Below are 115,343 nucleotides of genomic sequence, written 5' to 3' on the forward strand. Positions count from 1 at the left end.
CAATGAATTGTGTATGGTGAACGAGTCCTAGGTATTTGATCTGTTACTAATAGTGTATCTGCTTTCGGCTCATTTTTCACCGAAAAGTATACAAAAAGATCCTGCGTGACACCGCAAATATCAATAGGTCCTTATACTCAAAGAGATCACAACAAGAACGGGACTATTTTTCTATGGGCAAGAGCGGATATTTCTGCTCAAATTGAGAAAGATTCTTAATTCCCTTGATTTTAACGTGTTTCACATTTTTATTAAGCAAGACTATAGTCCTTCATACCGTATTTTCAAAATTGAATATGCGATTCTTGGCGTTTCCTGACCGACAAACACCGAAAAAGACCGCAACGCTAAAGTTGTGGTCTTTTCGCTTTGTCATATTCAGCAAATGGGGATCTATACATATAGAAACACCACTTTTGTGTGAGGTGCTCCCATGAGATATCGTTATCCCTGGTTTTACGTGTATCCGTATGAGATACGCCGTCCGCCCGCTCCTGCCTCCAACATAGATACTTTTATCCGTTCAGCGAAGCAGGCCGCAGGGATTTTTGCGGATGCTCAGCTGGTGCTCAGCCGCATTGCGGGCTCGCGGGAGCTCTCGCGCCGCATTCTGACCGCAGCCGAGCAGTCCGATAAACAAACCATAAAGCGCCTGATCAAACAAATGGGCGTCCGGCATGAAGTGGATACGGTCTTTAATCCCGACGGCATCTATATCAGCCTTATCGGCACGCAAAGCCGAATGATTCTTGCTTTGCGGTGGTCAGAGGACCGCAATCATTTTGCGTCCATAAGATTATGACACCATTCCAGAGCCTCAAGATAACATTCATACGCTTCTTCTTTGTCCAGTTGATTGCCTAATTCCGAGCAAGTGTCCCAGTTGTTGCTTTCAATTAATTTCACAAGCTCAAGCATTTGGTAGTAGTCATTTTGATGGCCTAATAACGCTTGCCCGACTTCATCTTTCAAAGGCAATTCTTGTACAATTTCCTCTATTTCTCTATGCAGGAGCGTGTCTATGAGAGAAAACATTCCGATCAGCATATAAGAAGCAGGCTGCGGTCGGGATGCCTTCCTCGCCAGCAGCTCGCAAAGCTTTGCTCTTATCAAAGAAATCTTAATGATTTCGTGCTTGCTGGAATGCCCTTTTCTGCTTAAATCCTTAAAGGAAAGAATATAGATCCACCGTTTGATTTCATTAAATCCAAGCAGCATAATGGCCTGCTGAATGCTTTCAATTTTCTGGCTCAAACGGCTGTGGGATGAGTTTAAAAATTTTAAAATTTGATAGGACAGTGATAAATCCCGCTCTATGTACTCTGTTACACGCTTTATGTTAGGCTGCTCTTTGCTCAGTTCGTTAAGCAGTTCATAGTAAGAATAAAAATGAGTCGACAGGTCATGCCCGCTGATGATGCGCGGCTCGCTGAAAAAGTAGCCTTGGAATAATTGAAAGCCATCTTGAACTGCCTGTTTATATTCTTTTCGGGTCTCTACCTTTTCTGCTAAAAAAATTAAGCCGCTGCAGCTGTAGGTTTGCAAAATTTTTCTGCGTTCCATTCGTGTTGTTTTGAGAAAATCAATTTTCAATATATCAATATAGCTCATGAGCTTTTCCAATAAGTCCTCATTTTGCGGGTTTATTGCATAAAAATCATCGAGCGCCAGCATATACCCCATTTTTTTCAATTCTTTGCATCTAGAAATGAGGGCCGGCGTGATCGGTATATCTTCAAGGATTTCAATGACAAGCTGTTTCGGATTGAAGGAGGTGGGAAGATTCGAAAACATCAGGCTTTCCGTAAAATTAACAAAACAGCGTTTTCCTTCCGTCAGCTTCTCAATTCCGATGTTTAAAAAGCTGTTGATCACCAAATCTGTTGTTGCCTGATCGCCGTCTTTAGCGCTATATACGTTCTCTTCGCTTTCTCTATACAGCAGTTCATAAGCAACAACCTGTTCTTTTCTATTAAAAATAGGCTGTCTTGCAACAAACACCCTCATTGATTAATCCCCCTTACAATACGCGCGGCTTTCACCCCTAAGTATATCAAATATTTTGACGAAAATTGTCTAAACATGAAAAATAATATATTCATAAAAAAACTGGCCCTTCGCGAACGAAAGGCCAGTTTTTATTTATTCTTCCTCAAGCTCTTCTTCAATTCTGCTTTTCACTTCGTGGATCCGCTGCATTTTATTGCTCCAGCAGTCCTCGCTTAAATCAACCGGGTATTCCTCCGGCTTGCTGATTCTTTTATATTCCTCCCAAAGCAGGCTGAGGTTATCCTGCACATACTGCTGTATGTCTGAAATCTCAGGGTTTTGGTAGCAAAGAATTCCCTTTTCAAAAATCAGCTCATGAAGATCCTTCGCATAAAAATTTGTGACAAATTTGCTGATGAATGTATGGACCGGATGGAACATTCTGAGCCGCTTCTGATCATTCACCTGCTCATCATAAAGCGCGATATAATCGCCTTCAGAATGATGGTTGGACTGATTGATAATTCGGTAGACTTTCTTTCTGCCCGGTGTCGTCACTTTTTCAGGATTGGATGAAATTTTGATCGTGTCGACCATTTTCCCGTCTTCCTCAATGGCAACGAGTTTATAAACTGCGCCGAGAGCCGGCTGGTCATAGGCAGTGATCAGCTTCGTACCGACACCCCAGACATCAATGCGCGCTCCCTGAGCCTTTAAATTCATAATGGTGTGCTCATCCAAATCGCTTGAAGCAATCACCTTCGCATCTGTAAATCCTGCTTCATCAAGCATTTTACGGGCTTTTTTTGACAGGTACGCCAAATCGCCGCTGTCCAGGCGGATGCCAATGAAATTAATGCGGTCGCCAAATTCCTTGGCAACCCTAATCGCATTCGGCATGCCTGAACGAAGCGTATCATACGTGTCGACTAAAAAGACGCAATCCTTATGCGTTTCCGCGTATTTTTTGAAGGCTGTATATTCATCGCGGTAAGCCTGCACAAGCGCATGCGCATGTGTGCCGGAAACCGGGATATTAAAGCGCTTTCCGGCTCTTACATTGCTTGTCGCGCTAAAGCCGCCGATTAAGGCTGCTCTCGCTCCCCACATGGCCGCATCCATTTCATGTGCCCGCCTTGTTCCAAATTCAAGCGCAACTTCATCACCGATGACGCCTTTAATCCGGGCAGCCTTTGTTGCGATTAATGTTTGATAGTTCACAATGTTGAGCAGAGCCGTTTCAATCAGCTGCGCTTCAACCAGGGGCGCCTCCACCCTCATAATCGGCTCATTATTAAAAACAAGCTCTCCTTCTTTCATGGAGTAAAGTGAACCTGTAAAAGTCAAGCCGCGCAAATATTCGATAAAATCTTCTTGGTACCCCAGTTCATCTTGTAAATAACTCAAATCGCTATCCGTAAACTTGAAATTTTCCAGATACTCTATGGCTTTTTCCAAGCCCGCAAATACGGCATAGCCATTTTCAAACGGAAGCCTTCTGAAAAACAGCTCAAAAATCGCTTTCTTTTCATGAATGCCGTCTCTCCAGTACGTTTCCGCCATATTGATCTGATAAAGGTCTGTATGCAATGACAGGCTGTCATCTTTAAATCCGTACTCTAACACTGTTTTTCCCCTTCCTTACTCTGCCACTTGCGCTCCGATGCTATTTGCAAAATGGGAAAGAGCCCATGCGTGCCCCTCCTGATTAAAGCTGGCAACAGCCTGTTGATGCACAACAATCTGAAAACCTTTGTTGTATGCGTCAACGGCCGTATGTAACACACAAATATCTGTGCAGACACCGGCAAGATGCAGTTCGCCAATCTGCCGCTCTCTGAGTTTGAGCTCTAAATCAGTTCCCGCAAAAGCAGAATATCTCGTTTTTTCCATGTAGTAAACATTAGGTTTATGTTCATGTTTCTGATATAGAGGCAAAAGCTTTCCGTACAGATCTTTTCCTTCCGTGCCTTTTATATTATGCGGAGGAAAAAGACGGGTTTCGGGGTGATATTGATCCCCTTCATCATGAGAATCTACTGCTAATACGACGTAATCACCGCTTGTGATGAATTCTTCGGTTAAATTGACGATCGCCTCTTCAATCATTCTGCCGGGCTCCCCGCAGGTCAATTTTCCGTCACTCGCCACAAAATCATTCGTATAATCAATACAAATAAGTGCTTTTTTCATAGCCGGCCTCCCCGCCATCAGTATGAGAACATTATATCTTATCTCCAGTTGTAAGTGAATTGCCATGAATAAAAAGACAAACGGCCCGTTTGTCTCTTAAGATTTCAGCACTGACCGATTATAAATGTCGTCCTGAATATATATCAATTCACGATTCACAGCGATGTCAGCCGCAATGACGAGGCCTAAAGGCGTATGAAACTGAAGATCAGATACAATCTTGAAGGGCACTCCGTATCGATTCGCCATTTGGATATAAGGAGAATAAGACTGGTACTGAAGCTCTCCATTAATCAAAAGGGTGACGTTATGGCTGTTTTTCAGCTCTTGTTCCGCCTCTTTATACGGTTTGCTTCTAAGCACTTGTCCTTTCGTCAATGCCAAAACGACTCTTTCTCTTAAAGAGCCTAAAAACAAATGGCGCTCGTCAGGCTTTGTCTCCAAAGGCCCATACATTCCTTGCTGCAAATAGAGATCCATTTTATCTTCACCCAAAAGCCTGTCCTCCCGTCTTGTTTGTTTTCATTATCACCTGATCAGGCAGGAGCTAAACTTTCAAACGCGGTTTACATTTCTGTTACCCAATGAATGATTTTTTTGGCCAGCTCACCAGCAGGGGCTTCCTCTGTATGCCGGCGCAACGAAGCTTCCAGCCGTTCAGGCAGAGTTGCTTTATCTTCTTCATAGGAAATGATCGTGCTCCACTCCAGTTGCGGGACCGCTACAAGCGTGCGCAGTTCTTTTCTGTTTTCATGCAGATACACGTCCGTGATCATTTCGGTTTGCGTATTGATATTTGCTTTTCTGATTTTCATAACATGACCTCTCTATTCAAAGACTACCCATATTATACAATAAAAAAGCAACAGCCTCTTATGAAAAGGCTGTTACCCGTTAAACGACACTGTTTCATCAATGATATCGGCATCTTTGAAGAGAGTTTTACTCGTTTGGTTGTTAATCTTCACAAAATCACCAAGCTGAAATGCGCCTGACCCCGCCCCTGAATGAGCGACGCTTTTAGGCGAAATCGCAAATACGTCTCCAAAGCTTGCCGCAGCATTACCCGAAACTGACATGATATAAATCGGCCCCACAATCGCAGGCATTTCCCCACCTCCGCATTGATTTACAGCATCATATGCAAAGAGCCGCAAATGGTGCCCGCCTATTCAGCGGACTTTGCGTTTTCTTCGAGGCGTGACCGCTGGCGCAGTTTGATCAAGCGTACAATATTCAGGAAGAACGCCTTCACTACCGCATAAACCGGCACCGCTAAAATCATGCCGAGAATTCCGCCGAAGCTTCCCGCACCGATTAACAGCAAAATAATCGTAAGCGGATGCGTATTCAGCCGTTTTCCGATCACAAGAGGAGACAGCAGGTTTCCGTCCAGCTGCTGAACGATGACAACTACAATAATCGCAAACAGCGCTTTAGCCGGCGAGTCCATAAAACCGACAATGACAGCCGGCGCGGCACCGAGAAAAGGCCCGACATAAGGAATGATATTGGTAATCGCCATGACAATCCCAAGAATCAGGGCATACGGCAGTCCGGCAATTAAATAACCGATAAAGCACGCTGTCCCGACAAAAAGACAGATTAACAGCTGTCCCTGGAAATAAGCCGCAAGCGTATCTGATAAATCTTTAAAAATCTTTAAGCCTTCTGTCCGATAAGAGGCCGGAAGAATTTTTACCGCCAAATGCGGAAAGCGGTGTCCGTCTTTCAGCATGTAAAAAAGGATAAATGGAACAGTAATAATAACAAGCGTGATGTTTGTCACGACGCCAAACACCGCAGATAAACTGGACGTGATATTTTGCGGCAGGTTTTGAAGAAAGCTTGTCAATGACTGTTCAATTTTTGATATTGATACATAATCCTGATTCATCATCCAGGTAAACCATTGGGAATGAGACAAGTCCTTTGTCAGCGCCTGAATCTGTTTTATATAATCAGGAAGGTTGTTAAACAGCCCGGTTACCTGGGATGTGATGATAGGTCCGACTGACGCTGAAATAAAGGCAAGCAAACCGATAAACAGTAAATAGATCAATAGAATGGATAATGTCCGCGGAATTTTTTTCTCAAGCAGGCGGACGACCGGATTAAATATGAAATACAAAATTCCCGCAATTAGCATCGGGAAAAACAATGTCGAGATAAAAACAATGAACGGCTGAAATACAAATGAAACTTTTGTTGCTACATAAATAATCAGCAAAACAAATAAAATCTGCAATGTCCAAAAATGGACTTTTGATTTCAACAAGCTTTGTTCCTCCTAGTTTTTCTTTGTCTGTCAGATAAAAGAACTTATACCCCATCATTGTAACAAAAATGAACTCATATCAGAACTCTTAATATAATGAGAGGAGTGTTGCTAATGAAGGCCGTGACATACGATACAGATTCAGAACTGGCTTTTATCTATGTTCATCCTCCGGAAAAGAACAGGAATATGCGGTCTGAGGAGCTTAAGGTCAATGATTGTCTCCTGCTGGATATCAGCCAAGACGGCAAAATCGCCGGATTCGAATGTTTTGGTGAGGCAGCACGCCTCTGTGCCCCATTTGCCGGGAAATCCCGGCTGTATGTAAAAGATTCAGACGGTTATCATTTTCGGGTCTGCCAGCATGCTTCAGTCCGTTCCTGCTATACGGTGTACGGCGTCACTTTCTGTTTTTTAGATGGTGACTATCAGGAATTTGCCGGTTTTGACCTTGACGGAACAATGTATTCCAGTGCGTTTTTACAGCGCTTAACTGAAAAATAGGACGTCCCGGTGTACGCCTATTTTTCATGCGCAAGCACTGTTAGACCCGCTCACTGTAATCTGGCGTGACGGAAATCATGTGCTGGATTCTGATCAAACAAACAGAATTTCGGGCTCCCTCAATTGTGATATGGTCAGGTTTTACATCGATCAGTCTGCCTCTGACCGTATCTCGTACTGTCTGTATAACGAACCTTGAGCCGATGAGCTTTTTAATGGTCTGATAGACATAAGGATCGACTAAAGAGACCAGTTGCGGACTACCTTGGTTGACCATACTTTTATCCCCTTTGTGTGTTTTATCTCAGCTTATGCCGCGCTTATGGATAATGACACAGGCTTCCCTGATAAAACAAAGGGGTGCGGAGATTTTAGGAGAATACGTTTGGAAGCGGGTGTAAAGGAAGTGTCGATGAAGCGGAGACAGCGAAGAAAGCTGGCCGCTGTTCCGTACTTATACAGGCTTTATCACGGATGCCTGGGCTTGGTCGATTAATTGGTCCAGCTTTTCTATTTTTTTTCGTGCGGTTGAAGGATCAATTTGGCGGTAATGATGGTGGCCACCCGGCTCTTCATCCAGTTCGTCCGCTTTTTTGACAATCTGCTGCAGCGTGTTTTTATCTAATTCGCCTTCAGGCAAATAGGAATCTGTATGAAGCAAAATGGCCAGGGCAATCTCTTTTGCCGCTTTCGGTTCCTCGCCAAGCCGAATCAGAAGCTTATGCGCCCGTTCTGCCCCTTTAATGGCATGGATGTCATTTCTTTTGTATTTCTCATAATCCCACTTTCCGTCTGTATACCATTCATAATGGCCGATATCATGAAGCAGTGCTGCTTTTGCTGCTAAATCAGGATTGATGTCAGCCTTCACAGACAGCCTGTATGCATGATAAGCGCAGGCAATCGCATGTGCCACGCCGGAACGCTGAAGATATTTTTGTGCAATTGGATGGGTGAAAACATCCATTAATGTAACCTTTCTCATGGAAACCCCTCCTTTAGATATTTTTAGAATCCTAACATAATTTGCAGAGAAACTCAATTCTTATGTCACATCATTTTGATCTTCTTATCATCATTGTTATACCCTAAAAGCAGCGTTTCAGTCAGTATATGCCGCTGTTCAATAAATGCTCTGGCTGCAGCCTTTTTTTATAAAAAAAAGAGCAGAAAATATCTGCTCTACAAAAACTCTTTCATATCATAAATTCTTCCGTTTTCCGTCCCTTTTTCTAATAAAGAAAGCAGCGTGCCGGCAATAAAGTCCGGACTGCGAAGGCTTCCTGTTTCATTTAATTTCAGGAATCGTTCAATGTGGTGGAAATCCTTTTTCGATGAAGAACGGATGACGGCCTGCATCTCAGTGTCCATCACACCTGGTGAAAACGAAATCATGTGCACTGGCAGCTCTTCATCCTCCTGTTCAAATCCGAATGTTCTCGTAAACATGTCGAGCCCGGCTTTTGAACTGCAATACGCGCTCCACCCCTTATATGGATTTTTGGCGGCTCCAGATGTAATGTTGACAACCGTCTTTTTGCCGCTGTATGAAGCAAATCGTTTTGTAAACAGCTGACTCAAAAGCACGGGTGCAGTCAGGTTCAGCTGATAATGCCGCTGAAGCTCGTCAAGAGACGCTTCGCCGGCGCGTTTGATCGGCGTTACCATTCCAGCGTTATTGATCAGGGTAATACCAGAATAACGATCTGGATCGATGGATGAGAGCAATGTTTCAAATTGCTGTTCAGCTTCTTCAAGATTGATGAGGTCTATTTGATGCTGCGTCAGTTTTTCGTGAGACACATCCGCTTTCGTTCTGGATAAGGCATGGACTTCATGGCCCTTCTCTAAAGCATGTGATGCAATGGCTTGACCCAGCCCTTTTGACGCTCCGGTGATGATATAAAGTTCCATTAGAAACCTCCTTTTCCGTTATTATTGTACGGCACCGCTTTTACACAACACAAGCACGCGGCCTATGCCTTCTTGTTTTCCTGCGCTGTGACTTTTGGGATGAGGAACACGATACCTGCAATTCCGAGCAGGATCAGTACGACATAGATCATCGGCAGCAGCAATGATGATGTTTCTTGTTCATTCTCTGTTTCCGTTGATGACGCCTTTGTCATTGGCTTTTCAGCAAATGTAATTCCAAGCTGTTTGGACTGGGCCGCAATCGTGTTGGAATCCTGGGCATTTGTTGATGTAAACAAACCTTTTATCAGCTCGGCGTCCTTGTCCTTCGGTTTATCAAAAGAGATATCCTTCTGTTCCTCAGGCAGTTCTGTTTTCTCTTCATAGTAGGTATCTTCATGTAAATAATTCGTATCAATTTCGATGTCTTTCTTCTCATACTGGTTTGGCGCGACATCTGTATTTTCTTCGGTTTGGGCAGCGGCGGCAGAGGGTATGAAAAGGGAAAAGGAGAGCATACAAATCATGATCCCCTTTTCCATGCTGCGATTACGCATCATACGTTTCATCGCTTTCTGCTGTGTGTTCAGCCATCAGCCGGATAATCAGCGGCAGAGCCGCGGCAATCACCGTAATGATTAGCAGAACTGTTATTCCCATTGTAAACAAGTGCCCAGTTCCGTACTGGATGTCGATATATACTTTCGAAACCGGATCTTCAAATGTAAAGTTCGGCATGATCAAATCAATAAGCGGCGCAACATAGAATAGAATCATTGCCGCTGAAGCAACCCATCCAGTGATCGATCCGAATCTGAACGCCGTCCGGATGAATGCAGAGCTTGCGATCAGCAATAGAATCGTAAACACTGACCACTTAATCGTCTGATCGTCCGGCAGTGAATAAATATTCAAACCGAACAAGCTGATCATGAGTCCGACAAGGATATTCAGAATTCCGAATAGCGCTCCTTTGACGAGAAGCGGCGCGTTTTGGTAATACGAGCTAAAATAGCCGATTAACAGACTGCTGATCAACACAATGACAAGGATGACAACCGGCGGTACCGTCTGAGTTTTCTCTTCCGGAACCTCTCCGCTGATTTTAAGCGGATTCGCCAAGTAATCATACACATAGCCATTGTTTTGCCCGTCTACTAATGTATTTCCGAGTATGCCGTATACGTCATTGCGCACGAGTTTCGTGGAGGCGACATTTTTCCCCCAGTTGTTGTTTAAGGTGTCGGCTTTTGCTTGAACATCATTGACGCTTTGCTGCATATTGGTTGTGTAATCAATGATGCCTGACTGGCGATCAGACAATGACCCCATCATGTCTGACATTTGCAGCACTTCCTGGCCGACCGTATCTTGGACATTCAGTGCCATTGTGCCAGACAGTCCATCGTTGCTGAACGTCGCAGATTCCTGCGTTGCGCCCGTTACCAGCTGTTCTGTCGCTTTTGCGGCACTTTCAGAGATTTTCGTCAGTTCATCGAGAACACCTGCTTGAGAGTCACGGATAAATCCGCTGTAGTCGTCCGCAAATTTGGTCATTCCGTCGATGAAGCTGTTAATGTCTTCATCAGTTTGCATCGTGTTGTTTTTGAGAGCTTCCCAGCTGGCTGATTCTGCAGGTGAGAGGGCCAGGATGGATTTGACGTTGCCCTGCTTGCCTTCAATGGCATTGGTTTTCGCAGCGCTGTCTATCGTGCCGGATAAGACAGAGTCATAAACAGATAGATATTTATAATATCTCATTGCTGCATTTATATTTTCTTTATTTATATAGATTGCTTCGGTAAATGGCAGCTGAGCTTTATTTTCAAGTTCTTGAATGGCATTATACATATCTCTATAAATACCTTCAAGTTCTTGCTTGCGTTTCGCTTCAAGCTTTTTAAGTTTATCTTCGAGCGTTTTCACTTGGCCTTTGAGATCATCTATTTCATCGTTGAGACCATCCATTTGCTCTTTTAGTTCTTCTAGTTTCTTTTTCAGCTCTTCATTATGAGCCGTTTCTTTTTCTTCGAGCTCTTCTTCGATCTGTTTGATTCGCTCAGACGCTTTGCTGAGCTGTTCTTTTGCTTTTGCAATATCCGAAACCTCACCGTCATCTTCAGGCTGAGTCGTGCCGCCGTCGTCTCCTGAATCTCCGGTTCTGTCTTCATTTGCCAGCCGGATCAATTGAAGGGCTGAATCAGATGAAGCAGTCTGTTCAGCAGATGTACCCGTTTCGGTATGTCCGCTGTTCGACTCGCCATTAGAGGCATCATCGTTCTGCTTCTGACCGTCAGTTCCCTGCTGCTGGTCCTGATCCTGAGTATTGCCGTCCGTTTGTCCGTCATTACCGGTATCACTGCTGTTATTGTCTTCTCCAGAATTACCATTTTGATCATTTGGAATTGTCCCGTCTCCATCATTATTTCCGGAATTTGTATCCGGCTCTGGAGTAGAGTCCTCTTTTTCAGGCTCTTTCAGATTATCTGAAATGTCCTGGATATCAGCGGCAATGCTTTTCAGTTCTTCACGCTGTTTTTCAAGATCGATTTTCAGTTCTTCAGGATCTTCTTCTTTCGGATCTTTATCTTGATTTTGATCATCGTTGTCAGAGCCATCTTCTTCCGTTGGGTCTTCCCCTTTGTCAACTGTCAATGCCCGGCGCGCCGGGACAAGCAATTCATAAACCTGACTTAATGCAGCCTGTCTTGAAGCGACCTGATATTGATCAATTAAATCGCTTTGGATTTTTGCCATGCCAAGTTCCTGCTGAGGCACTTGTCCTTCCCTGACTCTCTGGGCGTCTGCCAGCACATTGCTGGTTTGCCCAAGCTGTGTTTTCGCTTGGCTGATCCCTGTTGCCAGTCCGCTCATGCGTTCGCTGAACTGATTCGCCTTTTGCTGAGCTTGGATGGCGTCCAAACCTGTGCGGATTTGCTGCTGGGTTGAATCCTGGGCTTCCAAAAGCAGTTTTTTCTGGTTTTCTTGATATTCTTTGTATCTTTCAACTGTATCAACGAATTCTTTCAGCGTGTTTTTGGCTTCCTCCGCTGTTGAAGCTTTTTCTTTTGTCGTGCCCTGCGCTTCATTCATTGATTTCTTCAGCTCATCGATTAAATCTTTTTGCTGTTTGATTTCACCTGCTAAATCATTAGAGCTTGGTTTGTAAAAATTGTACATGACATTCTGGAATTCAGATTCTTTATTGACGATGTTGTCAAATTCTCCTCTGATGTTGTCCACTTTTTGTGACACAAAGTTCCAGTATAAGGCTGACATTTTTTTGTTCATCGTCTTTTGAGCATCCTCAAGCTCACGCTGAACTTTTTCTTTGTTGACCGCATTCAGGTTATCCTGAATGCTGAATTCCAGCGTTGCTTTTTGTGGATGGTCTTTGTCATAGCTCAAAATGTTTTTTGAGAAGTCTGAGGGAATGTAGACGATCGCATCGTATTTCTTTGAAGCGAGACCGGTCTCAGCCGCGCTTCGGTTTACGACCGTCCACGAATAATCAGGCCGTTCCCCCAGAACAGCCGCTACTTCCTTGCCGAACTGGGCGGATTTGTCCTCTTCATCAGACTTTACCTCATCACTCAATACGCCAGTGTCTTCATTCACCACTGCGATTTGCCGGGTGGAATTGACTGCTTTTTTCGTCGGATCGTCTCCGATAAATCGGAAAAACAAAACCGGCAGCAGCAAAATGATGATGACGGCGGATATTAACTTGATCAAGCTTTTTCGTTGTTCTGTCATCTAGCACTCTCCCTTTCAGCAGAACATAAAGGAATTTGAACTTTTTGCTCCTTCCCGTTTTCCACAACATATCCGAAGCCCGGCTGAATCTCAGGCTCCTGTCTTTGGTACGGGAGAGGAATGACATTTTGCTCAGATTTTTTCATCAGCAGAATCGCGTGGCGGATTTGCTTCATCTCAGTCGTCAAGGAGTCATAGCCTTTTGAGAATTCGCTGTGGTTACCACCCGGGATAAAACTGAAGCCAAGATGAGCGTATGATTTCATGAAGTTAGCGAGACGGTCTTGTATTCTCGTATCAATCGTCTGCTGGAATCTCGTTATCCCATCAATCATCAGCACCACTTGTGAGAATCGCAGATTGTGCGCGTCTCCTTGGCGGACGGCTTCTACATACATGGCTTCTCTTGTTTTGAAAATATCTTCTGCTGTTTCAATCCACTGCTCAATATCTTCTTTCGTTTCCAAATATGAAACATCTGATTCCTTCGCATAATGAGATAAGCCGCGGTCAATCGAGTCAAATAGGCCGATCATTTCGGTCTCATCATCAATCAGATGTTCAAGCATGACTTTTAGGACATTTGTTTTCCCGCGCTGAGTCTGGCCTAAAATCAGGCAGTGCTTATGCTTGCCCAAATCAAAATAGACTGGGCTGACTGTTTCTTCATGAAGCCCGATCGGTACAGATAAAGGCTTGCGTTCCAGCTTGAAGCGGAGAGAAAATTCTCTCGTTGACAAGCTCTCAGGCAGCATCGGAATTGGTGCCGGCTGCTCCATTGAAGCAAAGCGCTCTTGAAGTTTCTGAACGTCTGATTTCAGCCTATTGAACATGCCGATATCATCATCAGCGTCAACAGGCAGGAACATTTGCGCGAAATAAAGCTCTTCTTTTTGAATGATGACGCGCCCCGGGATCGGCTCAAGATTGAACTTCGGACGGCCATAAATGGAATATCCCTCAGATTGATCCATGAGATAATGGACAACCTTTGTTTTCAAGTTATTTAACAATGACTGGCGGACAGCATTCACCCTCGTTGCCGTCAGCATGAAGTAGATTCCTAAGCTCTGTCCGTCTCTGGAAAGCTGGACAAATTCCGATTCAAGCTCATGCATCTCATCCTTGACGATGTCAAAGTTGTCAATGGTGATGAAAATGAATGGAAGCTCTTCTTCGCTAAGCGCATTGTACATTTTGATGTGGCTGATTTCTTTTTCCCTGAACAGACGTTTACGTCGGTCAATTTCTTCTTTGATTCGAATCATGAACTTTTCAATTTTTCTTGACTGGTCCATCAGGAAGTAATCCGCGGTATGCGGGAGCTTCGCTAATGGCAGCAGCGTTCCGTTTCCGAAATCAAAGATATAGACATGTAGCTCCTCAGGTGTGTACACGTCCGCAAAGCTCATCAGGAACGTTGCGGCTGCAATTGATTTTCCGTAGCCCGAAGAGCCGAATATGCCGATATTTCCGTCTTCCATCATCTTATAAGCAATCGGCGCCTGGCTTTGCAAATCAGGTTCGTCGACATAAGCGAAATGGAAATGGTCTTTTTCGTCTGAAGGGAAAAGAGTGCGCGGAATACGCTCCGCAAGCGGCGGCAGCCAAGGGCTTGGCAGCTTCTCGATTCCCATTTCATCTTGGATGCGTTCAATTTCGTCAACGACAGCTTCAATTTCAGTATGAACGTCTTTTTTCGCAATATCTTCGGTATCAACCTCAGAAAGCGGAATCAGACCCGTATCTGTGACGATCGCGATTTCATCCTCTGTTCCGTAGACTTCCTCTAAGTAAGGCGCCCCGCTCCATGCAGATTGGAACAGCTCATACACTTCATTGTTTCCGACCTGCAAATATCCGCGGCCTGTTACGGTAATGTTTGCGGCATCGCTGTTTTTCAAAATTTCTTTACTGTCAGTGGCATCCTGGACCTTGAGCGCTACTTTAAAGCGCGAGTTACTCCAGATCTGGTCGTCGATGATGCCGCCTGGCTTCTGTGTCGCCAAAATCAAGTGAACGCCGAGGCTTCGCCCGATACGTGCGGCGCTGACAAGCTCCCTGATAAAATCTGGCTCCTCGCTTTTCAGCTCGGCAAACTCATCAGAGATTAAGAACAAGTGAGGCATCGCCACTTCTGCTTTCCCCTGCTTGTACAGCTTTGTATAGTCATTGATGTGATTGACTTGATACTGGTCAAACAGACGTTGCCTTTTTTTCAGCTCGCTTTTAATGGAAGCAAGCGCACGCATACTGAAGTTTTTGCTTCCTTCAATATTAGTGATCGTGCCGAGGAGGTGGGGAATGTTGCGGAACGGCTGCGCCATTCCTCCGCCCTTATAGTCAATTAATAAGAAAGCCGCTTCGTGCGGATGAAAATGCACCGCAAGGGACAGGATGTAAGTCTGGAGAAATTCACTTTTCCCAGATCCCGTTGTCCCGGCAAGCAAGCCGTGCGGACCGTGTGCTTTTTCGTGAAGGTTCAGATACACAATGTCATCTTTCCCTTTATAGCCGATCGGCACTGACAGCGACTTCGACGATTCGCTCGTCAGCCATCTTTGCTGAATGCCGATTTCTTTTACTTCCTTCGCATGAAAAAGCTCCAGGAACGATACCGTTTCCGGAATGGAATTCGTGATGCCGACCTGGTGGTTCAGTGTTCTCAGCGTGCGTGAGAACCGTTCGTTGTCCTCACGCTGATGATGATCGAGACGGAACGGGATTCTTACCGCTTTTTTCTTTTGAATTAAAATGTCGCCTTCATGCTCATTGATGTAGCGGACAAGGGTTGTAATGTTTTCCGACAGGCTCTCCTTTGTTTCCGCAGCGACAATTGTCGAGATGCCCAGATGCTCATGCTGTCCTTCTAAATATTCGAGAATGACATGCTCAGAGATCAGCTGCTGATTCGTGATAACAAATACAAAATGCGGTTTGAACTGCAGTTTTTCTTTGTCATCTTCGAGATCGCGCTCTCTGATCAATTCGTAAAGCGAAGACAGAAGCTGATCTCGCGTTTGCTCATTATAAATAAATCCTTTTGCATAAATATGGGGCATTTGAAATTGCGGAAGCCACTTCATCCACTCCCAGTCTTTATACTCTTCTTCATGAAAAATAAAAACGAAACGCAAATCGTGATAGCTGTTAAAGAACGACAGCTGTCCGATCAGCTGGTGGATCTCATTTTTCACAATTTGGGATTTACCGACAAGCCCCATCGGACCTTCCGCCAAATCGACCGTCACCGGCGCATTGCGGATGTCCTTATAGACACGCTGCATGTGCTGTGATTTCTCCATGAGGTCATCGATATCACGATTCGCCAAGTCTCCGCCGCTCATATTGATTTCATAGCTCGAAGGGACTGTTCCCGTCCCAAGCCGCAGCTGAAGATAATCCTTGCTTTCAAGTGATTTTTCCCAGATTCGGTCACTGATTTCACTTGTTAAGTATTTCATTTTTTCAAATGAAGGAAAGTGAAATTCAAGAACCTGCTTTTGCTTCTCAGCAAGTGCCTGAAGCTCTTTCCGTTTATTGTCTAAGTAAAGCTTATATACACGCTCCCGTTTTTCCTCGCGTTTTTTCCGCTGATTCTTATCCCGGAAATATTGCACTGTCGAGGTAATGAGAGTCATCATAAACATCGCCAAAGAAACGAGGATAAATATGCCGCGCGGCTGGATGATGGCGACTACGCCCATCACGATCAGCATCACAAGCGGAGGCAGGATGACGAGCCACAGCCCTCTGTTGGTTTGATCGCTCTCCTGAGAGGGAAAACTAAAGGAAACGCGGTCATCCGGCAGATCGTACACCATCCGCGGTGTTCTTCTGTACTGCGGATATTTTTTCTGCATCTCTGTACTCGGTTTGACTGTTTCTGTTAACGCTGTTTCAAACTGGGCAAAATGAACGATTTCTAAAAGGTCTTGTTCCGTCACACTCATTTGCGTGAAGTTCCAGAAGATTTCATCCCCCGGCTTGAGCGGCGTATTGGCGTTGATCTTCTCTCCGTTCAAGAAGATCGTTCCGCTTTCAGGGCGAACCGACCAGTTGCCGCCGGCACGAAGCAAAGAAAACGTGCTTTGTTCTGCAAATGCAAAATCTTGCGGATTCAGATAAATATCTGCATTCGTTTTTTCCGAGGAGCATACAATTTCATCCCGGTTTCCCGTAAAATACACGGATTTCTCAGGTTCACTGCCCAACAATATCAAGCGTATATCCTGCTGATCCGTTTGAAGAGTAAATGATGTATCCGTCTCAATCGTGCCGAGACAATCATTTCCCAGGAAAACTTCGTATTGGCCGCCGGATTCCTTTCTTTGAAGAGAAATGACTCCGCTATTAAATGGAATGGCGCTGATCGTAACGGAATCTTTCACATCAGGCCCAATGGTCACCGGATGAGACGACGGGAGGTTAGACAGATTTAATTTTTGAACGTTATTTTGGTAAAAAACCCATAATAGACTCAAATGGCGAACCCCCTAACGGCCGAATAGCAACATGCGATGACCTGCGATTCATGTCTCACGTTATTTGTCATCTTTTTTCTCATCTTTCTTTTCTGTTTCTTTTTTCTCTTGTTCTTCTTTTTTCTTCTGTTCTTCTTTTTTCGCTTTTTCCTCTGCTGCGGCTTTTTCTTCCGCTTGTTGTTTTTCTTCGTCTGTTTGTGTCTGTTCTTCGCTAGTATCGACTAATGATGTATCAGAATTAGACTGTTTATTGTCTTGACGTTCTTTTTGCGCTTTTTCAAGTTCACTATTTACTGAATCAAGTTCTTTCTGTATGTCTTCATCATTTGTATCCTCAGATAAAAGCTGCTGCTTATATTTAGCAAGGGCAAAGTAAATATAATCATTGTATTCAAGCTTACGGCCGATACTGATCGCTTCTTTGTATTCTCCTCGACCATAATCAATCCAGTACAAGAAATGCTGAGGGTCCGATTGAAGGGTGACTAAATTATTTTCTATATTTTTAGTTTTTGCACTCCCCAGATTTTCGACCTCAACATAAGACGTCGCCAGCTGATACTGCACTGATTCAGGCAGGCTTTCCGCATCGTACTTGGACAGTGTGCTGATGACTTCACTGTACTGCTTGTTTAAGAAAGCGCGGTTGCTGTCCACTATTGCCTGGTGCTTTGGCTGCGCGAAAAATAAGGCGTACATCGAATAAATAAGGGCCGGTACAAGCAAAACAATGAGCCCCAGGCCGATATATCGCTGGATGTTCCACTTCTTTTTCGGGATATGTATGTATGTTTTTGCTTTGGCTTCGAGCTCATCAATATGGGTTTGAATCAGCTCAAGCAGGCCATCATAGGATTCCGCATCCAATATCGCTTTAGCCTCTGGGGAGAACGTCAGCGTTTCATTGAATTTCAGATAGTCTTCAAACGCAAAAGCGCCGTCAACTGCCAAAGCCGCTGCCGCTTTCAGCTCCCGCCACACTCTTTCCTCATCATGCTCGTAAGGAGGGATGCTTTCCTTTACTCCATAATGGAGAAAATAAGGCGTCAGCCCTTTATCGAATACAATGTTTTCCGGAGCGACAATCACATTCAGCCTCGACAAATTGTGCTGCTGCACGGCTTGAACAAGCTGATAGGCAAACTGCCATTTGCTTTTTTTATCCTTAGCTTTCATGAAGCGGAATGCTTTATAGGAGGAGGGAGGTTGGATTGTGATGATGACCTCATCATCTGTCACGTCGATCTCTTTATGAAAAAATGGATTTACATCTTTGATCACATTAGCTTCAAGACCGTCCAGAAGCTTTATTTTTTCCCGCTGAAAGGTAAATGTATAGCCGGCATCTGTTTTCTCGGCAACGGCTTCTAATTGGTTTTCTAAATATGATTTTTGTTTACCTGACATTCAACCAGATCCTTTCATAATATTTCAAGCCGGTCTCCGTTTGTAATGCCGCAATCAGACAGCTTGCATTCTCCGGAAAACACCTTATCCTTGTTAACCACTCTGATCCAGTGCCCTTCGCGCGGAGGCATAGATACGCTTTGGGCCTGCCAAGCAATATCAATTACTTTTTTCACCGGGTGGAAATCTGACAATCTGAGATCAAAGACACTGCCGTTATAATGTTTCAAATCTATAGTAATATCAATATACATTTAGGATCACCCTTACATAGAAAGAGCGCCGTCTTCTTCTGAATCAGGCGCTCCTTCCCTTTCATACTGTTATCCGCGGATTTGATTTGCGATGTCTTGGTCAGTAGACTCAAGTGTATTTGCTGTTTGATCAAGCTGCTGATTCACATCTTGAAGCAAATCTGACATTTTGATAAATGAAGGTTTGAGCTGCTCGTATTGATCTGCGAACGCTTCGCTTGAAGCACCTTCCCACATGCTTTTCAAATCAGAGATCATTCGGTTTAAACGATCAACCTGATTTAATACTTCTTGGCTTTCAACGCCGTATTGCTTCGCCATCGCTCTTAGCTCTTCGGGTGTGACACGAATTAATCCTGCCATATTCCTCATTACCTCCTGTGCCATCAGCCTAAATATGGGCTAATTCACTTATTTTTAGAACGTCATTATTATAAAAACAGTTTTTCGGCATAGTCAAACAAATATGTTTTAATTTTACAAAATGAGTCCAATGGTTTACCTCTAACCACTTAAAAATAACATATATTGTAAAGTAAATAGGTTTATTTTCTTAATCTTCTTTTCATCCTTCGAATAATCCAAAAGACCCAAATGATTCTCCAACTCCCAAAAAAAACCTTTCAGAATATTTGATGCTACAGCACCATTTCTGAAAGGTTCAGTTTTTTCTTTCCTTAATCAGTCTCGCCTCCGAGGACTCTCTTAGAAGATTAATAGGATAAGCTTTCGTATTATATAAGGCATACAACTGTACTTTAAAAAGGCGATTCACCGCCACATGTATATAGAACGTTTCTCTCATGTAAGTGTTTTTCTTTGTTGTTGATTTTCACAAACAACAACAATCATAATAAAAGGAAGGGGATGAGATGTCAAAGAGAAATCAAGCACGAAAAAGTAGGGAGATTTATGACCATGCCGAATGATCCGTTTAAATATAGTTTTGACAGACTTGAAGATGTGGCTGATCATATCAGCGACGTTCTGCGGTGCCCGATCACCATAGAGGATGTTAACCACAAGCTGCTTGCCTACAGTACACACAGCGACTGCACAGACCCTGCCCGGACGTCTACCATTATTGGCAGAAGGGTACCGGAGAAGGTGATTAACAAGCTGTGGAAAGACGGGACAATTCCTGCTCTCTTAAAAACGGACCAGCCGATCAGAGTCAAGCAAATCGATGAAGTCGGGCTGAGCAATCGGGTCGCTATTTCGATTTGGAAAAACAACCAAGTGCTTGGCTTCATATGGGCGCTTGAGATCCAAAAAACATTGTCTGATGATGACCTGATGACATTGCAAATGGCGGCAAAAGCAGTGAGAAACAAACTTCTTAAACTTCAAATCAGAAAAACAAAAAATGAAGAACGCAGCCAAGAATTTTTCTGGAAAATGCTGACTGGACACATCCATCAGGAGGACGACATGGCGGATGGATTCCATAAGCTTGGAATGGCCGCTCCTTCAGAATTTTCCGTTATGATCATCCGCATAAACGGTGAGCTGACTGAAAAAATCGAACAGCAGCTGCAATATTTACAGGAAACGACCCAGCAGGTTTACGTGTTGCTGGCGACCGTAGATTCTAATGAACTGATTATATTAACCGCACCCAAAACAGATCATCCTTTTCAAGATTTAAAACAGTTTGCTTTCAGTACGCAAAAACAGCTGAAGGAGCGGTATAAAATAGAAGACGTTTCTATCGCTTTTGGCGGAATATACAGCTCTATTTCTTTTGTCTCCCGCTCCTATCAGGAGGCATTGTCCGTCTTAAAAGCGAAGGAACGGTTCGCGGAAGAGACCAAACATCTTTTCAGCTTTTCTGAGTTAGGCATTTATCAATACTTAGATGTCTTATATGAAAAACGGAAACTGGCGGGCTATGATAATTACTCGCTTTCCAAACTGGAACAATATGACCGGGATCACCAGTCAAACCTGGTAGAGACGCTAGAGCGCTTTATTGAAGCAGACAGCAGCGTGAATACGGCTTCCAAGCTGTTAAATATACACGTTAATACGCTGAATTACCGTCTCAAGCGAATCAGCCAGATCGCTGAAATTGATTTAAAAAATGTGAATCAAAAATTCACCATCTATTTAGATATTAAACTTCGGCACATGGATTTGTGAAATTTCACAAATCCATGTTTTTTTATTTTCTTAATCAAACAAAGAATTTTCCAAAATATCGAGCTACACTAAAAATATCACAGATACAGGAGGAGACAGATATGATCATAGGGGTTCCTAAAGAGATAAAAAACAATGAAAACCGTGTCGCTTTAACACCTGGAGGCGTTTCACAGCTCATTTCAAACGGCCACCGGGTACTGGTTGAAACAGGCGCGGGCCTTGGAAGCGGATTTGAAAATGAAGCCTATGAGTCAGCAGGAGCGGAAATCATTGCTGATCCGAAACAGGTCTGGGACGCCGAAATGGTCATGAAGGTAAAAGAACCGCTGCCGGAAGAATATGTTTATTTCCGCAAAGGTCTTGTGCTGTTTACGTATCTTCATTTAGCAGCTGAGCCTGAGCTTGCACAGGCCTTGAAGGATAAAGGAGTAACTGCCATCGCATATGAAACGGTTAGTGAAGGCCGGACATTGCCTCTTCTCACGCCAATGTCCGAGGTTGCGGGCAGAATGGCAGCGCAAATCGGAGCTCAATTCTTAGAAAAACCTAAAGGCGGAAAAGGCATTTTGCTTGCCGGGGTGCCGGGCGTTTCTCGCGGAAAAGTAACGATTATCGGAGGAGGCGTGGTCGGGACAAACGCGGCGAAAATGGCTGTCGGACTCGGTGCAGATGTGACGATCATTGACTTAAACGCAGACCGCCTGCGCCAGCTTGATGACATCTTCGGCCATCAAATTAAAACGTTAATTTCTAATCCGGTCAATATTGCTGATGCTGTGGCGGAAGCGGATCTTCTCATTTGCGCAGTATTAATTCCGGGTGCTAAAGCTCCGACTCTTGTGACTGAGGAAATGGTAAAACAAATGAAACCTGGTTCAGTCATTGTTGATGTAGCAATCGACCAAGGCGGCATCGTCGAAACGGTCGACCATATCACTACACATGACCAGCCGACATATGAAAAACACGGTGTTGTGCACTATGCTGTAGCGAACATGCCGGGCGCTGTTCCTCGCACATCAACAATCGCTCTGACTAATGTTACTGTTCCATACGCGCTGCAAATCGCGAACAAAGGGGCAGCAAAAGCGCTCGCAGACAATGCGGCACTGAGAGCGGGTTTAAACACCGCAAACGGACACGTAACTTATGAAGCTGTAGCGAGGGATCTAGGCTATGAATATGTTCCTGCCGAGAAAGCTTTACAGGATGAATCATCTGTGGCGGGCGCTTAATTCACATTGAGCTTGCAGAAAGATTTCTGCAGGCTTTTTTTTTCTTTTAAAAGGAAAAAGAGATCATTTCACGAATTATGATTATGAAGTTGATCATAAAGGAGGATTCATATGGCTGTTCAGCAATATGGCGTGTTAAAAGGCATTGTCTTAGACATGAAGCGGGAAACAGATGATGACAGTCCTCATTTCCAAGTCAAAGTGCTCGGTGAAGAGAATACGTATTACAGGTGCGCCATCAATGTGATGTCCAGTTCTGAGGAATCTGAAGTATTGTATTTGGCTGACGATCAGTTTGATTCGAGCTCGATTACCATCCTTCCGAACATGCCGTATGGATATACACGGATCAATGAGGCAAACCGTGAAGTGGCGCTTGATTACGTGCGGGGCAATTTGTTTGACCCGGGAGAAATGAAGCCTTTGCCGCATGAAATCACGGGGCCTGATAATGATTTAAATGATTTTATTGAAACGTATATGAAGAAAGCGCAAGATGAGAAAGCGCCGGTTTATATATTCGGTTCCAAATTCGGACCTGAACAGGCTGCAGATAAAATATTCGGCTTTACCCCGACCAACGGCATGCACAATATCCATATGAATCAAGGGAATGCAATGGATACCCGCTGGAAAAAAGACAACGGTTCTTGGCATGACGGGGGCATTCTGATTCAGTTTGCCGATCAGTGGGCCGCTGTGTTTTTAGCGTTTTTATCCCAATCTTGGTGTACGGATGAAAACGGAAACCCTGTCAGAGATTGTGACCATACCCAAACGTCTGCGTAAAAATAGAAAAAGAGACTGCTTGCCGCAGTCTCTTTTTATGCGATTACACATTTTCAACAGTCTTTAGGCTGTTTGGCCTCATGTCTCTCCAATGTGATTGGATATAGTCCAGACAGGCTTCACGCCCTTTTTGTTCATGAACGACTGTCCAGCCGCTCGGCACATCTATAAAACCGGGCCATAGGGAATATTGGCCTTCTTCATTGATCAGCACCAAATAGGTGCCATCCGCATTTCCAAAAGGATTTGCCATCTATTTCTCCTCCCTTATTGATTTAACTCTTTCAGTTTGACAGCGAGAACCTTGCCGATTTGAGCTAGCGGTTCCGGCTGACATAAATCTTTATGACGGCAGTTGATGTCGATTTGTTCAATCTGTCCGTTAATATAAGGCTTCCACGAATCAGGTTCAATCGGATCAAACCATTCAGGAATGATTGTTGATCTGAAAAATAAAACATTTCCACGGAAGGTTTTCGGCTTATAGGAGCCTAAAATGCCGACAGAATTGACATACGTATTTTTCAGATTTAAAATGACCGTTTCATCCAAGCTCGCAAGCGCACTGCCGTCACTGCGAAGAATCTCAATTGCTGCTTCAAAATCTAGCGGTTTGTCCCCTAAGCTGTCTGGATCGTACCCGCCTAACGCCAGAAGGGCAATAAGCGCTTCCTCATCATCCGGCGCCTCTTTTATAGGAAGGAAGTGGTTTGGATAGGCATCCAGCATCACCAATAGGGCAACTTCTTCTCCTTGATTTTGCAGCTGGGTGGCCATCGCTTGAACGACGTTCCCGCCCAGGGACCAGCCCAGCAGATGGTACGGTCCTTTCGGCTGGACCGTTCGTATTTGTTCAATGTAATCGGCCGCCATGTCATCAAGTGTTTTCGGAAGCTCCTCGCGCTGCCCGATTCCCCGTGCCTGCAAGCCATAGATCGGATAATCCGTTCCTATATTCGTCATCAAACCGGCATAGCACCAGCTGAGCCCCCCTGCCGGATGCACACAGAATAAAGGAAGCTTGTCTCCGCTTGTTCGGAGCGGCAGCAGAACATCAAGAGCGCTTTGGCTTGATCCCATTTCAAGTCTTTCAGCAAGCCCGGCAACAGTCGGCGCTTCGAATAGGTTGCCGATGCTGAGTTCAACGCCGAGGGATTCGCGGATGCGGCTCATGAGCTGTACAGCAAGCAAGGAATGTCCGCCTAAATCAAAGAAACGATCATCAATGCCGACACGCGGCAAGTGAAGCACCTCCATAAACAAGTCACAGAGAATTTCTTCCTGCGGCGTTCTCGGTCCGCGTCCTGTCACTGACCCTGCGAAATCCGGAGCGGGCAGCGCTTTACGATCAAGCTTTCCATTCGGTGTCAGCGGCAATTCTTTCATCGTCACAAAGGCAGCAGGCACCATGTAATCCGGCAATCTCTCAGCAGCATATCTGCGCAGTTCCGCCGTATCAAATGTTTCTTCCGAAGGGATGACATAAGCTGCCAACCGTTTATCTCCCGGCTGATCCTCACGAACGATCACTGCCGCATCTTCAAGCTGCGGATGCTGAATGAGCGCTGCTTCAATTTCTCCCAGTTCAATCCGGAATCCCCGAATTTTCACCTGATGATCGGCGCGGCCGACATAGTCAAGAGAACCATCAGCGCGGAGGCGGGCCACATCCCCAGTGCGGTACATCCTAGTGCCTGGAGGACCGAATGGATCAGCTATGAAGCGTTCAGATGTTAAACCAGGCCGGCCTAGATAGCCTCGTGCTAACCCCGCTCCTGATACATACAACTCTCCGGCAACCCCCGGCGGCACCGGCTGCAGGCGCTCATCCAGCACATATACACCAAGATCGGGAATGCCGCAGCCGATCAAGCTGTTTGCCCGTAAAGCTGCCATGCTTCGGTCTAATTCGATATAGCTCACATGCACGGTTGTTTCTGTAATACCATACATGTTGATAAGCTGCGGTCTATTTTCAGGGTGGCGGTTATACCAATCCTCTAAACGGCTGAGTTCAAGCGCTTCTCCGCCAAAAATGACATAGCGCAGGCTGAGCGCCTGTCCGAGATCCGGCTGTTCCCGTTCCGCCTGCATAAACTGATAGAAAGCGGACGGTGTCTGATTCAGAACGGTCACGCCCTCTTTGACAAGCAGGCGCAGAAATGCTTCTGGCGATCTGCTGACGTGATGAGGTACGATGACGAGACGCCCGCCATGCAGCAGAGGACCCCAAATCTCCCACACTGAAAAGTCAAAAGCGTAGGAATGGAACATGGTCCAGATATCGTCTGAGCTGAAATGGAACCAGTGCTCGGTCGCTGCAAATAAACGCGTTACGTTTTGGTGAGGAATCATCACACCTTTTGGAACACCTGTAGAGCCGGATGTATAAATGACATACGCCGTATTCAAAGGCGTAAGCGGCTGGGTCCGATCCGTATTATCCGGATTATCAGCTGGGTATGTGTTTAGTTTCTTTTCCAGTTCGAGATCATCCAGTACGATTTTCGGCACGTTGTCCGCTGGAGGAATGTGTTCTGCGGCTTTAGTGTTCGTCATGATAAACGCGGGCTGTGCATCTTTTAGCATAAAAGCAATTCGATCAGCCGGATAATCCGGATCAAGAGGCAAATAAGCTGCTCCGGCTTTCAGCACCGCCAGTAGCCCGACAGCCATTTCCAATGATCGGGGCAGTGCCAAGGCCACAAATTGCTCCGGCCCGACACCTTCACTAATCAGCATGCGGGCAAGCCGATTTGCTCTTTCATTCAGCTCTGCATAGCTCAGTGCCTGATCTTCATAAACAACGGCAATGGCATCAGGACATAAAGCAGCCTGTTTCTCAAACTGCTCAGGTAAACATGCGTGCGGAATCTTTTCAGATACACCTTGCCAATCTGTCACCATATTGCTGCGTTCCTCATGTGCCAGAATATCCAGATTTCCGATTTGCTCGTCAGGATCAGACTCGGCAGCCTCCAACAGGCGCATCAATCGGTCAGTAAGAGCCTGAGCCGTTTCCCGCTTGAAAAGATCAGTGCTGTATTCAAGCAGTCCTTCCATCCCGTTTGGTGTCCCGTCAGCAAGACGATCTTCACTGATTTCCAGCGTCAAATCAAACTTGGCAGAACCGACACTGTTGATTCGCAGGCTGCTCTCCATGTCAGGAAGTTGCAGTTCAGCATCCGGTGTGTTTTGGAACGCAAGCATGATTTGGAACAAAGGATGCGTCGCACGCGAACGAGCCGGATTGAGCACCTCTACAAGTCTCTCAAACGGCAGATCCTGATTGTCATAGGCTGCCAGATTCACTTCCCTCACTCTGTCTAGAAGCTCACGGAAGCTTGGGTCACCGGACGTATCGGTTCTGAGCACCAATGTATTGATAAATAGCCCTACAAGATCGCCCAGCGCATCATCATTCCGTCCCGCGATCGGACTGCCGATCGGAATGTCGGTACCCGCCCCGAGCCTTGTCAATAAAGCGGCGAGACCGGATTGAAGCACCATAAATAGGCTCACCCTATTTGCGCGAGCCAGCTCCTGCAAGCGCTTGTGAAGGCCGGGCTCAATACGAAAATGAATCGTATCCCCATCATGGCTCGGCTCAGCCGGACGTGAATAATCGGTTGGCAGTTCAAGCTGATCAGGCAGGTTCTTCAAGGTTTCTTTCCAGAAAGCAAGCTGTCCGGCAATCAAGCTATTTGGATCATTCTCGTTTCCAAGCAGTTCTTGCTGCCAAAGCGCATAGTCCGCATACTGCACAGCAAGAGGCGCCCATTCGGGAGCTTTTCCGTGGCAGCGAGCCGCATAAGCCGTCCCAAGATCTCGGGTCAGCGGCGTTAAGGACCAGCCGTCCCCAACAATATGATGCACGAGAAGAAGCAGCACGTACTCGTCAGGACCGATCACAAAAAGCTCGGCACGAAAGGCCGGTTCAGCTGCAAGATCAAAGCTGTAGCGTACAGCTTCGGCAAGCCGCTCAGAAAGCTCCTTCTCAGCAATTTCAGTAACATGTAACTCAGGACGGGCTTGGTCGGCATCTAAAATATGCTGATAGGATGTCCCCTGCGATTCAGGGAAGATCGTCCGCAGGCTTTCATGACGGCAGACGAGGTCATAAAGTGCCGCTTTCAGCACTCCTTGATCCAGCTCACCCGACAAACGGACAGTAACCGGAATATTATAAGTAGGGCTCGGCCCTTCCAGACAGTGGAGGAACCATAGCCGGCGTTGGGCAAAAGATAGCGGAATTTTTTCAGATCGCTCAGCTCTTTGCAAAACGGGACGTGCACTCTGCGCCTGATGAAGATGGGCAGCGAGACCGGCTACTGTCGGTTCGTCAAAGAGCTTGGCGATACCAAGTTCGGCTCCCATTACCTCGCGAATGCGGCTCATCAGTCGGGCTGCGAGAAGAGAATGACCGCCAAGCTCGAAGAAACTGTCATCGATACCGACACGTGCCAAACCGAGAACCTCTGCAAACAAGTCACACAATATCTCTTCCTGAGGAGTCCGCGGGGCCCGACCACTGACAGATGTGCTGAAATCTGGCGCCGGCAGTGCTTTCCGGTCAAGCTTGCCATTAGGTGTTAACGGCAGCTCATCCATCTCTACAAACGCCGCCGGCACCATATAATCAGGAAGACTGGCCCCCATATAACGGCGAAGCTCGGCAGTATCAATAGCAGAATCAGCGACTACATAAGCCGCCAATCGTTTGTCTCCCGGCTGATCTTCCCGTACGACAACTGCTGCCTGTTCAATGTGCGGGTGCTTGGCAAGCACGGCATCAATTTCTCCAAGTTCAATTCGGAATCCGCGAATTTTGATTTGATGATCCGCCCGCCCGATATAATCCAAAGACCCATCAGCGCGCCAGCGAGCCTGGTCTCCGGTCCGATACATCCGAGTCCCCGGCGGTCCGTATGGATCTGCAACAAAACGCTCAGCCGTTAAATCAGGGCGATGGAAATAACCTCTGGCCAAGCCGGTTCCTGCGATATAAAGCTCGCCGACAACCCCCGGCGGCACCGGCTGCAGACCGTTATCAAGCACATACACCTGCGTATTCCAAATCGGTTTGCCAATCGGCGGAACGCCCTTCAGCCCTTCATCAAGAAAAGCTGCTGCAGACCAAATCGTTGTTTCAGTCGGACCGTATAAATTCGTGACTGAACAATGAAGGTCTTGAAGCGCCTGCAAAAGACCGCTCGGCAGCGCCTCACCTCCGACAAGCACTCTAAGCCCCCGAAGTTTCTCAGGTTCACTCGTCACCAAAGCATGCCATAGTGTCGGTGTTGCCTGCATGATATTGATATCGAAATTTTCAATCATTTGAGCTAATGCCTGTGGCTCTCGGATCGTTTCTTTCTTTGCGATCACGATTTGCGCACCGCTAATCAGCGGAAGATATAACTCCAATGCTGAAATATCAAAAGCGACAGTCGTCACAGCCAACAGCCGGTCTTCTTCTCCTAGAGAAAATGCCTCCTGCATGGACAGCAGAAAATTGCTTAAGCTTTTCTGTGTCACAACGACACCCTTCGGTCTTCCGGTTGATCCTGATGTATAGATAATATACGCAGGATGGTCAAGAGAAACCGATACATTCGGATTGTCAGGCGAATAGCGTTTTAAAACCTCCTGGGTAACAGCCTGATCAAGCACTAGCTCCGGTACAGCCAGATCATCAGGCAGACTGGCTGCTATTTCCTCAGTCGTTATGATGCATGAAGGCTTCGCATCCTCCAGCATGTAAGAAATACGGTCGGCAGGAAACTTCGGATCAAGTGGGAGATACGCCGCACCAGTCTTGAGCACAGCAAGCATTGAAGCCACCATCTCTGGAGAACGCGGCAGCGCCAAAGCGACAAATTGCTCTGGACCAAGGCCTTTTTCAATCAACAGATGCGCAAGGCGATTTGCCTCTTCATTGAGCTTTCGATAATTGAATTGAATGTCATCACACATAAGAGCGATACGCTCAGGCGTAAGAACTACCTGTTTTTCGAACATGTCCTGGAGTCTGACCAGCTTCTCGGATTTTTCCGTATGGTTCCATTTATGAATGACTTGTTCTTTCTCCTCTGGCAGCAAAACCTCCATTTGCCCAATCAGCATGTCCTCCCCGGCTGAAGCCGCTTGCAGCAGCTGCAGGATACGCTGCTGATGATGCTTGATATCAGACTCGCTGTATACCTCGGGATTCGCATCAACATCAATTCGCAGCCCGCTGCCATCTGTTCTGTCATATACATTGATTGATAGATCATCAACAGGACCGGCTGAAAGATTATGCGTTATGCCCCGGGCCCCGGCAAAGTCGAGACCATAATCAAACGGCATGAGATTGATTTGAGGGCCAAATAATCTATGATTTTCTCCTATCAATTTCAGATCACGCCGAAGCTCTTCATGGCGATACTTATGATGTCGCCGAATGTTGCGGATTTCCCGGGAAATTTGCTGAATCAGTTCAGATAAGCTCATCGAAGAGCTGACAGTCAGCCGAAGCGGGAGAAGGTTCATCACCATAGCCGGTACATTCAGTGATGCGGAACCTATCCTTCCCATCATGGGCAGGCCGAGCACAACATCCTCAGAGCCGGTCATACGGTGCACATAAACAGCTGACACCGCAATCATAACTTCATGCCAGCTTCCTGAGAAATAACGCGCCGCTTCTTTTAACGCGTTTATATCAGACGGAGGCAGATATGCCGTATGACGAAGAAAACTGTTAGATGTTCTTGGCGCCCGATCAGCCAAGCTCACAACTTCAGGTGCATCTACAAAACGGTCCAGCCAGAATTGACGATCCTTCTCATACTGCTCTGATCCGCGATAATCTGTATCCTCCTCCAAAATAGCTTGGAGAGACCCAAAGGAACGATCCTTAGCTGTTTGTCCTTTTATAAGCTTGGTATATGTACTTGCCACACGCTGGGCTATCAGTGAAAAACCGAAGCCGTCGATCGCTATATGGTGAATGCGCTGATACCAAAAGAAACAATCAGGCCCGGCAATAAACAGAGCTTCATTGAACAAAGGGTCATCTCCTAAATCAATCGGCTTTGCCAAATCTGCTTTCATCCAGTTTAATGCTGTTTTTTCCGGATCAGGCTCAGAGCTGACGTCAATGACGTGCAGCTGTACATCCCGAGACGGGTTTATCATCTGCCATGGCCCGTCCATATTTTCACCGAAGTGGACATGCAGCGATTCCGCTTCCTTGATCACGTGCCGCAAAGCTTCTTCAAAAAGAGCAATATTGATGGGTCCATTGATTTCTATATATTCTGCCGTATTGTAGATTGGATTGTCCGGATCAAGCTGTTGAGCAAACCATATGCCAGTTTGTGCCCCGGTCAAAGAATATTGAAGATCTTTTGTATCAGGCATCCGTTTGTTTACCCTCCTTTTATAAATAATCCGCGTTTGGCAGCACTTGCTGGCTGCGGGTTGTGAGCAATTTCTCCCATTCTTCGATCGTTGGGCGTTCAGCCAATTCCACGAAAGTCACCTCTGCCCCTTCACGGCGCCATTGTTCCACCAATGTCATGATCCTTACCGAATCTAGACCACGATCGAGCAAATCCTCTTGATCTGTAATGTCTTCCGGTGTTTCTAGCAGAAGCTCAGCAATTTGTTTACGGATATTCTCACATGTAAATACTTCTTTTTTGCCGGTGTTTGCTGACGTTTTTTGAACGTCTGACGGCGCATTCTGCAGCTGATCAAGAAGACTATCAGTCATCACGGTAAATGCACAGCGTCCAGCCGCATAGTCCAGCGCCATTTGATGTTTTTCTAATGAAAAATCAGCAACTGCATCTCCCACGAAAAAGGCTTTCACATCCTCCATAAATGCTTCACATGCTGTAACGAGACACCCAATATGGGCGTAAATTCCGGTAATGATCAGCTGATCGCGTCCCTCTTTGCGCATAATGTCGAGCAGGTTCGTTCTCTTAAACGCGCTGTATCTCCATTTTGTCAGCACAAGATCATCATTCTCCGGTGCCAGCTCGGGTATAATTTTCTCCTCATAAGGACCGCTGTTTAATCCCGGGCCCCAAAAATCTGTCAGCAGCGCCCGGTCAGCCGGATTTTGGCTTCCCGGCTGCGCGGTATAGACAACAGGAATCCCAAGCTGAACACATTGATCCTTCAGCTTTCGTATATTCGCTGAAAGCTCTGTTACCGGGGACGCTCCTGCTGTGAAAGCATCGACAAAATAGTTTTGCATATCGTGTATTAGCAAGACAGCCCGATTTGGATCGGGCACCCATGATACTTTGTTTTGCGGCATATCAGACGCTGTCGGCATTTGATACGGCTGAATGGCAGGTATAGCCATTGGAACACTTCCTCTCAAATTGTTGTTTTATTTTTTTGCCCCTGCAAGAAGCTTCTCAGCAATGGCTTCACGAAGGGCCTTTTTGCTTACCTTTCCTACCCCTGTCTGCGGGAAGGATTCGACAAATTCTATACGGTCGGGAATTTTATATGCCGCCAGTCCGCGCTCTCTCAAAAAGGCTTTGAGCTCTGCGGATTTCGGGGCTTCATCCCGGGGAGTAATGAACACACACGATCTTTCGCCAAGAAATTGATCAGGCATGGAGACCATTGCCGCATCATGGACAGCCGGGTGCGCCAGCAAATGATTTTCTACCTCTTCAGCCGCAACCTTTTCTCCTCCACGGTTAATTTGGTCCTTCGCACGGCCTTCAACGACAATATAGCCGTCTGGTGTCAGCCTGACGATATCACCCGTACGGTAAAAACCGTCCTCAGTAAATGAAGCAGCATTATGCTCTTCCGCCTTATAGTAACCTCGAATTGTATACGGTCCCCGCGTTAGCAAGTGGCCTGCTTCACCAGGTTTTACATCGCGATCCTGATCATCCCAAACACGCACTTCATCATATGGGGACATCGGTTTTCCTTGGGTGTTGACAATGATCTCCTCAGGGTCATCCAATCTCGTATAATTGACAAGCCCCTCTGCCATTCCGAACACCTGCTGCAGCGTGCAGCAGAAAACAGCTTTTACCCTTCGCGCGGCTTCAGCATTGAACTTGGCACCGCCGACCTGCAGCACTTGAAGGCTGGATAAATCGTCACGGCGTGAGGATGCCGCATCCATCCATACCATCGCAAGAGGCGGAACAAGAGCGGTTATCGTGACCTTTTCGCGTTCAATCAAAGGAAATGCGTCATCTGGACTTGGAGAAGGAGATAAAACCACTCTTCCTCCAGCGTATAATACGCCGAGAACCCCCGGTGAGCTCAGCGGATAATTGTGCGCCATCGGCAGAGCTGCCAAGTACACCGTGCTGTCGTCGAGCCAGCAGACCTCGACACTTCGCTTCAGACTGTAAATGTAGTCGTCGTGAGTCCTCGGAATCAGTTTCGATAGCCCGGTGCTCCCGCCAGAAAGCTGGAGGAACGCCACATCTGAAGATTTGACTTCAGGCAGTTTTACAGGTTCTGTATGCAAATCGTTCAGCGGCAAAAATTCCTCTGCCTCACCCGCGACAATGACGTGTTTCAACGTCGGCAGCTTGCTTTGAACCTGTCTGGCAAGTGAACGGTAGTCAAAACCAGAATAAGAATCGGGAATGATATATGCAGCCGCTTCAGCAAACTCGCAAAAGTATGTAATTTCACTGCTTCGATGTGAAGGCAGTGCAAAGACTGGGAGCGCCCCCAGGCGGAAGAGCGCGAAAATGACTTCAAAAAACTCTTTGATATTTGGCAGCTGCACCACGACACGATCCTTCTGTTGAATGCCAAGCTTCTGAAATCCGGCAGCCAGACGATCAACCCTTGTGTCAAGCTCTTGATAGCTCCAATGGGTGTTCCCGCATGTAATCGCAATGCGATCGCCATATTTGGCTGCCCGGTCTCTTAACAAATCTCCAAACGTCTCGCCGGCCCAGCAGCCATTCTTTCGATAGGTCTCAGCTAACTCATCAGGCCAAGGAGTAAATCCATTCAGCATATTGTATCCCTCCAGCAATTCATTCTGATCATAAGTGATTCACACCCATTGCCCGCAGCATTGTCCGAAACTTTGCGGATGTCTCCTGAAGCTCGTCCTCTGGCTTTGATCCGGCAACAACACCAGCTCCCGCATACAGGCGGAGTGAGCGATCTTCTGCCTCTGCACAACGGATCGTCACGATCCATTCTCCGTCACCCGCATCGTCACACCAGCCGACCATGCCGGTAAAGAAACCGCGGTCGAACGGCTCAATGCTGAGAATCGCTTCTCTTGCAAGATCAGTCGGTGTTCCGCAGACCGCCGGCGTCGGGTGAAGCGCCGCCGCCAATTCAAGTGCGGTTACAGATGGATCGGAAAGCTCTCCCTTAATCACGCTGGACAGGTGCCACATTGTTTCTGTTTTGATCAGTGAAGGCTTCTCCGGAACATCCAGCGTCCGGCAGAAAGGCCTTAGCGCTGCCGCAACTGCGTCAGCCACAACCGCGTGCTCATGAAGATCTTTTGCGGAAGCAAGCAATTCAACTGCCCGGCGCTGGTCTTCAACAGGATCATCACTGCGCGGCCTTGAACCGGCTAATGGATTGGAAACGACCTGAGTTCCCATCCTTGAAACGAGAAGCTCCGGACTTGCACCGAGCAATGTTCGGCGGGGAGATGTTTCCGTCTGACTGGACACGTCCGCGGCAAATGTGTAGCCATGCGTGTTATGCTGAGCCAGATGGCGAAGCAGCTCATCCGTCTGAATCGGTTCAGGCGATGTCAGCTGCAGCGACCTGGACAGAACGATTTTGCTGAGTGTTCCATCGGCAATGCGAGCCAGCCCTTGTTCCACACCATTTTTATAATCCTCCGGTGCCGGAACAGGCTCTATGTGATATGTATGCTCACATTGCTGCTCCTTCTCCGCATAGTCAAATTGAAGCGGTTCTGACCAGCGAACTTCCTCAGGAACAACGAGCCGCGCTGCTTTTACTTGATCAAAAGGAACGGCCCCGACAACAAGCGGACGGCTTTGGCCCGATCGCTTTGCCTGACGCAGCGTCTCTGCAATACGGACGGAAAGGGTTTCCATTTGATTTTGTCCGTCTGCCCCCGGTACGATTTCACATATGCCTTTCGCTAACAGTACGCGATGAGGAGAAGCTAAGAAAAAGGCACCCGGCTGATACTCACGAAGCAAATGCTCCGCTTTTGTTTCTGGTATTACGTTTTGTTTCAACATTCTCATGAACCTCCTTTAAATTCAGTTACACGCCTAACGTTGCGCCGCCATCTACGCATAAATTATGCATCGTAATATGCCCTGCCTGGCCAGAAACCAAAAAGAGCACCGCATCCGCAATATCCGAAGGCTGGGCTAATTTTTTGAGCGGGATCCCTGTTTTAAATGTCTCAAGTGATCCTTTTATGACTTGCTCCGCTCCATTCTCATCGGCCCATAATGACCACTGCATGTCTGTTTCCGTTGATCCGGGAGACACGATGTTGCAGCGAATATTGTATTCTGCAAGCTCAAGGCCAAGACATTTCGTAAACATCACAGCCGCAGCCTTTGAAGATGCATATGCCGCCATAGATGTTCTTGGCACACCCGCAGCATTTGATCCGACCGTTACGATCGAACCAGATCTCCGGTCCATCATATATTTGCTGACTGAACGCGAGGCGTTAAATACGCCAGTCGAATTCACTGAGAACGTCGCTTCCCATTCCTCATCACTAAGCGAATGGATGAGACCCGGGCGAAGGACACCCGCTACATTCACCAAAATATTAATCGGCCCCATCTCGCGTTCGATGCGCGCCGTGATCTCGTCAATCGCCGCGCTGTCTCTCACATCCGCAGGAAAAGCTTCCGCATGGTGCCCTTCCGCTTTGAGGCTGTTCACAACCTTTTCCAGCTTTTCAGGATTATAATCAACTGCCGCAATATGTGCGCCTTGACCGGCAAGCGTCCGCGCAACAGCTTCACCTATCCCTTGGGCTGCCCCTGTTATAAAAGCAATTTTGCCCTTTATATCCGTTGCATTCATATCATCAATTCCTTTCTTCACTCTAGATGCCGAACAGAATCCAGAGAAAAAGACTGCCGCACTTTGAAAAGCGCAATTTATTGATAATGATTATCATTATCAATTATAAAAATAATCATATCCAAATGTCATGTGACAGTCAAATATAATTTCAGTGACAACTATTTTTTAGAAGCAAGGCTGAGTATGTCTCAGCCCATTGAAAGATGCGGTCCTTCAGGATGAAGCGCAAAACGCAGCGCCCGGCTGATCAAAACAGGAAGAACCGAAATATGCCCTTCTCCTGAAAACTCGCAAAATTCTGCCCGTATGCCTTGTTCAGATAAAACGGCCAGCCGCTCGTAAAGCTCCCTCGCATTATCATTCATCCGGCTTTTATGATGCTGCTCCAATTCCCCTGCGGCAAGCAGGATATTGATAGGCTGATTGTTTTTCTTAGTGAGGGAGGCGAAATGATCCGCTCTCTCGAGAATAAACGGTTTATTCCAATGAATGGACGGACTTCCCGCAATATAAGTTTGAAACGCCTCCGGCTTAGTGAACAGCACCTGCAGCACGAAAAGCCCGCCAAGCGAGTGGCCAAAGATTGTTTGTCTATTTTTGTCAATCTGGTAATCTCGTTCTATCTCCGGTTTCAGATCCTCCTCAATAAACCTGATAAAGCTCTCTGCTCCGCCATGCTCCGGCCATTCTTTGCCGTCGGGCCGTTCCGGCAGCTTCGATTGGGCTGTCGGCATTGTAAAATCCCGGTGACGCACTGAGGAAAACGGCTCCGCTGTCTCATAGCCAATGCCGACGATCACTGCAGGAATTACCCCTGTTTTTTCAGGTCGGCGCCCCTGTATTCGAACGGCTTCCGTCATCGTTCCAAAGACAGAATTGGCATCCAGCAGATAAATCACAGGATAGCCAGCGGGTGGCGGCGGCGTATTCGGTTTCGAGATAAAAATATGATAGGTACGGTTTTCAATGCGAGAAGACATCATACGCACTTCCGTACCAGGAATCGTATATGCGTTTGGTGTTCCGCCTTTCGTCCGGTCTGTTGTTTGCTCTTTCATGCAGTACGACATTCCTCTCCTTAAACTAAACGCAATGTATGATAATGATTTTCACTATCAACTAGACAACTCAAATAATAGGTTTTCTTCCAAAGAAAGTCAACTTTTTCCCGAATAAAAAAGGCACCTGTATCAAATAAGGTACCTGCAGACTACCAATATGGAAATAAAAACCTGATAAAGATGCGGATGGTCCTGTTTGAAATAGAACCTTAATCCCATGTAAATCGTTGATTTTGCCAAGGATCCCCTCTCATGTGATAGCCATTCCGTTCCCAAAAGCCCGGATGGTTTTCTTTCGTAAATTGGATGCCGCGCAGCCATTTGGCGCTTTTCCAAAAATACAGATGCGGAAATACACCCCGCAGCGGGAAGCCGTGTTCAGGCGTTAATGGCTCGCCATTATGCGCATAAGCCAGAAGGGAAGTTTCCGCTAAGAAATCATCAAGCGGCAGATTGGTCGTCCAGCCTTCTTCCGCATGTAAAATAACGTAGCCAGCTTCTTCTTTCACACCCGCTTTTTCCGCTATATCACGAGCACGCACGCCTTGCCACACATTATCAAGCCTCGACCAGCCCGTGACACAATGAATGTCATTTTTCGATTCGTACTTCGGAAAGGCTTTGACATCTTCAAAGCTCAGCAGCATCGGTTGGTCAACCAAACCGTATACTTGAAGATTCCATCTCGTCATATCTTCGTAATATGGGACACTTCCCGTATGAAGCACAGGAAATGAAGTGGTGACATTTTGATTTGGGGGCACTCTTCCAGATTGATCGGACTGTTTTGTTTTTCCAAAATACATATGGAACCCTCTCTTTTGTTAACCTTGTTTTAATTTATGTTGACAATATTTCCGTTCTTTATTACTCTATGATTGTGTATGTAAACCTAAGGGGGACAACTATGAAACAACGTAAACTTCGCGCGGCCGATATGGCGCTGATCGGCATGTTCGCCGCACTTATGGCTGTCGGAGCCAACCTTACCTCAGTAGCACCCTTTTTACAAGTTGCCGGCATTCCGCTTTCGATGCAGCCGTTTTTCTGTCTCTTGGCAGCCTTGCTTCTCGGCAGCAAACGAGCAGCGATTGCCATGATTGTATATGCACTTGTCGGATTGGCCGGAGCGCCTGTGTTTGCTCAATTTTCTGCAGGCTTCGCACCGTTTGCAGGGAAAAGCGGCGGGTTTATTATCTCATACATCCCGGCAGCATTTGCAGCGGGATGGTTTTTAGAACGAAAAATTCAGCCAAGCAAAATTCGATTTCTCATTGCTTCACTTATCGGAACGGCAATCATGTATATCATCGGCACTACCTATATGTATCTTGCACTGAAGCTGTGGATTCATACGCCGGTAAGCTACGGCACAGCTTGGGGCTTTATGACTTGGTTTATGGTAAAAGACACGGCGCTGGCTGTCATACTGGCGTTTATCGCACCAGGGATATACCGGTCTATTCATAAAGCAACCGGCTTTAACAGAAATCACATATCGTCCACGTAAAAACCGTTCTATGGGAACGGTTTTTTTATGATAACGAGAAAAGGCTCCCCAGTAAAGGGGAGCCTTTTTCCTTATAAAACAAGCGCTGCAATCCATCCAAAGATAATAAGCGGGATATTATAAAATACAAAAGTCGGCACACAAGTGTCCCAAATGTGGTGATGCTGGCCGTCCGCACTTAAACCTGAAGTCGGTCCAAGCGTGCTGTCGCTGGCAGGTGAACCGGCATCGCCAAGCGCAGCAGCTGCCCCGATAATCGCAACCGTTGCCATCGGGCTGAATCCAAGCTGCAGGCAAAGAGGCACAAAGATCGTTGTGATAACAGGAATCGTCGCAAAAGAAGATCCGATTCCCATTGTAATGAACAAGCCGACAATGAGCATCAGCAATGCACCCACTAACTGACTGTGCCCCATGATGCCAGCTGCTGTTTTAACCAGTGACTCGACATCTCCGGTTTTCGTTAATACGTTTGAAAACCCGGCTGCAACAAGCATGACAAAGCCGATAAAGGCCATTAAGACCATTCCGTCAGTAATCAGTGAGTCCGCTTCATCACGCTTCATCACACCGCTGACAAACAGAATAACCAGGCCTGCCAGCGCCCCCATAATCATCCCTTCTACTCCCAAAGTCTGAGATAAGTAAAGCTGGACGCCGAGTGACACAACGATGGCAAGCACCGCGATAGCCAGGCTTTTTTTCGTATATGGAGAAGAGCTCGCACCAGAAATTTCTTTTGTTTCATATGTTTTCGGTTTACGGAATACGATGATTGATAAAATCAGACCTACAACCATACCAGCAACCGGAATCATTAACGCATAAGGAATATCACCGAGAGATACGTTTAATCCGGCATCTGCCATATTATCCTTGAGCATTCCCTGGAAGATTTGGCCGAAACCAACCGGCAGCACAATATAAGGCGCTGTTAAACCAAAAGTGATCACACACGCAATCAGACGGCGGTCCATTTCAAGTTCATTAAAGATTTTCAAAAGCGGCGGAATCAGCACCGGGATAAACGCGATGTGAACTGGAACGACGTTTTGGGAAAAACAAGATACAATTAAAATAATCAGCACAATCAGCACCTTAGACAGTGCTTTTTTGCGAGAATCTTCTTTATTTCCGATTAATTTAACGGAGGCTTCCACCATTGCGTCCGGAAGACCCGTTTTCGTCAAAGCGGCGGCAAACGCGCCAAGCATGGCGTAGCTGACTGCAACGGTGGCATTTCCGCCGAGACCGTCTGTGAAAGCTTTAACCGTTTCGCCAAGACCGAGTCCGCCTGTTAACCCGCCGGCTAAGGCGCCTATAATTAATGCGATAACAATATTGACACGCAGCAGGCTTAATACAAGCATAAGCAGGACTGCGATGACGACTGCATTCATGATACCCCTCCAAAAATCCTTTAGTTTGCTAATGTAGTAGATAAATAAAGTACGAACGTATCGTATCATAACCGATCCACTTTAGTCAACTAAAGATTTTGGAAGAAAAAATCCCCGCCGCAAGATGCAGCAGGGATTCAACATTATTCGCTTTTCTCTTCTTCCAATGCAAATCGCTCCGCAAGTGTAGCCAATGTTCTTGCCATAACACCGGTTGCACCGGACGGTCCAAAGCAGGTCGCTTTATTGGCAGACGCTGTGCCCGCAATATCAAGATGAACCCAAGGTGTTGACTCAGCAAATTCTCCAAGAAACGTTCCTGCCATAATCGCATGTCCTTCACGCCCCGGCGAGTTGCTGAGATCCGCCATTTGGCTGCTTTTTACGCGCTTTTTATCCTTCTCTGTTATCGGCAGCTGCCAGATCGCCTCGCCGCACTCTTGTGCGGCATCAGCTACCTGCTGGTAAAAGCTTTGATCATTTGTCATTGCGCCGGTTGTTTCTGTTCCTAATGCCACAACGACGCCGCCGGTAAGCGTAGCCACATCAACAAGAACTGATGCGCCATGCTGTTTCGCGTATGTAATGCCATCTGCAAGCACGAGCCTTCCTTCAGCATCTGTATTGAGGATTTCAATTGTTTTTCCGCTTAAAGATACGATCACGTCATCAGGCTTCATCGCCCCGCCAGAGATCATATTATCGGTTGACGGAATAACGGCCAGCACGTTTTGCTCGGGACGAAGCTCTCCGATCGTTTCCATAGCGCCGAGAACCGCAGCAGCTCCCCCCATATCTGATTTCATGCCGACAATTCCAGATTTCGTTTTAATGGAGTAGCCGCCTGTGTCAAATGTAATCCCTTTCCCGACAAGTCCGACGACATCTTCCCATTCCTTTTTGCCCTGATATTTCAGCACAATCATTTTCGGCGGTTCGGCAGAGCCTTGGTTTACCGCAAGTATTCCGCCCATACCGAGCTCTTCCATCTCTGATTTCTCCAATATCTCACACTCAAAATCATATTTTGCCGCAAGCTCTTCTGCATATGAAGCGAGGTCAGTCGCGGTCAGCATGTTTCCTGGCATATTCACAAGCGTTCTAGCCGAATTTGTCCCTTGTCCGTATGCCTGGCCGACGCGAAGCCCCGCCTGCACTTCCTGTGTATCTTCATCTGTGACAGCATATACGGTTTCAATTTGTTTGTCAGGCTCATTTGATTTGTGCTTATAATCCTGCACCTCATAGGAAGCAAGCAGGCAGCTCTCAGCTAATGCATGAGCGGCATCGGCTGGAGGCACATCTTCCGAAATAAACGTATCAAGCAGGACAGCTGCTTCTTGTTTTCGGTCTTTATGAATAGCCTGAAAAACATGAGCAAAACGCTCCTTCGCCTGTTCAAACGTAAAATTTGCTTTTCTTCCCAGACCAATGAAATAAATTCGTTTCATACCCGCAGAAGCTGGGGGGAATACTTTTGATACTTGATTCGGTTTCGCAGAGACATCACCATCTTTTAAAAGCTGTGTCAGATGGCCTTCGAGCATTTCATCAATTTCCAACGCTTTTCCTGTCAGCTGGCTTTTTTGAAAAAGCCCGACCACAAGGGTTTCTGTATGCTCTAATTGCTGAACCGCATAAAACATGAGGCTTACACTCCTAACGTAATGGGTATTTGTAATGAACAATGGTATAATAGGAAAAACATTCTTTCCACTACACTTATTTTATCAAACAACAGTCTAAGACTTGCTTTTTTCTTTTGAAACACGAAGGATTTTTCAAATAGAAAGGATGTCGCCGATGGAACTTTTAACGAATTTTCCTTTATTATCAAGCCTGGCCGCAATTATTTTTGCTCAGGTCATCAAAGTGCCCATACAGTATATCGTGTCCAGAAAACTGGACTGGTCGCTGGTCACAAGCACAGGCGGCATGCCGAGCTCTCACTCCGCAGCGGTCACTGCGCTTTCTACAGGCGTAGCCTTGGAGCATGGATTAGGCTCCTCACTCTTTGCGGTTTCTGCCATTTTCGCCGTCATCACCATGTTTGACGCAACTGGCGTCAGACGTCACGCCGGTGAGCAGGCAACAGTCATTAATAAGCTTGTCATTGATTTTAACCGTTTTGTTAATGAAGCAAAGGACTTCCCTAAAGCTGAAGAAAAAGAAAAACAAAAAAAGCTGAAAGAGCTTCTCGGACATCAGCCGATCGAAGTCTTTTTCGGAGGCCTGACAGGTATTTTACTAACATTGGCACTCGCTTACTTTTTCATGTAAAAAACGCTCCTGCTTTCGCTGGAGCGTTTTTATTCTTTCACCGTTTTATATTGATTTCTGAACACTTGCAAAGATTTTGTTTCATTGAGCTTCTCAAGCTCATCCTCGGTAATCTTTCCCGTTCCCTTTTTAATCACATATACATCAAGGGTTTTTTTGCCCCATTCATTGTATACATCTTTGACGGTTTCAAAGTACAAATCAAGGCGGTTTCCCTTAATAGCCGATCCGGTGTCAGCTACAACTCCGAGACCGTAATTCGGAATGAATAAAATCGTGCCGATCGGGAAAACCGATGGGTCGGCAGCAACCGTGGAATACAGATCCCGTTTCACTTTCACGCCTGAATATGTAAGCCCGTATAATGGATCACCGGGATTTTTTCCCGTCGACTCAGCTCCTGCAGTATAGCCAGTTGCTGTTACTCTTTGAACCGGATACTCATCCCAGTCAAATGCTTCTTCTAACGGCTTTGTTTTATCCTTAGCCGCGGACGTCGTTTGTGTTTGTTTCTGCTGCAATGCTTTTAATGTCAGTCCTGCATGCTTCAAGTGCTTTTCTTGATGTTCCTGCACCCATTTTGACAAGTCCTTCGCTTCAATTCCTGACACTGATAAAAATGTCGTGCCAAATGCAAGCAGAAATAAACAGGTCATCAGCAAACGTCTGATCATATTCAACATCATTCACCTCTCCTCCGAATCATTGTTCCCAAGCGGAGAGAGCATTATTCAAAATGATGAATGAGCGAACATACAAAAAAAGCTTTCTATAGAAGAAAGCGGCAGTTAAAACATTTGATATCCTCTTTTTCTAAGCATATTGATCGCTATCCCTGACACAATGGCGCCGGCCAAACCGCTGGCTAAAATCAGCACATCGGCAGCCGCTAACGATAAGACACGATGAAACAGGCTGGCAAAGGATTCTCCCGGTGACTGGACATAGCTGACCAGCTTTTCTTTGCTGATAATGAAAAGACATACAACCGGATAAATCACAGCCATAATCCAAGACATTCTCAGCAGCATGTTTAATAAGAAACCGATTCCAAAAAACAAAACAAAAAACAAAACAATTGAGATGATTACGACTGGCAGACTAATCAACCTATTCCACCCCCCTGCGTTGCTTTTAGTGTAACGCGGGGGTGGAAATAAAGTCAACGGCTGGAAAATGAATGACTGTCTTTTCCTGTCCCCTGGCAAGACGGACAAGTCTCTGAACCGCCGAGAATCAATTGAAAATATCCTTTTCCTGAGCAAAATGGGCATGCATGTGAAGCGGTTGTCGTTGCAGTTTTCATCTGATCATCACCCTTTTTCTTAATTTTCTGATAATATAACATATCAGGCTGTCAACAATAAAGTCAGATCATGTGACAAATTTTTTCATGTAAGCGGAAACATACTTATTTTCCTCTCGTTCTCTTTTTATTTTGGCGTTTTTTAATAAAGAAAACCCGCTTCCGCGGGTTTTTAGAAAAACTTGAACTTGCCTTTTTTCAGTGTCAGTCCGAGTCCGCCAATCATAAACAACGAGCGGTTATCAATGACTTTTTTCATAAACGAAGCCGGCGTGCCTTTCAGCTTTCTGCCATAAACAACCCCAACCGCGTTATGCTCGCCAAGAGAAGCCACTGTCCCCTTAATGTCCGGCTTGAATTCCTCAAGCTCTCCGCCTTTAATAAGCCTGCCAAGGTTTTTAGCGACCGTTATGCCCTGCTGCATGGCAATTTGCGCAGTAGGCGGATACGGGCGCTCTGTATCTTCATTCATAAACAGCGAGCTGTCACCGAGAATAAAGACATTGTCATGTCCTGGGGCGCGAAGATCAGGGTTGACTTTCACCCGGCCGCGCATATTTTCAAAACCAGCTTCCTCCACAATCGGATGGCCGCGGACACCTGCCGCCCATACAACGGTTTGCGATTTGATCTGCTCTGGTTCCTCATCTTTTTTGCCGACTCTGACTCCTTCTGGTGTACATTCTTGTACAGCCGTGCCGATCTTGAACTCAATTCCGTTTTCCTCAAGATAATGTACGGCATAGTCAACAAGTTCCGGATCAAAGCCCGGCAAAACGGTCGGCGCTGCTTCCACACAAACGATGCGGACAAGGCTTCTGTCAACGTCATACTCCTTACAGAGCTCCGGCACGCGAGCCGCCAGCTCGCCAAGGAATTCAATGCCCGTAAATCCGGCGCCGCCAACAACGATCGTTAACCTGTCCGGCCTTTTTTCCGCTTCCGTATTGTAAGTCGCAAACTGCAGCTCAATATGTTCCCGCAGCAGGCGCGACGTGTTGATGTTGGCGATCGGAAACGCATATTCTTTCAAGCCTTTAATGCCGAATGTTTCAGGCACGGCGCCGAGCCCGATGACTAAATAATCGTACTGCAGTTCTCCATTCGCAAGCACAACTTTTTTCTCATCAATTTTGATTGCCTTTACGGTATCCTGTACAAAATTAACCCGTGACTGGTTGATTACATCTTTTATCTGATAACGGCAGCGGTCATGATGGAGCGTACCCGCGCTCGCTTCATGCATCCATGTCGTTTCATAATGATAATTGTGTTTATTTACAAGCGTAATGTCAGCATCATTCGGCCCGACATACTTCGTCAGCCTTGTCACCGTCATCAATCCGCCATATCCTGCACCTAAAATCACGATTTTGGGCTTATTCAATGCCATCACATCCACCTTCTCTTTTTTTGCTTTTGTTAGACCCATAATAAAATCATCATTTGTGTTAGCTTCAGCTTATTGGCGGGATTTTATGAAATATATTGAAAAGTTTTTTGTGAAGTCCTCACCCATAGCACTACTACCATGTTTATCCGGCTGGCTCAAGAAACATTCAGAAAAAGATCATTTCATTTGGTTATTATCGTAGCGGCCGGCGGAAATATTTTCAAGAATGGATGGGTGCGTTGTATCCTTACGATTTTTTCTGCTGACTCGTCAATTCGAACGGCAATATGGTATAATTAATAACAATTTTCATTTAGGAGGCAATTTTCGTATGCGAGAGGATACAAAGGTTTATGATATTACAATTATAGGCGGGGGACCGGTCGGCTTATTCACCGCTTTTTACGGCGGGATGAGACAGGCAAGCGTCAAAATTATCGAAAGCCTGCCTCAGCTCGGCGGACAGCTTAGCGCCCTATACCCTGAAAAGTATATATATGATGTAGCGGGATTCCCGAAAATCCGCGCGCAAGAGCTTATCAATAACCTAAAAGAGCAAATGGCGAAATTCGACCAAACCATTTGTCTGGAGCAAGCGGTTGAATCAGTTGAGAAACAAGCGGATGGCGTGTTCAAGCTTGTAACAAATGAAGAAACCCACTACTCTAAAACAGTCATCATTACTGCAGGAAACGGCGCATTCAAACCGAGAAAGCTGGAACTTGAAAATGCCGAGCAGTATGAAGGCAAGAACCTCCATTACTTCGTTGACGATCTGCAAAAATTCGCCGGCAGACGCGTTGCGATCCTTGGCGGTGGAGATTCCGCGGTTGACTGGGCGCTTATGCTTGAGCCGATCGCAAAAGAAGTATCAATCATTCACCGCCGCGACAAGTTCCGTGCGCACGAGCACAGTGTGGAAAACCTTCATGCGTCGAAGGTTAATGTCCTGACACCATTCGTCCCTGCGGAGCTGATCGGTGAAGACAAAATTGAACAGCTTGTGCTTGAAGAAGTGAAAGGCGACCGCAAAGAGATTTTAGAAATTGATGACTTAATCGTCAACTACGGTTTCGTTTCATCTCTTGGACCGATCAAAAACTGGGGTCTGGACATCGAGAAAAATTCCATTGTCGTGAAATCAACAATGGAAACAAATATCAAAGGCTTCTTTGCAGCAGGTGACATTTGTACATACGAAGGAAAAGTCAACCTGATTGCCAGCGGCTTCGGTGAGGCACCGACAGCAGTGAACAACGCCAAGGCTTACATGGACCCGAAAGCCCGCGTACAGCCTCTTCACTCAACAAGTCTTTTTGAAAATAAATAATAAAAAAAAGGAGTTTGTGTCAGGTGACACAGCTCCTTTTTTATTTGAAGATATTTATATAATTCAGTGCGGTTCCAACAACCAGCGCAATCACAAGTGCTGCGACTACCCAGATCATTGCCATAATAATGCGGTCTTGAATCTTTTGGGACTTCGGTGTTTTTTCTTCGTTTTGGGCCATCTTTTTTGCTCCTTTCACATGTTCATGCCATAAAGAAGAAAGCCTGGTGCTGAACAACCAAGCTTTGCTGAACGTATATCATTCGCATTTTGATCCGCTCTCTAAGACCATTCGTTAAAACTATGATACCTAAACTCACTCTGTATGACAAGCTTCGGCACTTGCACCACACCTGCCAGAAATTAATTTTGTTTGACATCCTAAATAAAACAGAGTACATTATATAAGGCGAACATTTCATATAATATACTTTTAAATATTCGTTTTTAGGAGTGAAAACCATGGAAAATGTATTTGATTACGAAGATATTCAGCTAATTCCTGCAAAATGCATTGTAAATAGCCGTTCAGAATGTGATACATCCGTACGTTTAGGCGGACGTACATTTAAATTACCCGTCGTCCCTGCCAATATGCAGACGATTATAGATGAAAAGCTGGCGATTCAACTAGCCGAAAATGGCTACTTTTATGTCATGCACCGATTTGAGCCTGAAACACGAATTGATTTTATTAAAGATATGAACGCACGCGGATTATTCTCTTCTATCAGCGTGGGCGTTAAAGAGGAGGAGTATGAATTTGTCCGCCAGCTGGCAGAAGAAAATTTGGCTCCTGAATATGTGACAATTGACATTGCTCACGGTCACTCAAATGCTGTCATTGAAATGATTCAGCACCTCAAAAAACATTTGCCGGACAGCTTTGTGATTGCTGGCAACGTCGGAACGCCGGAAGCGGTCAGAGAGCTTGAAAATGCGGGAGCGGATGCCACTAAAGTCGGCATCGGACCGGGAAAAGTATGTATTACGAAAATCAAAACCGGCTTTGGCACAGGCGGCTGGCAATTAGCGGCGCTGCGCTGGTGCGCCAAGGCTGCGAGCAAACCGATTATCGCCGATGGCGGCATCCGCACCCATGGCGACATCGCAAAATCAATCCGATTCGGCGCAACGATGGTCATGATCGGTTCACTATTTGCCGGACACGAAGAATCACCAGGCCAAACGATCGAAAAAGACGGAAAGCTTTACAAAGAGTATTTCGGCTCAGCCTCTGAATTCCAAAAAGGCGAAAAGAAAAATGTCGAAGGCAAAAAAATGCACGTGGCCCATAAAGGCTCAATCAAGGATACACTGATTGAAATGGAGCAGGATCTTCAATCTTCTATTTCTTATGCAGGCGGAACAAAGCTTGACGCCATCCGCAATGTGGATTATGTAATTGTAAAGAATTCGATTTTTAACGGGGATAAATATTAATCATAAAAAACGCCAAGTCAGCGGCGACGCTTGACTTGGCGTTTTCTGTTACTTCTTCAGCAAAGTATGCTTATATTCGCTTTTTGAATGTATCTTTCATCAGTTCTGCCATTTGTTTTGCATTTGGATTTTCTTCATGTTGCAACTGATCAATGATGTTCATATAATCTGTTTCATTTCGGTTCTGGCTTAATTTATATGCCGCCTGAATGTCTTCCACCTTAATCTTAAATCCAACAATACCTTTCAATTCACGTTCTAAGAGTTTTGGAGAAAGCTTATCCCATAAAACAGGATGATCACGATGTTTTTCGTATTTCTCCAGCATGATTGTTAATTCTTCTGCTAGTTCATCTTTCTCTAACATACTTGCTTTTCCATACATGTGGACAGCCTGATAATTCCACGTCGGAACATTTTCGCGTGAATACCAGGAAGAAGAAATATAAGCGTGCGGTCCCTGAAACATCACAAGCACATCTTCACAGGCTTCAAACGTTCTCCACTGAGGATTTCCATAAGCGAAATGCCCCGTAATATAGTAATGATCGCCTTTTTTATGAAATTCTAACGGCAAATGAGTGGCAATTGGTTTTCCTTGTTCTGTTGTGACAATCGTACCAAAGGCGTTTTCTTGTACAAAATTCCAAATGTCTTCAGCATTTGTGACCTTAAAATATTTTGGAATATACATCAACATCCACCCTTTGAAAAATATGATGTGAGCGTTTTGGTCATGATTAAGTCTGTTTGTTCTTCATCCCCCATATAAAATGAGTGGGCGCCAGTCTGAACAAACCCCATTTTCTTATAAAAGGCAATGGCATTTTCGTTTTTTTCCCATACACCTAGCCAAATGTTCTTTTTATTACGTTCCAGCGCAATTTCTATCGCTTTATTCAGCAGATGTTTGCCAAGCCCATGCTTTTGAAAGTTGTTCTTTACATAAATTCTCTCGATTTCAAGTGATTCAGCGCCCAGTTCTTCAGACTGCGCATCATCGATGTTGACCTTTACATATCCAGCGACTTCATGATCAAAGTAAACAAAAAAGAATTCCGAAGACATATTGGATAATTCCTTTTCCAACTGCTTCGTGTTAAATGCCCTTTCTAAATAGGCTTTCATATTTTCAGGTGAATTCTGATCTTTAAAAGTGTCGTTGAATGTTTCGATACTCAATTGTTGGAGTATTAGTAAATCTTTCCGGCTACATTTTTTAATGTTTACACTCATGTTCGGACTTAGCTCCTTTATATAAAATCACGGAACAGATACTGACCTTGTTACCATTCCACCAAGAATCTTCTCCATCACCAACTCCTTAATGTTATTTTTGTTGCAATTGCAATAAAATACTATGTATTAAATATAGCGTAACTTCGCTGTATTTACAACAAAATACAATAACGACAATACAGAATTTCTTTGTCCGAAACACTTGGACCTCTGCTTCATTTTTAAAATGCAGAGCATAATAAAAACGCCTCCCTTAACGATAATTTATCGCTAAGAAAAGCGTCAGTAATAGTTGCTATCCGTTTTTAGTAGTGCTTAGCACTCTTCAGGCTTGCCTGCATTCGTTGCTGTTCTGAACGAAGAACCGCAGCCGCATGAAGCGATGGCGTTTGGATTGTCGATGGTGAAGCCGCCGCCGAGCATGGATTGCTTATAATCAATCACGGTGCCGTTCATGATGTCGAGGCTTTCTTTGTCAACTAGAACAGTAATGCCGTGCTGGTCAAACACACTGTCTGATTCACTCTTTTCATGCTCAAAGCCCATGCCGTAAGAAAGCCCGCTGCATCCGCCGCCTTTGACGCCTACGCGCAGAAATGCGTTTTCTTCCTCATGCTCTTTCATCATATCTTTTATATGCAAAGCTGCTGCTTCTGTAATTGTTACCGGGTTGCTCATCATTGTGAACCTCCTTTTAAAAACCGGTTGCTGTCTTTTATTATAAACATGATCGTCCCAATTCTCAAACAAGGTGTTTTACAAGAAATAGACACCCTCACAAACGGTTTCGGCCGGCCCTGTCATCATCACATGGCCGTTATCTTTCCAGTTTATCACCAAATCACCGCCTGCTAAATGCACCGTGATGTCTTGATTTCGTTTTGATACGCCGTTCAACACAGATGCGACAGCCGCTGCACATGCCCCTGTCCCGCATGCCTGTGTAATGCCTGATCCCCGTTCCCAGACGCGGAAATGCAGTTCTTGTTCATTCACGGTTTCGACGAATTCCACATTGACGCCTTCCGGAAATCTCGGGTCTTTCTCAATCACCGGTCCCAGTGTCGTTAAAGGTGCCTGTTCGATGTCAGCGATCGGAAAAACGATATGCGGATTTCCCATTGAAACGGCAGTGCCTGTTAGCTCAACTTCACCAAATGCCATGGTTTCATTGATTGTGTGCTCTTCCCCGCCGTCAAGCATCGGGAGTTCGTATTTTGATAAGCGCGGTTCGCCCATATCGACAGTGACCACATTCACTTTTCCATTTTCAACTTGAACCTCCGCTTTCACAAGCCCGGAGAGGGTTTCAATTAGAAAAGATGTTTCCTCAACCAGCTTATGCTCATATGCGTATTTTGCGACACAGCGCAGGCCGTTGCCGCAGTTTTTCCCTTCAGACCCGTCATTATTAAAAATCCGCATTTTAACAGGCGCTTGATCTGATGGGCATATCAGGATCATTCCGTCAGAACCGATCCCTGTATAAACAGAAGAAACCTGAATTGCAATCTCTGACAGTTTTTCTTCAGGAAGCTGTTCTTCAAATTGATTCACATAAATATAATTGTTTCCCAGGCCGTGCATTTTGGTAAATCGAAATGAGTTCATAGGTGCCTCCAACTTTTTTCTTTTTCTTAGTATAAAAGCTATTATAAACGGACACAATACAATTATCCCCCGTTTTTCATACATAAAAGCTCCTTGCACTGACGCAAGGAGCTTTTATTGTTTATATAAACATGCCGGCAATAGCTGCGCTGAGCAGATTTGCTAATGTTCCCGCAAGAACAGCCTTCAGGCCGAGACGTGCGATATCCGAACGGCGGCTGGGCGCTAATCCGCCAAGCGTACCAAGCATAATCGCAATTGAGGAAAAATTGGCGAATCCGCATAACGCAAAACTAATAATGGTAGCCGTTTTCTTAGAAAACTCGCCGATGTGCGGACCGAAGTTAGAATAAGCGACAAACTCATTCAGCACCAATTTCTGGCCGATATAGCTTCCAGCCTGCAATGCTTCATGCCAAGGCACGCCAATCAAAAAGGCGATAGGAGAAAACACATACCCGAGAATGGATTCTAATGTGACGCCTTTTAAGCCGAACAAACCGAAAGCTCCGCCGAGAATACCGTTTACTACAGCGATTAACGCAACGAACGCTAGCAGCATCGCCCCAACATTTAACGCAATTTGCAGTCCTGTTGACGCTCCCTTTGCAGCTGCGTCAATGACATTGGCTGCGCCTTCGCCTTCATCCATTTTAAAATCGCTATTTACGGTTTGCGTTTTTTCCGTTTCGGGTATAATCAATTTACCAAAGACAAGTCCAGCTGGAGCAGCCATAAAGCTGGCCGCCAGCAAGTATTCAATCGGAATACCAAGAAGCGCGTACCCAAACAAGGTAGATCCCGCAACAGCCGATAGTCCGCTCGTCATAATCGTAAACAACTCAGAGCGCGTCAGCCCGGCAATCAGGGGCTTGATCACTAACGGAGATTCTGATTGTCCTACAAAAATATTGGCAGCCGCTGCCAGAGATTCCGTTTTGCTTGTTCCAAGGAGCTTCGACAATCCGCCGCCAATGACACGGAAAACGAGCTGCATGATTTTCAAATGATATAAAACTGCAATCAGTGCTGAGAAGAAAATGATAACGGGCAGTACACTTAATGCAAATGCCGGACTGTCGCCGACCTTTAAAAGCGGTCCAAAAATAAAACTGATGCCTTCATTCGCATAGTCAATCAGAAGCTGTACACGGCTTGAAAACCATAAAAAAACAGCGCGTCCCGCTTCCCATTTCAACACGATGTATCCAAACGCCACCTGTGTGCATAAACCAACGATGACGGTTCTTATCTTAATATTGCTTTTCTTTTCTGAAAATAAAAACGCGATAGCAATGATCGCAACTGCGCCCAGCAGTCCCCACAGAACATTCATGAATACTCGTACACCTCTTAAATTTTATTTAAAAAAATATCTTTTATACGATAACAATAATATTTTTTGATGTCTACACATTTTTTTAGTTCTTTTGTACGACAAAATAAAAAAGGGCCTATCCAGGCCCTTTTCTTTAAAACATTGGATTTTCTTCAATAAAGGTATATATATTCTCAACAAGCTCAGCAGGCGTTTCACCCATGACGACTTCTCCGTTTACCAGAGCGAAAAGCGATTCCATACATGTCCCGCAGTAGCTTAAGCAGCCGTATTCAAGGACATCCAGGTTGGGATCCTTCTCTAAAATCGCCCTAGCTTCCTGAGAGCCGTGAGCCAGATTGCTGACACAAAATTCAATCATTGGATTCATGCGGTTTCACCTCACATACATCCATTATCGCGAATTTTTTACGATTCGTCAAAGACAACGGACTATTCAAGATTTATTATCGTAACATATCATTTCTTGTATAACGTTTTACTAATTTGCGCTTTCAGGCTAAATTGTAGGTTATTTTGAAACTATTATTGTGATTTTAGATCAAATTCGATATAATTCTAGATGTTATTTTACATAGTTCGTATTTTCTTCAATGTGTCTATCATACTCTTCGGATTAAAGGGGAATTCAAATGAAAAAATTGGTCTTGATCGGCGGAGGTTACGGGAACATGCGTGTTCTTCATCGCTTATTGCCAAACCAGCTGCCTGATGATGTTTCAATCACGTTAATTGACAGAAATCCTTATCACTGCTTGAAAACAGAATATTATGCCCTTGCCGCAGGCACAATTTCTGACCACCATATCAGAGTGTCATTCCCAGAGCACCCTCGCCTGGATGTCCAATACGGTGATATCACATCAATTGATATTGCACAAAAACAAGTGCTGTTCCAAGATCGTGAACCGATTTCTTACGATGACGCCGTCATCGGGCTCGGCTGTGAGGATAAATATCACAACGTGCCGGGAGCGCCTGAATTCACCTACAGCATTCAAACCATCGATCAGTCCCGTGAAACCTACCAAAAGCTGAATAACCTGAGCGCTAATGCCACCGTCGCCATTGTCGGAGCGGGCTTAAGCGGCGTTGAGCTTGCAAGTGAATTGAGAGAAAGCCGTGATGACCTGAACATTATTTTGTTCGACCGCGGTAATCTCATTTTATCAAGCTTTCCCGAGCGTTTGAGCAAATATGTGCAAAAATGGTTCGAAGAGCACGGTGTCCGCATTATTAACAGGGCAAATATCACAAAAGTAGAAGAAGGCGTTGTGTATAACCACGATGATCCGATTTCTGCAGACGCCATCGTGTGGACTGCCGGCATACAGCCAAACAAAGTTGTCAGAGACTTAGATGTGGAGAAGGACTCACAAGGGCGTATTGTATTAACGCCTCATCACAATCTTCCAGGTGATGAACATCTGTATGTTGTCGGCGATTGCGCCAGCCTTCCTCATGCACCAAGCGCCCAGCTGGCAGAGGCTCAAGCAGAGCAGATTGTCCAAATCTTGCAAAAACGCTGGAATGGAGAAACCCTGCCTGAATCAATGCCGCAGTTTAAGCTGAAAGGCGTCCTCGGTTCACTTGGAAAAAAAGCCGGCTTCGGGCTTGTTGCTGACCGTCCGCTGATCGGCCGTGTTCCGCGTATGCTAAAATCCGGATTGCTGTGGATGTACAAACACCATAACGGTTAATGATAGAGAAGAACCGCTGACCAGGTCAGCGGTTTAAATGATTACAGAACGGCTAAAACGGTTTTAGTTTTAGCCGTTTTCATCTTTTCAGCGTGTTTGAAAACCCTTGAAGTCTAGGAAAGGCGAGCATTGGAGCGGAGCGAATGTTTTCATTCGTGAGCACCAACGCACAGGCTTGACAACGAATGCGAGGGTTTGTCCACACGCTGGAACCGCTGATCAAGTCAGCGGTTTTCTATATACCCATGCTTCTCCATTTCCTCATAAACGTCTTTTAATTTTGGATTGCCTTCACCGACAATTTTGTCTTCTACTAGTACAAGCGGATAAAAATACTCGTCATTTCTGATTTTTTCCGCAAGCTCTTTCGCCTGTTCATTGTCAGGCGGCTCATGAATATCAATGTATTGCATCTCAAAAGGCTGATTCGGATATTTTCTTTTCAGCGCAGCCTCAAGCCACTCGTATGTATCCTTGGCTGTCGGCATATTGACACAGCTCGCACAAACGGTTTCTGCCCCGTACACGCTGAGCATGATTGGTTTCATCACTGCAAATGCCCCCTTCTCCTAGGTAAGTCCTTTCTTTAAGTATACAGAGCCAAAGGGCGTTTTTATAGAAAAAAACCGTTTTTGTGTTGAAGTCTGAATGTGCTATAATAAGGAAAGCAACTTTGCAAACCAAACAATAGATTTTTATTGTTACACTGAATATAATGGTTTTATGACGATGAAAGGAGCGAATGTCATGACTGAAGTTGAAATGAAAGAACAGGTGCAGGAAGTACTGGACAAACTTCGTCCGTTTTTACTTCGTGACGGCGGTGACTGTGAGCTTGTAGACGTAGATGAAGGTATTGTTAAGCTTCGTCTTCTAGGCGCATGCGGCAGCTGCCCAAGTTCAACAATTACGCTGAAAGCCGGAATTGAGCGCGCTCTTCTAGAAGAAGTGCCGGGTGTCGTTGAAGTAGAACAAGTCTTTTAATCAAGCAGCCAGGCTGATATTTGATCAGCCTGGCTTTTTTTATTAGAGATATTGGTCAAACCATGAGCTGATATAATTCAGGCGCTTGATCCGCTGTCTTGGGTGTCCGGTGCGTGACAAATTGTGCGACGCTTTCGGAAAACGGACAAACATCGTTTCCTTGCCCATTTTTTTTAGAGCGATAAACAGCTGCTCCGCCTGCTCGATCGGGCATCGGTCATCCCGCTCGCTATGCAGAATCAAAAGCGGTGTCTTAACGTTTGCTGCGTATTTTAAAGGAGACCGGTCCCAGAGCTTTTCTGTGTCCTCAAACATGTCATGCTCAAGCTGCCAGTCTGTAAAGAAATAGCCGATATCACTGACGCCGTGAAAGCTGATCCAATTTGATATCGAGCGCTGGGTGACGGCAGCTTTAAAGCGGTTCGTCTGCCCGACAATCCAGTTGGTCATAAAACCTCCGTAGCTTCCGCCCGTGACGCCGAGCCGCTTAGGATCAATATGCGGATCTCGTTTGATAGCCTCATCCACAGCCTGCATCACATCGTCATAATCCTTTCCCCCATAATCTCCTCTGACTGCATTCACAAATTCCTGCCCGTAGCCGTGGCTTCCCCTCGGATTGATATAGACGACCGCGTATCCTTTCGCCGCCAGCACTTGAAACTCATGAAAATATGTATGCCCGTACATCATATGAGGACCGCCGTGTATGTTGAGAATAAGTGGATATGTTGTTTCACCTTCCATTTGTGCGGGCTTCATCAGCCAGCCGTTCACCGTCACGCCGTCTTCTGTGACATATTGAATCTCTTCAGGTAGTGAAATCGCATGCTCACTAACAAACTTGTCATTCACGCCAGTCAGCTGTTTTTCTTCCTGTCCAAGCGGGATACTGTAAAGCTCACTCGGTCTGTCCGGCTTTGTCACACTGGCCATAAAGTGCTGTTCATCAGGTGAAAGAGAAAAGCTATTGATGTACTCCTTTTCCAGACGAATCGGATACACAAGGCCTTCAATCGAAATATAATAGATTCCCGTGCTTCCTTGATCTGTGCCGATAACATAAAACCCTTGGCAGTCTTTCGTCCAAATCGGGCGCTGTTCGGCACCTCCAATCAATGAATCTCCAATCAGCGCATCCGCTAAATGAACGTCCAGCATCTCAGTCAGACATGTGAGGCGGCCTTGTTCGATATCATAGAGCCACGCCTTTGAGAGCGTTGCATTCTTATATTCCTTTTCATTTCCAAGCAAAGCAAGATATCTTCCGTCTGGTGAAAATGAACTTGATCCGAATGAGCCGCGATGAGGTGTAACCTGCTTAAGATCACCAGACGCCAGTGACATCATGTAAACATCATGCGGCTTGCTGGCATCATCCATTTCAGTTAAATTAGCTGAGAAAACAAGCCATTTGCCGTCAGGAGAAAAAGCAGGATCGCCATGATCGGCTTTGTGATTTGTCAGCTCCTTCATCTCGCCAGACTTGACGCTGACAAGCACAAGCTGGGCATACGCACCTCTCGTCAGCCCTTTGCCGTCCCGTTTATAGGAGAGACCATGAACTTCAACAGGTTCATAGCTGTCCTGCTCCAATTTTTCTTGATCATTAGCACTTTCTCCCTCTCCCAAATTGACAGTGACAAGAATCGATTCACCGTCTGGAGACCATAGCGGCTTTGACACGCCATATGGGATATCAGTCAGTTTTCTTGCTTCTCCGCCTTCAGTGCTCATGATATACAGCTGTGCTGCATCCCCTTCACGATCAGAAATAAAAGCAAGCGTGCGCCCGTCCGGAGACCATCTTGGGTCGGTGCTTCGCTTTTCTCCATGTGTCCAAGGAACAGACCCGCCTGTTTTTGTTTCATAGACCCATATATTTGATGTATACGAATCTTTCTCTTGGTTTACTTGTGACTTCACAAATGCGGCACGGGTGCCGTCTGGGGCGTATTGAGGATCGGTCACAGAGACAATCTCTGTGATGTTTTCTGCGGTTATCAGCTTTTTCATATTCATATCTCCTCCTTTTTACATGTATTTCGTTTTCCTAAATAAAAACTCCTTTATCTCCAGCAAAAAAAGCGCCCTCAGCTGAGGCTGAGAGACGCTTGGCATGATTTATACACTTTTTACTTGATATAAAGGGTTTCGCTCTATTATACTTCCCTCTTTCGGAACGGTCAAAGCGTCCACTTCACAATGAGGGAAATGAAGCGCGAGCTGTTCCTTCAGCTCTTCCCCCTTTCCTTTTTCGGTCATGACGAGAATTGTCGGGCCTGCCCCGCTGAGCGCCGTTCCATATGCGCCCTTCATCTCGGCGACGTGTTCTACTTTAGAAAGCTCAGGCACTAGCATCGCCCTGTACGGCTGATGGAATATATCCTTTTTCATCATTTTCCCGACGAGCGGCCAATCCTTGGACATGATCGCAGCAATGAGCATATTGCTGACAGCACTAGCTTTTACGGCGTCGGCATATGGAAACTCCTTCGGAAGCACGTCTCTTGCGTCTCTTGTCAGCACTTCGTAAAAAGGAATGACAACGACAACGTCAATGTCGGCATCCGGGACGCGGATCATTTGGGTCTCGTCATCCTCATGCAGGCCGATCACAAGTCCGCCAACGAGAGACGCTCCAGCATTGTCCGGGTGTCCTTCTTCTAAACTTGCTACATGCAGCTTGTCCGCTTCAGACAGCTTTAGGCCGCATAATTCATCAGCCAGTTCAATGGCCGCTACAATCGCCGCGGCGCTGCTGCCAAGGCCGCGTGCAAGAGGGATGTCGCTCCACACCTTCACATGGACAGGGGGCATTTCTTTTCCGTATAAATCTGCGGTCCGTTTAGCCACTTGATAGATCAGGTTATCTGTACCCGCCGGAATTCCGGCGACTGTTTCTGTTTCAGCTTCAAATGACCATTTGTCGCTTTCAAAGACGGTCAGCTTCAAATATCTGCTAAGCGCCATTCCGACTGAATCAAAGCCGGGGCCCAGGTTAGCCGTGCTTCCGGGAACAGTGACAGAGAACAGCATGTCGGCTTCGTTCATACACGGGCTGCTCCTTTTATATATTCAAGGATGCTTTCTTCATCAGTCGGCAATGTGACGGGCTTGATTTCTGAAATGTCGACCGCTGTGTTCGGATCTTTCAGTCCGTTTCCTGTTAACACAGCCACGACCTTGCTGCCTTTCGGAATTTCTCCGGATTTCACCTGTTTCAGCACTCCTGCGATAGACGCGCAAGAACCTGGTTCTGCAAACACGCCTTCTTCACAGGCAATCAGCTGATAGGCGTGAAGGATTTCATCATCAGTGACTTCGTCAATTTTCCCATCGGATTCCTCGGCTGCCTTTACCGCTTTGTCCCAGCTTGCCGGGTTTCCAATCCGAATAGCCGTCGCTATTGTTTCCGGATTTTCAATCACTTCATTGCGCACAATTGCCGCAGCGCCCTCCGCTTCAAAGCCGCGCATTTTTGGAAGGCCTGTGCCGTTTTTCTCATGATATTCCTTGAAGCCCTTCCAGTACGCAGTGATATTTCCCGCGTTTCCAACTGGGATCGCTAACACATCCGGCGCTTCCCCCAGCTGTTCGCACACTTCGAAGGCAGCAGTTTTTTGACCTTCAATGCGGTAAGGGTTGACTGAGTTGACAAGGGCAATCGGTGATTTCTCACAGATGGAACGGACAATTTTAAGCGCGTCGTCAAAGTTTCCGTCAATTGCGATAATCTCGGCTCCGTACATGACTGCTTGAGCGAGCTTTCCAAACGCAATTTTTCCGTTCGGGATAATGACGATGCATTTCATGTTAGCGCGGGCTGCATAGGCTGCCGCAGCAGCGGAAGTGTTACCTGTTGACGCGCACATAATCGTGTCATTGCCTTCCTCTTTTGCCTTCGCCACAGCCATAACCATTCCGCGATCTTTAAATGATCCAGTAGGATTGACGCCCTCCGTTTTGACATGAAGCTCAATTCCGAGCTGCTCAGACAGCTTCGGCAGGTGAATAAGAGGCGTGTTTCCTTCATGTAAAGTAAGCGCCGGTGTTTGATCTGTTACAGGTAAAAATTCTTTATATTGATGGATAAGTCCTTTCCACATTAGCTCCAACCGTTCCCTTCTACACGATATGTGCTTTTGACTTCTTGAACGACTTCCAAATCATTTAGGTTTTGCAGGATATCACTGAAATCAGCTTCTGATGTATGGTGTGTGACAATTACGATTTCTGCTAACTCATCATGGCCTTTAATTGGCAGCTGAAGAATTTTCTCAAAGCTCACGCCCCGTTCTGAGAACACAGACGTAATTTTCGAGAATGAACCAACCTCATCTTTTACATGAATTCTTAAAAACTGCTGTGCGTAAATATCAGACGGCGATTTCATGTTTTTCTCATATTGCGGTCCGACAAAGCTGTTGCCGGTTACGCCGAGGCGCATATTTTTCATGACAGCGACAAGGTCAGAAACAACGGATGTCGCTGTCGGCATGCTTCCGGCTCCCGGCCCGTAGAACATCGTCTCACCGACAGCCTCGCCGTATACATAAACGGCGTTAAACTCATTATGAACAGCAGAAAGCGGATGGTGGTCAGGAAGCAGTGTCGGCTGTACGCTGACTTCGATTTTGCTGCCGTCACGCTGGGCAATCCCGATCAGCTTCATTGTATAGCCGAGACGTTTGCTGAAGCTGATGTCCTCGTCTGTAATCTGGGAGATCCCCTTTACTTTAACATCTTCCAGATCCACGTTCATCGAGAAGCCGAGGCGCGCCAATATCGCCATTTTCCGTGCGGCGTCAAGCCCTTCCACGTCTGAAGTCGGATCAGCTTCGGCAAAACCGAGATCCTGGGCTTCCTTGAGCACTTCCTCGTAAGGGCTTTTTTCTTTGATCATTTTTGTTAAGATAAAGTTCGTTGTGCCGTTCACAATTCCCATCATTTTTGTAATCCGGTCTGATGAGAGGCCTTCCTCTAACGTGCGCAGAATCGGAATCCCGCCGGCAACACTGGCTTCAAAGTAGATATCGCATCCATTTTCCTTCGCTTCAGCAAGCAGCTCGGAGCCGTACACAGCCATTAAGTCCTTGTTTGCTGTGACAACATGCTTTTTCGATCTCAGCGCGTCGACCAAATATTGTTTTGTCTGCTCAACTCCGCCGATCACCTCGATGATGACATCAACATCCGGGTCATCAATGACATCATATACTTCTGTCGTAAGCACTTCTTTCGGCAAATCTACTTCTCTCTTTTTCTCTACATCTTTTACAAGCACTTTTTTTATCGTAACCGGACAGCCGACCTGATGCATAAGCTTATCCTGATGATCTTGAATAATTTTAACGACACCGCTTCCGACGGTACCTAAACCTAAAAGCCCTACACGAATCGCTTTCAAAAAAACTCCACCTTTCTTTTGATTGTCCTCTTGAAAAAGACAATTGTTAACTCAACACAGACATATAAGTTACAAACATTATATAAGCCCGCTTCTGTTTTGACAAGACAGCGATAGGCTGAATTTTTCGAATGTAAACGCTTAACACATTGATATGACAAGATTCTTTATTTTCTAATTATTTTTGTCAGATTTTCTCCTCACCCTGAGCTGCCTTTGCCGAGCCAGCTGACGCGGGGAACAAACAGCTTCTGCGCCCGCATATTCATGAATTCCTGCGCTGTATTGAGAAATTGTTCATAACGTCCACAGTCATTAAGAATAAAGTCAAGCTGTTCTTCAAAATAATGCTTTTCTGATTCTGAAGACATGTAATAGCTTTCCACGATTTCAAAATAATGAAGCGGGAAAAGCAGACGGCTGTAAAAAAGGCGTTTCGAAAACGAAGACAGCGGTGTGACTTGCTCGTATTCCTGCAAAAAGAGAAAGCCCTGCTGATGAAAGTCTTGTCTGTGATGCAAAAACGTATGCCTCAGATATTCAGCCATATCACGGGAAGCGTGGTCAAACACCCAATCAGCCGGAATTCTGATCAGTGATTCGGGTGACCATGTATGCCTTTCCATCCGCTGATGGCATATCGTTCCTGAATCAGCGGCTTGGGGCTTGTCATCCAGCTCAGTGTCCACTAAATATTGGATCGCGTTCTCTGACAGTCCTAAATAATATGGAAATGACTCGATCATTTTTTTATCGAATGGCTCGTGAGGAGGGCTATGAACCTTTCGCTGCCAAAACACCTCCAGCTGATCAATGCGTTTTCCCCACAGATCCTTCCACTGGCCGATTCTTCCGGCTGCCTTCACCTCATACGGATACCCTCGGCCTTTTCGGTGAAATTCCGCCAGCTCCGCTCCAATGGAGAACGCCCTGTTTGAATAAGGGGGGGCCGCCTTCAGCAGAGCGTACGTTTTTTCTTCATGTTCAAATGTCAGCTCGCCTTCTTTTGTAAAGATAAAAACCGAAACGTATGGGTCACTTTGTTCTTGTAAATACTGACTCATGTAATAAAGCTCCGCCAGCTCTGTATCTGAGAATTGGGAAACGGGGACTATCAGAAAGAATGAATTAGGCGTCTGAAAGCATTGATATGTGTGCTGGTACACGGAGAGCTGCCTGATGTGAATGCCGTATTTTTCTTTTATTGTACCTTTCACCATGATCACCTGCCTGTTGAATTAGGGCTCATCACATCGTAGTCATACACAGCCGGAATTATGAATACATATTTTAATCCAAACAAGGCGCAAGAAAAAGTCGTAAACTTCTCAAACATTTTGTATAAACTAGTAAAAAAGATTGGGTGAAGCTGATGTCAGAAAACGAACAATTCAGTCAGATGGAAGCTAAAGCAAGAGCACGGATGAAGGAGCGCGGCGTAGAGGTATCAGATATTGCCGAGCTTGTCTTTTTTCTGCAGAAAAAATATCATCCGGATTTAACCATTGATGAATGCACGCTGAACGTCAATCGCGTTCTCGCAAAACGCGAGGTGCAAAACGCGATTTTAACGGGCATTGAATTGGATGTTCTTGCTGAGCAGAAAAAACTGTCTGAACCGCTGCAAACGATGCTGGAAATAGATGAAAGCCTATATGGAGTAGATGAAGTTCTGGCATTTTCCATTGTAAACATTTACGGATCGATCGGGTTTACGAACTACGGTTACATCGACAAAGAAAAACCCGGAATCCTTAAACGATTAAATGATAAATCAACCGGCGAATGCCACACCTTTCTGGATGACATCGTCGGGGCGATTTCCGCCGCGGCCTCAAGCAGGCTCGCACACCGCGCGCGGCACACAGAATAAGGGCACCCTTTTGGGGCGCCCTTTTTTCAAATGTATGGAATCCATTCAGTCAGAGAGTCAATGGCGTGAGTCGGTTTTTCCATCTCGTCTGTCATATGCTCTCTTTTCGTTACGCCCGTGTGAACGAGCAGCGTATCCATACCCGCGTTAATGCCGGCCATAATATCAGTCGCGTAGTTGTCGCCGACCATGAGTGTTTCAGACACTTCTGTGCCGAGAACGCGCATCGCCTGCTCCATAATGATTGACTCCGGCTTGCCGATAAATACAGGCTGTACACCTGTAGAAACGGTTAACACAGATGTCAGTGAGCCGTTTCCAGGCAGAAGCCCTCTTTCAGTCGGGATCGCAATATCTCCGTTAGTGGAAATAAAGCGGGCGCCATTTCTGATTGCCAGGCAGCCGACAGCAAATTTTTCGTATGTAATGGAACGGTCGATACCAACAACGACAAAGTCCGCGTTTTCTCCGCCAAATGTCAGGCCGTTTTCTTCAATCGCCTGGCGGATTCCTTCCTCCCCAATCACATATACAGACGCGTCTTTTTTCTGCTGGGCAATATGCTGGGCAGTAGCCATGCTTGTCGTGAAAACCTGCTCTTCTGTTGCCGGAATATCAAAAGACATCAGCTTGTCCGCCACCTGCTTCGGTGTGCGCGAAGAGTTGTTTGTCACGAAAAGATAAGGAACGCCGCGATCTTTCAGCGTTCTGACAAATTCACACGCTTCCTCGATTTTTTCCGTGCCATTGTACATCGTTCCGTCTAAATCAATTAAATACCCTTTATATGTTTTCATTTTCAACACTCCTGTGGCTTTCCAGTTGTTATTTAAACGCGGAAACAGGTCCTAGCTCTGTTTCCAAATAGCTTCTGATCCGTTTCGGGAAGTCTTGAAGGGCTGCTTGATGCGCCTTGATCAGCCTGTAAAGCTCGCCGCTGTCAGCGAGCAGGTACTGTTGAACCAATGTTTTGCGGTAGGCGATCAATTTCTTGAGCTCAGTTCCCTCTTTTTCCGTGACAACTTTTTCATCAACAAGTATGTCCATAATGTCATCATAGCTGCCCGGGTCCCGCATAATAAAACCGTCAATCATGTCATTGCCTGTATCAAGAATGCATTCGATTAACAGATGGCCTATACGCTGAAGCGCCAGTCCCCCGAATTCAGTCTGCCAGTCTGTTTGTGAGTTAAATAGCGCCAGCTGGTGCTCGAAGAACCCCAGTGTTTTCTCTATTTTGTTTCTGTCAACAAAATACATGACAGCATCCCCTTTGTGTATATTTATTTTCTGATCCGTTTCAAGACAAAATACGCACAGCCGAAATTGCAGTATTCGTAAATATATTCATCTAATGTGCTGATTTTCGTTTCGAAGGTTGCCTTTTGATTCTGGTCGTCAAAGAAGCCCTTGAGCCTAAGCTGACCGTATCCCCAGTCTCCCACAATATAATCGTATTTATTTAATATATCGGAGTAGCGGGCTTTAAAAGCCTCTTCGTTGAAGCCGTCTTTGAAATTGTGCACCAATTCAAATTCGGCATTTTGAATAAGAATCATGATTTCACCTCTTTTTCACTCATTCCTATCATAATTCATTGCCCCGTCCCCATCAATTGCTAAAGAATAAATCATGCGATTTGGCTACCCTACACATGAGGAGGGATTGATAAATGAAACGAACTGCCATCAGCCTCTGCCTGCTGACCGGACTTTTATCCGGATGCGGAGGCGCAGGATTGGATAATGCCGAGAATGTCCGCAATCAGACACAGAATCAAACCAAACCCATTCATGTGTCGGATCGCAACGAGGCTTTTAACAGGCATGATGAGAACGAACAATTTGGCTATGTCCGCTATCAAAAAGAACAATTTGACGGCGAACAGCAGAAAACGCCGATGATGAACCGGGAAGAAACCGCTCACATAATATCAAGTTTAACGGTTCAGCTCCCCCATATTCAAGATGCTGCGACATTGGTGACTGACCGAGAAGCACTTGTCGTATACAAAACCGATTCTAAAAACCGGGAGCTGACCGCCGATCAGGTCAAAAAAACAGCGGCTTCTGTCATACCGCGATACTATCATGTGTATATTTCCGATAATCCAAACCATATGCAGTCCATCGAAAATTACAGCAATCTCGGCTCTGGTTCCAGAGATATCAGAGAGATCATGTCGGGGACGATTCAAGAAATGAAAACCTCCCCGCAAGGAAGCCCCGTCTCAGAGAATGAAAATGCCAACGGAGAAACACACCAGGACATGAAAATCGATAGGAATGACAAAAACGCCAGATGATCTGGCGTTTTGGCATTACGCTTGTGCTTGACGCTTTTTAGATGCTTCGTTTACCTGTTCATCCGCATGGTAAGAGGAGCGGACAAGCGGACCGGCTTCGCAATGGCTGAAGCCTTTTTGCATCGCGATTTCCTTTAATTCTGCAAATTCATCAGGGTGGTAGTATTTTTGGACTTTCAAGTGTTTTTTCGTCGGCTGCAGATATTGGCCGATTGCCATAATATCCACGTTGTTCGCCAAGAGGTCGTCCATTACTTCAATAATCTCTTCTTTGGTTTCGCCGAGTCCGATCATAATACTTGATTTCGTCGGAATGTCAGGCTGCATTTCCTTCGCACGGCGCAAAAATTCCAATGAACGATCGTACGTCGCACGCGCGCGGACTCTTGGCGTCAGGCGGCGAACCGTTTCGATATTGTGATTCAGGATGTCTGGGCGTGTATCCATCAAGGTTTTTAGGTTATCGTAGTTTCCGCCCATATCAGACGGTAGCACCTCAATTGTTGTGAACGGGCTTTTTCTGCGGATTGCACGGACGGTTTCCGCGAAAATGCCTGCCCCGCCGTCTTTCTGATCGTCACGCGCCACAGCCGTAATGACCGCGTGCTTCAGATTCATAAGCGCGACTGAATCCGCTACGCGTTCCGGCTCTTGCAGGTCAAGCTCAGTTGGAAGTCCTGTTTTGACAGCACAGAAACGGCATGCTCTTGTGCAAACAGAACCTAAAATCATAAATGTCGCTGTACGTCTGACCGCCCAGCATTCATGAATATTCGGGCATTTTGCTTCTTCGCATACGGTATGCAGGTTGTTTTCCCGCATGAGTTTTTTGAGCCCTGTATAGTTTTCATTTGTATTTAATTTGATTTTGAGCCATTCGGGCTTTCTGAGGTGTTCGTCTTTCTTTGCCAATTCCCATCATCTCCAATATCCAATATACTCAATTTCTGACACGAAACATTCTGAAAACGAGAAAGGTGCAGGTTTTATTTCTGCAACAAAAATAATGTTTTTCTAACTAAAGAAAGTCTTTTCTTTAGACACTTTAACATAGGAAAAATTTCTCGACAAGGGAAGATGATTACTGACATTTTTAAGCCGGGTTGCTGCAAACTATGTGTATTCAATATGAAAGGAGATTATTTTGTGAAAGTTTTGTTATCCGCTCTTCTTCTCCTTTTGTTTGCCTTTGAGCCTTCTGCGTCTGGAAAAAAGCTTTCAGATCCAGTGCTGTCGAAACGGATGGAATTATATCATAAAATCGAAGCTGTGACGCAGATCCCTTGGTATGCGCTCGCGGCTGTTGATCAATACGAAGAAAACGTGCGGAGCAACCGGAAAGATCTGCCTGACAAGGCGGGAATCATTAGCATCTATATACCCGATGACATCTGGAGCGGGCCTGAAAACCCGAATCCGAAAGATGATGCGCCGTTAAGCATTAAAGTGTTTGACGGAATCGGAATGGATGGCGATGGAGACGGGAAAGCCGAGGTCAGCAACGATGAAGATATCTTGTATACGTTCAGCCAATACTTACTGTCGTATGGCACAGATGAAGACAACATCCGGATCGGGCTTTGGAATTATTACCGGCGTGATCAGACAGTGGGGATTATATCTGAATTCATGAAGCTGTTTAAAGCCTACGGCCATATTGATCTAGGCGAGCATGCATTCCCGCTTCCGATCAGAACCGATTACAGCTACCGAAGCACGTGGGGAGATGCCCGCGGCTTCGGTGGAAGGCGGATTCATGAAGGTACGGATATCTTTGCCCATTACGGCCTTCCTGTCAAATCCACATGTTACGGCGTTGTCGAAATGAAGGGCTGGAACCGCTTCGGAGGATGGAGAATCGGCATCAGGGACATTAACAATACGTATCATTATTTTGCCCACCTCAATGGGTTTGCCAAAGGGATTAAAACTGGACAAATCGTTGAGCCCGGCCAAGTGATCGGATCAGTCGGAAGCTCCGGATACGGCCCTCCGGGAACCGCCGGGAAGTTCCCGCCGCATCTGCACTATGGCATGTACAAAGATAACGGAAAAACCGAATGGTCATTTGATCCATACCCGCATTTGAGAGCGTGGGAGCGATATGAATACAAAAAAAAGAAGTAACAAAAAGCCGCCTCTTCGACAGGCGGCTTATTTGCTGCTTTTTTCTTTTTTTGAATCGGCACCGTCTTCTTCTTTGCTGCTCGGAAGCTGGACAGAAGGCGTGACACCCGAGCCGCCGCTTCCATTATAAAATTGCGGCACTTCGCCCTGCACTGCTTTAATCGATACAGGAACATTATTTGTGACGACAGCGGTTTTGCTGGCAAACGGAATGATGACCTTCACTTTAATTTCGACAAAGATGCTGATATCAATAAGTGCGTTATTTATGCCATACGGCTTGATTTTGGTTTTGACATCTGTAAAAGCGTCACCAATTAAATTGAACCGGACCGGGATTTTCGGCCCGAGGTTTCCAAGAAGGCTGTTGCCGGTTACCTGTCCCAGCGGAATGTTGATCATAATGTTTTCACTGGCGCCGCTGTGTCCGGTATGGGTTTCCATCTCTTTCAGATGAGCCTGAAGCTGCTTTGTCACTTTTGTTTTTACACTGTTTACAACCTGTGTATTAAAATCGATTGTCGTTAAGTTTCCGTTTTCATCAGAATTCATTTGAAACATATCTTTCATATTTTCACTGTCAGACATATAGTCCTCAATCGAATCCTGGATCACCTCTGTCGCGATACGCTTCGTTTCCATCTCGCCGATGTCCATTAAAACAGGTTTGATCGAGCCATTGATCATCCAAAGGCTGACCGTTGTTGACAGGATAAAAAAGACAACTGACAGGAGCATCACGTAACGGAAAGGCAAAGGTCCTCTCTTGCGAAAAGGGCCGCGATATCTTGGCAAGAAAATCCCCCCTTACATATCACAATGTATGCTTGTAAGAGGGGACATAGTAATAGCCGGGGCCAATTTATTTTATTTCACCATTTTTAAAAGCGCTTCTCTGCCGCTCATGCCGACTTGAATGCCAAGATCTTCCGCGGCGTACGTGACGGATTCTAAAGGTGCGTCTAACAGCTGGTCAATGGTGCGGACACCAACTGCGCGCCCCGCCACGATGCCGCGCTCCTTTAATTTCTCATTCAGCAGCGCCACATCAAGCGCGCCGCACATAATGTATCCGTGATCATTGGTGACGGCCATAAAATTCGTTTTGGGAAGTTTTACTGTCACAGCTGTAAAAGGCTGTCCTTCTATCATGATCGGTGTCAGATTTACCACGTCAACCACTCCCTTCATTCATCACTTTATGATGAAGGGCACAGCTTGTTGTGGGCTGACAGCCTTATTGCGCGAGCTTCCAAGCGAGCAGATCCCGCAAAAATTCCGGCATAAAGTATTCTTTTTCTGCCGCGTCGCGAATCAACGGAAACAGTTTGCCGAGCGTAAACATATCAAGCACCGCAACGGAGTATTGTTTATGTTTTTCAATATCTTCCCCGTTCAGCGTGATGCGGGTGACATGCGTGATCCCGTCATCGAGCCGTTTCGTTTCTACCTCAACACCGGCATACACCATTTTCCCCATCACTTCTCCGCGGAAGCCGAGCCCTTTGATCCGGAGCTGTTCCACCTGTTCGGAAGCGGCATGGACAATGGTTTCCTTCAGTTCTTCTCCCGTCAGGCGGACAGCCACCGGGTTGATCGGATGCGGACAGATGCGGTGCAGATCCAGTTTCGTCACAGGGCCTGCTTTCAGCGGACCGAGAATGACACCTGAATTCACCATACTGATGTCCGTCTCGCACCATTCTTTTAACGCGTACGCCAAAAGCAAAGGCAGCTCTGATTCTTCAAACCACTTCACCTCAGCATCTTGGGCAAGCTCCGCAACGGCATCGGAGAGCTTCTCCTCGGCTTCACGTTCTTTTTCATTAAGAAACGCTTTTGTTTCTGCGGATTCTCCTGTCCATTCCGCCATGTTCTGCACAGACGCTGTTTTGCTGATGATGCTTCGCTGTACACTGTCCACCGTGATTTCTACACAGCCGACATAATGCCCGTATTTCTCAGCACTGGCAAGCAATACCCCGTTCACCACTTGTCCGTCTTCAAGCAAATGATGGGTGTGCGATTCGAGAATGACATCAATCTCAGGTACCGCTTCAGCCACTGCTTGATCATCAAGAATGCCTAAATGCGACAGCAGGACGATGATATCCGCCTGCCCTTTCACTTCCTGAATGGTTTCCTTTACGCTGTCAAGGGCATCTGTTACTGTCCATCCCAGCTTGTCGTAAACGGGATAATACGGCACAGTTACGCCTAAGAAAGCAATGGACATACCGTTTTTCAATGATTTGATATGGTAAGGCACCGCCCAGGACGGACGGTTTCCGTTTTTATCAAACAGGTTGGAGACGATAACAGGAAATTCAGCATGATCATATAAAGCAGCAAGCTCTTCATGCGGAAGCGTAATCCCTTCGTTATTGCCAATCGCCGCTCCATCAATGTGAAGGCGGTTTAAGAGATCGACATTGGCTTTTCCGAATGTCGCCTCTGTCACGAATTGAAAACGATCAAGATGATCGCCAATATCAAATACGAGCGTCTCTTCGCTGTCTGATTGATGCTCTTTTCTTTTCTGCTCGATATAATCTACAATTTTCGGCCAGTTTTCAAAATGGCTGTGCAAATCATTTGTATGATATAAGCGGAGCTTCTCCTTCATAATATCTCTCCCTAAACGTTCAGCTGAAAATGCCTTCATAAATGAGCTGGCAGCCGATCAAAATCAATACGATCCGCATGATCATAACGATCGTTTTCGTCTGCATTTTTCTGTTGATGGCGGCGCCAAGCTTTCCGCCGAACCAAGCGCCGGGCACAAGCGCGAGGGCGTACAGCCAATTGACGTGCCCGGAAATAATATGTGAAACAGACCCTGTCATAGAAGACAGGAAAATAATAAACATGGATGTTGCGACCGCAACCTTCGGCGGAAACAAAAATAACAGCATCATCGCCGGAACCATCAGTGATCCGCCGCCTATTCCGAAAAGCCCGCCTAAAAAACCGACAACAAAGGCAATGGCAATACCGACAGGGGCCTGATATGAGTACGTATAAGGCTCACCGGCATCATCCTGAAATGTCCGGATAATCCCTTTGTGCGCTTTGTTAATGGGCCGGGCTTTCGCTTTCAGCATTAAGGATAATGAAATCAGAATCATAAAAATGCCAAACCAAACGGAAAATGAGTTTGAATTGAACAGCTTTGACACATAAGCCCCGATTATGCTGCCGGGACCTGAACCGATAAAGAAAATGAGCCCGCTCTTATAATCAACGATTTTATATTTAATATAAGCCAAAGTTGAAGAAAGACCCGTAAAAATAATGACCAAAAGCGAAGTTCCAATCGCAACCTGCGGCGTCACATCCTGAAACAGCGGCGTCACTGTGCTTAAAAACATCAAAGACGGCACAATGACAATTCCGCCGCCAAGCCCGATCAGACTTCCTACCGTACCTGCGATTAATCCCAGGACGACCAAAATCACAAACGACATCAGTAAAAACCTCTTTTCTAAAATAAATCGAGCTGTCTCGGAGCAAGTCCGCTGTACTCGATATCAAGCAGTTCAAGCATCTGCTTGCCGTTATCCGCCGCGTCACCGCCGGAATTATTGTTGAACAGGACAAAAACATCCTTACATTGCTGCTGCAATTCATTCAGGTGCTTTTTCCAATCCTCCAGCTCCTGTTGGTTGTAGCGGTATAGGTACCTGACCTCGCGCCAGTTTTTCCCGCCGTCAGGCTTCATCCAGCCCTGCTTGTTGCGTCCGTGAAACCTGACGAGCGTTTTGTTTTCATCGGTCGCGCGCAGCACAGTCGGAACGCTGCCTTCTCCGATTTGCGGTTCATCACAAGCACTGTGAATCCAGCCTTCCGCTTTCATAAATGAAAGCGTCTGCTCATAAAACGGCGGCGAGAACCAGGAACGGTTTCTGAATTCAAGCGCACAAGGAATATCCCCCATTTGGTGCTTGCACCATCTCAAATAGGCGACATTCTCCTTCTTGCAGTCAAACCACGGCGGAAATTGAAACAGCACCATGGCGAGCTTGTTGCTATGTAAATATGGCGTTAAAGACACCTTAAACGCATCAAACATCTCCTCTTTTGAGTCAAAGGGAATTTCACCGCGCTGATGCCCTGTCATGCCCTGATATGCTTTCACGATAAATTGGAAGGTTTCGGGCGTTTCCTTGACCCACTTTTCATTATTGCGAGCCGGCTGAATCGCGTAAAAGCTCGCGTCTAATTCCACGATCGGAAAATGGGAGGAATAGGCCTGCAATTTTTTCTGGCTGGCCGTCTTCGGCGGATAGATGCTGTCATGATCCCCCCATCCCGTCAGTCCGATATAAATCACACTCATTCACCTCTCTTCCAGTTTATCACACGTGTTTTCAGGTTTCCTCGGAAATGCTGTTCATATGGCGGGAAAATGCCTCACGCAAATGCTGATATTGTTCCTCATTCGTATCTAAAAACGCCTCTTCTCTGGAGGAAGGAATGTGCTGATATTCAATAGGCGCCTGAAACTGCTCACTCGTAAAATCGTACACCACACCATTGAAGCTGTTATAAAAATGCCAGCTCTCACCGACTCTTGTTTTCAGAATGGCGCCGCCGAATTGATCCTGAATCACCAGTGCCGTCACACCGCATTGGCCGCATGACGGGCATTCTTCCGTCCATTTAGAGCTCGTATGGCGAGACCAAGATTGCTTAAGTATGTATTTGACATGCTCCACTGCCTCCGCCTCCTTTTAAAAAAGATACCACGTTGATGAAATTTTAAAAACAAGAACGGCAGAAATCAAAAAACCCGGCGGTAAAATCCGCCGGGCTTACGAAGGAACGACCAGCGCTCCGTCAATTCCGCTGACTTTTTCCCCATCATTGTACACGCACCGGCCTTTGCTGTAAGTGGCCGAAATACGGCAGGGAAATGTATGTCCTTCGTAAATGCTTATTTTATGCTTTGCAAACATCGATTCTCTTGTGACAGTGTACGGCTCCATGCTGACGAGCACAAAATCCGCATCACACCCCGCTTCAAGCCGCCCTTTTTTCTGAAGGCCAAATCGTTTTGCAGGGGCCGCCGCTGTCCATTCTGCGATGGTTTCAAACGGAATCTGATGTTCAAGCGCCAGTTCCAGCATGCCTAATAAAGTGAACTGCCCGCCGCTGATTCCGCCCCATGATAAAAACAGATTGTCCTCCCGCTTTAAGGATGGACGGCAAGGGGAATGGTCTGAGGAAACCATGTCAATATCCCCGGCAATGAGCGCCTCGACCAGCGCTTCCTTCGATTGCGGTGACCGGAGCGGCGGCGCGCATTTCGCGACAGAGCCCTTTTCCCGTAAATCGTCATGGCTGAATAAGACATAATGCGGGCATGTTTCGACCGAAACATCGAGCCCTTCCTGTTTCGCCTCTCTGATCAGCTCAACCGCTTTCGCCGTACTGATATGAACAAAATGAACCGGACAGCCTGTCACCCTCGCATACTGAATCGTGCGATACACCGCTTCAGCTTCTGCTTCCTCCGGGCGGGAGGCGGCGTACGCATCCGCATCCACCTTTCCTTTATTGGCCAAAACCATCTGCAAATAGCTTGTGATCGCATCGCTTTCTGCGTGAAGAGCGAGGATTTTTCCTGCAGCCGCAATTTCCGCCATACCTTTAAGCAATGTCCGTTCATCAACAGAGCGGAACTCATCAGTGCCTGACTTTGATAAAAACGCTTTAAACCCGATCGCTCCCGCTTCAGCCATCGGACGGATGTCCTCGATATGGCCAGGCACAAGGCCGCCCCATAGCGCAAAATCCACGACAGATTTTTGCCTGCCCAGCTCAGCTTTTGCGAGAAGATGCTCTGCCGTCACGGTTGATGGAATGCAGTTGAGCGGCATATCAAAAAAGGTGGTGCAGCCGCCTGCGGCCATCATTTGAGAACCTGTTTCAAATCCCTCCCAATCTTCCCTGCCCGGTTCATTAAAATGAACATGGCAGTCTATCGCACCAGGAAACACGTATGTCCCGTCTGCCTTGATGATTTCCGCCCCGCTTGCTTCGATGTCAGAACCTATCTCGGCAATGACACCGTTTTGAACTGCAATATCAGCTTCTGTAACGCCATCTGGCGTAACTGCCTTTGCACCTTTTATGACCATATCGTAAGCCATATTGATCCCCCCATGTAAGGATGACGATTTTTCATGTCAGTTTATGTCACACAACCAGTTCTATTTTCAACAGTTTACTGCTACTATGATCGTATTACATCAGCAAAACCGCTAGAATTCCTATTGAAAATTATTCATCTTAACCAATGTTTTTACAAAAAAGGAGAATGCGCTATGAATATTTTTGATGTGATGAAAATACCGGCTTTTGAAAACGCCAATTTAATCGCTGGAAAAGCAGGAGGGGAAAGAGAGGTTCAGCATGTCAACATGATGGATGCTCCGGATATCGCAGACTTTTTGCATAAGAATGAATTGCTCGTCACCACCGCCTATCACCTGAAGGATCACCCGCATCAATTATCTGAACTGATTCGGCAAATGGCAAAACGCGGCTGCGCGGGCCTCGGCATTAAAACAAAGCGCTATCTGGAAGATATCCCGAAGGAAATCATCGAACTGGCCGATTCATATGCGTTCCCGATCATTGAGCTTCCGGAACACATCCGCCTCGGCGATATTGTGAATGCCACTCTCAGCCATATTCTCGATATGCGTTCTAACGAGCTGCAGCAAGCCATTTACGCGCACAAAAAATTCACAAACCACATTATGAGCGGCAAGGGGCTGCAATCTCTGCTCAAAAAGGTGTCAGACCTCCTTCAGCTTCCCGTGCTGCTTCTAGACCAGCATGCTAAAATGCTGTCAGCGTCTCATCAAATTTCAGTTGAAACCGAAAAACTGAAAGGCACCCTGAATACCGTATCCGGGCCATTTTTCACTTGTTTCTCTACAATCTCAGATCAGAAAACATATTCTGTCCTGCCTATTTATAATCACGAAAAAAATTGCGGATATCTGCTGATACCAGACATGGTGCAGGCCGGCGACAAAGGATTGATCCTCACGATTGAACAAGCGGCCAACGTCATTTCCTTTGAACTGCTGAAGGAAAATGCGCTGAAACAGTTCAGCCGGCGGGCGCGCAATGAGTTTTTTAACAATTTTATTGAGCGGTCATTTTCTTCAGACGACGAAATCAAAAACCGGGCAAAAGAATTCAAGCTGCGCTGGGACCAAAAATACATGTGCATTGCCGGTAAACTCGATCGCAATGACGAATCAATCAGCTTTACAGAAAATCAGCTCGCTTCCGACAGCGTATTCGAATTTCTCGAAGGTGAATTATCGGCCTTCCCGTTTCCGCCTCACTTCTTTATGAAAGGAAACGTCGGCATTATTCTCATCGAGGCGACAGACAGCTGGAGTGAAATGCACGCCTCGGTGATCAGCTTTTTAGAACAGTTCCAAACACAGGTCAGCGCTCAATTTAAACGAACCGTGTCCTTTGGCATCAGCAATATCTGCCAAAAGCTCATTGATGTTCCCGACGCGTTCACAGAAGCTTCTGATGCTCTGCAATCGGGGCATTTGTCTAGAAGCACCGCATTTATCCAGGTGTATCACGCAAAAGATGTGCCTGAGCTTCTGCGCTTGCTCCCGGTTGAGGATTTGAAGAAATTTTACAACTCCACGCTTCAGAGCCTTGCTGAAAAACAGCAGGAGGATCAAAGCCTTCTTCATACGCTTTCCGTCTATTTAGAGACACACTGCCAAATTTCAGAGACGGCCAAGCGTCTGTACGTTCATCGCAATACGGTCATTTACCGCCTTGAAAAATGCGAAGAGCTGCTTGGAAAAAGCTTAAAAGATCCAGAAACAACGATGCGTTTGCGGCTTGCCTTACGTATGCAGCGGCTGATCAGCTAACGTTTGTCACATTCTCTTACAAAATCAATCATTTTTCGTCACTTTCAGCAATCACACCTGTCTTTTTCGGCTACTGTATCCAATGACACTCCTCAATCGGCACGATATCATGTTACTAAAGTTCACATACGAGGAGGGACTATGATGAAAAAAGGATCGTTTACGGTGTTTACGCTTGGCCTGCAGCATGTGCTGGCCATGTATGCAGGTGCGATTTTGGTGCCCCTGCTTGTCGGCAGGGCACTGAATGTAACAACTGAACAGCTGTCCTACCTATTGGCGATTGACCTGTTAACGTGCGGCGTCGCGACGCTTTTGCAAACCTTGCGCGGAGCATACATCGGCATCGGGCTTCCCGTCATGCTTGGCAGCTCATTTGTGGCCGTCACCCCGATGATTGCAATCGGCGCCAATTACGGCATTCACACGATTTACGGTTCTATCATCGCGGCCGGTGTGTTCATCTTTTTGTTTGCTCGTTTTTTCGGCAAACTGACTGTGTTATTTCCTCCTGTCGTAACAGGTACGGTTGTGACATTGATCGGCCTTTCACTAGTTCCGACAGGTGTGAAAAATATGGCTGGCGGCGAAAAAATAAACGGCAGCGCCAACCCCGAATACGGTTCGCTCGAAAACCTTCTTCTCTCTGTCGGTGTCCTTGTTCTGATCTTAGTCCTCAACCGCTTTCTCAAAGGATTTGCCCGAACACTGTCCGTCCTGATCGGAATCGCCGCCGGAACAGCGGCGGCAGCGATCATGGGCAAAGTCAGCTTTTCTTCTGTTACAGAAGCACCATTCTTCCAAATCCCGAAGCCTTTTTATTTCGGAGCTCCTGCGTTTGAAATTGGCCCGATCTTAACGATGCTGATCGTCGGAATCGTCATTATTGTGGAATCAACCGGCGTTTTCTACGCAATCGGAAAGATATGCGGCAGACCTTTAACTGAAAATGACCTCGTCAAAGGGTATCGCGCGGAGGGAATCGCCATTCTCATCGGCGGGCTGTTCAATGCCTTTCCTTATAATACCTTTGCGCAAAACGCCGGCTTATTGCAGCTGACGAAGGTAAAAACGAGAAACGTCGTGATTACCGCAGGCTTTATCCTTGTCTGTCTCGGACTGATTCCGAAGATTGCTGCCCTTGCTTCTGCCGTTCCTGCTGCTGTGCTTGGCGGCGCAACCGTCGTCATGTTCGGCATGGTGATTGCCTCCGGCGTCAAAATGCTCAGCACAGCGGATCTCACAAATCAATACCACCTCCTGACCATCGCATGCTCAATCGCACTCGGCATCGGCGCCAGTACCGTCCCCGGGATTTTTGCTGAATTCCCCGCTCCGATCCGGATTCTGGTCAGTGACGGCACCATCACTGGCAGCCTGACCGCTATCTTTTTGAATCTATTTTTCAGCTTGCGCGGCAAAAAAGACAAAACAGCTCAGAAAACTGAACTTCCGGTATTAGAACATACACTCGCATTAGAAAAAGAGGTGTAAAAAGATGAAGGAACAGCACAATGCCTTTCAGCTGATGATGCTGGGGCTTCAGCACATGCTCGCCATGTATGCGGGAGCCATTCTCGTTCCGCTGATCGTCGGAGCGGCGATCGGACTGAATGCGGGGCAGCTGACGTATTTAATTGCGATCGATTTGTTCATGTGCGGGGCGGCGACTCTTTTGCAGCTCTGGAGAAACCGGTATTTCGGCATCGGCCTTCCCGTTGTGCTCGGATGCACGTTTACCGCAGTCGGCCCGATGATTTCTATCGGCAGCACTTACGGTGTCCCAGCGATATATGGTGCCATTATCGCCGCAGGGCTGATTGTCGTCTTAGCCGCAGGCTTCTTCGGAAAGCTTGTCCGTTTTTTTCCGCCTGCCGTAACCGGATCAGTCGTCATGATCATCGGTATCAGCCTGATCCCGACGGCAATGAATAACCTGGCCGGAGGTGAAGGAAGCAAAGAATTCGGCTCACTGGACAACGTCCTCCTCGGGTTTGGCGTCACAGCTTTTATCTTATTGCTGTTTTATTTCTTTAAAGGTTTTATCCGTTCCATAGCGATTTTGCTCGGTATGATCGCAGGAACAGCGGCTGCATACTTCATGGGAAAGGTCAATTTCTCTGAGGTCTTGGAGGCATCTTGGCTTCATGTTCCGTCTCTGTTTTATTTCGGACCGCCTGCCTTTGAATGGCCGGCTGTTGTCACGATGCTTCTCGTTGCGCTTGTCAGTCTCGTCGAATCGACTGGTGTTTACTTTGCGCTTGCCGATATCACAAACCGCAGACTGTCGGAGAAGGATCTGGAAAAGGGCTACCGGGCGGAAGGCCTTGCGATTATGCTAGGCGGCTTATTTAACGCGTTTCCCTATACAGCCTTCTCGCAAAATGTCGGCATCGTACAGCTTTCAAAGATAAAAAGTGTCCACGTCGTCGCCACCACAGGAATCATGCTGATGGCGATCGGGCTTGTTCCAAAAGCCGCGGCACTGACTACAGTGATCCCCAACCCAGTTCTCGGCGGCGCAATGATCGTCATGTTCGGCATGGTCATTTCGTACGGGATCAAAATGCTGTCCAGCGTCGACTTCGATTCACAAGGCAACCTGTTGATTATCGCCTCTTCCGTCAGCTTGGGGCTTGGCGCTACAACTGTTCCCGCGCTGTTTTCATCACTTCCGGGCGCCGCATCAGTCTTGGCGGGAAGCGGAATCGTGATCGGCAGTTTGACAGCCATAGCACTGCACGCTTTTTTTCAAGCCAAACAGCCGAATGGCTCAGACATAAAAACGTAAAGGAAGATGCCAATGCTCACAATGGATGACCTGAACCAAATGGACACACAAACACTGACAGACACACTTGGCTCTATTTTTGAACACTCTTCATGGATTGCGGAGAGATCCGCGGCATTACGGCCGTTTTCGTCCCTTTGTGATCTTCACCGCAAAATGACGGGTATTGTAAAAGCTGCGGATCGCAAGACACAGCTTGAGGTAATCAATAAGCACCCTCGGCTCGGAACAAAGAAAACAATGAGCAGTGAGTCGATAAAAGAGCAGCAGAACGCAGGGCTCAGCAAACTGGAACAGCAGGAATACGAGGAGTTTTTCAAGCTGAACGAACACTATTATGATCGCTTCGGCTTTCCTTTTATTTTAGCGGTAAAGGGAAAGACGAAACAGGACATTCATCAAGCCCTGCTGGAAAGGCTTGAGAACGAACGGGAATCGGAGTTCCAGCAGGCCCTTATAGAAATTTACCGAATCGCCCGCTTTCGCCTGGCTGACATCATCACTGAAAAAGGAGAGACGCAAATGAAAAGAACCATGTCTTATGGCAAAGGAAATGTATTTGCATACCGAACGTTTTTAAAACCGCTCACTGGAGTGAAGCAAATCCCAGAATCATCTTTTACCGAGAGAGACAATACAGTTGTCGGCGTTGATGTGACATGCGAAATTGGCGGAGACGCTTTCCTGCCATCATTTACAGACGGAGACAACACTCTCGTCGTGGCAACGGATTCAATGAAAAACTTTATCCAGCGCCATCTCGCATCCTATGAAGGAACGACAACCGAGGGGTTCCTACAATATGTAGCTCACCAATTTTTGGATACCTATTCTCATATGGACACGATCACTCTGACTGGCGAAGACATTCCGTTTGAAGCAATGCCTGCATACGAGGAGAAAGAGCTCACCACAAGCCGCCTTGTCTTCAGAAGATCACGCAATGAACGAAGCCGCTCTGTGCTGAAAGCCGAACGCAGCGGGAATACCATCACGATTACAGAACAATACAGCGAAATCATGGATCTTCAGCTCGTTAAGGTGAGCGGCAACTCCTTCGCCGGCTTCATCCGGGACGAATATACGACTCTTCCCGAAGACGGCAACCGCCCCCTGTTTGTCTATTTAAACATCAGCTGGCAGTATGAAAACACCAATGACGCATATGCTTCTGACCCAGCCCGCTACGTCGCGGCTGAACAAGTCCGCGACTTGGCGAGCACCGTTTTTCACGAGCTCGAAACCCCTTCAATCCAACACTTAATCTATCACATCGGCTGCAGAATATTAGCGAGGTTCCCACAGCTCACTGATGTCAGCTTCCAATCACAAAATCACACATGGGACACAGTCGTTGAAGAGATCCCGGGGGCAAAAGGAAAAGTCTACACCGAACCGCGCCCGCCATTTGGCTTCCAGCGCTTTACCGTGACAAGAGAAGACGCCGAGAAAGAAAAACAGAAAACCGCTGAAACCGCAGGGAGCCTGAAAGCCTGATGGGAAAGCTGACCACCCATATTTTAGATTTAACCTGCGGCAAACCAGCGGCGAACGTCAAAATTGAATTGAAGCGGCTGGGTGAAAGTATAATGAAAGAGGTGTACACTAACAAGGACGGAAAAGTCGAAGTCCCTCTGCTGGCTGCTGAAGAGTTGGTGTCCGGAGAATATGTGATGGAATTTCATGCAGGAGACTATTTTGCGAGTAAAAACACGAACGCAGCCGATCAGCCGTTTTTAACCATCGTCACCGTCCGTTTTCACATTGCAGATCCAGATGCGCATTACCATATCCCGCTTTTGCTGTCGCCGTTTGGTTATCAGGTATATAGGGGGAGTTAACGAAAAAGCCCGCCGGTGAGGCGGGCTTTATTTGCATTTCAATAAACTTTTGATCCTTAGGACAGTACTTGAAGTGATCCCACACGTAGTGAAACAACTGCCTGAATAACCCCCTCCAGTTTTTTTCATCATAATCACCCATAGAAAAAATATCCTGAAACCCTTTCATTTATAAATCGAGGTTTCAAACTGATAAGACAGCTCTTAGCAGCCGAACTCCCTTTCCCAATCCTATAAACAGACCGCTTTTTCTCTCCAAAAATACTTTGAATACAATTGTTCGGTTTTAATAGTTTTGATCATGCGGTCTCTCTTACACCTTCAGACAAAATATTCATTTTTTCTTTTTTAGACTCAAATCTATGTCGAAAATGATCGTTTGGCATATCTTATTCTATCTCCACTAAAGGAGGTGACTTTATGGGATTCTACAATTCTGGCGGAAACTCTGGTTATTCAAGCGGTCTCGGCAGCTCCTTCGCTTTAATCGTAGTGCTATTCATTTTGTTAATCATTGTTGGAGCTTCTTTCTTTAGCGGTTATTAAGTTTGACTTTGCCTATCCTCTGCGGTATCAGCACCTCCCTGTCCGTCAGACGCCATAAGAAGTTTTTATGGCGTCTTTGCTATGTGAAGCTGGAGCTATCAATTCTACGAAATGTACCGTATGTTTTCCCACACGCTGTCTGACCGCTTTTTCATAGTAAAATGTCAGGCTAAAAAAATCCGGCTTTTAAAAGCCGGACTCCCGTCTATCTCCGTTCAACTCTTCTCTAATCCTGCAAGCAGACCGCATAATCCCGCCATACCCGGTACACCGGCACAAATTCCCCGCCAGCCCCTCTTCTATGTCTTCGTCAGCCGGATGCGGGTTTTCCTCAAACAGCGCTTTAAGGGCAATCGTCATGCCCGGGGTGCAGTAGCCGCATTGGAAGCCGCCTTCCTCTAAGAAAGCGGTTTGGCAGATATCCAGCTCTTTTTTATGAATTCCTTCAATTGTTGTAATGGAATGGCCGTCCACTTGGTAAGCCATCGTCATGCACGCATTGGCCAGCCTTCCGTCGATAAGGATAGAGCACGCTCCGCAGCGGCCGATTCCGCAGGACACCTTTGTCCCGGTCAGCTGAAATTCCTTTCTAAGCAGGTCACTTAGACGTGTCGCAGGAACGGCTGCAACCTCATACTCCTGTCCATTCACGGTCATCCGCAACTGTTCCTTTTTTACAGAAAACGGCCCGGCCTCTTTTACGTCCATTCTTTCATCCCCTTCCTGTCTATCGCGTTAAGAAGTTCTTCTCTTGAAATGGGCAGCTTATTTATCCAGCATCCGACCGCATCATGTATGGCCTTTACAATAGCTGGAGTGATGGCGATCGTTCCGATTTCGCCAACACCGCGCGGTCCATATGCATCACCCTTCATTAAGTCCTCTATTGCGGTCAGCTTCATGTCAGGAACATCTTTGACTCCTGGAATCAAATAGTGATCGAGATTTTCCGCCGCATAACGTCCGTCCGTCATTTTCGCTTCCTCCATCAGTGTATAGCCGAGTGCCATGGCAGCGCCGCCTTCAATTTGACTTCGATAACCCTGCGGACTGACAACCGGACCTGCTGCAATAGCATGCTCACAATCTATCACTTTGACATCGCCTGTTAACAGATCTACCTCCACCTCAACGGCAGCCGCTCCAAATGAGTAAAGAAAATGGCCGCCCACTACAGGATCAGGCGTTGTTGGAAAGTCAAATGCCGTTTCCTCTGCCAAAGGGCCTTTTTCAGCCAGCTCCTTATACGTCACCACGAGCGCCTTCGTGTTTTTTTCACGCAATCCTGCAGCGCCGAGCATAAGGTTTTCCGCTGAACAGCCATTCCATTCTGCCGCCCGTTTTTTCAACTGAGCTAGAAACGGCTTCTTCAAACGCTGGATCGCATGCCACACCATGCTTGTGCCGCGGGATGCTGTGGAGGAGCCTGACTTCGGCACTTTTGCGGTATCCCCAATAACAACGGAAATATCCTCTACGGCACAACCTAACTCCTCCATGACAATCTGTTCAATCGCTGCTAGAATCCCCTGTCCGCATTCTTCAAATCCAAACGAAGCAGTGATTTTGCCTTCACTAGAAAGGGACAAACGGCCTCCTGCCGCATCCATTCGGCCATACCCCAGCCCTCCGCCGTGCATTGTGATTGCCGCTCCCGTGCCTCTTTGCAGATACCCGCATTTCCGGCTTGTTCTTGTAAGAATGGGAGATTTAGAAATAGTGTCCAGCACTTGCGCCGCTCCGTCAGTTGGTGCAATCCGATGCTCAAGCGGCCCCAAGTCATGCGGATTTCTGATATTTTTTCCTCTCAGCTCCAGCGGATCAATGCCGAGCATGCTGCTGAGACGATCTAGATGGGTTTCGAGTGCAAAAGTGATTTGGTTGCCGCCAAAACCCCGAAATTCTCCAGCCACCCCGTTGTTCGTAAATACAGATATTCCTTCAGTCCGGATATTCGGAATACGGTACGGCCCCGCCGCGTGCTCGACAGAAAAGTCAAGAACTGCCGGTCCGAGCGTAGCATAAGCGCCTGTGTCCGCCACAATTTTCACGTCATGCGCCAATAGATTTCCTGCATGATCCGCACCCGTTTTTATCGTAATCTTCATCGGATGGCGCTTAATGCCAGAACGTACAGATTCCTTTCGTGTTTGATGAACTTTGACCGGGCGTCTGCTTTTCAAGGCCAAAAGTGCAGCATACGGCTGGATATTCAGTTCATCCTTCCCTCCGAATGAGCCGCCCATCGGACTTGACACAACTCTGATCTTCTCTTCAGGAATGTCAAAAATACGGGCAAGCTGGAACCGGTCTTTATAGCCGTGCTGCGTTCCTGCATACATCGTAAAGCCGCCATCATCCTCTGGAACGGCTACGCCTCCCTCCGTTTCCATATACGTATGCATCTGCCGCGGCAGCTCATAGGTTTCTTCAAGGAATGTGTCAGATGCTCGAAAACCCTGTTCCACATCACCGTTTGAAAAAAACGCGCGGTGCAGGATATTCCCGTCCTCGTGCAGTCTATGCGCGCCCGGCTGAAGCGCTTTTTCAGGTGAATCAATGACCTCCAGCTCTTTATACTCAACGCAAATCAGCTCCAGCGCAGCCTCCGCGATTTCCTCCGTTTCCGCAGCAACTGCGGCGACCGCATCTCCGACATGCCGCACCCTGTCCTCGCATAAAACCGGCTGATCAGGGATGACAAGGCCAAATCGGTTTAAGCCGGGAACGTCTTTATGCGTGACGACGGCCCGCACACCTTCCACTTTCTCAGCTTTCATGGTGCAAATCGACACAATCTCTGCATGAGGATAAGCACTTCTCAGCACTTTGCCATACAGCATTCCTGGAAAGCTGAGATCGGTCATATATTTCAGTTCCCCTGTGACCTTTTCCCTTCCATCCGGCCTGACTCTTGATGGTTTGTTGATGATCATTTATTCCCCTCCCTCAGCCATCAGCTCTGCCATGATGACGTTGGCAGCGGCTTTTTTTCTGTATGCCGCTGACATAAAATCATCTGCGGAAAACGGCGGCTCATGGATAAGTGTTTTGTACAGCTCATGCGGGTCCCACCCTGATGCCTTCCATTTCGCTTCGCTGTCCAATAATCTTTCAGGTGTGATATCGGCATGGCCAGCGGCGAGACGAATGCCGCCGTCTTTCAAAAAACGTCCGGCTGCAACAGCAACCGCTCCTGTAAAAGCCTGACGCCTCCCAAGCTTGCGGTAAAATACACGCTCTCCCGCCACCCGCGGGATGATGACACGCGTGACGATAGCTGTTTCAAAGTCTCCATCCACAAGCCAAGCGCCTAACGGCAGCCTGATCTGTTCCTTTTGATACACGATAAGCTCAGCATCAAGCACAAGCAAAAGCGGAATCAAATCACCGATTTTACTCGCTATGTTTCCGCCAATTGTCGCCTGGCTGCGGATTGCAGGTGCGGCGACAGCGGAAGCAGCCTCACTGAAGCAGCTAATTGCGCTCTTGATTAAAGGGTTCTTTCTGCATTCACTCAGTGTGGTCAGCGCCCCGATCGACACGTGGGTGCCATTGACGCTTATCCCTCGCATCTCGTCAATCCCTTCAAGACTGACAAGGTGCTGTTTCGGCAAAATTCCTTTGTCCCACTGAAGCTGAAGCAGCGTGCTTCCCGATGCGGCACATACATCCGGAGCAAGCTGCTGCAAAAGCGAATAGGCCTCATCAAGCGCTGACGGCCTCCACAATTGAATATTCATCCTTTCTTTGGTCACTTGGCCGTTCAAGCCATCACCCTCCTTACCATGTCATATTCCTCCGGTGTATCAATATCCTCCAACTCACCGCTTCCCTTTGCCTCCAAAACCGCACCTGCTCCAAGCTTTCCGCTTTTCAGGAGCCTGCGAGCCCCTTCATCTCCCTTTAGCCCCTTTACATAAGGAAAACAAGCCGATGAGAAGTAGATTGGCGGGGTGAACGTCCCTAAAAATGATGACACGGCAAATGACTCAGGAGCTAGTGCCACAAGGGCATTGAGATGATCAACGGAAAGAAAAGGCTGGTCGGCTAACAAAATGACAACGCCGTCCGCCCCCATGCTTTCTGCTTTTCGCACCCCGCTGCTGATTGAATGCCCCTGACCCTTTTCCGCGTCTGGACAAACATGCAGGCTCCAGCGTTTTTGAAAAGGCGGTGCTTGATATGGCGATCCTATCCACTCAAGGGAGGCATGCTTTGTCCGCTCGACGACCAGCACATGATCAAGGCGGGACAACAGAGCAGTTTTCAAAGAAAGTGAGCCGATGGTTTTTTCTTTTAGCGGCAAAGCCAGCTTGTTTTGGCCCATTCTTTTGCTATTGCCGGCAGCGAGAAATACCCCAATCAGATAGGGGCTTCTCATACAACCGCCACCTGTTTTCTTGTTTGAATGATTTCTGCCACTACACTTACCGCAATTTCCTCGGGACCTTCTGCACCGATGTCCAGCCCGACCGGACTGTAAAAATGAGACGGAGGCTGTTTTCCGTTCAGCAGCCGTTTTGTACGATTTGCCGAACCCAACAGTCCAATATAATGAAGATTTTGAGAAAATAAGAAGTTGATGATCATTTGATCGTGCTGATAATGATGGGTTGCCACAACTGCTGCATCATGCGAAGAAAATTGGAATTCGCTGAGCATTTGTTCAGGAAAAGCGGTGATCAGCTGATCCGCTTTTGGAAAAAGAGAGGATGTGCAATAAGCGGGCCGCCAATCCGTCACGATAACAGAAAACCCTGTATCAGCCGCCAAATTGGCCAGCGGTACAGTATCCGGTCCCGCCCCGAACAGAATGAGACGCGGTTTCGGTTCAATTCGCTGAATAAACATGTTAGTTGGCGGATCGAAATGCGGTAAATGAAGCGTTGAAACAGTACGTTGAATATTTTGCAGAGGCGCGTCCGGCCAGTTCCCAAAATGCCCATTCTCCGTCAGAAATAAATAATGGGAGGATTCAATCTTTACAATAGAAGTGACAGCTTTGCCTGAATGAAGGCATTCCCTCACTTTTTCATAGTGGCGCCTTTTTCCCTGAGTGATTCGCTCTGCATGAACATGAATCATGCCGTTACACCCAGCTCCCATGCCCCAGGACAGATCATCCTCCGACCGCATGTCGTAGGGAATCAGCGCTGACGTGAGCTGATCGCCCAGCGCACTGATTCGTTGGCATAAATCTTCTTCCACGCACCCGCCGCTCAGCAAGCCAATCCGCTGGCCGCTTTTCTTAAAGAGCATAGAAGCGCCTGCTTTTCGATATGCGGAGCCTTCAACCTGAACAATGGTCGCCAGCACAGCCTCCTCCTGGTCTTCCAGGAGCGCGTCTAACACCGTGTGGAAATTTCCCAATGCTGCATCCTCCTCTCAAAAATTGCTGTGAGAAACAACGAGTTCCGCGTGATTTATGGGTAACTTGTATAAAGAATAGATGATGGAAGAGAAAATGACTCATGATTTGTCAGAAAATGAAACACATAGAAAGAGGATTTGTAAAAAGAGTCAAACGAAGAAAATCAAATTGGAGAAAACAAGAAATGATAACTTAAAAAAGCTTGCGGAGGTCCGCAAGCTTTTCTTTACACCGCTGCCTGTCGGCCAGCGTTTTCATATACATCAAGCGCCGCTTGGAGCGCCTTTCCTGCTTCGATACCTGCATTATGTCTGAGAAGCACAGCCTCTAACCCGGCAAGCACAAACAGCACGTTTTCTTTTCGGCAGCTGTAGCCCATCGTGCCGATTCTCCAGATCTTCCCTGCGAGCGGGCCGAATGAGCTGGCAATTTCGATACCGAATTGTTCCAGCAGCACACGACGGACAGACTCGCCATCGATGCCGCCGGGAATTTCAACACAGGTGACAACAGGCATTTTGCAGCTTTCATCTCCAAACAATCTTAGCCCCATTGCCTTTATTCCTGCTGCTAATGCGGTTTCATGGTACCGATGCCGCTCAAAACGGGCCTCAAGGCCTTCTTCAAGCACCAGTCTGACACCCTCACGCAAGGCGTACAGCATCGTCGTCGCTTCTGTATGATGATTGAGCCGTCTTTCGCTCCAATAATCCTCAAGCTGGCTCAAATCAAAGTAGTTGCTTGTAATTGGCCGATTTTCCGAAAGTGCTGCCCTGTCAGCTTGTGTCGCAATCCCGCGCTCCACCTTTTTGCGGGCTGCAATCACGTCCGCCACCCGCTCATTATATGTAATCGGCGCCATTCCTGATGGCACAGACAAACATTTTTGCGTCCCGCCGATGGCAGCGTCAATCTTCCATTCATCGACTTTGACCTCACAGCCCCCGATCGTTGCGACTGCATCGACGATAAACAATGCATCCTCAGTGCGGCAGGCTTCACCGATCGCTTGCAGCGGGTGAATCCGTCCTGTCGATGTTTCTCCATGCACCATCGCCACAATTTTCGGCTTCACTTTTTTTATCTCCCGTATGATGTCCTCCGGGTCAAAAACCGTTCCCCATTCGCACTCAAGCGTATGAACATTAGCCCCATACCGCTCGGCGATTTCAGTCAGCAAGTAACCGAAACGGCCGTAAATGGGAATGAGCACATCATCTTCCGGCTCTATTACGCTAGCCAGCACTGCTTCAATACCCGCCCGTGAAGTGCCGTCAATCGGGTATGCCCAGCGGTTTTTCGTTTGAAACAGCTCCCGAAGCATCTCCATCGTTTCATTCATAATACCGGTAAACGCCGGATCAAATTGGCCAACAACCGGGGTGCTCATTACTCTTAATACCCGCGGATCAACCTCAACAGGCCCCGGCGTCATAATCGTTCTTAACGGGGTGCATAATTCTCTTCTGCCTGACACAGCCATTCCTCCTTTATCAGTAAGCCAGTTTGTGTAATAAATCAGTCAGTGCGCGGACGCCGATCTCAAGCTGTCTGGCTGAGGTATATTCCTTCGGCGAGTGGCTGATGCCGCCCCGGCTTGGCACAAACAGCATACAAGCAGGATAACGCCTTCCAATCATTTGCGCGTCATGCCCAGCTCCGCTCACCATTTCCTCACAGCTGAAGCCGTTTTCTAATGCTGTTTCAAAAGCCACAGCCTTCAGCCTTTCATCCATCGGCACAGGCTCTATCCGCATATATTCATCAATCACGGCGCGAATTCCTTTTTGATGGCAAATACCATTGATCAAAGCAACCATGTCTTTATGAAACTGCTCCAGCACGTGCTGATGCTGATGGCGAATATCGATTGAAAACTGGACGCGTCCCGGTATGACATTGGCTACATTGGGCTCTGCCGTTATTTTTCCGCATGTCAGACGGAGCTCCTCCGGCTGCTCCTCCGACCGCAGCAGCAGCTCATGAATGATACGGCTGCTGGCTGCGAGCGGGTCCTTGCGCCATTTCATGGAGGTGGTTCCCGCGTGATTGCATTCCCCTTCCAGCGTGACGAGATATCGCCTCTGCCCCGCAATACTTGTCACAATGCCGAGATCCCGGCCTGACATTTCCAACGTCTGCCCCTGTTCAATATGAAGCTCAACAAAAGCGCTGATATCTGTCCGATATGCCGGCTGAAACACGCCTTTGCCAAAACCGCTCTCATGCATCGCAGTTTGCAGCGAGACTCCTGATTCGTCTCTTGGCTCTGCTCCATCCTGTAATGAAAAAACACCCGTCATATTCCCTGATCCCCAATAGGTCAGTGGAAAACGGCTGCCTTCCTCCTCACATAAGGATACCGCTTCGAGTGTTTTTTTCGGCGCTCCATAGGCCTCTTTGAGCTGCTTTATCGCAAGCATTGCCGCCAAAACACCATAGGCGCCGTCGTATTTCCCCCCGTTGATAACAGTATCGATATGTGAACCGGTTACAATGACTTCATCCGGAGACTGGGTGCCCGAAAGCCTTCCAAAAACATTCCCGACATCGTCGAATCTTGTCTCAAGCCCGAAAGAAGACATTTCTGTTTTCACGGCAAGCTGTGCGTCCATCCACTCTTTTGTGTATAAAAGCCTCGTTACGCCGCCGTCCGCGGACGCACCGTATTGGGCGAGCCATTCAATATAATCTGTGATGCTGTTTTTTACTGAAAGCTTTTGCTTTTCCATGTACTCCCCCCCTCTGGCCGTTATAGTGACTTCATTATAGAAGGAGGAACATGATAGTTCATTGGCATATTAACCAAAAAAACGTTTATTTTTTGGTCACAGTATCTAGCAATCAGGTTCACCCTACCTGTCAGAAAGCGTCAAACTGCCTTTCATATGTACGAGCTAGGCTTGCGGGAGAGGCGGTAAAAACAGAAATGGCGGCAGCTCGCAAAAACAGGACCTAAAGATATGCGAACAGGAGATTTCCGCCTCCTCCAAAGGAACTAATTTACAATTTTAATGAAAAATATACAAAATGACACTTCTATCCTTTATGTCAATTTTAGATAATAGACATGATCTCATAAAAGGAGGGCAAGTGATGACAAAAAAAGCATGGTTTCTGCCGCTCGTCTGTGTATTACTGATTTCCGGATGGTTTGCGCCGGCAGCTTCAGCAAGCGGGCAAAACGCATTAAGCCTTAATGACCGATTGGCGTCTTCCCCTTCAGGGACAGTTAGTCTTCTCTCATTAGCCCCCGCTGCACCCTATGCTGACACAGATACCTATTATGAAGGGGCTGAAGGCAAAACAGGAGACTCGCTAAAAAGTGCCCTGCACCGCATCATCAGCGGACACACGATGCTGTCCTACAGCGAGGTGTGGAACGCGCTGAAAGAAACCGATGAAGATCCGGCTAATCCGAATAACGTCATCCTGCTCTATACGAATGAATCGCGGTCCAAAAACCTGAACGGCGGCAATGTCGGCGATTGGAACCGCGAGCACGTCTGGGCGAAATCCCATGGCGATTTTGGTACGAGCAAGGGACCTGGTACTGATATTCATCATTTGCGCCCGGCTGATGTTCAAGTTAACAGCGCCAGAGGAAACATGGATTTTGACAATGGCGGCACTGAATATGCAAAGGCACCCGGAAATTATTATGACGGCGATTCATGGGAGCCCCGTGATGATGTGAAAGGCGATGTTGCCCGCATGCTGTTTTACATGGCTGTCCGTTACGAGGGTGATGACGGCTACCCTGACCTTGAGCTTAATGATAAGACAGGCAATGGCTCAGCTCCTTATCATGGCAAACAATCTGTCCTGCTCGAGTGGAATAAGCAGGATCCGGTTGACGACCGTGAGCGGAAAAGAAATGAAATCATTTATGAGAAATATCAACACAACCGCAACCCATTTATCGACCACCCTGAATGGGCGGATGAGATTTGGCCGTAAGAAAAAGGTGCTCCTAAAAAGGTGCTCCTTTTTAGGAGCACCTTTCCTAATACACAGCCTCTTCTGTTTCCGCATCGAAAAAGACGACGTGATCCATTTTCACTGTGAGCTGGATTGAATCGCCTGCTGCGATTCGCGTGTTTCCATCCAGGCGAACCGTCAGCCGCTCGCCCCCAGCCATGACATGCACAATGAGCTCTGAGCCCAGATTTTCATTCACTTCTACCTTTGCTTTAAACACTGAATCAAACACCTGTTTATTTCCTGTCATTTGTGTGATGTGCTCCGGCCGGACTCCGGCAATCATTTGTTCTCCGGCATATCCGTTTTCCTTCAGCCGCTTTGCTTTTTCTTCAGGAATATGAAGACGGATCGAAGGGTTTGTGAAAAACAGCTCGCCATGCTGCTGTTCTATAACGCCTTTTAAAAAGTTCATTCCGGGAGAGCCGATGAAGCCTGCGACAAACAGATTCGCCGGGTAATGATAAATGTCATGAGGTTTCGCCACTTGCTGGATTTCCCCTTCATTCATGACGACAATCCGATCTCCCATTGTCATTGCTTCGGTCTGGTCATGCGTGACATAAATAATCGTTGCCTCTAATCGCTGGTGCAGCTTGCTGATTTCTGTCCGCATCGTCACTCTTAGTTTTGCGTCCAGATTAGAAAGCGGCTCGTCCATTAAAAAGACCTTCGGCTCCCTTACAATCGACCTGCCAAGCGCCACCCTTTGCCGCTGCCCTCCGGAGAGCGCCTTCGGTTTTCTCTTCAGCAAATGTTCAATTTCTAAAATTCTGGCTGCCGCATGAACCCGCTCGGCAATTTCCTGCTTCGCCATCTTTCTGAGCTTTAATCCAAACGCCATATTATCAAAAACCGTCATATGCGGATAAAGCGCATAGTTTTGAAATACCATCGCAATATCACGTTCTTTTGGGGGAAGATCATTGACCCGCTCCCCATCAATGAGAAGATTTCCTTCAGAAATGCTTTCTAATCCAGCCACCATCCGCAGCGTTGTTGATTTTCCGCATCCTGACGGCCCCACCAGCACCAATAGCTCCTTATCCTTTACATCTAAATCAAAGTTCTTCACTGTTAATTGTGAGTGATATGATTTTTTGACGTCTTCGAATGTTAATGAAGCCATCAGAACATTCCCCCTATCTTTTGATCGTTATTTCGTCACTGGAAACAACTTGGTCTTTCTGTTATTTTTAGAGTAATCGATTCCCATTTTTGCTATATTTCTAAAATAAAAAATGTAAATTTGTATTATAACGTCATAATACATTATAATATAAATAATAGGTTAAAAGGAGGCTACCCTTTGTTAAACAACGGAAGTTCTACACCTTTATACATTCAGCTAAAACAAATCATCACTGATGACATCAAAAAGGGCGTGTATTCCCCAACCGCCAAGCTGCCTACCGAAAGCGAACTTTGCAGCAAGTATAACGTCAGCCGCATCACCGTCAGAAAAGCCATTCTCGATTTAGTCGAAGAAGGCTATCTCATCAGGCAGCAGGGAAAGGGAACGTTCGTTAAAAGCCCTAAATTAAAACGAGAGCTGATCGCTGTAAACGGCTACTCGGAATTTATGGAATCAACCGGCAAAAAACCGAAGCACCAAGTGCTGTCCCATGACATCATTCCAGCGCCAAAGCCTATCGCCGAAAAGCTTCAAATCCATCCCGAGAGCCCTGTCGTTGAATTAAAACGGATTCTTTATAACGATGATCAGCCTCTCACCTTTGAAGTGACGCATTATCCGCTTGATTTGTTTCCCGGCATTGATACCTTTATTGCTGACGGCGTATCCATGCATGATATTTTAAAACAGCAATACAAAGTTGTACCCACGCACAATACGAAACTATTAAACGTTGTATATGCCCAGCAGGAGGAAAGCAAATACCTGGATTGTGATATCGGGGATGCGCTGTTTGAAATTGATAAAACCGCTTTTACATCAAACGACCAGCCAATCTATTGCTCACTGTTTTTGATGCATACAAACCGTGTCACCTTTACCATCAACAGCCCCTACACATAACAGGCATAAAAAACGAGACACTGCTTATAGTATTCTCGTTTTTTCACTGCTTCCCCCGTCCTCCAAGCGATAAGGATAGCCATAGCCGAAAGCTCCGTACACACCGCATGTTTTCGCAGCCGTTTCGGCGGCCTGGCGCAAAGCGTACATTATATCCTGCTTCACGCAAAAGGCAGTCAAAAAGCCTGCTATAAAAGAATCTCCCGCTCCAAGTGTATCTATTATATCAGTTTCCACAATCGGCTGATGATAGATTCGATCACCCGCAGACAGGATTGCACCTTGACCCCCTCGAGTCATACAAACCATTTTGGCTCCGTACCCATGAGCTGTTTTGGCAAGCTCGCCGCATTCCGACTCACTCAAATCGCTTCCTGAAAAAAACGCATATGTCACATAAGGACAGACCCTCCTCAAATAATCATCCTCCCGATTGGTTGAAAAATCAAATGAGACCGGAACAAGCCCGCACAGCTGCGGAAGATCGTTCTCAAGCCTGCTGTACACGCTCGTATGCAGCAGATCATGTCCGCTGATAAAAGATACATCTCTCTCCTGAAACGCGAGGCGAAGCCGGGACTGAATGCCGCCTTTATTTGATCTGACAAAAATGCGGTCCCCCTGTTCATCAAGAGTGACAATCGCCATCCCGTTTTCTCCGTGCGCCTGGCGGATATAATCTGCATTGACCTGCTCCAGCTTGAGAACGTTCAACAGATGTGCCGCGGCTTCGTCATTGCCGACGATTCCGATATAAGAAGACTCATGCCCGAGCCGCTTGGCAAGCACAGCAACGTTTAAGGCATTTCCTCCCGGGTAAAATGTTTCTTGATCCTGGTAGTAATCGACAACATTATCTCCAACCGCAATCAATTTCATAGTGCTCCCTCCTTTATCCTTTTACACTGCCGCTTGCAATTCCGCGGACAAAATATTTCTGCATCAATAAAAATAGAATAATAATCGGCGCGGCTGAAATCGTTAACCCGGCCAGCAGGACGCCCCAATCCGTCTGAAGCGCGTCTCTGAATTGCATCAGCCCAGCTGGAATGGTCCGCAAATTCTCATCATCTATGAAAATAATCGCAAACATAAACTCATTCCACGTATGGTAAGCCGTCAAAATGCCGGATGTCACCAAAATCGGCACACTCATTGGTAAGAAAATTCTGAAAAAAACTCCGAAACTTGTACATCCATCTAAATAAGCCGCCTCCTCTAATTCTTTGGAAATAGAAAGAAAATAAGAGCGGATCAATATGATGGTGAATGGGATCCGGTAAGCCGCGTACGGCAGGATTAATGCCCAATACGTATTGTACAGGCCCAGCGACTGAATAATAGAATAAAGCGGCACAAGACTGACCTGCGGCGTCAGCATCAAACCGCCAAGACAAAGCACCAAAAAGAATCCTTTTCCTTTGAACTCAAACCGGGAAAGGCCGTACGCCGCCCATGCGCTGATAAAGACAGTGATCACACACGTCAGCACCGTAACGATAACGCTGTTCATAAAATAAGAAGAAATCCCCTGGTTCCAGGCGGATACAAAGTTTTCCGGATGCCACGAAGACGGCAGCGACCAGCTGTGCTCAAAAATATCGTCAGAGTTTTTAAAGGCGCTCATCACCATCCATAGAAGCGGATAGGCGATCGCAATCAAATAAAGAAACAGAAAAACCCACACAGACGTTTCTCCGATGTACCATTTTCGCCTAGGCTTTCTTTTGACCTCAATGTGCTGGTCAGGCACAGGCTCCAATCTGAACGAATCTGTCTTCTTCTGAGGCAGCATCTGTTACTCCTCCTTTCCGGTTTTAAAGAACTTCATTTGCATGAGCGACAATGCGAGTGTAATGATTAACACGACAGTGGCAATCGCTGAGGCGTAGCCCATCATATCCTTTGTAAAGGCACTTTTATATAAAAATGTGCTCAGGACTTCTGACGCGTTTCCCGGCCCGCCGCCTGTCAATATGTACGGCTCATTAAATACCGTAAAGGCCCCAGTCAGCGTCATGACCACCGCCACAAAAGACATCTCTTTCGTTTGTGGAATAGTAATATGAAAAAACTGCTGAATTTTACCCGCGCCGTCAAGCCGGGCCGCTTCATACAGTTCATCCGGTATTTTTTGGATCGACACGATGTACAGCATCGCAATATAACCGACAGATTGCCACTGGGACACAAAAATGACAGAAAGCATAGCTGTGCTGTCATCCCCGAGCCAGGCCCTCGTCAGCTGATCAAGACCGATGGCCTGAAGCAGCTGATTCAAAAGCCCTGTCTCCGGATTGTAAATAAAATCAAACAAAAGCGCGATCACCGTCATGGAGATGACAACCGGCAAAAAGAAAACGGTACGAAAAAACGGCGACCATTTTCTGACCAGCTTATCCTCAAGCACCGCCGCCAAAATCAAACCGCCAAATACCTGGCATACAATTGAGATCACTGCGTAAAGCACATTATTGGTAAGCGCCTGATAAAAGACAGGATCATGAAACAATTCAACATAGTTTTTCAAGCCGATAAACGTTTTTTCCGGAGAAAAAGAACTCCACTGAAACAGGCTGAGGAAGACATTCTCAAAAATCGGGATATAAACGAAAAGTAAAAAAACAAGAGCGGGCACCAAAAACAAATAGGGGATTATTTTATTTTGATTGACCAAGGGTATCTCATCTCCTTTATAAAAAGAAAAGGTGCGAAGCTTCACCTTTTCTTTGATTTATTCAGCTGACGCCCTCGCCTGCTTTGCTGCTTTTTGAACGGCTTTCATCACCTGCTGCGGTGTCATGTCGCCGCCAAGCATCTGCTGGACGCTCGTTAGGTACGCATCTGCGACTTCAACATCGACATCCATATCAAACCATGGCACCATTGATTTGGCGTCAACAATATGCTGAACGGCTTCACGCTGAATGGCTGTTGAATTTTCTTCAGTAGCCGTACCTTGCACCGCACTGTATTTTCCAACATCTCCCACGAGCTTTTCGCCCATTTTTTTCGACGTCAGGAACTGCAAAAACTCCATCGCTTCCTTCGGATGTTTTGTTCTTGAGGAAATCATGAATCCTTCCGGCGCTCCCGTTAATGCTTCTGAAGATCCTTTTTGCCCGCTGATTTCAGGAAATGGGAACATCCCGAGGTTAACCGGTTCAACCAACTTGATTTCCGCTGTTTCCGCATATATCATCGCCGACTTTCCGCTCTTAAATTGCTGTCTCACATATTCATGGTCGACGGAGTTTACATGTTTATTGAAGTAAGGCGTCAGCTCTTGAAGCTTTTCAAGGGCTTTTACGTAGCCTTCATCAGTAAATTCACCCGTTTTGGCGTTATAGTCCTTTTCCCGTGTTTTTTCATCGACCATCCGCTGATTAAGCGTGCCGATATAGTGCGAGATTGTCCAAGTCGCCTTTGTTCCGAAGCTGATCGGTGTGTAGCCATGCTCTTTCAGCTTTTTTGACACCTTGATTAATTCATCCCACGTCTTCGGGGGATCAAGTTTCAGCTTTTGGAAAATGTCTTTATTATAGAAGAATGATTTAGCGTCCATTTGCCACGGCACGCCATATTGCTTGTTTTCATAAGTAAATGGTGTAATTTGCGATTGAACGAGCTGTGATGACCAATCGGTGTCATTTTTGTAGTAGGACGAGAGATCAAGTGCTTTATTGCCTCTGATAAATTTAAAAGCAAACTCATCGCTCCAAGAGAAGTAAATGTCAGGAGGGCTGGTGGTTCCCAGCATGACCTTAATTTTATCTTTATAGGAGTCATTTAAAACGGCTTCAATTTGAATATCGATATCTGGGTGTTCTTTTTCAAATTCCTTCACAACTTCTTCAAAATAACTTTTTTCCGGCTCCTTCGGCCATCTGTGGAAAAACTTCAATGTCACCTTTCCGTCCGCTGAACTGCTTTGGCTCGAACAGCCCGCAATGGTGAACATACTGACAGCTGCAATGATCAAGAACAACAATATTTTCTTCAAAGGGTTGGCCTCCTCTGGACATTAGACTATAATGTTATATAACATTATAGTCTAATGCATAATGGTTCCTCATTTTCAGATCAATACTCAACTTTCCACATGTATCTTCTATGAGATAAAGGATGATTTCTCGCCTCTGCCAGCTCGTCTGCATAGCTTCTCAGCACACGGTTGAGAACGAGCGGAGCAAGGTAGCCTTTAACTGAATCGTCAATTGCAGTGAAGTCGTAAGATGCAGCATCAAGCACAGTGAGCTTTTTGCCATACTTTTTCGAGAAGGTAAGCGCCCGCTCTTCAAGAGGCCTTGTTTCATCTAAACCGAGCAGGATGATAAACGGCACGGATTCATCAATAATTTCAAACGGTCCGTGAAAATATTCTCCGGCATGAATGGCGTGGGAATGAATCCATTGCATTTCCATGAGAATGCAGATGCTGTAGGAGTAAGCGACACCGTAGTTTGCACCGCTTGCCATTGTATAAATAATGCTTTCTTTTTCATGAGCTTTTGCAAATTGCTTTGCGTTGTCAGCTTCCTGATTAAGGGCTTCTTCATACACAGCCTGTAATTGGTCTAAGCCTTCAATTGCCTGTTGAAATTTCGTATTGTTTTCTAAAACTTGCAGGGTTCCGAAAACGATTTGATACAGAACGCCATAGTTCGTATTGATCGCAAGCACCTCATCACCCCAATCGTACTGGGCAACATACTGCGCTTCCTGCGCTAAAGGAGACTCCGGCTTATACGTCATCGCAATCGTAAGTGCGCCTTTGCCTCTCGCAAACGCAGCAGCTTTGACTGTTTCCGGGGTATTTCCCGAATGCGAGCACAAAATAACAAGAGACTTTTCGCCAAGCTGAACAGGGTTGCGCTGAATAAATTCATTAGAACTGTAAAGGTCGGAGTTGATTGATTTTGACTCTCTGTCAAACACATATTTACTCGGGTACATAATGGCCGAAGATCCTCCGCATGCGACAAAGAATACATGGTCAATGGTTTTCCCTTTCAAATCCTGCAAGAAAGCTTGAACCTCACGATTTACTTTTGCTGTGGCCTGACTCAAATCCTTCACTCCCCATTTTTATTATATAACGTTATATAACATTATATATTGTTATATTAAAGTCCACAACCAGGATTGTCAATATTATTTTCTGAAATTTCTCAATAATTGTAGACTAGACCTATAAGTGAAAAAATGCCCAAATGAAAAGCCAGAACTTCATTTAAGCTCTGGCTTCGCTGTTCAATCCGCAGACTGACGTCTCTTATTTAAAAAATACCTTGTCCACATTGTACTTCGATTGCTGTGTATTGATGATATAGGTTTCGTAAATGTCTCTTTCCATTGGATCATCGACTACACATACTTCAATTTTATATACTTCGTCTCTGTGATGTTTGATCGGTGAGACATTGTCTTCAAAATGCTTCTTAATTCTCTGTCTTAACTTTCTGGCTTTACCGACAAACAGCAGCTCGTCATGAATGTTATAAAACATAAAGATGCCGCCTTTATCCCGTGGGATCTGGTGAAAGTCGATGAAGCCGTATATCGCCTTTATCATCGGCTCGTTATCATTAGCTGACTGCTGTCGTTCAGTGATGGTGACATTCGGTGCGGGGATATCAATTTTTATCAAAATCAGTTCACGTCCTCTTTTTCATTAAAGATAAATGCTAACACATACAGAAAAGAAAAGCCAGAACAGCTTTATACTATTTGTTTGTCATGCTCTTACTTATTATGCAAGTGCTCCGGCCGGATCATAAGGGCTAAGGTCTAATTCTGTCTGCTTTCCGAGAACTAGCTTTGCGAGCTCTGCACCCAAGAACGGCCCCATCGTCAGGCCAGAAGCACCCAAACCATTAGCAATGTACAGGCCTTGAACATTCGGCACGGCCCCTATGACCGGCAGAAATCCCGGTGTAAACGGCCTGAAGCCCACTCTTGTTTCAATGGCAGCGGCATCAGCAAGGCCCGGTGCAACGGCTAACGCTTTGCTCAATACTTCATGCTGTCCTCCGGCTGTCACACGCAGATCATCAAGATCGGCATCGTTTTCGTGCGTGGCGCCGGCTACAATTCTGCCGTTATCAAACGAAAGAATGTACTGATCGTTCGGCGGCATCACAACCGGCCACGATCCTGTATTCGCGTCCGTCATTTCAAAATGCATAATCTGCGCTTTCTGAAAGGACACTTGAAAATGAATGCCAAGAGGCTTCATGATCTCATTGGCCCATGCCCCCGCTGTCACAATCACGGCGTCAGCCGCAAACCGCTGTGTGTCTGTTCGCACGCCGGTGACTGTTCTGTTTTCAAAAAGCAGGGATGCATTTCCTTTGATGATCTCTGCGCCGCGTTTCTCCGCAGCGCTTAAAAGCGACCGGCACAGCGCTCTTCCATTCACGCGGGCGGCCCCGCTGATATGAACCGATTCATAGCCATCAGCCAAAATCGGAAACAGCTTTTTCGTCTCACTCGCGGATAAGCGGGTAATCTCACCGATCTCTGGCGCATCCTCCCGCCTCTTATACGCCCGCTCCTCCATCTTATCGAGCTTCGCCGGATCAGTATGAATGCTGATCGCACCGACACGCTTATATCCTGTATCCGTTTCACCGTCCTCTTCCAATTGATGGATTAAATCCGTATAGTATCGAGCTCCTCCCTTAGCTAGCTGGTACCAATCCTGATTACGGCGCTGTGAGAGCCAAGGACAGACGATCCCCGCCGCCGCATCAGTCGCTTGTCCCGGCTCTTTCCGGTCAATGACAGTAACTTGAGCGCCAGATTTTGCGAGATGATAAGCCGTCGAAGCGCCGAGAATTCCTGCGCCGACGATGATGTATGATTTCATATGCAAACACCTTTTCTATTATGATATCTATTCATTTTACCAAATCAAATGCTTTCCTTCGACCTTTTGCCCTAATGTGGAAAAACCGCGAAGTTCGTCCAATCTCTTTACTCTCCTATCGAATATTCTGTCACTATCAATAGAGAAAGGATGATACCATGAGCGAAAATCGTCATGAAAATGAAGAAAACAGACGCGATGCGGCAGTCGCAAAAGTCCAAAACAGCGGTAATGCAAAAGTCGTGGTCAGCGTGAACACAGACCAGGATCAGGCACAGGCTCAGACACAAGACGGGGAAGACTAATGAACGAAAATATCATTCCTATCAACAGACATGCACAAGAGATACCCACTACTGAATCTGCTATCAAAAACAGCGGCAACTCAGAGGTCCATATCGACATTCACATTGATACAATGCCAATTGCTTTTGCTATATTATGCTCCGCATTAGCCGCAAAGCAGATGACAAAAGAGGAATTCGACACGGCTTATACGCAATTGCGAGAGATGAACAGGGAGCATAACAGCAATACATCTGTAAAACAAATCATCAATCAGGAGATCGAAGAGTAAGAAACCGCGGCCCCCGGCCAGCGGTTTTTCTCCTACATACAAAAAGGACGCGACTGAAAACCAGCCACGTCCTTTTTTGTGAAACAATTAACCGATTGACCCTTCCATTTCGAACTTAATCAAACGGTTCATTTCTACTGCGTATTCCATTGGAAGCTCTTTTGTGAATGGCTCGATGAAGCCCATTACGATCATTTCTGTCGCTTCTTCTTCAGAAATACCGCGGCTCATCAAGTAGAAGAGCTGCTCTTCAGATACTTTAGACACTTTCGCTTCGTGCTCCAATGAAATGTTATCATTTAAGATTTCATTGTAAGGAATTGTGTCTGACGTTGATTTGTTATCCATAATAAGCGTGTCGCACTCGATGTTAGAGCGGGCGCCTTCCGCTTTGCGTCCGAAGTGGACGATTCCGCGGTATGTTACTTTTCCGCCCTGTTTTGAAATCGATTTTGATACGATTGTGGATGATGTGTTTGGCGCAAGGTGAATCATTTTCGCACCTGCATCCTGATGCTGGCCTTTACCCGCAAGAGCGATAGAAAGCGTCATACCACGCGCGCCTTCGCCTTTTAAGATACAAGCCGGATATTTCATTGTCAGCTTAGAACCGATGTTGCCGTCGATCCATTCCATTGTTGCGTTTTCTTCACAGACTGTACGCTTTGTGACAAGGTTATAAACGTTGTTTGCCCAGTTTTGGATCGTTGTATAACGGCAGTAGCCGCCTTTTTTGACGATGATCTCAACAACCGCACTGTGAAGTGAGTTTGTTGTGTAAACAGGCGCAGTACAGCCTTCAACGTAATGAACGCTTGCTTCTTCGTCAACAATAATCAGTGTACGTTCGAACTGGCCCATGTTTTCAGAGTTGATACGGAAGTAAGCTTGAAGCGGCGTTTCCACCTTCACGCCTTTAGGCACGTAGATGAAAGATCCGCCGGACCAAACAGCTGAGTTAAGCGCCGCAAACTTGTTATCAGTCGGCGGGATTACTTTTGCCCAGTGCTCACGGAAAATATCTTCATTCTCTTTCAGCGCACTGTCAGTGTCTTTAAAGACGATGCCTTGCGCTTCAAGATCTTCTTTCATGTTGTGGTATACAACCTCAGATTCGTACTGAGCAGAAACACCCGCAAGGTATTTTTGTTCAGCTTCAGGAATACCGAGCTTGTCGAATGTTTGCTTAATTTCATCAGGAACTTCATCCCAAGAACGCTCTGAACGCTCAGACGGTTTTACGTAGTACGTAATTTCGTCAAAGTTCAGTGAGTTTAAATCTCCGCCCCATTGAGGCATCGGCATGTTGTAGAAATGCTCAAGTGATTTCAAGCGGAAATCAAGCATCCATTGAGGCTCTTCTTTCATGCGAGAAATTTCTTCTACGATTTCTTTTGTCAATCCGCGCTCTGAACGGAAAATGGAAACGTCCTTGTCGTGAAAACCATACTTGTATTCACCAATATCAGGCATTTTTTTAGCCATCCATTTTCACTCCAATCCTTTTAATTGCCGCCTTCTTCTTTTGCGACTCCTTTTTCAAGTGCTTTCCATGACAGGGTTGCACATTTGATACGGGCAGGGAATTTTGAAACGCCTTGAAGGGCTTCAATATCCCCGAGATCTATAGAATCATCATACTCTTTCCCTTGCATCATATCCGAGAAAATCTTAGACATGGAAAGGGCAGTTTCAATATCTTTCCCTTTAATCGCTTGAGTCATCATCGAAGCGGATGCCATTGAAATGGAACAGCCTTCCCCTTCAAATTTCGCATCTTCCACGATGTCTCCGTCAAGCTTCATTGTCAGCCTGATTCGGTCGCCGCATGTCGGGTTGTTCATATCCACGACGATGCTGTCATTTAAAACCCCTTTATTGCGCGGGTTTTTGTAATGATCCATAATCACCTGTCTGTACAATGTATCTAAGTTTGCATTAAAAGACATTTGTAAAATACTCCTTTGTCTTTTGAAGAGCTTCCACAAGCTTATCAATCTCTTCCTCTGTATTATACAGATAAAAGCTTGCTCTTGCAGTAGCAGTTACATCCAGCCATTTCATCAGCGGCTGCGCGCAATGGTGGCCGGCTCTGACTGCGATTCCCTCCGCATCAAGCACAGTCGCCACATCGTGCGGATGAACATCATCAAGGTTAAATGTAACAAGCCCGGCACGCTCTTTTGGCCCGTAAACCGTTACGCCGTCAAGCTGGCGGAAGCGTTCAAGCGCATAAGCTGCAAGCTTGTGCTCATGGCGGGAAATCTCATCAAGACCGATTTCTTCGAGAAAATCAATGGCGGCACCGAGACCGATTGCTCCTGCAATAATCGGCGTGCCCGCTTCGAATTTCCACGGAAGCTCTTTCCAAGTTGATTCATAAAGCCCGACAAAGTCGATCATTTCACCGCCGAATTCGGCAGGCTCCATGTTTTCCAGCAGGGCTTTCTTTCCGTACAGCACACCAATACCGGTAGGCCCGCACATTTTATGGGAAGAAAGCGCAAAGAAGTCGCAATCGAGATCCTGCACGTCAATTTTCATGTGAGGCGTGCTTTGTGCACCGTCCACCACAATAATAGCCCCATTATCATGGGCAATTTTCGCCATGTCTTTAATCGGGTTGATCGTGCCGAGAACGTTAGATACATGAGACACTGCAACAATTTTTGTGTTGCTTGTGACCGTTTCTCTGACGTCTTCTAAAGAAATCGTTCCGTCTTCCTGCAGCGGAATATATTTTAATGTGGCGCCAGTCGCTTTGACAGCCTGCTGCCACGGAATGATATTCGCATGATGCTCCATGTAGGTGATGACCACTTCATCACCAGGTTTCAGGTTGGCGCGCGCATAGCTTAACGCCACCATATTCAGTGATGTGGTCGTGCCTTTTGTGAAAATAATCTCAGCCATTGACTTCGCGTTAATAAACTTGCGGACTTTTTCACGCGCTCCTTCATAACCGTCTGTCGCTCTGGTTCCAAGTGTATGGACGCCCCGGTGAACATTGGAATTGTATTGGTTATAATACTTATCCAGTGTTTCAATGACAGCACGCGGCTTCTGGGAAGTCGCCGCGCTGTCGAGATAAACGAGATCATGTCCGTTCACTTGCTGATGAAGGATCGGGAACTGTTCACGAATATCTGTGATATTCATTACTTCACTTTCCTTTCGATAACAGAAACCAATTGTTTCTTAACGCCTTCAATCGGAAGTTCATTTACTACCGGTGCAAGGAATCCGTAAATGACTAAGCGTTCTGCTTCTTCTTTCGGAATACCGCGGCTCATCAGGTAGTAAAGCTGAATAGGGTCCACACGGCCGACAGATGCCGCATGTCCTGCAGTTACATCGTCTTCGTCAATTAAAAGAATAGGGTTGGCGTCTCCGCGTGCTTTTTCGCTGAGCATCAGCACACGTGATTCCTGCTCCGCATTCGCTTTAGAAGCGCCATGTTCGATTTTGCCGATTCCGTTAAAGATAGAAGAAGCAGAATCTTTCATTACACCGTGCTTCAAGATATAGCCTTCAGAAGCTTTACCGAAATGGATGATTTGTGTTGTAAAGTTTTCTGTTTGCTCTCCTCTTCCGACAACAACCGTTTTCGTATCGCCGTATGTGCCGTCACCGTAAAGGTTTGTTGTGTTTTCGGAAATCGTGTCGCCGTCGTTCATCAGGCCGAGAGCCCATTCGATTTTGCTGTCGCGTCCGCGAGCAGCGCCGCGGCGGTTCACATAAGTTGTCACACCGCTTGACAGATTATCCACCGCACCGTATGTCACGCTGGCATTATCACCTGTGATGACCTCACTGATAATATTGAAGACAGCGTCTTTCGGGTTTACAGTGCTGATATAGTTTTCTACATATGTGACAGAGCTGTGGTCTTCAGCCACAATCAGCACGTGGTTGAATAGAGCTGTATCATTGCTTTCGTGGACATAAACAGCCTGAACCGGCGTCTCCACCTCAACATTTTTCGGAACATAAAGGAATGCTCCTCCGTTAACAAGAGCCGCGTGAAGTGCAGTTAACTTATGCTCATCAACCTTCACGCCGTCCTTCATAAAGTATTTCTCCACCAAGTCGCTGTGCTCGCGAGCAGCAGTCAGAATATCAGTGAAGATAACGCCTTTGTCTTTCAATTCTTGAGAAAGTGAAAGGTATGCCGGCGTCTGGTCACGCTGTACGTATAATGTTTTATCTTCGTTTTCAACGTCGATCAGCGCTTTTGCTTCATCAGTCAAATCTTCTAATGAAGAAAGCGGTTCGTTATCAACTGTATGCTTCGCGAAATTCGTGAAGTTCCAGTTTGTGATTTTAGTTTTGTCAGGCTTCGGCATCGGCAGATCCTCAGCTTGTTCAAGAGCCTGTAAGCGCAGGTTTTTCAGCCAGGCAGGTTCTTGATGCTTTTCGGAAAAGCTTTTGAGATACTCCTGATCTACGGATAGTTTTGTATCTAGTGTCATATTAATCCCCCTAACGCTTACGCTTCTTGGCCAACAGTTTCGTCTTCAATGCCAAGTTCTTGTTTGATCCAGTCATAACCTTCTGCTTCAAGACGCTGTGCAAGCTCTGCACCGCCGGATTTGACAACGCGGCCTTGCATCATAACGTGAACAACATCCGGAGTGATGTAGTTTAACAGGCGCTGATAGTGAGTGATCATCAGGCAGCCGAAGTTTTCGCTGCGCATTCTGTTGATCCCTTTAGATACAACTTTCAAAGCGTCAATATCAAGACCTGAGTCGATTTCATCAAGGATGGCGATTTTCGGTTCAATCATCATTAATTGAAGAATTTCGTTGCGTTTTTTCTCCCCGCCTGAGAAGCCTTCGTTAAGATAGCGCTGAGCCATTTCAGGGTCCATTTCAAGGAACTCCATGTTTTCGTCCATTTTGCGGATGAATTTCATAAGAGAAATTTCATCGCCTTCTTCTCTGCGCGCGTTGATTGCTGAGCGAAGGAAGTCGGCATTTGTCACACCGCTGATTTCACTTGGGTACTGCATCGCAAGGAATAAGCCTGCCTGCGCACGCTCGTCCACTTCCATCTCCAGTACATCTTTGCCGTCAAGCGTGATGCTGCCTTTTGTTACTTCATATTTAGGATGCCCCATAATAGCAGCTGATAAAGTGGATTTACCAGTTCCGTTCGGGCCCATTACTGCGTGGAATTCTCCACCTTTTATTTCAAGGTTTACACCCTTTAAGATCTCTTTCCCTTCGATTTCAACGTGAAGATCTTTGATCGTTAATGTTGAAGCAGCCATATCTATACCTCCAAAATATATAATCATTATTCTCATTTTATTCTCATTCTAATTTTATAACAAATGAAAAGTAAATACAACTTTTTATCGTGCCTCGCACATTCCTCAAGTTTAACAAAGATCAGCACTTTATTAAAGCGATTGAAAAAGAAAAAGAGTGGATTCCCACCCTTTTTTAAAAGATTGATTTTCTCAATAAGCTCCTGCAGAAATCCGCTTGCTTTTTTGATAATCAAGCTCTCTCTGCCGCTCTACTTTCATTCTTGTTTCCAGCCGGCGTCCGTATTCCTCGTATCCAATTCCGTGTGACAGCTGCATCGCTTTTTCCATTTCTGACGTATAATCGAGGTTCAGTCTGTCCTGGCTGCTGCAAATAATGAATCAATCCCTTCATATATTTGCTTTCTATTTTATCAGTGCTGCGTTTGATGCCGCAAAAAGGATATGGCTTGAAATAGCGGCAGATGAGACGAAAGCATCCATTCAGATCAAATGAGAATGGTTTTTCGGAATATTCCTTCTCTTAATGCGTGGTGTTTCCGAATTCCTCAATGCACTGCTGGACAACTGTCACGCCTTGACTGAAGGCCGCGCCGCCTCCAAATGCCGCTGCCACACTGACGGCTTCGAGAATGTTTTCTTCTGTCGCTCCCTGATCAAGACAGCCTTTTGTATGATAGATCATGCAATATTCGTCCTGAGCATTGATGGCGATTCCGAGGGCGATCAGCTGTTTTTCTCTTTCAGTCAGAGAATTCCCGGCAAAGCACTGTTCAGTAAACTCGTTAAATTTCCTTCCCATCAGCGGCATCTTTTGTTCAAATGTGCCTAAACCATGTTTATATTGTTTTAGCGCGTCCTGCATGCTTCCTCTGTCTTGATTCAAAGAAAATCCCTCCATCTGTTTAACATTCCTTTTTATTATGAGCAGCTTTTAGGAAAATACGCGAAAAAACCCCGGATTGCTCATCCGGGGTTTCAGACTTATTCAGATACAGGAAGCACAGCTCCGTCGTATTTTTTCTCGATGAAGTCTTTGATCTTTTTAGAGTGAAGAACTTCCATCAGCGCTTTGATTTTTGCAGAATCTTCTTCGCCTTTTCTCACTGCGACGATGTTAGCATATGGGTTGTTTTTCGTTGATTCTACTTCAATTGCATCTTTTTTAGGATTTAATTTATTTTGGATCGCATAGTTTACATTGATGAAGACCGCGTCTCCTTCTTTGTTTTCATATGCTTTTGCCGTTAATTCAGGCGCTACTTTTTTGAATTCAAGGTTTTTCGGGTTTTTCTTAATGTCTTTCAATGTTGCGTCAACGGTTTCCACTTTAGAATCAAGAGTGATTAATCCAGCGTTTTCAAGCATTGCAAGCATACGGCCTTGTTCAGCAACGTTGTTTGTCAGGATGATTGTCGCACCGTCTGGAAGGTCTTTCAGTGATTTGTATGTTTTAGAGTAAATACCAAATGGCTCTAAGTGAACAGCGCCGGCATTCACAAGTTTGTAATCTGTGTTTTCTTTCATTTCTTGCTCAAGGTAAGGAATGTGCTGGAAGTAGTTCGCGTCCACTTCTTTATCAGCTAAAGCTTTATTGTACATTTTGTAATCACTAAGCACTTTCACTTTCAGCGTATAGCCTTTTTCTTTCAGCAATGGTTCAGCTTCTTTTAAAATTTCCGCATGCGGTGTTTTCGTTGCTGCAACGACAATTTCTTTCTTGCCGGATTCAGCGCCGTTATTCGAACCGCAGGCAGCCATAACTCCTGCAAATACAAGCAGTAATGCACCTAAAAATAGCTTTTTCAATGTAAATCCTCCCTTATCGTTTGTCTATAATATTTGTTATTAAATCACCGATGATTTGAATAATAAATACGATGATTAAAATAAACACAGTCGCAACGAAGGTAACATCAGCGTTATTAGACTGATATCCTTCTACGTACGCAAGGTTTCCAAGGCCGCCTGAACCAATGGCTCCGGCAATTGCCGTTGAGCCGATCAAAGCGATGGCTGTAACCGTAATGCCAGAAATAAGTGCCGGCATTGATTCCGGAATCAGCACTTTGAAAATGATCGTAGACGTTTTCGCGCCCATTGATTTAGCGGCTTCAATCACACCTTTATCCACCTCACGCAGCGCGATTTCAACAAGACGTGCGTAAAACGGTGCCGAGCCGATAACCAGCGCCGGCAATGCGGCGTTTGGCCCTAAGATCGTGCCGACTAAAAACTTCGTAAACCCTAATAGTAAAATAATTAAAATAAGGAACGGAATCGATCTGAATATGTTAACAACGGCAGCAATCACAGAGTTGACCGCTTTATTCTGCCAGAGGCTTCCTTTGCTCGTCAGAAAGAGCAGCAAGCCGAGGATGACCCCGATGACAAAAGCAAACAGTAAAGAAATCAGCGTCATATAAAGTGTTTCATAGGTCGCGTTCCATAATTCAGTTAAATCAACGTTCGGGAAGTATTTTTCAAACATTCGTGATCACCTCTGCTTTCACCTGTTTGTCATTAATGAACCGGATCACGTTTTGCACTTCTTCCTCGTCTCCGTCAATGTGGATGAACAGTGAACCGTAAGCTCCATCCTTCGTCTGCGAAATTTTCCCTTGCAGAATATTGACGCTGACATTGAAGTTTCTGATCATCTCTGTAATCAGAGGCTGTTCAGCTGACTCACCGACAAATGTGAGCTGAACCATTTTTCCTGATGCTGTATCATCAAGAAGGTGCTGAAGCGTCTCTTTCGTTTCTTCTGGCTCTGTCACCTGTTGAACAAATCGTTTTGTCATTTGTTCCTTTGGATTTTTGAAGACGTCGAGAACCTCGCCTTCTTCGACCACCTTACCGTTTTCCATGACGGCGACTCTGTTGCAGATTTTGCGGATGACATGCATTTCGTGCGTAATCAGCACAATCGTCAAACCGAGTCTTTCATTAATATCGGACAATAGATCCAGAATTGAATCTGTCGTTTGCGGATCTAATGCTGATGTCGCTTCGTCACAAAGGAGAACCTTCGGATTGTTTGCAAGCGCTCTGGCAATTCCGACACGCTGCTTCTGACCGCCGCTCAGCTGGGACGGATATGATTTTTCTTTTCCTTCTAAACCTACCAGTTTAATCAGTTCATTGGCGCGCTTGATCCGCTCGCTCTTTTTCACCCCGGCAATTTCTAAAGGAAACATGATATTATCTCTGACAGTCCGCGACCAAAGCAAATTGAAATGCTGGAAAATCATACTGATCTCATGGCGTGCTTTTCTTAAACCGCGTCCATTTACTTCATTAATCTTTGTTCCCGCCACTTCCACGGTTCCTGAGGTTGGTTTCTCAAGGCCGTTCAGCAGACGGATTAAGGAACTCTTACCAGCTCCGCTATATCCTATAATTCCAAAAATCTCACCTTTTTTAATGGAAAGCGAGACATTTTGGACAGCATTGACATCTCCATGTTTCGACTTGTAAACTTTTGAAACATCCTGAAGATTGATCAAAGCAATCACCTGCCTTAACACTATTCTAAGAAATCTTCCGGTTTTTTCTGCAAAAGAAAAGCCTTTCTGCACACTTGAGCAGAAAGGCTTATATAAAATGCCTTTCTCTCATCTTTCAAAGCTGAACGCTTCGTGTGAATTGGCACCATTTCAACAGCGTTGATGGTTGCCGGGCTTCATAGGGCACTTCCCTCCACCTCTCTTGATAAGAGAAATATATAGTCTTTTTCGTCCGGAAATTCTTAATGTAGAATAGCACGGCGAATGATTAAATGTCAATAAAATAAATGATGACAACTTTTACTATTATAATAATTTATTATTTTTCAATTCTTTGAAATCCTCTGAAAAAATCCATTTGTCAGCCAGAGAATGGCTTCTAGCTTTAACAGGGCCCTGAATGACCCCTTTACTTTGAGGCTTCCGCTCTGAATCAAGTGCTGAAGGGAAATATCTCCGTGCAATAAATCAATAATTTCCGTTTGGTTTCCGTAAAAGGTCAGGTTGGACGTTTGGGGCGGAGAAACTTTTTTCATTTCTCCCTGTTCGTTTATTGAGACGGTTAAGGCTTCTGCTTCTCCTTGAAAGGTAATGAGCAATGTTGAGGCATTCAAAAGGGGTTTTAAAAACAGATGCTGATACTCATCTTCTAAAACTTCCGCTTTCTCCATATGTACAACCTCCTATTTGTTGGTCATACATACACATTTCTCTCTCTGTCGCAAGAACCCCTTTATAAAACGAACGACAATTTCGTTGGATATGCTGAGAAATATGTCATAATTGGGATGCGGAAGATGATTTTTGTTTGATCAGCTCATATAAATAAGAAACGGAATGAAACGCATATCCTCTTTCGACCACCTTTCCGCCTTTAAACAGCAGAAAACAAGGGACGCTTTCAATTTGATATGCTTTTGCAAATGTCGGAGAGTAATTGACATTGTTTTGATAGAAGGCGACATCAGGCAGCATTTCTTTCACCACTGTCAGCATTTTGCTTGCAAGCTGGCAGGTGCCGCAAAACGGAGTATATAAATATAGAAGGTACACATCATCTTCAATGTGATCAAGTTCGTGTTCTTGGAGTTCTTTCATGCTATACACCTCGGGACTTTCTTTCAAGAAAAATAGTATGGACATTCAGATTCGCACGCAGCAATACAGAGGCGACATGGTGCCTGGGCGCAGCCGCTACTTCCTTATAGGCTCTGTCGATATGGAGATGGCAGGCTTCATTAAATTCACGCTTCAGCTGTTTTCTCAATTTCTCGCCTGATTCATCAGCATCAACTAATATATAGACGTCTTTATCATAAAGCTCGTCAGCCAATTCCTCAAGCTTCAGCTGGCTGATTGTTCCGTTTGTGCAGATAATGCGCACCGGTTCATTCAGGACGCTTTCGATTTTCTCTTTATCTGATTTCCCCTCGACAATCATAACCTTTTCCAGCTCATCCATCTTCTTCACCTGCCGCGTCAAATTTGAAACGTTCAGATTGTAAAAGAAGGCAGTGAAATTCACCGCCTACATTTAACACCAGCCGTTTTCGTAGTCACAATCTACATATTTTGCGTCGTCACCAGAGACCACATCGGCTGTCTTATAAAACTTCTCATTTTCAAAGGAATAACCGGACTTAAGCTCATATTCATTCATGCTTGTCATTTGGCCGATCATCTCATTATCATGATATAACGAGAGCCGGCCATTTTGAAAGCGGCCTGTCACGTCGTTGGTGACATCGAGCTTTTGTTTGTCGAAAGCCATATTGGACACCTCCCATAACGTTAGCGTGTCCAATTGCTTTTACGGCTATCCTGTTTTAGTCTTCTTGTGTCATCTCTTCGTATTGCTCTGCTGTCATCAGTTTTTCAATTTCAGAAGCGTCAGTCGGCTCAACGACGATCATCCATGCTTTTTCGTACGGAGATTCGTTGACGAATTCCGGACTGTCATCAAGATCTTCGTTTACTTCCACAACAGTTCCGTTAATCGGCGCATAAAGCTCAGATACCGTTTTAACGGATTCAACACTGCCGAATGGCTCGTCCGCTTTGATTTCAGCGCCCACTTCAGGAAGTTCGACAAACACGATGTCGCCTAGCTCGGACTGGGCAAAATGCGTAATTCCGATTCTGGCTTTTTCTCCTTCAACTTTTACCCATTCGTGTTCTCCTGAGTAACGCAAATCTTTTGGTATGCTCAATTGAATCCCTCCATTTTTTACAGCACTACAATAAGAAGATACCACACTTTTCAAAAAAAATTTACATTAAGCCCAGTTTTCTTCAAATTGGTCTTCTTTAAATCCGACAGTCACTTTTTCGCCGTCTGTTGTAAGCGGGCGTTTGATCAGCATTCCGTCTGAAGCCAGCAGTTCGAGCTGTTCGTCCTCTGACATGTGATACAGCTTTTCCTTGAGATTGAGCTCGCGGTATTTCATGCCGCTCGTGTTGAAAAATTTCTTGAGATCCAGCCCGCTTTTTTCATAAAGCGCTTTTAATTCTTCTTTGCTTGGCGGCTGCTCAGCAATATGTATTTCGTTTATTTCTTTCCCATGCTCTTCAAGCCACTTCTTTGCTTTGCGGCACGTTCCGCATTTAGGGTACCAGTAAAAAGTTAACGACATCTTCTTCCCCCTCAATAAAATAATCGAGGTTATTTTAACACAGTTTGTTTTAAAAACCTAAAACAGTGCTTCTTAAAAAAGAGCTCCGCGCATGCGGAGCTCATGGCCAATCAGACAATATATTTCTCAGCCTCAAAAATGCCTGCCGCCGCCTCGCGTTTTTTCTGAATCACGTTTTTAGGCGTTACGCGTGTCAGCTTTCGCAGAGCGGAAAGCATCATGCGGAGTGAGTCTCCTTCTTCCATTGCGATAAGGGATTCCTTCGCATGCGCTTCAATTTCGTTAAAGGCTTCTTGAACGAAAATTTCTGTGTACAGCACCTTTTGCGCAGCTTTTTCAGCGCCTTGTGCTGCAATGGCCTTTTCCGTTCTGAGCACGGCCGATTCCATTGCGTATACATTGCTGACGATATCCGCGACGTTCACGAGAATTTCTTGCTCATGATCGATGGCTTTTCCGTATTTTTGCGCAGCTAGGCCGGCGGCAAACAACGCAATTTTTTTCGCTTGCTTAACGATATATTTCTCTTGCTCTAAGACGCCGCTTCCAGGCTCTTCAGGCATAAGCATCATGAGTTCTTCCTGCAGCGACTGTGCTTTTTCAAATAGAGGCAGCTCGCCTTTTAGCGCTTTTTTCAGGAAAGTGCTTGGCACGATTAATCGGTTGATTTCGTTTGTGCCTTCAAAAATTCGATTGATCCTTGAATCCCTATAAGCTCTTTCTACTTCGTACTCCTGCATAAAGCCGTAGCCTCCATGAATCTGAACGCCTTCATCAACAATATAATCAAGCGTTTCAGAGCCAAACACCTTATTCAGAGAGCATTCGATGGCGTATTCCGCAATTGACTTGGCGATTTGCCGGCCGTCCTTGAGGTCTTCGGCCGTGAACTGGCTCATATTGTCTTCAAACAGCCCGACGGTTCTGTATACAGAGCTTTCCATCGCATACAGCCTTGAGGCCATTGTCCCGATTTTTTCCTGTGTCAATGAAAAACCTGCAATCGGTGTTTTAAATTGGCGGCGCTGATTTGCGTATGCCGCAGACAGCTCGATGACCCGCTTAGATGCGCCAATTGTGCCAACCGCCAGTTTGTAGCGGCCGATGTTTAAAATATTAAAGGCGATGACATGCCCTTTGCCGATTTCTCCGAGCAGGTTTTCCTTCGGCACTTCCGCTTGATCCAAAATGAGGGTCCTCGTCGATGATCCTTTGATTCCCATTTTCTTTTCTTCCGGTCCCGTGGAGACACCTGGGAACTCTTTTTCTACAATAAAGGCTGAAAACTTGTCGCCATCCACTTTAGCGTAAACCACAAAAACATCGGCAAAAGCAGAGTTGGTAATCCACTGTTTTTCCCCGGTTAATACATAATGCGTTCCTGCTTCGTTCAGCACGGCTGTTGTTTTTGCTCCAAGTGCATCAGACCCAGAGCCAGGCTCAGTCAGAGCATAAGCCGCGATCTTTTCGCCTGAAGCGAGGCCAGGCAAATATTTTTTCTTTTGTTCTTCTGATCCGAAAAAGACAATCGGCAAGGAACCGATGCCGACATGCGCGCCATAGGAAAGAGAAAAGCTTCCCGCACGCGAAAATTTCTCAGTGATGAGCGCCGAGCTGATCTTATCTAGGCCGAGCCCGCCGTATTCTTCCGGCACATCGGCGCCAAGCAGCCCTAGTTCGCCCGCTTTCTTCAACAGTCTGACAGAATGCTCAAATTGATGGTTTTCGATGTCATCTATATGAGGGAGAACATCTTGCTCGATATAATCCTCTGTTGTTTTCGCAATCATTTTATGCTCGTCAGTGAAATCCTCCGGTGTATACATTTGATCGTATGTGACATCCTCGATTAAGAATCCGCCGCCTTTTAGTATATCAGCTGTTTTTTTTGCCATTTGTTTTTCCCCCTTTAGCATAATTCAAATACACCGGCCGCTCCCATCCCGCCGCCGATACACATGGTCACGACTCCAAATTGCTCGTTTCTCCGTTTCATTTCATGGATGAGTGAGAGTGTAAGCTTTGTGCCCGTACAGCCAAGCGGGTGCCCAAGCGCGATTGCGCCCCCGTTGACATTCACTTTTTCTTCATCAATTCCCAATTCTCTGATCACTTGAATGGCCTGTGAGGCAAAAGCTTCGTTCAATTCAAACAAGCCGATGTCCTGCAGCTGAAGGCCGGCAAGCTTCAAAGCGCGCGGAATTGCTTCAACCGGCCCGATTCCCATGACTTCCGGCGGCACGCCGCCTACTGCAAAGGAGCGGAATTTCACAAGCGGGGCCAGGCCAAGAGCATCGGCTTTTTCCCGATCCATCAGCATGACAGCCGCCGCTCCGTCACTCGTCTGCGAGGAGTTGCCCGCGGTCACCGTTCCGTCAACGGAAAAAGCCGGGCGCAATGTCGCTAAGATGTCTGCAGTCGTTTGCGGGCGAACGCCTTCATCCTGAGAAAACACGAATTGTTTTTCTTGCGGCTTATGGTTTTCTCCGATTTCTGTCACCGTCACTTCGACAGGTACAATCTCATCTTTAAATTTCCCTTCTGCAAGGGCTTTAGCGGCGTTTTGATGGCTGCGAACGGCAAACGCATCTTGATCCTCACGGGAGACGCCGTATTTTCTCGCAACCTGCTCGGCTGTATGTCCCATGCTCATATAATATTCCGGTGCCTGTTCTGCCAAAGCAAGGTTCGGCCGGGTGACATGCCCCATCATCGGCACCTGTGACATGGATTCTGCTCCGCCAGCAATCGCTGTATCATAGGCGCCGAGCATAATTTTTTCTGCCGCATATGCAATAGACTGAAGGCCGGATGAGCAATATCGGTTGACTGTAATCGCCGGAACCGTGTATGGCAGCCCCGCGAGCGCCCCGATATTTCTCGCCATATTAAGCCCCTGTTCCGCTTCAGGTGTTGCACAGCCGATAATCAAGTCATCAATATTACCTTCGTAGCCGCCTGCCCGTTTCAGCGTTTCTTTTACGCAAATCGCTCCCAAATCATCTGGGCGAACGGTGGCCAACGATCCTTTTTTTGCTTTCCCAACCGGTGTTCTTGCACCTGATACAATGACTGCCTCTTTCATAAGCTCCCTCCTAATTCCGTAAAGGTTTACCTTTCACAAGCATATGCTGCATTCTCGCTTGAGATTTTGCCTCTCCCGCTAAACTCAAAAACGCTTCTCTTTCGATCTCCAATAAATACTCTTCATCAACCTCTGTACCGAACGGCACTTTTCCGCCCGCAATGACATAAGCGAGTTTTTTCGCAATCTTGAAATCATGCTCAGATATATAGCCAGACAGTTTCATCTGCTCAGCGCCAAGCAAGAGTGCTGCATAACCAGTTTCTCCCGGCACCTTGACCTTTTCTTTTACAGGCGGCCGCCAGCCGGTATCGTATAAAGATGCGGCCAGTTGCTTCGCATCGTATAACAGGTGGTCTTGATTCACGCTGATCTGATCCGTTTCTTTTAAGATGTTCATCTCACGAGCCTCTTGAGCGGAAGCGGACACTTTCGCCATCGCGATTGTTTCAAATGTTTTCATTGCCGCATTCATCGGATCAAGGCCACGGCGTAGATGATTGATGTACAGCTCTTTGTTTCCCCCTCCGCCAGGGATGAGGCCGACACCGGATTCAACAAGACCCATATAGGCTTCGCTTGCCGCTTGAGTACGCGCCGCAGGCAGGCATACTTCCGTTCCTCCGCCGAGCGTCATGCCAAATGGCGCGGCGACGACCGGTTTCGCACTGTATTTGATCTTCATCATCGTCTCCTGAAAACGGCGTATCACAAAATCAACTTCCAAAAAGTTGTCATCTTGGACTTCCATTAAGATCATGGCGAGATTTGCGCCGACACAGAAATTTTTTCCTTGGTTGCCGATGACAAGGCCCTTGTAATTCCGTTCTGTTTCCTCTAATCCTTTGTGGATCATTTGAATGATATCGAGGCCGATCGCATTGCTTTTCGAATGAAATTCAAGAAGGGCCACATCATCTCCAAGGTCAATTAAGCTTGCTCCGCTGTTTTTCGCAATCACGCCTTTTGTTTCTTTAAGCGCTTGTAAATGAATTCGTTTTTTGTTTTCTTTCACGGCTCTGTATTCGCCGCGGTCATAATAAAATACCGTTCCGTTCTCTTTGATGTAGAAGGTTTCATTTCCTTTGTCCAGCATCTCTTTTATCCAGCCAGGCATATCTGCTCCAAGCTGCTCAAGCTTTTCCGCTGACTGCCTGAGGCCGATGGCGTCCCACATTTCAAAAGGCCCCAGCTCCCAGCCGAATCCCCACTTCATGGCTTGGTCAATCGCATGAATATCATCGGCAATCTCACCAAGCAGCTCGGCTGAGTAAAGCAGGGTTTGAGAAGTGATATTCCACAGCAATCGGCCGGCCCTGTCATCCGAGTAAATAAGCGCTTTCATTTTGGCTTTTGTCCCTTTTGCCTGTTTTGCCGCTTCAAGTGCCGGTGTTTTCATTTTTGTCCGCTCGCCATAAGTAAGCGTCACTGGGTCAAGCTCATAAATAATTTTTCCTTCTTTTTTATAAAAGCCTTGGCCGGCCTTACTTCCGATCCACCCTTTTTCCAGCATATCGTTCATGAAGCTTGGAAGGCGAAACACTTCTTTCTCATCGCCATCGGCTTTGTCATACACATTTCGGGCAACGTGGGCGAATGTATCGAGGCCGACAACATCAAGCGTTCTGAAGGTGGCGCTTTTCGGCCTGCCGATCAGCGGACCTGTGATCGAATCAACCTCTCCAACCTGATAGTCGCCTTTCAGCATTTCTTGGACTGTCACAAGAAGCCCGAATGTTCCGATGCGGTTTGCGATAAAGTTCGGTGTGTCCTTTGCTGTAACAACGCCTTTACCGAGGACATTTTCTCCGAAAGCTGTCATAAACTTTAAAATATCAGGATCTGTTTCCTTAATCGGAATGATCTCCAGCAGCTTTAAATAGCGTGCGGGATTAAAAAAATGCGTTCCAAGAAAATGGGCTTTAAAATCATCCGACCGGCCTTCAGCCATTTCCTGCACTGATATGCCGGATGTGTTGCTTGAGACGATGCTTCCAGTCTTTCGATGTTCATCCACAAGAGCGAAAATTTTCTTTTTGACTTCAAGGTTTTCGACAACGACCTCAATAATCCAATCTGCTTCTTTCAGTTTTTTTGCATCATCCTCCAGATTGCCCGGTGTAATATAGGAGGTATTTTTCGCTGATGTGAGGGGAGCGGGCTTTTGTTTCAGCAGTTTTTTCACCGCCTGCCGGCTAAGCCTGCTGCGCACCTCCGGACTGTCCTTCGTCAGCCCCTTTTTTTCCTCTTCCTTTGTCAAATCGTTCGGCACAATATCTAGCAGCAGGACAGGAATTCCGATGTTAGCCAAATGCGCCGCAATTCCGGAACCCATTACCCCCGATCCTAAAACGGCTGCCTTCCGAATGTGTTTGTGCATGAGATATCCCCCTTGAACATTGAATGAATAGTCATTCATTTTTTGACTAAAAAAAATGAAACCCGTTTCTTCTTTCATCTTAAAAGATTTCTGGTTCGACTTCAATAGCTAATTTGTTATTTTTTTGTATGAAGCCTATAAAAGACGGGTAACTTAAGCCCGGAGGTGACGGGAATGGTGCGAGAGAAAAAAAATCCGTCTTCTGCGGCAGTCAGCGCGGCGAGCGTAAAGGGAGATGCTGGTCCGACTCAGCATTACGGCGGCGGAAAACGGACAAGTCAAAACCAGCAATATAAAAAACATAACATGGAACAATCATAATGCAGCTGCTTCCCCGCGGCTGCTTTCACTTTTTCAGAATTCCTTTTAACACAAATGCTGCATTGGCGGGCCGTTCGGCAATTCTTCTCATAAAGTAGCTGAACCAGTCTGTTCCATATGGGACATACACACGCATTCTGTAGCCTTCTTTCGCGAGTTCCTTCTGACGCTCTGGCCTGATGCCGTATAGCATTTGAAACTCAAATTGCGATGCGGGGATTTGATGTTCGTCGACGAGCTTTTTCGTATATGCAATAATGTCATCGTCATGTGTGGCGACAGCCGTGTAGTTCCCGCTTAATAGCTGCAGCTTTATTAAGCTCTGAAAATGTAGGTCTGTTCCTTTTTTGTCAGGAAACGCTACAGCCGCAGATTCTTTATAAGCGCCTTTCACAAGTCTGAGATTCGGCTTTACGTCACGCATCTTTCTAATATCTTCTGCCGCCCGGTACAGATACGCCTGAATGACCGTGCCAAGCTTCTCAAATTCCTGTTTGCATTGCCTGTAAATAAAAAGTGTCTGTTCATAATGAGAATAGTCTTCCATATCAATGGTCACAGCAACATCATATTGCTTCGCAATGGAAAGAATGGCGCGCAAATGAGTAAGAGCAAGTTCTTCTGAAAGATCGAGCCCGATTGAGGTGAGTTTAAGTGAAAGCTCCGACTCCAATTGATGTTCGGCAATGGCTTGAATGGCTTTCTTGCATTCCTCTGCGACTTGGTTCGCTTCTTTTTCCGAAGCTGCATACTCACCTAAATAATCAATTGTTGCACACAAACCGGATCTGTTTAGCCTTTTGACGGTCTTAACTGCCGATTCAATCGTATCCCCTGCGACAAATCTTCGTGCTCCAAGCCTCTTTCCATATGCTTTTGCGAACTTGGT

The 115,343-nt window shown here is 46.3% G+C and carries 114 protein-coding genes, 2 pseudogenes and 1 riboswitch (1 of these 117 cut by a window edge); of the genes and pseudogenes, 27 read left to right on the top strand and 89 right to left on the bottom strand.

Annotation, left to right across the window (positions count from 1 at the left end; translation table 11 throughout):
* Positions 1 to 193 precede the first annotated feature (193 nt).
* Entirely contained in the window at positions 194 to 319 is a 126-nt protein-coding gene (locus C1T29_RS18775; RefSeq protein ID WP_128422565.1) for a hypothetical protein, read from the top strand.
* 114 nt (positions 320 to 433) lie between these two features.
* On the top strand, positions 434 to 802 hold the full coding sequence (locus C1T29_RS18780; protein ID WP_014665193.1) for a YuzC family spore coat inner layer protein: 369 nt from the start codon (positions 434 to 436) through the stop codon (positions 800 to 802).
* Here C1T29_RS18780 and pdeH read toward each other — a convergent pair.
* From pdeH to C1T29_RS18815, 7 genes are all read right to left on the bottom strand, one after another.
* Positions 778 to 2,007: a cyclic di-GMP phosphodiesterase gene (gene pdeH / locus C1T29_RS18785; protein WP_014665194.1), complete on the bottom strand. Its 1,230-nt coding sequence runs from the start codon at positions 2,005 to 2,007 to the stop codon at positions 778 to 780. The genes C1T29_RS18780 and pdeH overlap by 25 nt on opposite strands.
* A 135-nt stretch (positions 2,008 to 2,142) precedes the next feature.
* Positions 2,143 to 3,615, bottom strand: a complete 1,473-nt coding sequence (locus C1T29_RS18790; protein ID WP_014665195.1) for a nicotinate phosphoribosyltransferase — start codon at positions 3,613 to 3,615, stop codon at positions 2,143 to 2,145.
* Positions 3,616 to 3,630: 15 nt separating this feature from the next.
* The gene (locus tag C1T29_RS18795; protein WP_103750157.1) at positions 3,631 to 4,182 is read right to left on the bottom strand and encodes a cysteine hydrolase family protein; all 552 of its coding nucleotides are present in this window, start codon (positions 4,180 to 4,182) and stop codon (positions 3,631 to 3,633) included.
* A gap of 96 nt (positions 4,183 to 4,278) precedes the next feature.
* Positions 4,279 to 4,677 (bottom strand): YueI family protein, encoded by a 399-nt coding sequence (locus tag C1T29_RS18800; protein WP_103750158.1) that lies wholly within the window; start codon positions 4,675 to 4,677, stop codon positions 4,279 to 4,281.
* Between the two features lie 71 nt (positions 4,678 to 4,748).
* Positions 4,749 to 4,997, bottom strand: a complete 249-nt coding sequence (locus tag C1T29_RS18805) for a YueH family protein (RefSeq protein ID WP_014665198.1) — start codon at positions 4,995 to 4,997, stop codon at positions 4,749 to 4,751.
* Between the two features lie 72 nt (positions 4,998 to 5,069).
* The gene (locus C1T29_RS18810; protein WP_014665199.1) at positions 5,070 to 5,291 is read right to left on the bottom strand and encodes a spore germination protein; all 222 of its coding nucleotides are present in this window, start codon (positions 5,289 to 5,291) and stop codon (positions 5,070 to 5,072) included.
* A gap of 59 nt (positions 5,292 to 5,350) precedes the next feature.
* A complete protein-coding gene (locus C1T29_RS18815) occupies positions 5,351 to 6,460 on the bottom strand; it encodes an AI-2E family transporter (protein WP_071580797.1) in 1,110 nt (369 codons plus the stop codon).
* A gap of 114 nt (positions 6,461 to 6,574) precedes the next feature.
* Here C1T29_RS18815 and C1T29_RS18820 point away from each other — a divergent pair, with 114 nt between their 5' ends.
* Positions 6,575 to 6,964: a DUF2283 domain-containing protein gene (locus tag C1T29_RS18820; protein WP_103750159.1), complete on the top strand. Its 390-nt coding sequence runs from the start codon at positions 6,575 to 6,577 to the stop codon at positions 6,962 to 6,964.
* A 40-nt stretch (positions 6,965 to 7,004) separates the two neighbouring features.
* Here C1T29_RS18820 and C1T29_RS18825 read toward each other — a convergent pair whose 3' ends face one another.
* The 9 genes from C1T29_RS18825 to C1T29_RS18865 form a co-directional block, all read right to left on the bottom strand.
* Complete coding sequence (locus tag C1T29_RS18825; protein ID WP_003220677.1) at positions 7,005 to 7,241, bottom strand: YuzF family protein; 237 nt, start codon at positions 7,239 to 7,241, stop codon at positions 7,005 to 7,007.
* A 177-nt stretch (positions 7,242 to 7,418) separates the two neighbouring features.
* Positions 7,419 to 7,949, bottom strand: coding sequence for an HD domain-containing protein (locus C1T29_RS18830; protein ID WP_003244444.1), 531 nt, complete (start codon positions 7,947 to 7,949; stop codon positions 7,419 to 7,421).
* 197 nt (positions 7,950 to 8,146) lie between these two features.
* Positions 8,147 to 8,878, bottom strand: a complete 732-nt coding sequence (locus C1T29_RS18835) for a (S)-benzoin forming benzil reductase (RefSeq protein ID WP_095431810.1) — start codon at positions 8,876 to 8,878, stop codon at positions 8,147 to 8,149.
* Between the two features lie 62 nt (positions 8,879 to 8,940).
* Positions 8,941 to 9,396 carry a type VII secretion protein EssA gene (gene essA, locus C1T29_RS18840; protein ID WP_080488033.1) on the bottom strand — a complete coding sequence of 152 codons (456 nt, stop codon included), beginning with the start codon at positions 9,394 to 9,396 and terminating at the stop codon, positions 8,941 to 8,943.
* 31 nt (positions 9,397 to 9,427) lie between these two features.
* Positions 9,428 to 12,634, bottom strand: coding sequence for a type VII secretion protein EsaA (gene esaA, locus C1T29_RS18845; protein WP_103750160.1), 3,207 nt, complete (start codon positions 12,632 to 12,634; stop codon positions 9,428 to 9,430).
* Entirely contained in the window at positions 12,631 to 17,118 is a 4,488-nt protein-coding gene (gene essC, locus C1T29_RS18850; RefSeq protein ID WP_103750161.1) for a type VII secretion protein EssC, read from the bottom strand. The genes esaA and essC overlap by 4 nt, the downstream gene beginning before the upstream one ends.
* A 60-nt stretch (positions 17,119 to 17,178) precedes the next feature.
* The gene (essB, locus tag C1T29_RS18855; RefSeq protein ID WP_103750162.1) at positions 17,179 to 18,525 is read right to left on the bottom strand and encodes a type VII secretion protein EssB; all 1,347 of its coding nucleotides are present in this window, start codon (positions 18,523 to 18,525) and stop codon (positions 17,179 to 17,181) included.
* A 14-nt stretch (positions 18,526 to 18,539) separates the two neighbouring features.
* Entirely contained in the window at positions 18,540 to 18,779 is a 240-nt protein-coding gene (gene yukD / locus C1T29_RS18860; RefSeq protein WP_014665210.1) for an ESX secretion system protein YukD, read from the bottom strand.
* 69 nt (positions 18,780 to 18,848) lie between these two features.
* Positions 18,849 to 19,142, bottom strand: coding sequence for a WXG100 family type VII secretion target (locus tag C1T29_RS18865; protein ID WP_003220661.1), 294 nt, complete (start codon positions 19,140 to 19,142; stop codon positions 18,849 to 18,851).
* A gap of 509 nt (positions 19,143 to 19,651) precedes the next feature.
* On the opposite strand from C1T29_RS18865, the pseudogene adeR reads away from it, so the two are divergent.
* The 3 genes and pseudogenes from adeR to C1T29_RS18880 all read left to right on the top strand — a co-directional run bounded on the left by adeR (position 19,652) and on the right by C1T29_RS18880 (position 22,948).
* Positions 19,652 to 20,921: pseudogene (gene adeR, locus C1T29_RS18870) on the top strand (sporulation transcriptional activator AdeR).
* 101 nt (positions 20,922 to 21,022) lie between these two features.
* The gene (gene ald, locus C1T29_RS18875; RefSeq protein WP_014477847.1) at positions 21,023 to 22,159 is read left to right on the top strand and encodes an alanine dehydrogenase; all 1,137 of its coding nucleotides are present in this window, start codon (positions 21,023 to 21,025) and stop codon (positions 22,157 to 22,159) included.
* A 111-nt stretch (positions 22,160 to 22,270) separates the two neighbouring features.
* Positions 22,271 to 22,948: a YukJ family protein gene (locus C1T29_RS18880; protein ID WP_069840251.1), complete on the top strand. Its 678-nt coding sequence runs from the start codon at positions 22,271 to 22,273 to the stop codon at positions 22,946 to 22,948.
* Between the two features lie 43 nt (positions 22,949 to 22,991).
* Here the strand turns inward: C1T29_RS18880 and C1T29_RS18885 are convergent, their stop codons facing one another.
* From C1T29_RS18885 to C1T29_RS18920, 8 genes are all read right to left on the bottom strand, one after another.
* Positions 22,992 to 23,201, bottom strand: coding sequence for an MbtH family protein (locus C1T29_RS18885; RefSeq protein WP_095431816.1), 210 nt, complete (start codon positions 23,199 to 23,201; stop codon positions 22,992 to 22,994).
* Positions 23,202 to 23,215: 14 nt separating this feature from the next.
* Positions 23,216 to 30,352 carry a non-ribosomal peptide synthetase DhbF gene (gene dhbF / locus C1T29_RS18890; RefSeq protein ID WP_103750163.1) on the bottom strand — a complete coding sequence of 2,379 codons (7,137 nt, stop codon included), beginning with the start codon at positions 30,350 to 30,352 and terminating at the stop codon, positions 23,216 to 23,218.
* A gap of 19 nt (positions 30,353 to 30,371) precedes the next feature.
* Positions 30,372 to 31,310: an isochorismatase gene (locus C1T29_RS18895; protein ID WP_095431818.1), complete on the bottom strand. Its 939-nt coding sequence runs from the start codon at positions 31,308 to 31,310 to the stop codon at positions 30,372 to 30,374.
* Between the two features lie 27 nt (positions 31,311 to 31,337).
* Positions 31,338 to 32,957, bottom strand: a complete 1,620-nt coding sequence (locus tag C1T29_RS18900; RefSeq protein ID WP_095431819.1) for a (2,3-dihydroxybenzoyl)adenylate synthase — start codon at positions 32,955 to 32,957, stop codon at positions 31,338 to 31,340.
* Between the two features lie 28 nt (positions 32,958 to 32,985).
* Positions 32,986 to 34,182: an isochorismate synthase DhbC gene (gene dhbC / locus C1T29_RS18905; protein ID WP_095431820.1), complete on the bottom strand. Its 1,197-nt coding sequence runs from the start codon at positions 34,180 to 34,182 to the stop codon at positions 32,986 to 32,988.
* A gap of 25 nt (positions 34,183 to 34,207) precedes the next feature.
* Positions 34,208 to 34,993: a 2,3-dihydro-2,3-dihydroxybenzoate dehydrogenase gene (locus tag C1T29_RS18910; RefSeq protein WP_040081956.1), complete on the bottom strand. Its 786-nt coding sequence runs from the start codon at positions 34,991 to 34,993 to the stop codon at positions 34,208 to 34,210.
* 191 nt (positions 34,994 to 35,184) lie between these two features.
* Positions 35,185 to 36,054: a ferri-bacillibactin esterase BesA gene (gene besA / locus C1T29_RS18915; RefSeq protein ID WP_095431821.1), complete on the bottom strand. Its 870-nt coding sequence runs from the start codon at positions 36,052 to 36,054 to the stop codon at positions 35,185 to 35,187.
* Positions 36,055 to 36,266: 212 nt separating this feature from the next.
* The gene (locus C1T29_RS18920; RefSeq protein WP_014665221.1) at positions 36,267 to 36,863 is read right to left on the bottom strand and encodes a sulfite oxidase-like oxidoreductase; all 597 of its coding nucleotides are present in this window, start codon (positions 36,861 to 36,863) and stop codon (positions 36,267 to 36,269) included.
* Between the two features lie 101 nt (positions 36,864 to 36,964).
* On the opposite strand from C1T29_RS18920, the gene C1T29_RS18925 reads away from it, so the two are divergent.
* Complete coding sequence (locus tag C1T29_RS18925) at positions 36,965 to 37,567, top strand: biotin transporter BioY (protein ID WP_040081953.1); 603 nt, start codon at positions 36,965 to 36,967, stop codon at positions 37,565 to 37,567.
* A gap of 71 nt (positions 37,568 to 37,638) precedes the next feature.
* Here the strand turns inward: C1T29_RS18925 and C1T29_RS18930 are convergent, their stop codons facing one another.
* Positions 37,639 to 38,967, bottom strand: a complete 1,329-nt coding sequence (locus C1T29_RS18930) for a Na+/H+ antiporter family protein (protein ID WP_014665222.1) — start codon at positions 38,965 to 38,967, stop codon at positions 37,639 to 37,641.
* Positions 38,968 to 39,110: 143 nt separating this feature from the next.
* The gene (locus tag C1T29_RS18935) at positions 39,111 to 40,613 is read right to left on the bottom strand and encodes a leucyl aminopeptidase (RefSeq protein WP_103750164.1); all 1,503 of its coding nucleotides are present in this window, start codon (positions 40,611 to 40,613) and stop codon (positions 39,111 to 39,113) included.
* A 157-nt stretch (positions 40,614 to 40,770) separates the two neighbouring features.
* Between C1T29_RS18935 and C1T29_RS18940 the strand changes: the two genes are divergently transcribed.
* Positions 40,771 to 41,247, top strand: coding sequence for a divergent PAP2 family protein (locus tag C1T29_RS18940; protein ID WP_014665224.1), 477 nt, complete (start codon positions 40,771 to 40,773; stop codon positions 41,245 to 41,247).
* Between the two features lie 29 nt (positions 41,248 to 41,276).
* Here the strand turns inward: C1T29_RS18940 and spsC are convergent, their stop codons facing one another.
* From spsC to C1T29_RS18960, 4 genes are all read right to left on the bottom strand, one after another.
* A complete protein-coding gene (spsC, locus tag C1T29_RS18945) occupies positions 41,277 to 41,933 on the bottom strand; it encodes a stationary phase survival protein SpsC (RefSeq protein WP_080488032.1) in 657 nt (218 codons plus the stop codon).
* A 102-nt stretch (positions 41,934 to 42,035) separates the two neighbouring features.
* Entirely contained in the window at positions 42,036 to 42,356 is a 321-nt protein-coding gene (locus C1T29_RS18950; RefSeq protein WP_014665226.1) for a YuiB family protein, read from the bottom strand.
* Between the two features lie 53 nt (positions 42,357 to 42,409).
* Entirely contained in the window at positions 42,410 to 42,553 is a 144-nt protein-coding gene (locus C1T29_RS18955; protein WP_003243733.1) for a YuiA family protein, read from the bottom strand.
* A gap of 172 nt (positions 42,554 to 42,725) precedes the next feature.
* Positions 42,726 to 43,946 carry an NAD(P)/FAD-dependent oxidoreductase gene (locus tag C1T29_RS18960; RefSeq protein WP_095432021.1) on the bottom strand — a complete coding sequence of 407 codons (1,221 nt, stop codon included), beginning with the start codon at positions 43,944 to 43,946 and terminating at the stop codon, positions 42,726 to 42,728.
* A 331-nt stretch (positions 43,947 to 44,277) separates the two neighbouring features.
* Here C1T29_RS18960 and yumC point away from each other — a divergent pair, with 331 nt between their 5' ends.
* Positions 44,278 to 45,276 (top strand): ferredoxin--NADP reductase 2, encoded by a 999-nt coding sequence (gene yumC / locus C1T29_RS18965; RefSeq protein WP_103750165.1) that lies wholly within the window; start codon positions 44,278 to 44,280, stop codon positions 45,274 to 45,276.
* Positions 45,277 to 45,316: 40 nt separating this feature from the next.
* On the opposite strand, the gene C1T29_RS18970 is transcribed toward yumC, so the two are convergent.
* Positions 45,317 to 45,457 (bottom strand): hypothetical protein, encoded by a 141-nt coding sequence (locus C1T29_RS18970; RefSeq protein WP_003228723.1) that lies wholly within the window; start codon positions 45,455 to 45,457, stop codon positions 45,317 to 45,319.
* Between the two features lie 281 nt (positions 45,458 to 45,738).
* Between C1T29_RS18970 and guaC the strand changes: the two genes are divergently transcribed.
* Positions 45,739 to 46,719 (top strand): GMP reductase, encoded by a 981-nt coding sequence (guaC, locus tag C1T29_RS18975; RefSeq protein ID WP_069840260.1) that lies wholly within the window; start codon positions 45,739 to 45,741, stop codon positions 46,717 to 46,719.
* 70 nt (positions 46,720 to 46,789) lie between these two features.
* On the opposite strand, the gene C1T29_RS18980 is transcribed toward guaC, so the two are convergent.
* The 6 genes from C1T29_RS18980 to C1T29_RS19005 all read right to left on the bottom strand — a co-directional run bounded on the left by C1T29_RS18980 (position 46,790) and on the right by C1T29_RS19005 (position 51,278).
* On the bottom strand, positions 46,790 to 47,413 hold the full coding sequence (locus C1T29_RS18980; RefSeq protein ID WP_103750166.1) for an FMN-binding negative transcriptional regulator: 624 nt from the start codon (positions 47,411 to 47,413) through the stop codon (positions 46,790 to 46,792).
* Positions 47,413 to 47,955: a spermidine/spermine N(1)-acetyltransferase gene (locus C1T29_RS18985; protein WP_103750167.1), complete on the bottom strand. Its 543-nt coding sequence runs from the start codon at positions 47,953 to 47,955 to the stop codon at positions 47,413 to 47,415. The genes C1T29_RS18980 and C1T29_RS18985 overlap by 1 nt, the downstream gene beginning before the upstream one ends.
* A gap of 318 nt (positions 47,956 to 48,273) precedes the next feature.
* Entirely contained in the window at positions 48,274 to 48,636 is a 363-nt protein-coding gene (locus C1T29_RS18990; protein WP_003244166.1) for a HesB/IscA family protein, read from the bottom strand.
* A gap of 78 nt (positions 48,637 to 48,714) precedes the next feature.
* Positions 48,715 to 49,569 carry a diaminopimelate epimerase gene (gene dapF / locus C1T29_RS18995; protein WP_071580810.1) on the bottom strand — a complete coding sequence of 285 codons (855 nt, stop codon included), beginning with the start codon at positions 49,567 to 49,569 and terminating at the stop codon, positions 48,715 to 48,717.
* A gap of 121 nt (positions 49,570 to 49,690) precedes the next feature.
* Positions 49,691 to 50,905 (bottom strand): NupC/NupG family nucleoside CNT transporter, encoded by a 1,215-nt coding sequence (locus tag C1T29_RS19000; protein WP_014665236.1) that lies wholly within the window; start codon positions 50,903 to 50,905, stop codon positions 49,691 to 49,693.
* Positions 50,906 to 51,041: 136 nt separating this feature from the next.
* The gene (locus tag C1T29_RS19005; RefSeq protein ID WP_003222913.1) at positions 51,042 to 51,278 is read right to left on the bottom strand and encodes a YuzB family protein; all 237 of its coding nucleotides are present in this window, start codon (positions 51,276 to 51,278) and stop codon (positions 51,042 to 51,044) included.
* 262 nt (positions 51,279 to 51,540) lie between these two features.
* Here C1T29_RS19005 and C1T29_RS19010 point away from each other — a divergent pair, with 262 nt between their 5' ends.
* Complete coding sequence (locus C1T29_RS19010) at positions 51,541 to 52,608, top strand: NAD(P)/FAD-dependent oxidoreductase (protein ID WP_103750168.1); 1,068 nt, start codon at positions 51,541 to 51,543, stop codon at positions 52,606 to 52,608.
* Between the two features lie 224 nt (positions 52,609 to 52,832).
* Here the strand turns inward: C1T29_RS19010 and C1T29_RS19015 are convergent, their stop codons facing one another.
* On the bottom strand, positions 52,833 to 53,159 hold the full coding sequence (locus C1T29_RS19015) for a YuzD family protein (protein ID WP_040081940.1): 327 nt from the start codon (positions 53,157 to 53,159) through the stop codon (positions 52,833 to 52,835).
* Positions 53,160 to 53,256: 97 nt separating this feature from the next.
* Between C1T29_RS19015 and C1T29_RS19020 the strand changes: the two genes are divergently transcribed.
* Positions 53,257 to 53,592 (top strand): NifU family protein, encoded by a 336-nt coding sequence (locus tag C1T29_RS19020; protein WP_189396859.1) that lies wholly within the window; start codon positions 53,257 to 53,259, stop codon positions 53,590 to 53,592.
* A gap of 42 nt (positions 53,593 to 53,634) precedes the next feature.
* Here the strand turns inward: C1T29_RS19020 and C1T29_RS19025 are convergent, their stop codons facing one another.
* The 5 genes from C1T29_RS19025 to cotNH all read right to left on the bottom strand — a co-directional run bounded on the left by C1T29_RS19025 (position 53,635) and on the right by cotNH (position 60,222).
* Complete coding sequence (locus tag C1T29_RS19025) at positions 53,635 to 55,608, bottom strand: S9 family peptidase (protein ID WP_103750169.1); 1,974 nt, start codon at positions 55,606 to 55,608, stop codon at positions 53,635 to 53,637.
* Positions 55,609 to 55,716: 108 nt separating this feature from the next.
* Positions 55,717 to 56,646 (bottom strand): homoserine kinase, encoded by a 930-nt coding sequence (gene thrB, locus C1T29_RS19030; RefSeq protein WP_014665240.1) that lies wholly within the window; start codon positions 56,644 to 56,646, stop codon positions 55,717 to 55,719.
* The gene (gene thrC, locus C1T29_RS19035) at positions 56,643 to 57,701 is read right to left on the bottom strand and encodes a threonine synthase (RefSeq protein WP_103750215.1); all 1,059 of its coding nucleotides are present in this window, start codon (positions 57,699 to 57,701) and stop codon (positions 56,643 to 56,645) included. The genes thrB and thrC overlap by 4 nt, the downstream gene beginning before the upstream one ends.
* A complete protein-coding gene (locus C1T29_RS19040; RefSeq protein WP_095431829.1) occupies positions 57,701 to 59,002 on the bottom strand; it encodes a homoserine dehydrogenase in 1,302 nt (433 codons plus the stop codon). The genes thrC and C1T29_RS19040 overlap by 1 nt, the downstream gene beginning before the upstream one ends.
* 200 nt (positions 59,003 to 59,202) lie before the next feature.
* Positions 59,203 to 60,222, bottom strand: coding sequence for a spore coat-associated protein CotNH (cotNH, locus tag C1T29_RS19045; protein ID WP_103750170.1), 1,020 nt, complete (start codon positions 60,220 to 60,222; stop codon positions 59,203 to 59,205).
* Between the two features lie 152 nt (positions 60,223 to 60,374).
* On the opposite strand from cotNH, the gene C1T29_RS19050 reads away from it, so the two are divergent.
* Entirely contained in the window at positions 60,375 to 60,875 is a 501-nt protein-coding gene (locus C1T29_RS19050) for a phosphatidylglycerophosphatase A family protein (RefSeq protein WP_003243814.1), read from the top strand.
* Between the two features lie 26 nt (positions 60,876 to 60,901).
* On the opposite strand, the gene nucF is transcribed toward C1T29_RS19050, so the two are convergent.
* The 3 genes from nucF to C1T29_RS19065 are packed head-to-tail and all read right to left on the bottom strand — an operon-like array spanning position 60,902 to position 62,434.
* Positions 60,902 to 61,672: a 5' nucleotidase NucF gene (nucF, locus tag C1T29_RS19055; protein ID WP_071580815.1), complete on the bottom strand. Its 771-nt coding sequence runs from the start codon at positions 61,670 to 61,672 to the stop codon at positions 60,902 to 60,904.
* Positions 61,673 to 61,700: 28 nt separating this feature from the next.
* A complete protein-coding gene (locus C1T29_RS19060) occupies positions 61,701 to 62,135 on the bottom strand; it encodes a DUF86 domain-containing protein (RefSeq protein WP_014665245.1) in 435 nt (144 codons plus the stop codon).
* Positions 62,136 to 62,158: 23 nt separating this feature from the next.
* The gene (locus tag C1T29_RS19065; RefSeq protein WP_003228682.1) at positions 62,159 to 62,434 is read right to left on the bottom strand and encodes a YutD family protein; all 276 of its coding nucleotides are present in this window, start codon (positions 62,432 to 62,434) and stop codon (positions 62,159 to 62,161) included.
* Between the two features lie 113 nt (positions 62,435 to 62,547).
* Here C1T29_RS19065 and C1T29_RS19070 point away from each other — a divergent pair, with 113 nt between their 5' ends.
* Entirely contained in the window at positions 62,548 to 63,180 is a 633-nt protein-coding gene (locus C1T29_RS19070; protein ID WP_103750171.1) for a YhcN/YlaJ family sporulation lipoprotein, read from the top strand.
* Positions 63,181 to 63,195: 15 nt separating this feature from the next.
* On the opposite strand, the gene lipA is transcribed toward C1T29_RS19070, so the two are convergent.
* The gene (gene lipA, locus C1T29_RS19075; protein WP_003222888.1) at positions 63,196 to 64,092 is read right to left on the bottom strand and encodes a lipoyl synthase; all 897 of its coding nucleotides are present in this window, start codon (positions 64,090 to 64,092) and stop codon (positions 63,196 to 63,198) included.
* A gap of 234 nt (positions 64,093 to 64,326) precedes the next feature.
* On the opposite strand from lipA, the gene lytH reads away from it, so the two are divergent.
* Positions 64,327 to 65,307 (top strand): L-Ala--D-Glu endopeptidase, encoded by a 981-nt coding sequence (lytH, locus tag C1T29_RS19080; RefSeq protein WP_071580817.1) that lies wholly within the window; start codon positions 64,327 to 64,329, stop codon positions 65,305 to 65,307.
* 27 nt (positions 65,308 to 65,334) lie between these two features.
* On the opposite strand, the gene yunB is transcribed toward lytH, so the two are convergent.
* The 7 genes from yunB to C1T29_RS19115 form a co-directional block, all read right to left on the bottom strand.
* Positions 65,335 to 66,102, bottom strand: coding sequence for a sporulation protein YunB (yunB, locus tag C1T29_RS19085; RefSeq protein WP_015483652.1), 768 nt, complete (start codon positions 66,100 to 66,102; stop codon positions 65,335 to 65,337).
* Between the two features lie 72 nt (positions 66,103 to 66,174).
* Entirely contained in the window at positions 66,175 to 66,480 is a 306-nt protein-coding gene (locus C1T29_RS19090; RefSeq protein WP_014665249.1) for a YunC family protein, read from the bottom strand.
* 64 nt (positions 66,481 to 66,544) lie between these two features.
* A complete protein-coding gene (locus C1T29_RS19095; RefSeq protein WP_071580819.1) occupies positions 66,545 to 67,933 on the bottom strand; it encodes a bifunctional metallophosphatase/5'-nucleotidase in 1,389 nt (462 codons plus the stop codon).
* Positions 67,934 to 67,952: 19 nt separating this feature from the next.
* Complete coding sequence (locus tag C1T29_RS19100) at positions 67,953 to 68,774, bottom strand: sulfite exporter TauE/SafE family protein (RefSeq protein WP_014665251.1); 822 nt, start codon at positions 68,772 to 68,774, stop codon at positions 67,953 to 67,955.
* A gap of 17 nt (positions 68,775 to 68,791) precedes the next feature.
* On the bottom strand, positions 68,792 to 69,640 hold the full coding sequence (locus C1T29_RS19105) for a DUF72 domain-containing protein (protein ID WP_095432022.1): 849 nt from the start codon (positions 69,638 to 69,640) through the stop codon (positions 68,792 to 68,794).
* Positions 69,641 to 69,677: 37 nt separating this feature from the next.
* Positions 69,678 to 70,025: a YunG family protein gene (locus C1T29_RS19110; protein ID WP_103750172.1), complete on the bottom strand. Its 348-nt coding sequence runs from the start codon at positions 70,023 to 70,025 to the stop codon at positions 69,678 to 69,680.
* A gap of 96 nt (positions 70,026 to 70,121) precedes the next feature.
* Positions 70,122 to 71,462: an allantoinase gene (locus C1T29_RS19115; protein WP_103750173.1), complete on the bottom strand. Its 1,341-nt coding sequence runs from the start codon at positions 71,460 to 71,462 to the stop codon at positions 70,122 to 70,124.
* Positions 71,463 to 71,636: 174 nt separating this feature from the next.
* Here C1T29_RS19115 and pucR point away from each other — a divergent pair, with 174 nt between their 5' ends.
* The 6 genes from pucR to C1T29_RS19145 all read left to right on the top strand — a co-directional run bounded on the left by pucR (position 71,637) and on the right by C1T29_RS19145 (position 78,410).
* Entirely contained in the window at positions 71,637 to 73,232 is a 1,596-nt protein-coding gene (gene pucR, locus C1T29_RS19120) for a purine catabolism transcriptional regulator PucR (protein ID WP_014477890.1), read from the top strand.
* Positions 73,233 to 73,376: 144 nt separating this feature from the next.
* On the top strand, positions 73,377 to 74,726 hold the full coding sequence (gene pucJ / locus C1T29_RS19125; RefSeq protein ID WP_095431833.1) for a uric acid permease PucJ: 1,350 nt from the start codon (positions 73,377 to 73,379) through the stop codon (positions 74,724 to 74,726).
* Positions 74,727 to 74,730: 4 nt separating this feature from the next.
* The gene (gene pucK, locus C1T29_RS19130) at positions 74,731 to 76,023 is read left to right on the top strand and encodes a uric acid permease PucK (RefSeq protein ID WP_095431834.1); all 1,293 of its coding nucleotides are present in this window, start codon (positions 74,731 to 74,733) and stop codon (positions 76,021 to 76,023) included.
* A gap of 12 nt (positions 76,024 to 76,035) precedes the next feature.
* Positions 76,036 to 77,520 carry a factor-independent urate hydroxylase gene (gene pucL / locus C1T29_RS19135; RefSeq protein ID WP_095431835.1) on the top strand — a complete coding sequence of 495 codons (1,485 nt, stop codon included), beginning with the start codon at positions 76,036 to 76,038 and terminating at the stop codon, positions 77,518 to 77,520.
* Positions 77,520 to 77,864: a hydroxyisourate hydrolase gene (gene uraH / locus C1T29_RS19140; RefSeq protein WP_095431836.1), complete on the top strand. Its 345-nt coding sequence runs from the start codon at positions 77,520 to 77,522 to the stop codon at positions 77,862 to 77,864. The genes pucL and uraH overlap by 1 nt, the downstream gene beginning before the upstream one ends.
* Before the next feature lie 420 nt (positions 77,865 to 78,284).
* A complete protein-coding gene (locus tag C1T29_RS19145; RefSeq protein WP_014665279.1) occupies positions 78,285 to 78,410 on the top strand; it encodes a YjcZ family sporulation protein in 126 nt (41 codons plus the stop codon).
* Between the two features lie 186 nt (positions 78,411 to 78,596).
* On the opposite strand, the gene pucE is transcribed toward C1T29_RS19145, so the two are convergent.
* The 7 genes from pucE to allC form a co-directional block, all read right to left on the bottom strand.
* A complete protein-coding gene (pucE, locus tag C1T29_RS19150) occupies positions 78,597 to 79,118 on the bottom strand; it encodes a xanthine dehydrogenase subunit E (RefSeq protein WP_095431837.1) in 522 nt (173 codons plus the stop codon).
* Entirely contained in the window at positions 79,109 to 81,346 is a 2,238-nt protein-coding gene (gene pucD, locus C1T29_RS19155) for a xanthine dehydrogenase subunit D (RefSeq protein WP_103750174.1), read from the bottom strand. Before pucD ends, pucE begins: the two co-directional genes overlap by 10 nt.
* Positions 81,347 to 82,180 carry a xanthine dehydrogenase subunit C gene (pucC, locus tag C1T29_RS19160; RefSeq protein ID WP_103750175.1) on the bottom strand — a complete coding sequence of 278 codons (834 nt, stop codon included), beginning with the start codon at positions 82,178 to 82,180 and terminating at the stop codon, positions 81,347 to 81,349.
* Positions 82,177 to 82,794, bottom strand: a complete 618-nt coding sequence (gene pucB / locus C1T29_RS19165) for a xanthine dehydrogenase accessory protein PucB (protein ID WP_103750176.1) — start codon at positions 82,792 to 82,794, stop codon at positions 82,177 to 82,179. The genes pucC and pucB overlap by 4 nt, the downstream gene beginning before the upstream one ends.
* Positions 82,791 to 83,783 (bottom strand): XdhC family protein, encoded by a 993-nt coding sequence (locus C1T29_RS19170; RefSeq protein WP_103750177.1) that lies wholly within the window; start codon positions 83,781 to 83,783, stop codon positions 82,791 to 82,793. The genes pucB and C1T29_RS19170 overlap by 4 nt, the downstream gene beginning before the upstream one ends.
* 227 nt (positions 83,784 to 84,010) lie before the next feature.
* Positions 84,011 to 85,261: a (S)-ureidoglycine--glyoxylate transaminase gene (pucG, locus tag C1T29_RS19175; RefSeq protein ID WP_103750178.1), complete on the bottom strand. Its 1,251-nt coding sequence runs from the start codon at positions 85,259 to 85,261 to the stop codon at positions 84,011 to 84,013.
* Positions 85,262 to 85,277: 16 nt separating this feature from the next.
* On the bottom strand, positions 85,278 to 86,516 hold the full coding sequence (gene allC, locus C1T29_RS19180) for an allantoate deiminase (protein ID WP_095431843.1): 1,239 nt from the start codon (positions 86,514 to 86,516) through the stop codon (positions 85,278 to 85,280).
* A gap of 187 nt (positions 86,517 to 86,703) precedes the next feature.
* On the opposite strand from allC, the pseudogene C1T29_RS19185 reads away from it, so the two are divergent.
* Both C1T29_RS19185 and C1T29_RS19190 read left to right on the top strand, forming a co-directional pair.
* Positions 86,704 to 86,799, top strand: a pseudogene (locus C1T29_RS19185) (hypothetical protein); the annotation flags it as partial.
* Positions 86,800 to 86,880: 81 nt separating this feature from the next.
* Positions 86,881 to 87,744, top strand: a complete 864-nt coding sequence (locus C1T29_RS19190) for an endonuclease I family protein (protein WP_103750179.1) — start codon at positions 86,881 to 86,883, stop codon at positions 87,742 to 87,744.
* Positions 87,745 to 87,790: 46 nt separating this feature from the next.
* Here C1T29_RS19190 and C1T29_RS19195 read toward each other — a convergent pair whose 3' ends face one another.
* On the bottom strand, positions 87,791 to 88,894 hold the full coding sequence (locus tag C1T29_RS19195) for an ABC transporter ATP-binding protein (RefSeq protein ID WP_103750180.1): 1,104 nt from the start codon (positions 88,892 to 88,894) through the stop codon (positions 87,791 to 87,793).
* A 180-nt stretch (positions 88,895 to 89,074) separates the two neighbouring features.
* Between C1T29_RS19195 and frlR the strand changes: the two genes are divergently transcribed.
* Positions 89,075 to 89,803, top strand: a complete 729-nt coding sequence (gene frlR, locus C1T29_RS19200) for a transcriptional regulator FrlR (RefSeq protein ID WP_071580836.1) — start codon at positions 89,075 to 89,077, stop codon at positions 89,801 to 89,803.
* Positions 89,804 to 89,827: 24 nt separating this feature from the next.
* Here frlR and frlD read toward each other — a convergent pair whose 3' ends face one another.
* The 7 genes from frlD to C1T29_RS19235 all read right to left on the bottom strand — a co-directional run bounded on the left by frlD (position 89,828) and on the right by C1T29_RS19235 (position 96,674).
* The gene (frlD, locus tag C1T29_RS19205) at positions 89,828 to 90,682 is read right to left on the bottom strand and encodes a fructosamine kinase FrlD (RefSeq protein WP_095431847.1); all 855 of its coding nucleotides are present in this window, start codon (positions 90,680 to 90,682) and stop codon (positions 89,828 to 89,830) included.
* A gap of 13 nt (positions 90,683 to 90,695) precedes the next feature.
* On the bottom strand, positions 90,696 to 91,598 hold the full coding sequence (locus tag C1T29_RS19210) for a carbohydrate ABC transporter permease (RefSeq protein WP_069150263.1): 903 nt from the start codon (positions 91,596 to 91,598) through the stop codon (positions 90,696 to 90,698).
* A gap of 3 nt (positions 91,599 to 91,601) precedes the next feature.
* Entirely contained in the window at positions 91,602 to 92,480 is an 879-nt protein-coding gene (locus C1T29_RS19215; protein WP_014665294.1) for a carbohydrate ABC transporter permease, read from the bottom strand.
* A gap of 57 nt (positions 92,481 to 92,537) precedes the next feature.
* Positions 92,538 to 93,806, bottom strand: coding sequence for an ABC transporter substrate-binding protein (locus C1T29_RS19220; RefSeq protein ID WP_071580839.1), 1,269 nt, complete (start codon positions 93,804 to 93,806; stop codon positions 92,538 to 92,540).
* An 80-nt stretch (positions 93,807 to 93,886) separates the two neighbouring features.
* Positions 93,887 to 94,873, bottom strand: coding sequence for a fructosamine deglycase FrlB (gene frlB / locus C1T29_RS19225; RefSeq protein WP_103750181.1), 987 nt, complete (start codon positions 94,871 to 94,873; stop codon positions 93,887 to 93,889).
* A gap of 205 nt (positions 94,874 to 95,078) precedes the next feature.
* Complete coding sequence (locus C1T29_RS19230; protein ID WP_103750182.1) at positions 95,079 to 95,453, bottom strand: nucleotide excision repair endonuclease; 375 nt, start codon at positions 95,451 to 95,453, stop codon at positions 95,079 to 95,081.
* Between the two features lie 102 nt (positions 95,454 to 95,555).
* Positions 95,556 to 96,674, bottom strand: a complete 1,119-nt coding sequence (locus C1T29_RS19235; RefSeq protein ID WP_103750183.1) for an NAD(P)/FAD-dependent oxidoreductase — start codon at positions 96,672 to 96,674, stop codon at positions 95,556 to 95,558.
* 158 nt (positions 96,675 to 96,832) lie between these two features.
* On the opposite strand from C1T29_RS19235, the gene sspG reads away from it, so the two are divergent.
* Both sspG and C1T29_RS19245 read left to right on the top strand, forming a co-directional pair.
* Positions 96,833 to 96,979 carry an acid-soluble spore protein SspG gene (sspG, locus tag C1T29_RS19240; protein WP_040081894.1) on the top strand — a complete coding sequence of 49 codons (147 nt, stop codon included), beginning with the start codon at positions 96,833 to 96,835 and terminating at the stop codon, positions 96,977 to 96,979.
* Positions 96,979 to 97,251 (top strand): hypothetical protein, encoded by a 273-nt coding sequence (locus C1T29_RS19245; RefSeq protein ID WP_071580840.1) that lies wholly within the window; start codon positions 96,979 to 96,981, stop codon positions 97,249 to 97,251. The genes sspG and C1T29_RS19245 overlap by 1 nt, the downstream gene beginning before the upstream one ends.
* An 87-nt stretch (positions 97,252 to 97,338) precedes the next feature.
* Here C1T29_RS19245 and sufB read toward each other — a convergent pair whose 3' ends face one another.
* The 19 genes from sufB to C1T29_RS19340 all read right to left on the bottom strand — a co-directional run bounded on the left by sufB (position 97,339) and on the right by C1T29_RS19340 (position 114,133).
* Complete coding sequence (gene sufB / locus C1T29_RS19250) at positions 97,339 to 98,736, bottom strand: Fe-S cluster assembly protein SufB (RefSeq protein WP_003222811.1); 1,398 nt, start codon at positions 98,734 to 98,736, stop codon at positions 97,339 to 97,341.
* A 20-nt stretch (positions 98,737 to 98,756) separates the two neighbouring features.
* Positions 98,757 to 99,200 (bottom strand): Fe-S cluster assembly sulfur transfer protein SufU, encoded by a 444-nt coding sequence (gene sufU / locus C1T29_RS19255; protein ID WP_003222809.1) that lies wholly within the window; start codon positions 99,198 to 99,200, stop codon positions 98,757 to 98,759.
* A complete protein-coding gene (sufS, locus tag C1T29_RS19260; protein ID WP_071580841.1) occupies positions 99,190 to 100,410 on the bottom strand; it encodes a cysteine desulfurase SufS in 1,221 nt (406 codons plus the stop codon). Before sufS ends, sufU begins: the two co-directional genes overlap by 11 nt.
* Positions 100,410 to 101,723 (bottom strand): Fe-S cluster assembly protein SufD, encoded by a 1,314-nt coding sequence (gene sufD, locus C1T29_RS19265; protein WP_014665303.1) that lies wholly within the window; start codon positions 101,721 to 101,723, stop codon positions 100,410 to 100,412. Before sufD ends, sufS begins: the two co-directional genes overlap by 1 nt.
* A gap of 17 nt (positions 101,724 to 101,740) precedes the next feature.
* On the bottom strand, positions 101,741 to 102,526 hold the full coding sequence (sufC, locus tag C1T29_RS19270) for a Fe-S cluster assembly ATPase SufC (protein ID WP_003327022.1): 786 nt from the start codon (positions 102,524 to 102,526) through the stop codon (positions 101,741 to 101,743).
* A gap of 192 nt (positions 102,527 to 102,718) precedes the next feature.
* Positions 102,719 to 102,856 (bottom strand): YuzK family famiily protein, encoded by a 138-nt coding sequence (locus C1T29_RS19275; protein ID WP_014665305.1) that lies wholly within the window; start codon positions 102,854 to 102,856, stop codon positions 102,719 to 102,721.
* A gap of 193 nt (positions 102,857 to 103,049) precedes the next feature.
* Positions 103,050 to 103,427 carry a carboxymuconolactone decarboxylase family protein gene (locus C1T29_RS19280; protein ID WP_014477920.1) on the bottom strand — a complete coding sequence of 126 codons (378 nt, stop codon included), beginning with the start codon at positions 103,425 to 103,427 and terminating at the stop codon, positions 103,050 to 103,052.
* 83 nt (positions 103,428 to 103,510) lie between these two features.
* Complete coding sequence (gene metQ / locus C1T29_RS19285; protein WP_014665307.1) at positions 103,511 to 104,335, bottom strand: methionine ABC transporter substrate-binding lipoprotein MetQ; 825 nt, start codon at positions 104,333 to 104,335, stop codon at positions 103,511 to 103,513.
* 13 nt (positions 104,336 to 104,348) lie between these two features.
* A complete protein-coding gene (gene metP, locus C1T29_RS19290) occupies positions 104,349 to 105,017 on the bottom strand; it encodes a methionine ABC transporter permease MetP (protein WP_003228593.1) in 669 nt (222 codons plus the stop codon).
* Positions 105,010 to 106,035: a methionine ABC transporter ATP-binding protein MetN gene (metN, locus tag C1T29_RS19295; protein WP_003242531.1), complete on the bottom strand. Its 1,026-nt coding sequence runs from the start codon at positions 106,033 to 106,035 to the stop codon at positions 105,010 to 105,012. Before metN ends, metP begins: the two co-directional genes overlap by 8 nt.
* A gap of 105 nt (positions 106,036 to 106,140) precedes the next feature.
* Positions 106,141 to 106,247: riboswitch (SAM riboswitch) on the bottom strand.
* Between the two features lie 114 nt (positions 106,248 to 106,361).
* The gene (locus tag C1T29_RS19300; protein WP_014665309.1) at positions 106,362 to 106,706 is read right to left on the bottom strand and encodes an SCP2 sterol-binding domain-containing protein; all 345 of its coding nucleotides are present in this window, start codon (positions 106,704 to 106,706) and stop codon (positions 106,362 to 106,364) included.
* 106 nt (positions 106,707 to 106,812) lie between these two features.
* A complete protein-coding gene (locus C1T29_RS19305) occupies positions 106,813 to 107,133 on the bottom strand; it encodes a thioredoxin family protein (RefSeq protein WP_040081889.1) in 321 nt (106 codons plus the stop codon).
* A 1-nt stretch (position 107,134) separates the two neighbouring features.
* Entirely contained in the window at positions 107,135 to 107,497 is a 363-nt protein-coding gene (locus C1T29_RS19310) for a toprim domain-containing protein (RefSeq protein WP_041521423.1), read from the bottom strand.
* A gap of 72 nt (positions 107,498 to 107,569) precedes the next feature.
* Positions 107,570 to 107,806 carry a YusG family protein gene (locus tag C1T29_RS19315; protein WP_003228581.1) on the bottom strand — a complete coding sequence of 79 codons (237 nt, stop codon included), beginning with the start codon at positions 107,804 to 107,806 and terminating at the stop codon, positions 107,570 to 107,572.
* Between the two features lie 55 nt (positions 107,807 to 107,861).
* Positions 107,862 to 108,245: a glycine cleavage system protein GcvH gene (gcvH, locus tag C1T29_RS19320; protein ID WP_014665312.1), complete on the bottom strand. Its 384-nt coding sequence runs from the start codon at positions 108,243 to 108,245 to the stop codon at positions 107,862 to 107,864.
* Positions 108,246 to 108,311: 66 nt separating this feature from the next.
* Positions 108,312 to 108,668, bottom strand: coding sequence for an arsenate reductase family protein (locus tag C1T29_RS19325; RefSeq protein WP_003222779.1), 357 nt, complete (start codon positions 108,666 to 108,668; stop codon positions 108,312 to 108,314).
* Positions 108,669 to 108,778: 110 nt separating this feature from the next.
* Positions 108,779 to 110,563, bottom strand: a complete 1,785-nt coding sequence (fadE, locus tag C1T29_RS19330) for an acyl-CoA dehydrogenase FadE (RefSeq protein WP_095431852.1) — start codon at positions 110,561 to 110,563, stop codon at positions 108,779 to 108,781.
* Positions 110,564 to 110,577: 14 nt separating this feature from the next.
* Positions 110,578 to 111,753: an acetyl-CoA C-acetyltransferase gene (locus C1T29_RS19335; protein WP_014665314.1), complete on the bottom strand. Its 1,176-nt coding sequence runs from the start codon at positions 111,751 to 111,753 to the stop codon at positions 110,578 to 110,580.
* A gap of 10 nt (positions 111,754 to 111,763) precedes the next feature.
* Entirely contained in the window at positions 111,764 to 114,133 is a 2,370-nt protein-coding gene (locus C1T29_RS19340; protein WP_071580843.1) for a 3-hydroxyacyl-CoA dehydrogenase/enoyl-CoA hydratase family protein, read from the bottom strand.
* Between the two features lie 174 nt (positions 114,134 to 114,307).
* Here C1T29_RS19340 and C1T29_RS19345 point away from each other — a divergent pair, with 174 nt between their 5' ends.
* Positions 114,308 to 114,454: a YuzL family protein gene (locus C1T29_RS19345; protein WP_003240817.1), complete on the top strand. Its 147-nt coding sequence runs from the start codon at positions 114,308 to 114,310 to the stop codon at positions 114,452 to 114,454.
* A gap of 25 nt (positions 114,455 to 114,479) precedes the next feature.
* On the opposite strand, the gene C1T29_RS19350 is transcribed toward C1T29_RS19345, so the two are convergent.
* A protein-coding gene (locus C1T29_RS19350; RefSeq protein ID WP_103750184.1) for a proline dehydrogenase family protein crosses the window boundary here: on the bottom strand, positions 114,480 to 115,343 show its 3' portion. Its footprint extends 45 nt past the window's final position; 864 of the gene's 909 nt are visible here — the last part of the coding sequence; the start codon falls outside the window, past its right edge; it ends in the stop codon at positions 114,480 to 114,482.

The organism is Bacillus sp. MBGLi79, assembly GCF_002953915.1.

Coding starts and splice junctions, on each gene's coding strand:
- C1T29_RS19340 (WP_071580843.1), bottom strand. CDS start 114,133: ATGCACAAACACATTCGGAAGGCAGCCGTTTTAGGATCGGGGGTAATG.
- C1T29_RS18805 (WP_014665198.1), bottom strand. CDS start 4,997: ATGAAAATCAGAAAAGCAAATATCAATACGCAAACCGAAATGATCACG.
- C1T29_RS18940 (WP_014665224.1), top strand. CDS start 40,771: ATGGAACTTTTAACGAATTTTCCTTTATTATCAAGCCTGGCCGCAATT.
- C1T29_RS19145 (WP_014665279.1), top strand. CDS start 78,285: ATGGGATTCTACAATTCTGGCGGAAACTCTGGTTATTCAAGCGGTCTC.
- C1T29_RS19020 (WP_189396859.1), top strand. CDS start 53,257: ATGTGCTATAATAAGGAAAGCAACTTTGCAAACCAAACAATAGATTTT.
- C1T29_RS19245 (WP_071580840.1), top strand. CDS start 96,979: ATGAACGAAAATATCATTCCTATCAACAGACATGCACAAGAGATACCC.
- C1T29_RS19315 (WP_003228581.1), bottom strand. CDS start 107,806: ATGGCTTTCGACAAACAAAAGCTCGATGTCACCAACGACGTGACAGGC.
- pucD (WP_103750174.1), bottom strand. CDS start 81,346: ATGATCATCAACAAACCATCAAGAGTCAGGCCGGATGGAAGGGAAAAG.
- C1T29_RS19005 (WP_003222913.1), bottom strand. CDS start 51,278: ATGAATCCAATGATTGAATTTTGTGTCAGCAATCTGGCTCACGGCTCT.
- esaA (WP_103750160.1), bottom strand. CDS start 12,634: ATGACAGAACAACGAAAAAGCTTGATCAAGTTAATATCCGCCGTCATC.
- C1T29_RS19280 (WP_014477920.1), bottom strand. CDS start 103,427: ATGGAGGGATTTTCTTTGAATCAAGACAGAGGAAGCATGCAGGACGCG.
- pucB (WP_103750176.1), bottom strand. CDS start 82,794: ATGAGAAGCCCCTATCTGATTGGGGTATTTCTCGCTGCCGGCAATAGC.
- C1T29_RS19190 (WP_103750179.1), top strand. CDS start 86,881: ATGACAAAAAAAGCATGGTTTCTGCCGCTCGTCTGTGTATTACTGATT.
- spsC (WP_080488032.1), bottom strand. CDS start 41,933: ATGATGTTGAATATGATCAGACGTTTGCTGATGACCTGTTTATTTCTG.
- C1T29_RS18920 (WP_014665221.1), bottom strand. CDS start 36,863: ATGTATTTTGGAAAAACAAAACAGTCCGATCAATCTGGAAGAGTGCCC.
- C1T29_RS18960 (WP_095432021.1), bottom strand. CDS start 43,946: ATGGCATTGAATAAGCCCAAAATCGTGATTTTAGGTGCAGGATATGGC.
- essA (WP_080488033.1), bottom strand. CDS start 9,396: ATGCTCTCCTTTTCCCTTTTCATACCCTCTGCCGCCGCTGCCCAAACC.
- C1T29_RS19095 (WP_071580819.1), bottom strand. CDS start 67,933: ATGAAGGAGAAGCTCCGCTTATATCATACAAATGATTTGCACAGCCAT.
- thrC (WP_103750215.1), bottom strand. CDS start 57,701: ATGTGGAAAGGACTTATCCATCAATATAAAGAATTTTTACCTGTAACA.
- yumC (WP_103750165.1), top strand. CDS start 44,278: ATGCGAGAGGATACAAAGGTTTATGATATTACAATTATAGGCGGGGGA.
- C1T29_RS19070 (WP_103750171.1), top strand. CDS start 62,548: ATGAAACGAACTGCCATCAGCCTCTGCCTGCTGACCGGACTTTTATCC.
- C1T29_RS19210 (WP_069150263.1), bottom strand. CDS start 91,598: ATGCTGCCTCAGAAGAAGACAGATTCGTTCAGATTGGAGCCTGTGCCT.
- C1T29_RS18865 (WP_003220661.1), bottom strand. CDS start 19,142: ATGGCAGGATTAATTCGTGTCACACCCGAAGAGCTAAGAGCGATGGCG.
- C1T29_RS18935 (WP_103750164.1), bottom strand. CDS start 40,613: ATGTTTTATGCGGTTCAGCAATTAGAGCATACAGAAACCCTTGTGGTC.
- C1T29_RS18925 (WP_040081953.1), top strand. CDS start 36,965: ATGAAACAACGTAAACTTCGCGCGGCCGATATGGCGCTGATCGGCATG.
- C1T29_RS18885 (WP_095431816.1), bottom strand. CDS start 23,201: ATGGCAAATCCTTTTGGAAATGCGGATGGCACCTATTTGGTGCTGATC.
- frlD (WP_095431847.1), bottom strand. CDS start 90,682: ATGAAATTGATTGCGGTTGGAGATAATGTTGTCGATTACTACCAGGAT.
- C1T29_RS18930 (WP_014665222.1), bottom strand. CDS start 38,967: ATGAATGCAGTCGTCATCGCAGTCCTGCTTATGCTTGTATTAAGCCTG.
- sufC (WP_003327022.1), bottom strand. CDS start 102,526: ATGGCTGCTTCAACATTAACGATCAAAGATCTTCACGTTGAAATCGAA.
- besA (WP_095431821.1), bottom strand. CDS start 36,054: ATGAAAGAGCAAACAACAGACCGGACGAAAGGCGGAACACCAAACGCA.
- sspG (WP_040081894.1), top strand. CDS start 96,833: ATGAGCGAAAATCGTCATGAAAATGAAGAAAACAGACGCGATGCGGCA.
- fadE (WP_095431852.1), bottom strand. CDS start 110,563: ATGGCAAAAAAAACAGCTGATATACTAAAAGGCGGCGGATTCTTAATC.
- C1T29_RS19100 (WP_014665251.1), bottom strand. CDS start 68,774: ATGTCGTTTGTGATTTTGGTCGTCCTGGGATTAATCGCAGGTACGGTA.
- sufB (WP_003222811.1), bottom strand. CDS start 98,736: ATGGCTAAAAAAATGCCTGATATTGGTGAATACAAGTATGGTTTTCAC.
- C1T29_RS19300 (WP_014665309.1), bottom strand. CDS start 106,706: ATGGAGAAAGCGGAAGTTTTAGAAGATGAGTATCAGCATCTGTTTTTA.
- dapF (WP_071580810.1), bottom strand. CDS start 49,569: ATGAACTCATTTCGATTTACCAAAATGCACGGCCTGGGAAACAATTAT.
- pucK (WP_095431834.1), top strand. CDS start 74,731: ATGAAGGAACAGCACAATGCCTTTCAGCTGATGATGCTGGGGCTTCAG.
- C1T29_RS19275 (WP_014665305.1), bottom strand. CDS start 102,856: ATGGAAAAAGCGATGCAGCTGTCACACGGAATTGGATACGAGGAATAC.
- C1T29_RS19010 (WP_103750168.1), top strand. CDS start 51,541: ATGAAAAAATTGGTCTTGATCGGCGGAGGTTACGGGAACATGCGTGTT.
- C1T29_RS18830 (WP_003244444.1), bottom strand. CDS start 7,949: ATGAGAAAGGTTACATTAATGGATGTTTTCACCCATCCAATTGCACAA.
- pucR (WP_014477890.1), top strand. CDS start 71,637: ATGAATATTTTTGATGTGATGAAAATACCGGCTTTTGAAAACGCCAAT.
- C1T29_RS18835 (WP_095431810.1), bottom strand. CDS start 8,878: ATGGAACTTTATATCATCACCGGAGCGTCAAAAGGGCTGGGTCAAGCC.
- C1T29_RS18825 (WP_003220677.1), bottom strand. CDS start 7,241: ATGGTCAACCAAGGTAGTCCGCAACTGGTCTCTTTAGTCGATCCTTAT.
- C1T29_RS18970 (WP_003228723.1), bottom strand. CDS start 45,457: ATGGCCCAAAACGAAGAAAAAACACCGAAGTCCCAAAAGATTCAAGAC.
- C1T29_RS18880 (WP_069840251.1), top strand. CDS start 22,271: ATGGCTGTTCAGCAATATGGCGTGTTAAAAGGCATTGTCTTAGACATG.
- C1T29_RS18990 (WP_003244166.1), bottom strand. CDS start 48,636: ATGAGCAACCCGGTAACAATTACAGAAGCAGCAGCTTTGCATATAAAA.
- cotNH (WP_103750170.1), bottom strand. CDS start 60,222: ATGGTGAAAGGTACAATAAAAGAAAAATACGGCATTCACATCAGGCAG.
- C1T29_RS19025 (WP_103750169.1), bottom strand. CDS start 55,608: ATGAAAAAGCTGATAACCGCAGAAAACATCACAGAGATTGTCTCTGTG.
- C1T29_RS19000 (WP_014665236.1), bottom strand. CDS start 50,905: ATGAATGTTCTGTGGGGACTGCTGGGCGCAGTTGCGATCATTGCTATC.
- sufS (WP_071580841.1), bottom strand. CDS start 100,410: ATGAATATCACAGATATTCGTGAACAGTTCCCGATCCTTCATCAGCAA.
- C1T29_RS18810 (WP_014665199.1), bottom strand. CDS start 5,291: ATGCCTGCGATTGTGGGGCCGATTTATATCATGTCAGTTTCGGGTAAT.
- guaC (WP_069840260.1), top strand. CDS start 45,739: ATGGAAAATGTATTTGATTACGAAGATATTCAGCTAATTCCTGCAAAA.
- thrB (WP_014665240.1), bottom strand. CDS start 56,646: ATGAACGAAGCCGACATGCTGTTCTCTGTCACTGTTCCCGGAAGCACG.
- nucF (WP_071580815.1), bottom strand. CDS start 61,672: ATGAAAACATATAAAGGGTATTTAATTGATTTAGACGGAACGATGTAC.
- pdeH (WP_014665194.1), bottom strand. CDS start 2,007: ATGAGGGTGTTTGTTGCAAGACAGCCTATTTTTAATAGAAAAGAACAG.
- C1T29_RS19195 (WP_103750180.1), bottom strand. CDS start 88,894: ATGGCTTCATTAACATTCGAAGACGTCAAAAAATCATATCACTCACAA.
- C1T29_RS18895 (WP_095431818.1), bottom strand. CDS start 31,310: ATGGCTATACCTGCCATTCAGCCGTATCAAATGCCGACAGCGTCTGAT.
- dhbC (WP_095431820.1), bottom strand. CDS start 34,182: ATGTTGAAACAAAACGTAATACCAGAAACAAAAGCGGAGCATTTGCTT.
- C1T29_RS18900 (WP_095431819.1), bottom strand. CDS start 32,957: ATGCTGAATGGATTTACTCCTTGGCCTGATGAGTTAGCTGAGACCTAT.
- ald (WP_014477847.1), top strand. CDS start 21,023: ATGATCATAGGGGTTCCTAAAGAGATAAAAAACAATGAAAACCGTGTC.
- C1T29_RS18985 (WP_103750167.1), bottom strand. CDS start 47,955: ATGAGTGTAAACATTAAAAAATGTAGCCGGAAAGATTTACTAATACTC.
- C1T29_RS18795 (WP_103750157.1), bottom strand. CDS start 4,182: ATGAAAAAAGCACTTATTTGTATTGATTATACGAATGATTTTGTGGCG.
- C1T29_RS18910 (WP_040081956.1), bottom strand. CDS start 34,993: ATGAATGCAACGGATATAAAGGGCAAAATTGCTTTTATAACAGGGGCA.
- yukD (WP_014665210.1), bottom strand. CDS start 18,779: ATGTATATTGATATTACTATAGATTTGAAACATTATAACGGCAGTGTC.
- C1T29_RS18780 (WP_014665193.1), top strand. CDS start 434: ATGAGATATCGTTATCCCTGGTTTTACGTGTATCCGTATGAGATACGC.
- C1T29_RS19115 (WP_103750173.1), bottom strand. CDS start 71,462: ATGGCTTACGATATGGTCATAAAAGGTGCAAAGGCAGTTACGCCAGAT.
- sufD (WP_014665303.1), bottom strand. CDS start 101,723: ATGACACTAGATACAAAACTATCCGTAGATCAGGAGTATCTCAAAAGC.
- C1T29_RS19050 (WP_003243814.1), top strand. CDS start 60,375: ATGTCAGAAAACGAACAATTCAGTCAGATGGAAGCTAAAGCAAGAGCA.
- C1T29_RS19235 (WP_103750183.1), bottom strand. CDS start 96,674: ATGAAATCATACATCATCGTCGGCGCAGGAATTCTCGGCGCTTCGACG.
- pucE (WP_095431837.1), bottom strand. CDS start 79,118: ATGGACGTAAAAGAGGCCGGGCCGTTTTCTGTAAAAAAGGAACAGTTG.
- allC (WP_095431843.1), bottom strand. CDS start 86,516: ATGGAAAAGCAAAAGCTTTCAGTAAAAAACAGCATCACAGATTATATT.
- C1T29_RS19305 (WP_040081889.1), bottom strand. CDS start 107,133: ATGAAAGAACTCCAAGAACACGAACTTGATCACATTGAAGATGATGTG.
- C1T29_RS19345 (WP_003240817.1), top strand. CDS start 114,308: ATGGTGCGAGAGAAAAAAAATCCGTCTTCTGCGGCAGTCAGCGCGGCG.
- sufU (WP_003222809.1), bottom strand. CDS start 99,200: ATGTCTTTTAATGCAAACTTAGATACATTGTACAGACAGGTGATTATG.
- essB (WP_103750162.1), bottom strand. CDS start 18,525: ATGTCAGGTAAACAAAAATCATATTTAGAAAACCAATTAGAAGCCGTT.
- C1T29_RS18980 (WP_103750166.1), bottom strand. CDS start 47,413: ATGTATATTCCAAAATATTTTAAGGTCACAAATGCTGAAGACATTTGG.
- C1T29_RS19065 (WP_003228682.1), bottom strand. CDS start 62,434: ATGATTCTTATTCAAAATGCCGAATTTGAATTGGTGCACAATTTCAAA.
- uraH (WP_095431836.1), top strand. CDS start 77,520: ATGGGAAAGCTGACCACCCATATTTTAGATTTAACCTGCGGCAAACCA.
- C1T29_RS19325 (WP_003222779.1), bottom strand. CDS start 108,668: ATGTCGTTAACTTTTTACTGGTACCCTAAATGCGGAACGTGCCGCAAA.
- C1T29_RS18955 (WP_003243733.1), bottom strand. CDS start 42,553: ATGAAAACTGCAACGACAACCGCTTCACATGCATGCCCATTTTGCTCA.
- C1T29_RS19060 (WP_014665245.1), bottom strand. CDS start 62,135: ATGTATTTTGTTGACAGAAACAAAATAGAGAAAACACTGGGGTTCTTC.
- C1T29_RS19310 (WP_041521423.1), bottom strand. CDS start 107,497: ATGGATGAGCTGGAAAAGGTTATGATTGTCGAGGGGAAATCAGATAAA.
- C1T29_RS18820 (WP_103750159.1), top strand. CDS start 6,575: ATGAAGGCCGTGACATACGATACAGATTCAGAACTGGCTTTTATCTAT.
- pucL (WP_095431835.1), top strand. CDS start 76,036: ATGCTCACAATGGATGACCTGAACCAAATGGACACACAAACACTGACA.
- pucJ (WP_095431833.1), top strand. CDS start 73,377: ATGAAAAAAGGATCGTTTACGGTGTTTACGCTTGGCCTGCAGCATGTG.
- metP (WP_003228593.1), bottom strand. CDS start 105,017: ATGTTTGAAAAATACTTCCCGAACGTTGATTTAACTGAATTATGGAAC.
- dhbF (WP_103750163.1), bottom strand. CDS start 30,352: ATGCCTGATACAAAAGATCTTCAATATTCTTTGACCGGGGCACAAACT.
- C1T29_RS19335 (WP_014665314.1), bottom strand. CDS start 111,753: ATGAAAGAGGCAGTCATTGTATCAGGTGCAAGAACACCGGTTGGGAAA.